General features: G+C 62.7%; 106 protein-coding genes, 2 tRNA genes, 2 pseudogenes and 1 riboswitch (1 of these 111 running past the window's edge). Of the genes and pseudogenes, 71 read left to right on the top strand and 39 right to left on the bottom strand.

Annotated elements, in window-relative coordinates; all coding sequences use genetic code 11:
* The first annotated feature begins 3 nt into the window (after positions 1-3).
* From LDN70_RS04090 to LDN70_RS04060, 7 genes are read left to right on the top strand one after another with little or no spacing between them, the layout of a single operon-like run.
* On the top strand, positions 4-183 hold the full coding sequence (locus LDN70_RS04090; RefSeq protein WP_223941821.1) for a DUF7620 family protein: 180 nt from the start codon (positions 4-6) through the stop codon (positions 181-183).
* Positions 180-563, top strand: a complete 384-nt coding sequence (locus LDN70_RS04085) for a putative phage holin (RefSeq protein ID WP_223941820.1) — start codon at positions 180-182, stop codon at positions 561-563. Before LDN70_RS04090 ends, LDN70_RS04085 begins: the two co-directional genes overlap by 4 nt.
* Positions 560-1,153, top strand: coding sequence for a M23 family metallopeptidase (locus tag LDN70_RS04080; RefSeq protein WP_223941819.1), 594 nt, complete (start codon positions 560-562; stop codon positions 1,151-1,153). Before LDN70_RS04085 ends, LDN70_RS04080 begins: the two co-directional genes overlap by 4 nt.
* Positions 1,154-1,164: 11 nt before the next feature.
* Positions 1,165-1,542 (top strand): hypothetical protein, encoded by a 378-nt coding sequence (locus LDN70_RS04075; protein ID WP_223941818.1) that lies wholly within the window; start codon positions 1,165-1,167, stop codon positions 1,540-1,542.
* Positions 1,543-1,545: 3 nt separating this feature from the next.
* A complete protein-coding gene (locus tag LDN70_RS04070) occupies positions 1,546-1,923 on the top strand; it encodes a hypothetical protein (RefSeq protein WP_223941817.1) in 378 nt (125 codons plus the stop codon).
* Positions 1,924-2,424: a hypothetical protein gene (locus LDN70_RS04065; RefSeq protein ID WP_223941816.1), complete on the top strand. Its 501-nt coding sequence runs from the start codon at positions 1,924-1,926 to the stop codon at positions 2,422-2,424.
* Positions 2,425-2,439: 15 nt separating this feature from the next.
* Complete coding sequence (locus LDN70_RS04060) at positions 2,440-3,876, top strand: SGNH/GDSL hydrolase family protein (protein WP_223941815.1); 1,437 nt, start codon at positions 2,440-2,442, stop codon at positions 3,874-3,876.
* Positions 3,877-3,884: 8 nt separating this feature from the next.
* On the opposite strand, the gene LDN70_RS04055 is transcribed toward LDN70_RS04060, so the two are convergent.
* Entirely contained in the window at positions 3,885-4,061 is a 177-nt protein-coding gene (locus LDN70_RS04055; RefSeq protein ID WP_223941814.1) for a hypothetical protein, read from the bottom strand.
* A gap of 76 nt (positions 4,062-4,137) precedes the next feature.
* On the opposite strand from LDN70_RS04055, the gene LDN70_RS04050 reads away from it, so the two are divergent.
* Positions 4,138-4,431 (top strand): hypothetical protein, encoded by a 294-nt coding sequence (locus LDN70_RS04050; protein ID WP_223941813.1) that lies wholly within the window; start codon positions 4,138-4,140, stop codon positions 4,429-4,431.
* A gap of 51 nt (positions 4,432-4,482) precedes the next feature.
* Here LDN70_RS04050 and LDN70_RS04045 read toward each other — a convergent pair whose 3' ends face one another.
* Positions 4,483-4,629: a hypothetical protein gene (locus LDN70_RS04045; protein WP_223941812.1), complete on the bottom strand. Its 147-nt coding sequence runs from the start codon at positions 4,627-4,629 to the stop codon at positions 4,483-4,485.
* Positions 4,630-4,663: 34 nt separating this feature from the next.
* Here LDN70_RS04045 and LDN70_RS04040 point away from each other — a divergent pair, with 34 nt between their 5' ends.
* On the top strand, positions 4,664-5,035 hold the full coding sequence (locus tag LDN70_RS04040; RefSeq protein WP_223941811.1) for a hypothetical protein: 372 nt from the start codon (positions 4,664-4,666) through the stop codon (positions 5,033-5,035).
* Positions 5,036-5,536: 501 nt separating this feature from the next.
* Here the strand turns inward: LDN70_RS04040 and LDN70_RS04035 are convergent.
* Positions 5,537-6,967, bottom strand: a complete 1,431-nt coding sequence (locus LDN70_RS04035; protein ID WP_223941810.1) for an MFS transporter — start codon at positions 6,965-6,967, stop codon at positions 5,537-5,539.
* A gap of 129 nt (positions 6,968-7,096) precedes the next feature.
* Complete coding sequence (locus LDN70_RS04030) at positions 7,097-9,262, bottom strand: RecQ family ATP-dependent DNA helicase (RefSeq protein WP_142936597.1); 2,166 nt, start codon at positions 9,260-9,262, stop codon at positions 7,097-7,099.
* Positions 9,263-9,387: 125 nt separating this feature from the next.
* On the opposite strand from LDN70_RS04030, the gene LDN70_RS04025 reads away from it, so the two are divergent.
* The 4 genes from LDN70_RS04025 (at position 9,388) to LDN70_RS04010 (ending at position 13,092) form a co-directional block, all read left to right on the top strand.
* Positions 9,388-10,806 carry a phosphomannomutase/phosphoglucomutase gene (locus tag LDN70_RS04025; protein WP_142936598.1) on the top strand — a complete coding sequence of 473 codons (1,419 nt, stop codon included), beginning with the start codon at positions 9,388-9,390 and terminating at the stop codon, positions 10,804-10,806.
* An 8-nt stretch (positions 10,807-10,814) separates the two neighbouring features.
* On the top strand, positions 10,815-11,270 hold the full coding sequence (locus LDN70_RS04020) for a hypothetical protein (protein ID WP_142936599.1): 456 nt from the start codon (positions 10,815-10,817) through the stop codon (positions 11,268-11,270).
* Positions 11,271-11,292: 22 nt separating this feature from the next.
* The gene (locus LDN70_RS04015) at positions 11,293-11,763 is read left to right on the top strand and encodes an RrF2 family transcriptional regulator (protein ID WP_142936600.1); all 471 of its coding nucleotides are present in this window, start codon (positions 11,293-11,295) and stop codon (positions 11,761-11,763) included.
* Between the two features lie 171 nt (positions 11,764-11,934).
* Entirely contained in the window at positions 11,935-13,092 is a 1,158-nt protein-coding gene (locus LDN70_RS04010; protein ID WP_142936601.1) for a globin domain-containing protein, read from the top strand.
* A 138-nt stretch (positions 13,093-13,230) separates the two neighbouring features.
* On the opposite strand, the gene LDN70_RS04005 is transcribed toward LDN70_RS04010, so the two are convergent.
* On the bottom strand, positions 13,231-15,057 hold the full coding sequence (locus LDN70_RS04005) for a phosphoenolpyruvate carboxykinase (GTP) (protein ID WP_142936602.1): 1,827 nt from the start codon (positions 15,055-15,057) through the stop codon (positions 13,231-13,233).
* Positions 15,058-15,341: 284 nt separating this feature from the next.
* Between LDN70_RS04005 and LDN70_RS04000 the strand changes: the two genes are divergently transcribed.
* A tRNA-Arg gene (locus LDN70_RS04000) sits at positions 15,342-15,415 on the top strand.
* A gap of 150 nt (positions 15,416-15,565) precedes the next feature.
* Here the strand turns inward: LDN70_RS04000 and LDN70_RS03995 are convergent.
* Positions 15,566-16,294: a FadR/GntR family transcriptional regulator gene (locus tag LDN70_RS03995; RefSeq protein ID WP_142936603.1), complete on the bottom strand. Its 729-nt coding sequence runs from the start codon at positions 16,292-16,294 to the stop codon at positions 15,566-15,568.
* Between the two features lie 272 nt (positions 16,295-16,566).
* Here LDN70_RS03995 and LDN70_RS03990 point away from each other — a divergent pair, with 272 nt between their 5' ends.
* The 12 genes from LDN70_RS03990 (at position 16,567) to LDN70_RS03935 (ending at position 30,937) form a co-directional block, all read left to right on the top strand.
* Positions 16,567-18,204, top strand: coding sequence for an ABC transporter substrate-binding protein (locus LDN70_RS03990; protein ID WP_223941809.1), 1,638 nt, complete (start codon positions 16,567-16,569; stop codon positions 18,202-18,204).
* A 144-nt stretch (positions 18,205-18,348) separates the two neighbouring features.
* Complete coding sequence (locus tag LDN70_RS03985) at positions 18,349-19,254, top strand: ABC transporter permease (RefSeq protein ID WP_142936656.1); 906 nt, start codon at positions 18,349-18,351, stop codon at positions 19,252-19,254.
* Positions 19,255-19,257: 3 nt separating this feature from the next.
* Entirely contained in the window at positions 19,258-21,378 is a 2,121-nt protein-coding gene (locus tag LDN70_RS03980) for a dipeptide/oligopeptide/nickel ABC transporter permease/ATP-binding protein (protein ID WP_223941808.1), read from the top strand.
* Positions 21,375-22,181 (top strand): ATP-binding cassette domain-containing protein, encoded by an 807-nt coding sequence (locus tag LDN70_RS03975; RefSeq protein ID WP_142936606.1) that lies wholly within the window; start codon positions 21,375-21,377, stop codon positions 22,179-22,181. Before LDN70_RS03980 ends, LDN70_RS03975 begins: the two co-directional genes overlap by 4 nt.
* A 37-nt stretch (positions 22,182-22,218) precedes the next feature.
* Positions 22,219-23,136: a dihydrodipicolinate synthase family protein gene (locus tag LDN70_RS03970; RefSeq protein WP_223941807.1), complete on the top strand. Its 918-nt coding sequence runs from the start codon at positions 22,219-22,221 to the stop codon at positions 23,134-23,136.
* Positions 23,137-23,154: 18 nt separating this feature from the next.
* The gene (locus tag LDN70_RS03965) at positions 23,155-24,132 is read left to right on the top strand and encodes an ROK family protein (protein WP_223942592.1); all 978 of its coding nucleotides are present in this window, start codon (positions 23,155-23,157) and stop codon (positions 24,130-24,132) included.
* Positions 24,133-24,154: 22 nt separating this feature from the next.
* Positions 24,155-24,841, top strand: coding sequence for an N-acetylmannosamine-6-phosphate 2-epimerase (locus LDN70_RS03960; RefSeq protein ID WP_223941806.1), 687 nt, complete (start codon positions 24,155-24,157; stop codon positions 24,839-24,841).
* 219 nt (positions 24,842-25,060) lie between these two features.
* On the top strand, positions 25,061-26,518 hold the full coding sequence (locus LDN70_RS03955; protein WP_223941805.1) for a dihydrolipoyl dehydrogenase family protein: 1,458 nt from the start codon (positions 25,061-25,063) through the stop codon (positions 26,516-26,518).
* Between the two features lie 71 nt (positions 26,519-26,589).
* On the top strand, positions 26,590-27,411 hold the full coding sequence (locus LDN70_RS03950; RefSeq protein WP_223941804.1) for a P-loop NTPase family protein: 822 nt from the start codon (positions 26,590-26,592) through the stop codon (positions 27,409-27,411).
* On the top strand, positions 27,408-29,444 hold the full coding sequence (locus LDN70_RS03945; protein WP_223941803.1) for a YhgE/Pip domain-containing protein: 2,037 nt from the start codon (positions 27,408-27,410) through the stop codon (positions 29,442-29,444). The genes LDN70_RS03950 and LDN70_RS03945 overlap by 4 nt, the downstream gene beginning before the upstream one ends.
* Positions 29,441-30,100, top strand: coding sequence for a TetR/AcrR family transcriptional regulator (locus tag LDN70_RS03940; protein WP_223941802.1), 660 nt, complete (start codon positions 29,441-29,443; stop codon positions 30,098-30,100). Before LDN70_RS03945 ends, LDN70_RS03940 begins: the two co-directional genes overlap by 4 nt.
* A 147-nt stretch (positions 30,101-30,247) precedes the next feature.
* Entirely contained in the window at positions 30,248-30,937 is a 690-nt protein-coding gene (locus LDN70_RS03935; RefSeq protein WP_223941801.1) for a hypothetical protein, read from the top strand.
* A 51-nt stretch (positions 30,938-30,988) separates the two neighbouring features.
* Here LDN70_RS03935 and LDN70_RS03930 read toward each other — a convergent pair whose 3' ends face one another.
* The gene (locus tag LDN70_RS03930) at positions 30,989-31,903 is read right to left on the bottom strand and encodes an EamA family transporter (protein ID WP_502773762.1); all 915 of its coding nucleotides are present in this window, start codon (positions 31,901-31,903) and stop codon (positions 30,989-30,991) included.
* 72 nt (positions 31,904-31,975) lie between these two features.
* Between LDN70_RS03930 and LDN70_RS03925 the strand changes: the two genes are divergently transcribed.
* Entirely contained in the window at positions 31,976-32,893 is a 918-nt protein-coding gene (locus tag LDN70_RS03925) for a LysR family transcriptional regulator (protein ID WP_166842898.1), read from the top strand.
* 61 nt (positions 32,894-32,954) lie between these two features.
* On the opposite strand, the gene LDN70_RS03920 is transcribed toward LDN70_RS03925, so the two are convergent.
* Together LDN70_RS03920 and LDN70_RS03915 are read right to left on the bottom strand one after the other, a co-directional pair.
* Positions 32,955-33,479 carry a SixA phosphatase family protein gene (locus tag LDN70_RS03920; RefSeq protein WP_142936616.1) on the bottom strand — a complete coding sequence of 175 codons (525 nt, stop codon included), beginning with the start codon at positions 33,477-33,479 and terminating at the stop codon, positions 32,955-32,957.
* Between the two features lie 175 nt (positions 33,480-33,654).
* On the bottom strand, positions 33,655-34,521 hold the full coding sequence (locus LDN70_RS03915; protein WP_142936617.1) for a winged helix-turn-helix domain-containing protein: 867 nt from the start codon (positions 34,519-34,521) through the stop codon (positions 33,655-33,657).
* A 624-nt stretch (positions 34,522-35,145) separates the two neighbouring features.
* Here LDN70_RS03915 and LDN70_RS03910 point away from each other — a divergent pair.
* From LDN70_RS03910 to LDN70_RS03895, 4 genes are all read left to right on the top strand, one after another.
* On the top strand, positions 35,146-35,886 hold the full coding sequence (locus LDN70_RS03910; protein WP_223941799.1) for a response regulator transcription factor: 741 nt from the start codon (positions 35,146-35,148) through the stop codon (positions 35,884-35,886).
* Positions 35,887-35,889: 3 nt separating this feature from the next.
* A complete protein-coding gene (locus tag LDN70_RS03905) occupies positions 35,890-37,437 on the top strand; it encodes a sensor histidine kinase (RefSeq protein ID WP_502773761.1) in 1,548 nt (515 codons plus the stop codon).
* A 98-nt stretch (positions 37,438-37,535) separates the two neighbouring features.
* A riboswitch (cyclic di-AMP (ydaO/yuaA leader) is annotated at positions 37,536-37,692 on the top strand.
* A 5-nt stretch (positions 37,693-37,697) separates the two neighbouring features.
* Positions 37,698-38,561, top strand: coding sequence for an aggregation-promoting factor C-terminal-like domain-containing protein (locus LDN70_RS03900; protein WP_223941797.1), 864 nt, complete (start codon positions 37,698-37,700; stop codon positions 38,559-38,561).
* A 211-nt stretch (positions 38,562-38,772) separates the two neighbouring features.
* Positions 38,773-39,609 (top strand): glycosyltransferase, encoded by an 837-nt coding sequence (locus LDN70_RS03895; RefSeq protein WP_223941796.1) that lies wholly within the window; start codon positions 38,773-38,775, stop codon positions 39,607-39,609.
* 15 nt (positions 39,610-39,624) lie between these two features.
* Here LDN70_RS03895 and LDN70_RS03890 read toward each other — a convergent pair whose 3' ends face one another.
* From LDN70_RS03890 to upp, 4 genes are read right to left on the bottom strand one after another with little or no spacing between them, the layout of a single operon-like run.
* Entirely contained in the window at positions 39,625-41,016 is a 1,392-nt protein-coding gene (locus LDN70_RS03890) for a pyridoxal phosphate-dependent decarboxylase family protein (RefSeq protein ID WP_223941795.1), read from the bottom strand.
* Positions 41,017-41,067: 51 nt separating this feature from the next.
* Positions 41,068-41,760: an HAD-IA family hydrolase gene (locus LDN70_RS03885; RefSeq protein ID WP_223941794.1), complete on the bottom strand. Its 693-nt coding sequence runs from the start codon at positions 41,758-41,760 to the stop codon at positions 41,068-41,070.
* Positions 41,761-41,805: 45 nt separating this feature from the next.
* Complete coding sequence (locus LDN70_RS03880; protein WP_142936624.1) at positions 41,806-42,183, bottom strand: glyoxalase superfamily protein; 378 nt, start codon at positions 42,181-42,183, stop codon at positions 41,806-41,808.
* 46 nt (positions 42,184-42,229) lie between these two features.
* Positions 42,230-42,865: a uracil phosphoribosyltransferase gene (gene upp / locus LDN70_RS03875; protein ID WP_142936625.1), complete on the bottom strand. Its 636-nt coding sequence runs from the start codon at positions 42,863-42,865 to the stop codon at positions 42,230-42,232.
* Positions 42,866-42,887: 22 nt separating this feature from the next.
* Between upp and LDN70_RS03870 the strand changes: the two genes are divergently transcribed.
* On the top strand, positions 42,888-43,400 hold the full coding sequence (locus LDN70_RS03870) for a nucleoside deaminase (protein ID WP_223941793.1): 513 nt from the start codon (positions 42,888-42,890) through the stop codon (positions 43,398-43,400).
* Between the two features lie 21 nt (positions 43,401-43,421).
* Here the strand turns inward: LDN70_RS03870 and LDN70_RS03865 are convergent, their stop codons facing one another.
* From LDN70_RS03865 to LDN70_RS03855, 3 genes are all read right to left on the bottom strand, one after another.
* The gene (locus LDN70_RS03865; protein WP_223942591.1) at positions 43,422-44,243 is read right to left on the bottom strand and encodes a glycosyltransferase family 4 protein; all 822 of its coding nucleotides are present in this window, start codon (positions 44,241-44,243) and stop codon (positions 43,422-43,424) included.
* Positions 44,244-44,427: 184 nt separating this feature from the next.
* On the bottom strand, positions 44,428-44,826 hold the full coding sequence (locus LDN70_RS03860) for a 6-pyruvoyl trahydropterin synthase family protein (protein WP_166842906.1): 399 nt from the start codon (positions 44,824-44,826) through the stop codon (positions 44,428-44,430).
* Positions 44,827-45,837 (bottom strand): zinc-dependent alcohol dehydrogenase, encoded by a 1,011-nt coding sequence (locus tag LDN70_RS03855; protein WP_223941792.1) that lies wholly within the window; start codon positions 45,835-45,837, stop codon positions 44,827-44,829.
* A gap of 127 nt (positions 45,838-45,964) precedes the next feature.
* Here LDN70_RS03855 and LDN70_RS03850 point away from each other — a divergent pair.
* The 3 genes from LDN70_RS03850 to LDN70_RS03840 all read left to right on the top strand — a co-directional run bounded on the left by LDN70_RS03850 (position 45,965) and on the right by LDN70_RS03840 (position 48,830).
* A tRNA-Ser gene (locus tag LDN70_RS03850) sits at positions 45,965-46,054 on the top strand.
* 898 nt (positions 46,055-46,952) lie between these two features.
* The gene (locus LDN70_RS03845) at positions 46,953-47,822 is read left to right on the top strand and encodes a sce7726 family protein (RefSeq protein WP_223941791.1); all 870 of its coding nucleotides are present in this window, start codon (positions 46,953-46,955) and stop codon (positions 47,820-47,822) included.
* 63 nt (positions 47,823-47,885) lie between these two features.
* A complete protein-coding gene (locus tag LDN70_RS03840; RefSeq protein ID WP_223941790.1) occupies positions 47,886-48,830 on the top strand; it encodes a sce7725 family protein in 945 nt (314 codons plus the stop codon).
* Positions 48,831-49,126: 296 nt separating this feature from the next.
* Here the strand turns inward: LDN70_RS03840 and LDN70_RS03835 are convergent, their stop codons facing one another.
* Positions 49,127-49,639 (bottom strand): hypothetical protein, encoded by a 513-nt coding sequence (locus LDN70_RS03835; protein ID WP_223941789.1) that lies wholly within the window; start codon positions 49,637-49,639, stop codon positions 49,127-49,129.
* Between the two features lie 1,387 nt (positions 49,640-51,026).
* Here LDN70_RS03835 and LDN70_RS21280 point away from each other — a divergent pair.
* The 8 genes and pseudogenes from LDN70_RS21280 to LDN70_RS03795 all read left to right on the top strand — a co-directional run.
* Positions 51,027-51,183, top strand: a pseudogene (locus LDN70_RS21280) (site-specific integrase); the annotation flags it as partial.
* A 352-nt stretch (positions 51,184-51,535) separates the two neighbouring features.
* Entirely contained in the window at positions 51,536-51,925 is a 390-nt protein-coding gene (locus tag LDN70_RS03825) for a response regulator transcription factor (protein ID WP_223941788.1), read from the top strand.
* A 175-nt stretch (positions 51,926-52,100) separates the two neighbouring features.
* The gene (locus LDN70_RS03820) at positions 52,101-52,652 is read left to right on the top strand and encodes an SRPBCC family protein (protein ID WP_223941787.1); all 552 of its coding nucleotides are present in this window, start codon (positions 52,101-52,103) and stop codon (positions 52,650-52,652) included.
* 206 nt (positions 52,653-52,858) lie between these two features.
* Positions 52,859-53,479 carry a hypothetical protein gene (locus LDN70_RS03815; RefSeq protein WP_223941786.1) on the top strand — a complete coding sequence of 207 codons (621 nt, stop codon included), beginning with the start codon at positions 52,859-52,861 and terminating at the stop codon, positions 53,477-53,479.
* A gap of 122 nt (positions 53,480-53,601) precedes the next feature.
* Positions 53,602-54,336: a YcnI family copper-binding membrane protein gene (locus tag LDN70_RS03810; protein WP_223941785.1), complete on the top strand. Its 735-nt coding sequence runs from the start codon at positions 53,602-53,604 to the stop codon at positions 54,334-54,336.
* A 105-nt stretch (positions 54,337-54,441) separates the two neighbouring features.
* Positions 54,442-55,092, top strand: coding sequence for a DUF4232 domain-containing protein (locus LDN70_RS03805; protein WP_223942590.1), 651 nt, complete (start codon positions 54,442-54,444; stop codon positions 55,090-55,092).
* Positions 55,093-55,147: 55 nt separating this feature from the next.
* The gene (locus tag LDN70_RS03800) at positions 55,148-60,160 is read left to right on the top strand and encodes an Lhr family helicase (RefSeq protein WP_223941784.1); all 5,013 of its coding nucleotides are present in this window, start codon (positions 55,148-55,150) and stop codon (positions 60,158-60,160) included.
* On the top strand, positions 60,153-60,983 hold the full coding sequence (locus tag LDN70_RS03795; protein ID WP_223941783.1) for a DNA-formamidopyrimidine glycosylase family protein: 831 nt from the start codon (positions 60,153-60,155) through the stop codon (positions 60,981-60,983). Before LDN70_RS03800 ends, LDN70_RS03795 begins: the two co-directional genes overlap by 8 nt.
* Positions 60,984-61,240: 257 nt before the next feature.
* On the opposite strand, the gene LDN70_RS03790 is transcribed toward LDN70_RS03795, so the two are convergent.
* Positions 61,241-62,497, bottom strand: coding sequence for a ricin-type beta-trefoil lectin domain protein (locus LDN70_RS03790; RefSeq protein ID WP_223941782.1), 1,257 nt, complete (start codon positions 62,495-62,497; stop codon positions 61,241-61,243).
* Positions 62,498-62,838: 341 nt separating this feature from the next.
* Between LDN70_RS03790 and LDN70_RS03785 the strand changes: the two genes are divergently transcribed.
* From LDN70_RS03785 to LDN70_RS03775, 3 genes are read left to right on the top strand one after another with little or no spacing between them, the layout of a single operon-like run.
* Positions 62,839-64,722: a glycosyltransferase gene (locus tag LDN70_RS03785; RefSeq protein WP_223941781.1), complete on the top strand. Its 1,884-nt coding sequence runs from the start codon at positions 62,839-62,841 to the stop codon at positions 64,720-64,722.
* A gap of 44 nt (positions 64,723-64,766) precedes the next feature.
* A complete protein-coding gene (locus LDN70_RS03780) occupies positions 64,767-65,219 on the top strand; it encodes an STAS domain-containing protein (protein ID WP_223941780.1) in 453 nt (150 codons plus the stop codon).
* On the top strand, positions 65,210-66,442 hold the full coding sequence (locus LDN70_RS03775; RefSeq protein WP_374206952.1) for a glycoside hydrolase family 26 protein: 1,233 nt from the start codon (positions 65,210-65,212) through the stop codon (positions 66,440-66,442). The genes LDN70_RS03780 and LDN70_RS03775 overlap by 10 nt, the downstream gene beginning before the upstream one ends.
* A 17-nt stretch (positions 66,443-66,459) precedes the next feature.
* Here LDN70_RS03775 and yczE read toward each other — a convergent pair whose 3' ends face one another.
* Positions 66,460-67,089 (bottom strand): membrane protein YczE, encoded by a 630-nt coding sequence (yczE, locus tag LDN70_RS03770; RefSeq protein WP_223941778.1) that lies wholly within the window; start codon positions 67,087-67,089, stop codon positions 66,460-66,462.
* Positions 67,090-67,150: 61 nt separating this feature from the next.
* On the opposite strand from yczE, the gene yczR reads away from it, so the two are divergent.
* The gene (yczR, locus tag LDN70_RS03765) at positions 67,151-68,614 is read left to right on the top strand and encodes a MocR-like transcription factor YczR (RefSeq protein WP_223941777.1); all 1,464 of its coding nucleotides are present in this window, start codon (positions 67,151-67,153) and stop codon (positions 68,612-68,614) included.
* Here yczR and LDN70_RS03760 read toward each other — a convergent pair.
* The gene (locus LDN70_RS03760) at positions 68,611-69,114 is read right to left on the bottom strand and encodes a DUF4188 domain-containing protein (RefSeq protein ID WP_223941776.1); all 504 of its coding nucleotides are present in this window, start codon (positions 69,112-69,114) and stop codon (positions 68,611-68,613) included. The genes yczR and LDN70_RS03760 overlap by 4 nt on opposite strands.
* Positions 69,115-69,233: 119 nt before the next feature.
* Between LDN70_RS03760 and LDN70_RS03755 the strand changes: the two genes are divergently transcribed.
* A complete protein-coding gene (locus LDN70_RS03755) occupies positions 69,234-69,821 on the top strand; it encodes a TetR-like C-terminal domain-containing protein (RefSeq protein WP_223941775.1) in 588 nt (195 codons plus the stop codon).
* Here LDN70_RS03755 and LDN70_RS03750 read toward each other — a convergent pair.
* Entirely contained in the window at positions 69,818-70,510 is a 693-nt protein-coding gene (locus tag LDN70_RS03750) for an SRPBCC family protein (RefSeq protein WP_223941774.1), read from the bottom strand. The two genes, LDN70_RS03755 and LDN70_RS03750, sit on opposite strands and share 4 nt — an antisense overlap.
* Positions 70,503-71,144 (bottom strand): winged helix-turn-helix domain-containing protein, encoded by a 642-nt coding sequence (locus tag LDN70_RS03745; protein WP_142936666.1) that lies wholly within the window; start codon positions 71,142-71,144, stop codon positions 70,503-70,505. The genes LDN70_RS03750 and LDN70_RS03745 overlap by 8 nt, the downstream gene beginning before the upstream one ends.
* Positions 71,145-71,289: 145 nt before the next feature.
* On the opposite strand from LDN70_RS03745, the gene LDN70_RS03740 reads away from it, so the two are divergent.
* On the top strand, positions 71,290-72,219 hold the full coding sequence (locus LDN70_RS03740; protein ID WP_223942589.1) for an RluA family pseudouridine synthase: 930 nt from the start codon (positions 71,290-71,292) through the stop codon (positions 72,217-72,219).
* Positions 72,220-72,231: 12 nt separating this feature from the next.
* Here the strand turns inward: LDN70_RS03740 and LDN70_RS03735 are convergent, their stop codons facing one another.
* Positions 72,232-72,726, bottom strand: coding sequence for an Lrp/AsnC family transcriptional regulator (locus tag LDN70_RS03735; RefSeq protein WP_223941773.1), 495 nt, complete (start codon positions 72,724-72,726; stop codon positions 72,232-72,234).
* 167 nt (positions 72,727-72,893) lie between these two features.
* Here LDN70_RS03735 and LDN70_RS03730 point away from each other — a divergent pair.
* Positions 72,894-74,063, top strand: a pseudogene (locus LDN70_RS03730) (amino acid permease); the annotation flags it as partial.
* Positions 74,064-74,203: 140 nt separating this feature from the next.
* On the opposite strand, the gene LDN70_RS03725 reads toward LDN70_RS03730, so the two are convergent.
* Entirely contained in the window at positions 74,204-74,758 is a 555-nt protein-coding gene (locus tag LDN70_RS03725) for an O-acetyl-ADP-ribose deacetylase (RefSeq protein ID WP_223941772.1), read from the bottom strand.
* Between the two features lie 54 nt (positions 74,759-74,812).
* Here LDN70_RS03725 and LDN70_RS03720 point away from each other — a divergent pair, with 54 nt between their 5' ends.
* Complete coding sequence (locus LDN70_RS03720) at positions 74,813-75,457, top strand: DedA family protein (RefSeq protein ID WP_223941771.1); 645 nt, start codon at positions 74,813-74,815, stop codon at positions 75,455-75,457.
* A 5-nt stretch (positions 75,458-75,462) separates the two neighbouring features.
* Here the strand turns inward: LDN70_RS03720 and LDN70_RS03715 are convergent, their stop codons facing one another.
* The 5 genes from LDN70_RS03715 to LDN70_RS03695 form a co-directional block, all read right to left on the bottom strand.
* A complete protein-coding gene (locus LDN70_RS03715) occupies positions 75,463-75,768 on the bottom strand; it encodes a hypothetical protein (RefSeq protein ID WP_142936668.1) in 306 nt (101 codons plus the stop codon).
* A 104-nt stretch (positions 75,769-75,872) separates the two neighbouring features.
* Complete coding sequence (gene ppc, locus LDN70_RS03710; RefSeq protein WP_142936669.1) at positions 75,873-78,671, bottom strand: phosphoenolpyruvate carboxylase; 2,799 nt, start codon at positions 78,669-78,671, stop codon at positions 75,873-75,875.
* Between the two features lie 114 nt (positions 78,672-78,785).
* A complete protein-coding gene (locus LDN70_RS03705) occupies positions 78,786-79,106 on the bottom strand; it encodes a hypothetical protein (RefSeq protein ID WP_223941770.1) in 321 nt (106 codons plus the stop codon).
* 60 nt (positions 79,107-79,166) lie between these two features.
* Entirely contained in the window at positions 79,167-80,096 is a 930-nt protein-coding gene (locus tag LDN70_RS03700) for an ATP-grasp domain-containing protein (protein ID WP_223941769.1), read from the bottom strand.
* A gap of 173 nt (positions 80,097-80,269) precedes the next feature.
* Positions 80,270-81,895: a sigma-70 family RNA polymerase sigma factor gene (locus LDN70_RS03695; RefSeq protein WP_223941768.1), complete on the bottom strand. Its 1,626-nt coding sequence runs from the start codon at positions 81,893-81,895 to the stop codon at positions 80,270-80,272.
* A 269-nt stretch (positions 81,896-82,164) separates the two neighbouring features.
* On the opposite strand from LDN70_RS03695, the gene LDN70_RS03690 reads away from it, so the two are divergent.
* The 3 genes from LDN70_RS03690 to LDN70_RS03680 all read left to right on the top strand — a co-directional run bounded on the left by LDN70_RS03690 (position 82,165) and on the right by LDN70_RS03680 (position 85,266).
* Entirely contained in the window at positions 82,165-82,803 is a 639-nt protein-coding gene (locus LDN70_RS03690; protein ID WP_223941767.1) for a hypothetical protein, read from the top strand.
* Between the two features lie 106 nt (positions 82,804-82,909).
* The gene (locus LDN70_RS03685) at positions 82,910-84,196 is read left to right on the top strand and encodes an Ig-like domain-containing protein (protein WP_223941766.1); all 1,287 of its coding nucleotides are present in this window, start codon (positions 82,910-82,912) and stop codon (positions 84,194-84,196) included.
* A gap of 242 nt (positions 84,197-84,438) precedes the next feature.
* Positions 84,439-85,266 (top strand): DUF1684 domain-containing protein, encoded by an 828-nt coding sequence (locus LDN70_RS03680; protein ID WP_223941765.1) that lies wholly within the window; start codon positions 84,439-84,441, stop codon positions 85,264-85,266.
* A gap of 11 nt (positions 85,267-85,277) precedes the next feature.
* On the opposite strand, the gene LDN70_RS03675 is transcribed toward LDN70_RS03680, so the two are convergent.
* The gene (locus tag LDN70_RS03675) at positions 85,278-86,543 is read right to left on the bottom strand and encodes an acyl-CoA dehydrogenase family protein (RefSeq protein WP_502773760.1); all 1,266 of its coding nucleotides are present in this window, start codon (positions 86,541-86,543) and stop codon (positions 85,278-85,280) included.
* The gene (locus LDN70_RS03670) at positions 86,540-87,337 is read right to left on the bottom strand and encodes an SDR family NAD(P)-dependent oxidoreductase (protein ID WP_223941764.1); all 798 of its coding nucleotides are present in this window, start codon (positions 87,335-87,337) and stop codon (positions 86,540-86,542) included. The genes LDN70_RS03675 and LDN70_RS03670 overlap by 4 nt, the downstream gene beginning before the upstream one ends.
* A 114-nt stretch (positions 87,338-87,451) precedes the next feature.
* On the opposite strand from LDN70_RS03670, the gene LDN70_RS03665 reads away from it, so the two are divergent.
* The 4 genes from LDN70_RS03665 (at position 87,452) to LDN70_RS03650 (ending at position 92,630) form a co-directional block, all read left to right on the top strand.
* Positions 87,452-88,636: a glycoside hydrolase family 76 protein gene (locus LDN70_RS03665; protein ID WP_223941763.1), complete on the top strand. Its 1,185-nt coding sequence runs from the start codon at positions 87,452-87,454 to the stop codon at positions 88,634-88,636.
* 175 nt (positions 88,637-88,811) lie between these two features.
* A complete protein-coding gene (locus LDN70_RS03660) occupies positions 88,812-89,861 on the top strand; it encodes an iron ABC transporter substrate-binding protein (protein WP_142936677.1) in 1,050 nt (349 codons plus the stop codon).
* A gap of 4 nt (positions 89,862-89,865) precedes the next feature.
* Positions 89,866-91,467, top strand: coding sequence for an ABC transporter permease (locus LDN70_RS03655; RefSeq protein WP_187697055.1), 1,602 nt, complete (start codon positions 89,866-89,868; stop codon positions 91,465-91,467).
* Positions 91,464-92,630: an ABC transporter ATP-binding protein gene (locus LDN70_RS03650; protein ID WP_187697056.1), complete on the top strand. Its 1,167-nt coding sequence runs from the start codon at positions 91,464-91,466 to the stop codon at positions 92,628-92,630. The genes LDN70_RS03655 and LDN70_RS03650 overlap by 4 nt, the downstream gene beginning before the upstream one ends.
* Before the next feature lie 13 nt (positions 92,631-92,643).
* Here LDN70_RS03650 and LDN70_RS03645 read toward each other — a convergent pair whose 3' ends face one another.
* A complete protein-coding gene (locus LDN70_RS03645) occupies positions 92,644-93,237 on the bottom strand; it encodes a YdeI/OmpD-associated family protein (RefSeq protein WP_223941762.1) in 594 nt (197 codons plus the stop codon).
* Between the two features lie 43 nt (positions 93,238-93,280).
* Here LDN70_RS03645 and LDN70_RS03640 point away from each other — a divergent pair, with 43 nt between their 5' ends.
* Positions 93,281-93,979 (top strand): hypothetical protein, encoded by a 699-nt coding sequence (locus tag LDN70_RS03640; protein ID WP_223941761.1) that lies wholly within the window; start codon positions 93,281-93,283, stop codon positions 93,977-93,979.
* On the opposite strand, the gene LDN70_RS03635 is transcribed toward LDN70_RS03640, so the two are convergent.
* From LDN70_RS03635 to LDN70_RS03615, 5 genes are read right to left on the bottom strand one after another with little or no spacing between them, the layout of a single operon-like run.
* Positions 93,976-95,232 carry a M20 family metallo-hydrolase gene (locus LDN70_RS03635; RefSeq protein WP_166843143.1) on the bottom strand — a complete coding sequence of 419 codons (1,257 nt, stop codon included), beginning with the start codon at positions 95,230-95,232 and terminating at the stop codon, positions 93,976-93,978. The genes LDN70_RS03640 and LDN70_RS03635 overlap by 4 nt on opposite strands.
* Before the next feature lie 8 nt (positions 95,233-95,240).
* Positions 95,241-96,944, bottom strand: a complete 1,704-nt coding sequence (locus LDN70_RS03630; protein ID WP_223941760.1) for an amidohydrolase — start codon at positions 96,942-96,944, stop codon at positions 95,241-95,243.
* An 8-nt stretch (positions 96,945-96,952) separates the two neighbouring features.
* Positions 96,953-98,350, bottom strand: coding sequence for a gamma-aminobutyraldehyde dehydrogenase (locus tag LDN70_RS03625; RefSeq protein WP_142936682.1), 1,398 nt, complete (start codon positions 98,348-98,350; stop codon positions 96,953-96,955).
* 14 nt (positions 98,351-98,364) lie between these two features.
* Positions 98,365-99,987, bottom strand: coding sequence for a thiamine pyrophosphate-dependent enzyme (locus tag LDN70_RS03620; RefSeq protein ID WP_142936683.1), 1,623 nt, complete (start codon positions 99,985-99,987; stop codon positions 98,365-98,367).
* On the bottom strand, positions 99,984-101,315 hold the full coding sequence (locus LDN70_RS03615; protein WP_223941759.1) for an MFS transporter: 1,332 nt from the start codon (positions 101,313-101,315) through the stop codon (positions 99,984-99,986). The genes LDN70_RS03620 and LDN70_RS03615 overlap by 4 nt, the downstream gene beginning before the upstream one ends.
* A 136-nt stretch (positions 101,316-101,451) precedes the next feature.
* Here LDN70_RS03615 and LDN70_RS03610 point away from each other — a divergent pair, with 136 nt between their 5' ends.
* The 9 genes from LDN70_RS03610 to LDN70_RS03570 all read left to right on the top strand — a co-directional run bounded on the left by LDN70_RS03610 (position 101,452) and on the right by LDN70_RS03570 (position 110,289).
* Positions 101,452-102,663: a PucR family transcriptional regulator gene (locus LDN70_RS03610; protein WP_223941758.1), complete on the top strand. Its 1,212-nt coding sequence runs from the start codon at positions 101,452-101,454 to the stop codon at positions 102,661-102,663.
* A 305-nt stretch (positions 102,664-102,968) separates the two neighbouring features.
* The gene (locus tag LDN70_RS03605; RefSeq protein WP_162520262.1) at positions 102,969-104,336 is read left to right on the top strand and encodes an MFS transporter; all 1,368 of its coding nucleotides are present in this window, start codon (positions 102,969-102,971) and stop codon (positions 104,334-104,336) included.
* Positions 104,333-104,740, top strand: coding sequence for a RidA family protein (locus LDN70_RS03600; protein WP_166843139.1), 408 nt, complete (start codon positions 104,333-104,335; stop codon positions 104,738-104,740). The genes LDN70_RS03605 and LDN70_RS03600 overlap by 4 nt, the downstream gene beginning before the upstream one ends.
* Positions 104,737-105,345 carry an RraA family protein gene (locus LDN70_RS03595; protein ID WP_142936687.1) on the top strand — a complete coding sequence of 203 codons (609 nt, stop codon included), beginning with the start codon at positions 104,737-104,739 and terminating at the stop codon, positions 105,343-105,345. The genes LDN70_RS03600 and LDN70_RS03595 overlap by 4 nt, the downstream gene beginning before the upstream one ends.
* Positions 105,346-105,422: 77 nt before the next feature.
* Positions 105,423-105,962 carry an NUDIX hydrolase family protein gene (locus LDN70_RS03590; RefSeq protein WP_105692788.1) on the top strand — a complete coding sequence of 180 codons (540 nt, stop codon included), beginning with the start codon at positions 105,423-105,425 and terminating at the stop codon, positions 105,960-105,962.
* A gap of 73 nt (positions 105,963-106,035) precedes the next feature.
* A complete protein-coding gene (locus LDN70_RS03585) occupies positions 106,036-107,073 on the top strand; it encodes a DUF6707 family protein (protein ID WP_223941757.1) in 1,038 nt (345 codons plus the stop codon).
* A 60-nt stretch (positions 107,074-107,133) separates the two neighbouring features.
* Entirely contained in the window at positions 107,134-107,844 is a 711-nt protein-coding gene (locus LDN70_RS03580) for an SRPBCC family protein (protein ID WP_142936689.1), read from the top strand.
* A gap of 47 nt (positions 107,845-107,891) precedes the next feature.
* A complete protein-coding gene (gene tgt / locus LDN70_RS03575; protein ID WP_223941756.1) occupies positions 107,892-109,202 on the top strand; it encodes a tRNA guanosine(34) transglycosylase Tgt in 1,311 nt (436 codons plus the stop codon).
* 157 nt (positions 109,203-109,359) lie between these two features.
* The gene (locus LDN70_RS03570; protein WP_223941755.1) at positions 109,360-110,289 is read left to right on the top strand and encodes a type IV toxin-antitoxin system AbiEi family antitoxin domain-containing protein; all 930 of its coding nucleotides are present in this window, start codon (positions 109,360-109,362) and stop codon (positions 110,287-110,289) included.
* Between the two features lie 65 nt (positions 110,290-110,354).
* On the opposite strand, the gene LDN70_RS03565 is transcribed toward LDN70_RS03570, so the two are convergent.
* Entirely contained in the window at positions 110,355-111,065 is a 711-nt protein-coding gene (locus LDN70_RS03565; RefSeq protein ID WP_223941754.1) for a queuosine precursor transporter, read from the bottom strand.
* 270 nt (positions 111,066-111,335) lie between these two features.
* On the opposite strand from LDN70_RS03565, the gene LDN70_RS03560 reads away from it, so the two are divergent.
* Positions 111,336-111,998: a TetR/AcrR family transcriptional regulator gene (locus LDN70_RS03560; protein ID WP_223941753.1), complete on the top strand. Its 663-nt coding sequence runs from the start codon at positions 111,336-111,338 to the stop codon at positions 111,996-111,998.
* Positions 111,995-112,909 carry a TIGR01777 family oxidoreductase gene (locus LDN70_RS03555; RefSeq protein WP_223942587.1) on the top strand — a complete coding sequence of 305 codons (915 nt, stop codon included), beginning with the start codon at positions 111,995-111,997 and terminating at the stop codon, positions 112,907-112,909. The genes LDN70_RS03560 and LDN70_RS03555 overlap by 4 nt, the downstream gene beginning before the upstream one ends.
* 290 nt (positions 112,910-113,199) lie before the next feature.
* Here the strand turns inward: LDN70_RS03555 and LDN70_RS03550 are convergent, their stop codons facing one another.
* Positions 113,200-113,961 carry a methyltransferase family protein gene (locus tag LDN70_RS03550; RefSeq protein ID WP_223941752.1) on the bottom strand — a complete coding sequence of 254 codons (762 nt, stop codon included), beginning with the start codon at positions 113,959-113,961 and terminating at the stop codon, positions 113,200-113,202.
* 214 nt (positions 113,962-114,175) lie between these two features.
* Here LDN70_RS03550 and LDN70_RS03545 point away from each other — a divergent pair, with 214 nt between their 5' ends.
* On the top strand, positions 114,176-114,385 hold the 5' end (the start) of the coding sequence (locus LDN70_RS03545; protein WP_223941751.1) for an MFS transporter. It continues 1,191 nt past the right edge of the window; 210 of the gene's 1,401 nt are visible here — the first part of the coding sequence; its start codon is at positions 114,176-114,178; its stop codon lies beyond the right edge, outside the window.

Below are 114,385 nucleotides of genomic sequence, written 5' to 3'. Positions count from 1 at the left end.
CCCGTGGACAACACGGACGCTGAGGCCGCACTTGAGCATGCCATGGAAACGCACCGGGCCGCACAAGAACAACGTGTCCAAGCAACTCAGGTGGTCTCTGAACTCCGCCAGGTGAACATCCGTAACGGGTTCGCGCCGGCCATCGAAGCATCAATCGTCAGAAAGTTGGGAGGGGCCACGTGAAGAGGACCATCATCAGAGGCATTATCGGATCCTTGGTAGCCGCAGCCGCCCTGACCGTTTACGGGGTGCTTGGCATTCCGGGCCTGTACATCGGCTACATCGCTGGTTCGTTCTGGGTTGCGTTGCCGATCATCTATTGGGTTACAGCGCCGGACTGGTGGCGTACCCGCACGGGCCGGGCACTCATGATGCTGCTCGGTTCGCTGGCGTCATTGTTCATCCTGATCATCACGAGTGCGCTATTCGGCGCGACCCCGTTGCGGGAGATCTTCCGCCTTGTGATTTACAGCGCCGTTCTGGTGGCCGCCGTCCGCCTGGCCATCCTGTTCTTCCAGCTCCGAATCAACGCGGACTGGGCACAGCGGAAGGACAGCAAATGAGGCGACCAGTAGACGCTCCCCTGACGCAAGATTTCGGCGACGGAGCGACCGCGGGTGTGGTGGCGAACTCGAACCCCAACTCAGGCATGGGCTATTACGTGTGGCTGTACGGCAACTACCAGCCTGACGGGCACACGGGGCAGGACTACGGCGCACGGTCTGGGTCCAAGATCTACGCGGTCACTTCTGGGAAGGTCCTGCACGTGGGCTGGCTCGGCGGGACGTACGCGGATAACCCGTGGTGGATCCTGCCCAGCTTCTTCGGCTACGGGTACGTGATCGATCACGGCTCGTTCATCGGAATCTATGGCCATTGCCTCGATGGTGGCGCGAAGGTCAGCAAGGACCAGTGGGTGACTGAGGGGCAGGTTATCGGCCTGTCGGGTTCGACGGGCGCTTCTGTGGCCGCGCATCTTCACTTTGAGATCCTGCGTGATGGCTACGTGCTGAATAGCCGTTACTACGGCCGCAGCAACCCGGAAGAGCTCTTTGAGTCCGCCGCCCTCGAGTCCGCCGGTGAAACAGTACCGGCGCCCATTTACACCCCGGACCAGTTGGTGCTGGTCAATCTCGGAATTCCCCTCCCGTAAAGGAAAAGACCATGAGCAAACTTCCCGAAGGTATGAGTAACGAACGCTACTTGAGGTTCACCCCTGAAGCGCTGGTGGAGGGCGGCCCGCAGATGAAGGGCGGGCTGTCCATCGAACAGCAGATCGAGAAGATGCCAGTCGATGCCCTTTGGAACCCGCAAATCGATTGGGGCAAGTACAAGACCAGCGCCTATGGGCAGCTTGCTTTCAACGCGCAGGCGCTTGCCCGGATCGAGGCGAACCAACGCGCAGACCGTGCCATCCTGCAGCAAATCCTTGCAGCCACCGCAACGGGCGCCGCTGTGGTCATTGACTACGACCGGATCGAGCGGGCAATCGCGGACAACATGCCGTCATTCGAAATCAGCCCGATCACGAAGGAGGGCTAAGCCATGACCCCCACTGTTCCCGGGCTGGACCCCGCAGCGCTCAAGGCGCTGGCGGAATTAGGCACTCCTATCCTGTGGCTGATGGCCGTGGCGTTCTTTGCGCCGCCGGTCATCGCGGTCATTCAGCAGACGCGATGGTCCGCCCGCAAGCAGTCCATCGTTGCATTCCTTTTCTATGTCGCTGTGGCTGGTGTCTGGGTCTGGCTCAACGGACTGTTCAGTGTCGTTGGGTGGATCGCCGCAGTGCTGCTCGTATTCATCGTCGCGGGCACTGCGTACCGCGAAGCCTGGAAGAAACTCGGCGTCACTGGCGCCATCCAATCCGCAACCGACGTCGACAAGACCGACGGCCCAGATCACCGCGCCGAGCCTGGAGGATAAATGGCTGACTACACGTACGAATCGGAGCTCGTCGCTGACCCGTTCACATTCCAGCGGGCGGCCAACTCGGCGGTCACTATCTATGACGTGAACGACGAGAGTGAGAGCACCCCGCTGGCGCTGAAGGACTTGAACGGGCTGCCCCTACCGAACCCGCTCACGTCCAGTGCTGACGCCTTCGTACCGCCATTCGTGACCACTTCCCCTCAAGTGAAGATGTCCGGCGGCGGCTTGAAGGTCGCCAAGCCGAGCTTCCAAGGCGTGCGTGACGAGGCAGTATCAGCGCGGGAAGCTGCGCAGGGCGCGGAAGCCGCCGCGTCAAATTCCGCTTCCAACGCAGCAGCCGCTCAAGCTGCCGCCGAGTTGGCTGCACTCGCGGCCGCCGGCGGCGGCGTGGCGCTCGACCCGACCGACGCCGACACCCTCGTTTTCACCACCAAGTCTGATGGTTCCATTGCCGTGGATCCTGCTGACGCTGACGCCCTGCTCATCACCGCCTGATAGGAGCCACCCGCTATGGCTATCAAGAAAGTCCCGTCGCTTGACGGGTCCGGCAAGATCTTCAACAAGCACATCCCAGACCGACTACAAGACACGGCACTTAATGCCACTTATGCCCTCAAATCAGAAGCGGGTGCAAAGAACAGGCTCGCCGCGCTTAGCATCTTCAAGGCCGCGCTGCTCCGCAGAGAGACGGCGCCAGTTATCGTAATCGGCGCTGGTTCCTCAACCATGGCCGGGAGTAAGTCAGGCACGATCCCGGCCCGGTGGTTCACCCGATTCGGTGTCATGCTCGCAGAGGCGTTCCCAATGGCCAGTGGGTTGGCTCAAGCAACTCCGTTGACCCTTGCGGAAGCCCTTGCGGCCCCGCCCACCACACCGGGCATTCACCTTGTGAATATGGGCATCTCTGGGGCATCAGCGGGGACCTACATCACGGATACCACCGGCCCTCAGGTTGCATCATTGAACCCAGCGCTGATTGTCCACTCGGTTGGCTCAAACGACTACGCGGGATCAGTCACTCTGAGTAACTACAAGACCCGGTTGCAGAGCCGCATCGCCCAGCTAAACGCTGACACGCCGGGGCCGCTTGTGCACCTGCTGATCCACCAGTTCCAGACTGAGTCTCCTACGGCCGTCCCAATCGCGCCGTGGTCCGCGTACCGGGATGTCCTTATCGAAATCGCAGATGAGGACCCGAAGAACGTCGCTTTCCTCGACATCAACGATGAGTTCGCCGCTATTGGGATTCCTGGCAGCGACCCGTTTGGGATCAGGGATGCAGACTTGGCGCATCTGCTTGCGGATGGGCACGCTTTGTTTGCGCAGTTCGTGAAAGATGGGCTTGGGTTCCTGCCTCCTGCCCGGTTTTCGGCCCCCGCCCCGGACCCTGTGGTGACGCTGACTACCCTCACATCGGACACCTTCACTGGAACCGATGGAACGATCTTTGGACGTTCCACTGACGCGCTGCTTGGCGGAACCGCCAAGGCGTGGGAGACATCGTCAACCACGAGCACATCGATGGTGGTGTCCTCTGGTGTTCTGCGTAACGGAGCAGACACGTTCTCGCGCTTCTATGGTGTCGCGGTTACGACGCCCAACGTCCAGGTATCTGTGAAGGTCAAGGAAGTCCCGACTGTCGCGGACCTGAACCTGATCTCGCGACGCGCCGCGCTAGCTACTTCGAGCCAGATCTACGCCAGGATCGGGACTGACTCAACTGTCTCAATTTCGACAGGTACGGAGTTGACTGCCAGGTTCCCGATTGTCGCTGGGGATGTGGTGGCTATTCGCTCATCGGGGACGGCGCACAGCCTCTACGTCAATGGCGTGAAGGTGGCATCCGTAACCACGGCGTCTGCCGCAGCATCTGCCTACGCGGGCATCTTGCGCCCAACCGGCGCGGTGTTCGCAGTGGACGACTTCAAGGTTGAAACCATTAGCTAGGTTGCTGCTTAGAACGAAGCCCGCTGATCCTCAGCGTCGGCTGTAGCGCAAGCCTCGGAGCAGTAGTGATAGCCACCCGATGACTTGAATGTCAGTCGGTCCTCGCGGCACCAAGCGCAACGGATGCCCGGAGTTGTCATACCAGTCCACCATGCGCGGATGCGGTCAATCGGAAGTATCCCCATGCGAGAAGTATAGGGGCAACATAAGACCGGTACTGTGCCCCTGCGTAACAGGACCAGCCAAGGTAGGCTCGCCAGCATGGAAATCACTAGAGAGAATTCGCCAGAATGCATGGCGTACACGGATGGCCCGGACGGATCCACCTTCTGTAATGCGCCCGGACCTTTCGTTGTTGAGCGGGTCTATGACACAAGCCTCGTCGTGTGCGCGGAACATCTCGGGTCGATCTTGCTGCATGCCAAGAATGTCCAGTGGCCGCCCGCCATCACCTGGGAAGGTCCTGGCCAGCGCCCACCAAACACGTACACGGCGGACCAGTATGCACAGCGCGAGGCGGAGGTTCACAAACGCCTCTTCAGCAAAGAGTCCTAACAAAAGCGCAGGACCCCCACTCTCTTCGGAGGGTGGGGGTTTTGTCGTCCCCTAGGCGTCGGTTCGGATGTTGAGCTGGATGCAGCCTTCCGGAACCACCGCCCGGGCATCAGCCAGTGCAGCCTCGTAGTCCTTGCCGACGGCGCTGACTGTGCCTTGTTCGCCTTCGGCGTTTTGGATGGTGATCGTTACTTCCACCGGACCATCCTATTTCGCTTGGCATGATGGTGGGATGCCGACCTATCCCCCGACGTCGTTCTTGCTCGATGGCGCCACGTACGAGTTCACCCATCCAGAGCGCGTGGGGCCGCACGAGGACATCCGTTCATGGGAGTTGGGCCACTACCCAAAGGTGCACGCTCAAGTCCCGCTGAAGGCCGGTGGAACAGTTGCCGTCTATGCCGAGGCCACGCAGTGGAACAAAACCCAAATCAGCGTCCAATGGTACGACGACGACAAAGTTAGCCTCACCGCCTGGCTATCCCGCGAGAAAGTCCGGCCGGTGACCAACTCCGAATGGGACATCGACGAGTACAACCGCTGCCCTGAGTGGCTCCGCTCAGTCCAGTGGGGTAAGCGTCCGCCCGGGTTTCTACCAGAGTAGGGCCACGCCCACCTATGTGTTTACGATCCACCAGCGATAGTTCTTTGGTGGGAAACGGTTCGGGCAGCTTGCGTTACTGCATTGGTACGGGCCATACACAGGCTCTTCTTCGCCACGCCCGCCACCACCCTCAAACGTCGGCGTTGGCGTATAGATCTCGATTATCGGCTTCCCGCACTCGCCGCATGTGGTGTCCTGACTTGTCCGAAATCGTGGAAAGTACACCATCACCCCATTGTCCAGATAACCCAGCGCTATGGCTATGGCGTGCTAGTACCTTTGCGGTCACAACACGCCTGACAACCTCCCCCCACTGGGGGGAAGTAGGGTCGAATCACCCCCGATCATGCTGTTTCTGCGGTTTCGATAATCCGGTTCCAATCCGCCTACTTCCCTTTATTTGTAAGGGATAACGGACCATTGAGTGGGTTCAAGAAATGGGGTTCAAATCCCCCCGTCTCCGCGAATTGGTCCCGGTTTTCGAACCGGGACCTTTTGCGTTTAATTGCGCTTTGCTCCGCCGCTGACCTCGGCCCCGGCGTGACGGTGAAGGGTCAGGCTGTCCACTGTGCTGATCAGCATCAGGACCGCCATGGCAATGAACGCCCCCTTGTAGGCCGCCACGTGATCGGGCCCGAACACCTGCGTGGTTTCGAACAGACGCAGAAACAGGGCGCCCACCGCGATGCCTGCTGCCGCCGCCAACTGAACAAGCGTTGCGGAGATGGCATTGGCTGAGGGCAACTGACCGGGGATGATGTCCGCGTACTGCACCGAAGCGTAGGCGGAGAAGCCGATGGAGCGGAACGCACCGCTGAACAGCAGCAGCGTGAATATCAACGGCTCGGGTGTTTGGGCATCCAGGAAGGCGCACAACGCGAAGGTCACCGCGGAGGCAAAGGATGCGAAAACGAGTACTGGTTTGAACCCGAAGCGCCTGATCAGAGGCGTGGTGGCCGGTTTGATCCCGATGTTGCCCACGAAAACCGCCGCCACCATCACCCCTGCCTTCAGCGGGTCCCAGCCAAATCCGTCCTGGAACATCAAGGGCAACAAGAACGGGACCGAACTGATGGTCAACCGGTAGATAAACCCACCCGTGGAGGTAGCCCTGAAAGTCCTGGTGCCAAAGACGCTGAGGTTGAACAGGGGAACGCTGGCTTTCCTCATCCACCAGACTGCCCCCGCCAAGGACAGCACCCCAGCGGCGACCACCACCACAGCAAGCACATTGGACGCGTGCCCTCCCAAGGTCTCCAGCCCCACCACCAGGGCGCCCACGCCAAGTGTGGTGAGGAGAAGCCCGAACCAGTCGAGGCGGCGCTTGGCGTCAAACGTTGTTCGCGGCACCAACCTGAGCGCTGCAAGGAAGGCGGCAAGGCCCAAAGGGACATTGATGATGAAGATCCAGTGCCATGACAGGAACGTGGTCAGTGCGCCGCCCACCATCGGTGCCAGGACCGGAGCCAGCAGGCCAGGCCAAACCAGATATGCGGTGGCGCGGAGGAGCTCCGATTTGGGGGTGCCCCTCAGGACCACCAGAGTTCCCACGGGAACCATCATGGCTCCGCCCATGCCCTGGGCAACGCGGCTAAGAGTCAGCATGGTCAAGTCCGAGCTGATGGCGCAGAGCAAGGAGGCAACGGTGAATACCGATATCGCCAGACAGAAGATCCTGCGGGCGCCGAACCGCTCGGCAAGCCAACTGCTCAAAGGGATGCCCATGGCCACGGTCACTAAATAGGCGGTCATGGTGATGTTGATGTCCGCTGGCGCCACCCTGAAGTCCGAGGCGATGCTGGGGATAGCAGTGGTAAGGATGGTGCCGTCGAGGAACTCCATGAAGAACGTTGCCGCAACCAACAGGGCCAGGCGCGGCCGCCAGCTGGTTTCGTTTGCCGCTCCGACGTCGGTGTTGGGTTTTGTGCTCATGGCTCCGGTCCAAGATCTGGCTGGTGACCTGCGACGGGGAAGCAGGCGTGTTTGCTCGATCCTATAGACGCAGAGTGGGAGCGATCACAACATGACGTAGTTCTACAGGTGGGGCGAACCCTAGCTGTACTAGCCCGCCTGAGCCAGAGCCAGCGGGAGCACGGCGCTCACGCCGGCTTGGCGCAAGGCACGGGCCGATACGGTCATGGTCCAGCGGCTGTCAACGATGTCGTCTACCAGCAACACGGGCTGCCCTCCCGTACCAGCCAACGCCTGGGCGAGTTCGGGACCCACAACGAGGCGGTCCCACACACCGGCCAACCTGTAGGCGCTGTTGCCGCCACGCGCACCGGTTGGGCCTCCGTGGTGCGGCTGCAACTGGCCCAGGTAAGGCATCCGTCCTATCCCGGCAATTCCCTGTGCCAAGGACTCAACCAGCAGGGGCTTGCTCCTGGACGGGATGCTGACCACTGCCGCGGGCCGCCCGACGCCGCTCCATGGAGTTCCGCCTTCGGCACCCGACCACTCGCGCAGGACGTGGACGCAGGCCTGCAGCATGGCAGGATCCACGGCGCGGTCCGGAGCCCCAGCGGCGAACAACTCCCTCAACGCACCGCCCCAACCAAGGTCGGTAAGCCTGGCAAGGATCCGCCCCTCGGAGACGCTCTCATCCGGCTTGATCTTTCCTTTGACCGCCACGCCCAGCCGGTCCATTCCGCTGGGCCATTGAAGGCGAGGCTCAACGGCTATGCCCGCGCGCCGAAGAGTTTGACCCGCTGCATCGGCCGCCGAAGCCGCCACATCCACGGGGAACCAACGCCCGGCGCAGTTGTCGCAGCGGCCGCAAGCGGCAGCTGTTTCGTCATCCAGGACGGAGGTGATGAACTCCATGCGGCAGCCGGCTGTGTCCTGGTAGATCACCATGGAATCCTGCTCGTCCACCCGGGCCTCGGCGATACGCGCATAGCGCTCGGCGTCGTAGTTCCACGGCATGCCGGTGGATCGCCAACCACCCCCAACACGTTCCACGGCGCCATCAACCGCCAGGACTTTGAGGAGCAACTCCAATGGTGTTCGGCGGAGGTCTACACGGGCTTCCAGAGCGACCGTGGAAAGGGCGGACCCGGCCTCCCCCAGTACGCTCAGCACGGCGCCGGCTTTCTCGGCCGACGGCATGGACGCTGTAGCGAAATACTGCCAGATTTCGCGGTCTTCGGACCCCGGCAGTAGCAGGACATCCGCGTTGGCTGCGCCACGGCCTGCGCGGCCCACCTGTTGGTAATAGGCAACCGGAGAAGACGGAGCACCCAGGTGGATCACGAAACCCAGATCAGGTTTGTCGAAGCCCATGCCCAGTGCTGAAGTGGCCACGAGGGCTTTCACTTGGTTGTCCTTGAGCAGTTGCTCGGCGCGCTCCCGGTCTGAGGGGTCCGTTCGTCCCGTGTAGGACAGGACGTTGTGTCCGGCCTCCGCAAGGAGCCGCGCAGTGTCCTCTGCTGCCGAGACAGTGAGCGTGTAGATAATGCCGCTTCCGGGCATGTCGGCAAGATGTGTCAGGAGCCATCCGAGACGGTCCCGGGAGTCGGGCAGCGTCAGGACACCGAGTCGCAGTGATTCGCGGCCCAGCGCGCCACGGATGGTAAGCACCCCCGCACCCAACTGTTCCTCGATGTCATGAACCACCCTGGAATTGGCGGTGGCCGTGGTGGCCAGGACTGGAACAGAGTCCGGCAATTGGGCAATGAGGTCTGCAATGCGCCGGTAATCAGGGCGGAAGTCGTGTCCCCAGTCCGAAATGCAGTGAGCCTCGTCAATCACCAGGAGGCCGGTCCGACGGATGAGCTCCGGTAGCTGGTTCTCCCTGAAGGAAGGGTTGGTGAGCCGTTCCGGGGAGACAAGTAGGACATCTACCTCGTCCGCGGCCAGCTGGGCCAGCACCGTATCCCATTCCAGGGCGTTCGCGGAGTTGATGGCGACGGCCCGCACCCCGGCCCGGGCTGCAGCGGCCACTTGGTCGCGCATCAGGGCAAGCAAGGGCGAGACAATGAGCGTTGGTCCTGCACCGCGCCGACGCAGCAGCAATGACGCCACGAAGTAAACGGCTGACTTACCCCAACCGGTGCGCTGAACCACCAAAGCCCGGCGGCCCGCGTCCACCAAGGCCTCGATGGCTTCATACTGTCCGTCATGGAACTGCGCTTCGGGGTGGCCCACCAGCTCACGAAGGCACGCCAGCGCCTGCTGATGAGTAGGGGATTGCACGGAAACGGCAGCGATTGGAGAGTTGTTGGCCATCAACCAAGTATTCCAGCCGACCCTGACAGCCAGAACCCGGTTGCCCTGCTATGTGGACAAACACTATCCACAGGTCCCGTGTGCAGGTTCAACCCGAACTGCGTTGCCACAGTAGGATTGAGCCCGTGACTAGCGAGCAGAACAAGACATTCGACCTCTCGGCTTCCTTCAAGGCGTACGACGTCCGGGGCATCGTGGGGGAAACCATCACGGCTGAAATCGTCGAGGCCGTCGGCGCTGCCTTCATCGACGTCCTGGGCTTGGAAGGTGAAACGGTACTGGTTGGCGGCGACATGCGCCCCTCCTCCCCTGAGTTCAGCCAAGCCTTTGCCAATGGTGCCGCCACGCGTGGCGCGAACGTTCAGTTGCTGGACCTCATCTCAACCGACGAGCTCTACTACGCTTGCGGGGCCTTGAACGCTGCCGGCGCAACGTTTACCGCCAGTCACAACCCCGCCGCGTACAACGGGATCAAGATGTCCAAGGCCGGTGCCCAGCCCATCTCTTCAGAGAGCGGGCTCAAGGAAATTCAGACCCTTGCTGAGCAGTACCTGAATACCGGCATTATCCCCGCGGCAGCCACCCGCGGCGAGATCGGCGTCCACGACGTCCTGAAGGACTACTCCGAGTACCTGCGGAAGCTCGTTGACCTTTCCGGATCCCGTCCCTTGAAGATCGTGGTGGATGCTGGCAACGGCATGGCCGGCCTTACCACCCCGGCAGTACTCGGCGACAAACTCCTCCCGGCGCTGCCCTTCGAAATCGTTCCCCTGTACTTTGAACTCGATGGCTCGTTCCCGAACCACCCGGCCAACCCCCTGGAGCCGGAAAACCTGCGCGACCTGCAGGCCGCTGTCGTCAAGCACGGCGCGGATATCGGCCTCGCGTTCGACGGCGACGCGGACCGCTGCTTTGTCATTGACGAGAAGGGCGAGCCCGTTTCTCCGTCTGCGATCACCGGCATGGTGGCACGCCGTGAGATCGCCCGCGCACAGGCTGCGGGTGAGGAGACTCCGGTGATCATCCACAACCTCCTCACCTCCAAAGCCGTGCCCGAGCTCGTGGCCAAGGATGGAGGCCGTGCCGTGCGGACCCGCGTTGGACACTCCTTCATCAAGGCTGTCATGGCCGAGGAAGGCGCCGTGTTCGGCGGGGAGCACTCCGCACACTTCTACTTCCGGGATTTCTGGAACGCTGACACCGGCATGCTTGCCGCCATGCACGTCCTCGCCGCCTTGGGTGAGCAAGACGGTCCGCTCTCGGAGCTCGGCCGCCAATACGAGCCCTACGTCTCTTCCGGTGAGATCAACTCCGAGATCGAGGACAAGGCCGGCGCAGTCGAACGTGTTCGCATCGACTTCCAAACCGAAGACATCGACATCGACCACATGGACGGCAGCACGTTCACAGCCAAGGACGGCAGCTGGTGGTTCAACCTCCGCCCGTCCAACACGGAGCCCTTCCTGCGCCTGAATGCAGAAGCCAAGGATCAGGCAACCATGGAAAAGATCCGCGACCGCGTCCTGGCTCTGGTCCGGGCCTAGGCACCAGCATGAGCGAACAGCCCACCAGCGCAGCCGGCGACGACGAGTCGGTCCAGGACCGCGAACTCCGCGAGACGCTGGGCACAGCATTAGGCACAGCACAGGAGCACATCCAGCAGAACGGTGGTTTCTTTCCGTTCGGCGTCACGCTGTCGAATGACGACGAGCTACGGCTAGTGATGATCGCCCCCGGCGAGCCGGACGAAAACGGCGACGTGGATGCCGGTCAGATGTTGGCCGACATCCAGGGATTGCTGCGCCAGGGCCGTGACGAATTCAAGGCCGTGGCTGTTGTGAGTGACGTCAACCTGCCGGATCATGGATCTGATGGCATTCATGGTGCAGCCGAGCACAGGGACGGGGAAGTCCGTGCGGCAATAATTCCGTACGTTCCCACAGTGGACGGTTTTGCTTTTAGCGCCATGGAGCCAGATACCCACGAACCATCCATTTGGGTGGACTAGACCTTACCCGTGAGCTGATCCCATGAAAATCAACGCCTTCGCAGATGTCAGCCTTCGCGCCATCATGGTGTTGGCCGCGGCCCCTGAGGGCACACTGCTGACCACCCAAGCGGTGGCCGATGCCGTGGGAACGCCGTACAACCATGTCAGCAAGGCTATGGTTCGCTTGCGTGCACTGGGTTATATCGACGTTGAACGGGGCCGGTTGGGCGGCTCCCGGCTCAATGAGTCGGGGCGGAGGGCCACAGTCGGCGAAGTCCTTCGGCATTTGGACAGCCGGCAGGATCCGGCGGAGTGCCAATCCCCCACCAAGAATTGCCCGCTTATCAATGAGTGCGGCCTGCGGCATGCGATGAACCGGGCCAGGGAAGCGTTCTACACGGAGCTGGATTCCGTGGTCATTGCTTCCCTCCCCCATGCTCGCCAGATGATCCCGGTGTTCCAGTCCATCGGATTGCGCCCGGAGTTCAGGACACCGGCGACGCAACCGTAGCTGGTAACGGGGCTAGTAAGCCCCTTTCCCGTAGGTCCCGCTTCGGCCTGCCCGAGCGGAAAGAATCCAGTTTGCACAACTCTTCTACGCAGTGTAGAACTTGAGATATAAATATACGCATTACAAATACTTATATACCCTCGGGTTACCGGCCCCTACACCAGGAGAACCATGCTCTCGGAAAAGTCCCGCCCCATCATCGAAGCTACTTTGCCCTTGGTCGGCTCACGGATTGGCACGATCACCGTCGATTTCTACAATCGGCTCTTTGCAGCACACCCCGAATTGCTCGATGGACTCTTCAGCCGATCCAACCAGCGCTCAGGAGATCAGCAGCGGGCACTCGCCGGAAGCATCGCGGCCTTCGCGACCCACCTCATCAATAACCCGGACACACTCCCCGAAAAGGTACTTTCCCGGATTGCCCACAAGCACGCATCCTTGGGGATCACGGAGGATCAGTACGGAGTGGTCTACGAGCACCTCTTCGCAGCCATCGCCGCGGACTTGTCCGAGGTCATCACTCCGGAAATTGCGGAAGCATGGACAGAGGTCTACTGGCTCATGGCAGATGCCCTGATCAAGCTTGAAAAGGATCTCTACGCCGCTCAGGCCAATGACAAAATGTGGATGCCCTGGCGCGTGACCAGCAAGGAGCCTGCGGGCACGGATGCCATGACATTCACCCTGGAACCGGCCGACCAAACTCCGGTGACGGCGGCAAAACCTGGTCAGTACGTCAGCGTCAAGGTCCAGCTTCCCGACGGCCTCCGCCAAGTGCGCCAATATTCACTGTCCGGTGACACGGGCACACGCAGGGTCTTCACCACCAAGCTGAACGACGGCGGTGAGGTATCCACCGCCCTGCACACCGGCGTCGAACCTGGCGACGTCCTTGAGATCTCCAACCCATACGGCGAAATCACCCTTAAAGAAGGAGATAGCCCGGTCATTCTGGCATCGGCGGGCATTGGCTGCACCCCCACGGCGTCAATCCTGCGGGCTCTCGCGCAAACAGGCACCGACCGGCAGGTCCTGGTCCTTCATGCTGAGAAAACTATGGAGAACTGGGCACTCAGCGGCCAGATGAAGGCTGACGCCGCCACCATCAACGCTGATCTGAAGCTCTGGCTCGAAACACCGCACGCCTCGGCCGCCCAGGGTTTCATGTCACTGCGCGAAGTGGACATGCCCGCCGATGCTTCGCTTTATCTTTGCGGACCGCTCCCCTTCATGAAGAAGATCCGCGACGAAGCGATCGACGCCGGGATTCCGGCCACACGCATTCATTACGAAGTGTTCGGTCCGGACGTTTGGCTCGCCAGCTAAGCCACACGGCCTAAGCCCCAGCACGGCTTTGGCTGACAGCACGGCTTCCCTGACAGCACGACGGCGGCCCGCCACCTTTCATACGAAAGGTGACGGGCCGTCGTCGTTCACTTAAGAACGCCGTTGTTCCTAAGAGGTCTAGCCCAGACGGGTCTTGAGACCGTCCAGCTCGGACTGGAGCGCCGCCGGGAGGGATTCGCCGAAGTTAGCGAACCATTCCTCGATGGACGCCAGTTCGGTTGCCCACTCTTCGGGGTCGACGCGAACGGCAGACTCGACCTCAGCCGGGGTCATGTCCAGGCCCTCAAGATCGATGGATTCGCCGGTCGGCACGAAGCCGATGGGGGTCTCCACGGCGTCGGCCTTACCTTCGAGGCGCTCGATGGCCCACTTGAGCACACGGGCGTTGTCTCCGAAGCCAGGCCAGGCGAAGCCGCCTTCAGCCGTGCGACGGAACCAGTTGACCAGGAAGATCTTGGGCAGCCGCTCCGGGTTAGCCTTGGCAGACAGGTTCACCCAGTGGTTCAGGTAGTCACCTGCGTCGTAGCCGATGAACGGCAGCATGGCCATGGGGTCGCGGCGGACCACACCAACGGCACCCGCGGCAGCAGCCGTGGTTTCGGAGGACAGGGTGGATCCCATGAAAATGCCGTTGGACCAGTTGCGGGCCTCGGTGACCAGCGGAATGGTGGTCTTGCGGCGGCCGCCGAACAGGATCGCGGACAGCTCCACGCCTTCGGGGCTGAAGTACTCTTCGGCCAGCATGTCGATCTGGTCAATCGGCGTGCAGAATCGGGAGTTCGGGTGGGCGGCAGGCTTGTCCGAGTCCGGAGTCCAGGACTCACCGCGCCAGTCGGTCAGGTGTGCCGGAGTTTCCTCGGTCATACCTTCCCACCAGACGCCACCGTCGTCAGTCAGGGCCACGTTGGTGAAGATGCTGTTGCCCTTGGCGATGGCACGCATGGCGTTGGGGTTGGTGCCCCAGCCAGTGCCGGGAGCGACGCCGAACAGGCCGGCCTCGGGGTTGACGGCGCGGAGCTCACCTTCCTTGCCGAAGCGCATCCAGGTGATGTCGTCACCTAGGGTCTCAACCTTCCAGCCCTTGATGGTGGGGTCGAGCAACGCAAGGTTGGTCTTGCCACAAGCGGACGGGAAGGCAGCGGAGATGTAGTAGGTCTTCTGCTCCGGGGAGGTCAGCTTGAGGATGAGCATGTGCTCGGCCAGCCAGCCTTCGTCGCGGGCCATCACCGAGGCGATGCGCAGCGCGTAGCACTTCTTACCCAGCAGGGCGTTTCCGCCGTAGCCCGATCCGAAGGACCAGATGGAGCGCTCTTCCGGGAAGTGCACAATCCACTTGTCGGTGTTGCACGGCCATGCAACGTCTTCCTGGCCGGCTTCCAGCGGGGCGCCCAGTGAGTGGAGGGCAGGTACGAAGAAAGCGTCGGTCTGCGTGATGCGATCCAGGACGTCCGTACCGATTCGGGCCATGATGCGCATGGAGGCAACAACGTAGGCGGAGTCGGTGATCTCGACGCCAAACTTCGGGTCCTCGGCATCCAGGTGGCCCATGACGAACGGAATGACGTACATGGTGCGGCCGCGCATGGAGCCGGCGAACAGTCCGCGCAGCTTCTGCTTCATTTCGGCCGGGGCCATCCAGTTGTTGGTGAAGCCTGCATCGCGCTCATTCTCGGAGCAGATGAAGGTTTGTTCCTCCACACGGGCAACGTCAGCGGGGTCGGAGAACGCCGCGAAGGAATTCGGGAACGTTTCCGGGTTCAGACGCTTCAGCGTGCCGGCCTCGACCAGTTCGTCGGTGAGCTTCTTATTTTCTGCTTCGCTGCCATCAACCCAGTGGATGCGGTCCGGCTGAGTCAGCTCGGCAACTTCCTCAACCCAGGCCAGAAGGCGTGCATGCGTAGTAGGTGCCTTCTCAAGCAGCGGCAGTCGCGCCAGATCGCCCATTGCGGTTCCCTTCCTCGGGTTCAGTGGTGTGTCCTAAACGATAGGGGCCGCGGACCAGACCAATCCGCTGTCAGACATCGGACATCCACAGAGGCGTAGGGCGAAAACCGCTAGAAATCAGGGTTTGAGGATCGAGAAGGCTAGAATTAAGTGACGAAGGTCACCTAGACCGGTCTAGTTGCGCAGATTACAGCTTTTCGATTTGGAACTTCACATGAACTTCTGTAAAGTTTATTGAGGTTCGAGGGGGTCAGAGAAACAGACCGCCGAGAATCACATGAAATGCGCCCATAGCTCAGCTGGATAGAGCGTCTGTCTACGGAACAGAAGGTCAGGGGTTCGAATCCCTTTGGGCGCACAGATGAAGACCCGCACCGGTTCGCCTGTGCGGGTCTTTTTTATGCCCGGCTGACCTCAGTAAGCGGCCGGTGACCCGAACGCAGAAACAGCAAGGGCCGCCGTCGTACTTTTCAAAGAAGTACGACGGCGGCCCTTGCGGTTAAGTCCGTTAGTCGCCCACCGCTTCACTGATGCGGCGACGGATGCCATCGAAGTGGCGATTGAGCAGTTCGGACGCCGAGACTTTGTCCCCGGCTGCGACCGCGGCGTAGATGCTGCGGTGCATGGCGGCAGTTTTCGCCAGGTCCTCATTGCCCGGTCCGATCTCCACGTGGATCTTCCGGTACACCTTCCAGAAGACGCCCATCAGGTTGATCAGGAGCTCGTTGTTGAGGGGTTCAAACAGACGGCGGTGGAACTCAGCGTCCGCGGCAACAAAATTCTCGCCGGCGGCGGCGAGTTCTTCCATCTGCTTCACGGCTTCTTCGATGGAGGCGAGCTGCTCTTTGGTCATGACATCCATGGAGGAGCCAATCAGCCCGGATTCCAGGGCTTGGCGCACGTCCACCAGCTGCAGGGCTTCAAGGCCTTGGTGTCGGAGTGAAAGGCGCCCTCGGAAGGTCAGCCCGTCGGCCAGGGCATCGAAGTTACTCGGCGCCACGAACATGCCGAAGCCATGACGGATTTCAATGACACCAAGCGCCTGAAGAACTTTGAGGGATTCGCGGAGCGTATTACGCCCTACGCCGAGTGCCCCGGAAAGCTCGCTCTCCGTGGGCAATGGATCGCCCGCCTCGAGCTCACGCTCAAGGATCAATTCCATAATGTCCGACTGCAAAGCACGCAGCCGGGCCTGTGCACTGAACCGCGCTTGCGGAACTACACCGGAAGTTGTCATGGCGCTCTCCTTGCCAATGCGCCACCCTATGAGAAGGCGGTGCGGTGTTAATATTGAGGCGAGCTTAGTGCCCACCGCAGAATGACTTACTCGCAGCATACAATATCGGATGTCCCACCTCCCCGATAGCTGTGCTACCGGATTCCTCCCTGAGAATTCCCTTCCGCGCCGGCCGCAGCCGGAAATCCCCCACTTGACGTTCCGTTGTGACCGCCCTTACAGTTTCCATACGAGCATCGGACGTCCTACATCCGATAACCCACGAAACGCGAATGGTGAGGCACCCTATGAGCAAGACGATCCACAGCCTGCCGCTGGTCAATGACGCCAGCCGCCGGAACTTCCTGAAGCTAAGCGGCGCAGTTGGTGCAGCAGCCGCCTTCACGGCAACCCTTTCTGCGTGCGGCGGCGCTGCCAGCACCACCACGGGCACCACCACCAACACGGCTGCGGTCAACAAGGACCTCATCATCGAGGCAGGCATCTCCTACGCACTCTCCACGGGTTTTGACCCGCTGAGCTCCTCCGGCGCCACCCCTATGGCCGCCAACCTGCACATCTTCGAAGGCCTCATCGAACTGCACCCCGCCACGCGTCAGCCGTACAACGCTTTGGCTGCCGCAGACCCCAAGAAGGTCAACGACACCACCTACCAGGTGACCATTCGCGAGGGTGCCAAGTTCCATGATGGCTCCCCCGTCACCACCGAGGACGTCGCTTTCTCCTTCACCCGCGTGATGGATCCGGCCAACAAGTCCCTGTTCTCCCAGTTCATTCCCTTCATCCAGGACGTCAAGCCGCTGGACGAGAAGACGGTTGAGTTCACTCTGAAGTACGCCTTCCCCGGCTTCGGGCCCCGCATCTCGGTAGTCAAGATTGTGCCCAAGGCGCTGGCCACCGACCTGAAAGCCTTCGATGCCAAGCCAGTGGGCTCCGGCCCCTATAAGCTCGTTTCGGCGGTCAAGGATGACAAGATCGTGTTCGAAGCATTCGCTGACTACAACGGCCCCAAGCCGGCATTGGCCAAGGGGATGAACTGGTTGTTGCTCTCAGATGCCGCCGCCCGTGTCACCGCTGTGCAGTCCGGACGCGTCCAGGCGATCGAAGACGTACCCTACCTGGACGTTGACGGGCTGAAGTCCAAGGTCAAGGTGGAGTCCGTCCAGTCCTTCGGCCTGCTGTTCCTCATGTTCAACTGCGCCAAGGCACCGTTCGACAACAAGCTGGTCCGTCAGGCCCTGCACTACGGCATGGACAAGGAAGCCATCATTAAGAAGGCCCTGTTCGGCAACGCCAAGGCTGCCACGTCCTACTTCCAGGAAGGCCATCCGGATTACGTCAAGGCCAAGAACGTCTACGGCTTCGATACGTCCAAGGCTGAGGAACTCCTGAAGCAGGCCGGCGTCACCAGTCTCGAATTCGAACTCCTCACAACGGACACCGCCTGGGTGAAGGATGTTGCGCCGCTGATCCTCGAATCCTGGAACAAGATCCCTGGAGTCAAGGTCACCGTCAAGAGCCTCCAGTCCGGCGCTTTGTACAGCGACCGCGTTGGCAAGGGTGATTTCTCCGTGGTCGCAGCTCCCGGCGATCCCTCCGTTTTCGGTAACGACGCGGACCTCCTCTTGAGCTGGTTCTACTCGGGTGCAACATGGATGGACAAGCGCGCCTTCTGGACCACGCCGGAGCGTACCAAGCTGCAGGAGCTCATGAACAAGGGCTCGCAGGCTTCAGGTGAGGAAGCCAAGAAGATCGTGAGTGAAATCGTGGACATGGTTTCGGACGAAGTTCCCCTGTACCCGGTCTTCCACCGCCAATTGCCCAGCGCATGGGATGAAAAGAAGCTCAACGGCTTCCAGCCCCTGCCCACCACCGGCTTGTCCTTCGTCGACGTCGGACGCACAGCCTAAGCAACCCTTCGCGTTGTGAGGCCCGCTCTGCAGGGTTTAACCCCCAAAAACCCTGCAGAGCGGGCCTCCCAACCAGATCAACCGGAGAATACATTGGTCACCATATTGCGTTTGCTAGGCCGCAGACTTGCAGCATTGCCATTGATGATCCTGGGCATTACGTTGCTCGTCTTCCTCGTCCTGCAGGCCGCTCCCGGCGATCAGGCAAGCTCCGCCCTCGGCGATGGCGCCAGCGAAGAAGCCAAGCAGCAGTACCGCCAGGACAATGGCCTGAACGACCCCCTGGTCCTGCAGTACTTCCGATTCCTCGGCAAGCTCCTGCAGTTCGACCTCGGGGTCACCACACCACCGGCCAAGTCGGTGGCGTCCATGATCGCCTCGGCGTTCCCTCTGACCCTTCAACTCACCTTCCTTGGCGTCCTCATTGCGATCGTGCTCTCCCTGGCCTTCGGCATCATGGGCGCCCTGTACCGCGACAAATGGCAGGACCAGCTGGTCCGCGTCTTCTCCATCGCCGCGATTGCTACGCCGTCATTCTGGCTCGGCATCCTGCTCATCCAGTGGTTCGCTCTGGGCGAGAACCCGATGTTCCCCTCAGGCGGAATTGCGACGCCGGAATCCGGCTTTGGCGGTTGGCTCAACTCGATGGCCCTCCCGGCACTCGCCCTCGGCATCCCGGTCTCAGCGTCCCTGATCCGCGTGGTCCGCACCTCGATGGTTGAAGAGCTGGACCGCGACTACGTCCGCACCGCCATCGGCAACGGTGTCCCTTACCGCGAGGTGGTCTCCAAGAACGTCCTCCGCAACGCGCTCGTCACCCCGGTGACCGTGCTGGGACTCCGCGTGGGCTACTTGCTGGGTGGCGCCGTCGTGATTGAAATGATTTTCGCCCTGCCCGGCATGGGCCAACTGATCCTCAACGGCATCACCAACCTGGACGTCAACCTTGTCCAGGGCGTGGTGCTCACCATCTCGGTCACCTTTGTTCTGGTGAACATTGTGGTGGACCTCCTTTACCTGCTCATCAACCCCCGAATCAGGACGGTATAGCTCATGCGCAGCAAGCTCGCAGAACGGCTAAGTGCCCCGGGCATTCGTTTCAAGGCCCTGCCCTGGGGCTCCCGTATCGCCCTGGTCTTCCTCATGGTGATTGTCCTGGCAGCGATCTTCGCGCCGGTCATCGCTCCGCACGATCCTCTGGAGACCTTCATCCCGGCCACGCCGCCCGGCGCCGAACACTTCTTTGGCACCGACCGCCTGGGCCGTGACATCTTCTCCCGGCTCCTGTTTGGCGCACAGTCGTCGCTGATGATCGGTCTGGGCGCTGTTGCCCTGGCCATCTTGGCCGGAGCGCTCCTCGGTTCGTTCGCGGCCACCTCCAGCAAGTCCGTGAACGAGATCATCATGCGGCTCATGGACATCCTCATGGCATTCCCCGGCATCGCCCTGGCAGCCGTGCTGTTGGCAGCGTTCGGTAACTCGGTGCCCACCATCATCATCGCGATCGCCATCATTTACACCCCCCAGCTGGCCCGCGTGGTCCGTGCCAACGTGCTGGCACAGTACGGCGAAGACTACGTCCGTGCCGAGCGCGTGATCGGAGCCGGCCGCTTCTACATCCTGGTCAAGCACATCGTCCGCAACACCGCCGCCCCCGTGCTGGTGTTCGCCACTGTCATGGTGGCCGACGCCATCATCCTCGAAGCCTCGTTGTCCTTCCTGGGCGCCGGCGTGCAGGACCCCGCTCCTTCCTGGGGCAACGTGATCTCCTACGGCCGCAACCTGGTCCTGTCCGGCGGCTGGTGGGCCACTACCTTCGCCGGCCTCACCATCCTCTTGACCGTGCTGTCACTGAACATCCTGGCCGAGGGCCTCACCGACGCCATGGTCAATCCGAAGCTCCGCCGCGCACCGGTAGTAAAGGACGACGACGGATCCTCCGCAGCCGTTGCTGTCGATGCCGAGGTTGCCACCTCCGTTGCCCAGCCCTCTGTGGTTGAGGCACACGAGCTCGACGGCGTCATGGCGGCTTCCGCTGACGGCGTCACTTCCGGGGCTGGCTCCTCAGCCGTCCTCACCGACATGAAGCTGGCCGCCGCCAACCCGCACCTTCTCCTGGACCGCGAACTGGAACTCCTGGCAGCAATCGAAGCGAAGCGCACCGACCGCCTCCCGCAGGTTTCTCCCGAAGCGCGAAACGTGCTCGAGGTGAAAGACCTCTCCATCCGGTTCCCGGGGCGCTTCGGCGACATCGCGATTGTGGACAACGTCTCCTTCACCGTCCGCGAGGGCGAAACCATGGGCCTGGTGGGCGAATCCGGTTGTGGCAAGTCCATCACTTCCCTGGCCGTGATGGGGCTGCTGCCCAAGACTGCCCAAGTCACCGGCTCCATCAAGTTCGATGGCAAGGAGCTCCTGGACTCCGCAACCAAGCACAGCAACCCGAAGGCCTACGAGGGCCTCCGGGGCGAACAGATCGCCATGGTCTACCAGGACGCGTTGAGCTCCCTGAACCCGTCCATGAAAATCAAGGACCAGCTGGAGCAGCTCACCAAGCGCGGCGGCCGCAAGACGCCCGCAGAGCTGCTGGAAATGGTGAAACTGGATCCAGTGCGGACCCTCGCCAGCTACCCGCACGAGCTCTCCGGCGGCCAGCGCCAACGCGTGCTGATCGCTATGGCGCTGTCCCGTTCGCCCAAGATCGTTGTTGCCGATGAGCCCACCACCGCCCTGGACGTCACTGTCCAGAAGCAGGTTGTGGACCTTCTCAACGAACTGCGTGAACAACTCGGCTTCGCCATGGTTTTCGTCAGCCACGACCTCGCCCTGGTGGCCTCGCTGGCACACCGCATCACGGTGATGTACGCCGGCCAAGTGGTGGAATCCGCACGGGCTTCCGAGCTTCTTCAGAACCCCAAGCACGAGTACACCCGTGGCCTCCTCGGTGCGGTGCTGTCCATCGAGGCCGACGCTGTTCGCCTCCACCAGATCCCCGGCACTGTTCCGTCCCCGCGGGACTTCGCCACGGGCGACCGCTTCGCGGCCCGCTCACTGCGACCCGACGCCGATCCCCACCAGAAACTGGTCCTCACCGCCGTCTCTTCGGTTTCCTCGGCGAACGGTGACGATGCCGACCACTACTGGGCGAGCCATCTGAAGGAGGATGCGAAATGAGTGAATCGACCGGCAAGCCCGTCATCGAGCTCAAGGACGTCAAGGTCTACCACCATGCACGGACCGGTGGCCTGTTCCGTCCGAACATCGTCAAGGCCGTGGACGGCGTGGACTTCACCATCAGCCGCGGCGAAACCGTGGGCATCGTGGGTGAGTCCGGCTGCGGCAAGTCCACGCTTGCTTCGGTCCTCGTGGGACTTCAGCCGCCGACGTCGGGCAAGGTTTTGTTCCACGGAAAGCCGGCCATCAAGCGGAACGCGGCCATGCGCAAGCAGTTTGGCCGCTCCGTCTCCGTGGTCTTCCAGGACCCGGCGACGGCACTGAACCCCCGCATGACCATCCAGGACATCCTCACTGATCCCCTTCAGATTCATGGGATCGGCAACGCTGCTTCCCGCGCCGCCAAGGTCAAGGAACTCTTGGCCCTGGTTGGCTTGCCGCAATCGGCAGCCGAAGTGACGCCGTCGCAGGTTTCCGGCGGCCAGCGCCAGCGCGTGGCGATCGCCCGCGCGTTGGCTTTGGACCCGGACATCATCGTGGCCGACGAGCCGACGTCGGCGCTGGACGTCTCCGTCCGTGCGCAGGTCCTGAACCTTCTGTCCGACCTGAAAACCCAGCTGAACCTGGGCATGGTGTTCATCTCGCACGACATCCAGACCGTCCGCTATGTCTCGGACCGTATCTGCGTCATGTACTTCGGCAAGATCGTCGAACAGGGCTCAGCCGCGCAGGTCTTCGACAACCCGAGCAACGACTACACCAAGAAGCTGCTGGGCGCCGCGCCCAGCCTGCTTCACATCTAGTTTTTCCCCTCACAAGCTACAAACAACGGAGAATTCTGTGTCCACTCAGTTCCAGGGCGTCATCCCCCCGGTCATCACCCCCCGCCACGCAGACGGCAGCATCGACACCGCGTCGCTGAAAAACGTCACCAAGCACCTGATCGACGGCGGTGTGTCCGGCCTCTTCGTCCTGGGCTCCTCCGGCGAAGTCCCCTACCTCACCAACGATGAGCGTGAGCTGGTGGTCTCCACCATCGCCGACGCCAACGCCGGAGCAGTCCCGCTGATCGTGGGCGCCAACGAGCAGACCACCCACCGCGTGATCGAGGAAGCCCGCAAGGTGGTTGACCTCGGCGCTGACGCGATCGTGGTCACGTCCATGTACTACGCCATCGGCAACGCCGCGGAGACCGAAACGCACTTCCGCAGCATCCACGCCGCCATCGAGAAGCCCATCTTCGCCTACGACGTTCCGGTCCGCACGCACTTCAAACTGCCTACCGACCTTCTGGTCGGCCTCGGCCGCGACGGTGTCATTGCCGGCGTCAAGGACTCCTCCGGCGACGACGTTTCCTTCCGCCAGCTGCTCCTCGCAGCCAAGGACATCCCCAACTTCGACATCTTCACCGGTCACGAAGTTGTGGTGGACGGCGCTCTCCTGGGCGGCGCGCAGGGCGTTGTTCCGGGCCTCGGCAACGTTGATCCGGCCGGCTACCGCCGCCTGTTCGACGCCGCACAGGCTGGCGACTGGGCTGCGGCGGCCCGTGAACAGGACCGTCTGGCCGACGTCTTCGAGATCGTCTACGCCCCCAACGGACGCGTGTCCGGCGGAGCCGCTGGTCTGGGTGCGTTCAAGACCGCGCTGCAGGTGATGGGCGTGATCGAGTCCAACACCATGAGCTCGCCGATGCTGTCCTTGAACGATTCCGAGACTGCCGCGATCCGCGAAATTCTGGAGCGGAACGGGCTGGTCTAAGCTTCCATGACGGCTTCCATGACCCACGTGATCGGCGTTGACCTCGGCGGCACCAAAACCGCCGCCGGGGTTGTCTCCTCTTCTGGCGAGGTGTTGATGTCGGACACCATTCCGACGTTGAACCGGGCCGGTGGCGAAGCGATCCTCGATGCCACCGCTGCGCTGATCACGGGTTTGGTGGAGCGCGCTGCCGACGCCGGAATGTCAGTCTCCGGCGTCGGCGTCGGCTCCGCTGGGGTCATTGACGCTGTTGCTGGGACCGTGGTGTCTGCGACCGACGCGATTCAAGGCTGGGCAGGGACTTCGCTTGTTTCGGGGCTTTCATCCCGTCTTTCGCTTCCAGCCACCTCCGTGCGGGCCGTCAATGACGTTCACGCCCATGCCCTCGGTGAAGCCTGGCTCGGCGCGGCTGCCGGATCCTCAAGTTCGCTCATGGTGGCGTTCGGGACCGGCGTGGGCGGGAGCTTCGTGCTGGATGGTTCGCCTGTTCTGGGGCACCGTTTTGTTGGCGGGCACGTGGGGCATTTCGCCTCGCCTTTGGCGGTTTCCGATGGTCTTCCGTTGCCTTGTGTTTGCGGTTCGGCCGGGCACGTCGAGGCCATAGCTTCAGGCCCCGCGATGTATGAGGCCTTCCTGCGGTTTGGCGGTTCTTCCAGTGAGGTTTTGGACACTCGTGGCGTGTTCGCTCTGGCCGCTTCAGCTCACGACGGCGGTGCTGGCGCTGCCACCGCTGGTGACCGCACCGCCGCCTTGCGCGCCATTGACGTCGGCGCTTCCGCCGCTGGCCAGGCCGTGGGCGGGCTCATCAACATCCTTGACCCTGAAACCGTGGTGATCTCCGGTGGGTTGGCCGACGCCGGCGAACTCTGGTGGAAGCCCATGGAGACGGCGCTACGCAGAGAACTGCTGACACCACTGGTTTCTGTGCCCGTTGTTCGGGCACGCCTCGGCAACACCGCTGCCATTGTTGGCGCCGCGAAACTCGTTCTTAAGTAGTCCGTAAGTAAAGGCAGACACCATGATTCTCACCCCCGAAAGCCTCGAAGCTCTCCGCTCTCAGTTGATCGTCTCCTGCCAGGCCTACCCCGGCGAGCCCATGCGCGATCCCCGGACCACGGGACAAGTAGCGGCCTCCGCCGTCATCGGTGGCGCTGCGGCGATCCGCGTCCAAGGTTTGGCCGACGTGCAGTTCGCTCGTGCCGCCGTCGAGGTCCCTGTTATTGGTCTTTGGAAAGACGGCCATGACGGCGTTTTCATCACCCCCACCCTTCGCCATGCCTTGGCCGTTGCCAATGCGGGGGCTCATTTGGTGGCGATCGATGGAACGCGGCGGGCCCGTCCGGATGGGTTGTCCTTGGCCGCCACTGTTGCCGGTATCCATGCAGAATCCCATGCGCTGGTGATGGCCGATTGTGGTTCGTTCGATGACGCAGTGGCGGCGGTCGAAGCGGGTGCGGACCTCATTGGCACCACGTTGTCCGGCTACACCGGCGAGCGCGCCAAGACTGACGGTCCGGACTTGGAGCTTCTGGAGCAGATCGCGTCTGCGGACTTGGGCAAGCCACTCATCGCGGAGGGCCGCATTTATACCCCGGCCCACGCCCGCCAAGCCCTCGAGGCGGGTGCCTTTGCCGTGGTTGTTGGTACCGCGATCACCCACCCGGCGTCGATTACGGGCTGGTTCAAGGGCGCGATGCACGCGTAGCCCTGCAAACCCCACGCAAACCCTGCAAAGCGGGCCTCACAAACCAAGAGCCCTACGTTGCGAGGCCTGCTCTGCACCCTAAACCCCACGCAAACCCTGCAGAACGGGCCTCACAAACCAAGAGCCCTACGTTGCGAGGCCTGCTCTGCGCCCTAAACCCCACGCAAACCCTGCAGAACGGGCCTCACAACGCGCAGGGAGCGGTTGTAGGCTTTCCCCATGACTGCCGAGAGCTCCCGGGAATTCGATGTAATCGTGATCGGCGCGGGCGCCGTTGGAGAAAACGTGGCGGACCGTGTGGTCCGTGGCGGGCTGACGGCGGTGATCATCGAGAGCGAGCTAGTGGGCGGCGAGTGTTCCTACTGGGCTTGCATCCCTTCCAAGGCGCTCCTCCGTCCGGGTAACGTGCTCCACGCCGCCCAAGTGGTGCCCGGAGCCAAAGAGGCGATTACTGGAACCGTGGATGCCGGGGCTGCCCTTAAGCACAGGGACTGGTTCACCAATAATTGGCAGGACGGCAGCCAGGTTGAATGGCTGGACAGCGCCGGGATCGAGTTGATCCGTGGCAGGGGCCGAATTACTGGTCCCCGCGAGGTCCAGGTGGATGGACTCGATGGCAACAGTTACGCGCTCAAAGCCCACCATGCCGTGGTGGTCGCTACGGGGTCAACTCCCACCATCCCGGACATTGACGGCCTGAGCGACGTACCTTTCTGGACTACCCGCGGCGCCACGGCGGCCAAGGAAGCCCCAAAGCGCTTTGTGGTCCTGGGTGGTGGTGTGGCAGGGGTGGAGATGGCGCAGGCGTTCGCGCGCCTCGGCTCGGACGTCACCCTCATCGCCCGCGGTCGACTACTGAGCAGCTATCCGGAGGAAGCCGCCAACCTGGTGCTGGCCGGGCTTCGCGCCGACGGGGTGGCTGTTCATGTCCACACCGACGTGGAGAAAACGGAGGAGAACGACGACGGCTCCGTGACAGTCAGGTTCGACGGCAAGTCGCTCACGGCCGATAAAGTCCTGGTTGCCTCCGGGCGGCACCCCGCCCTGGCCAATCTGGGCCTGGAAAATGTTGGCGTTGAAGCACAGGACAGCAAACCCCTTCGACTCACAACGGATGCCAGCGGCTTGGTGGAAGGCCCTGCCAGCGATGGCACCAGCGGACTGTGGCTTTACGCCGCCGGGGACGCGGCCGGCAAGGTGCTCCTGACCCATCAGGGTAAATATGAGGCGCGTGCAACCGGTGACGCAATCGTCGCAAGGGCTAACGGCAAACTCGTCGGGACACCCAAACCGTGGAGCCCGTGGGCCCACACGGCAAACGACCACGCAGTTCCGAGCGTGGTGTTTACAGATCCTGAGGTTGCCTCGGTTGGCCCGAGCCTGGAGCAGGCCCTGCTGCAGGGCAAGAATGTCACGGGCGTGGAACTCCCCATCAACGTTTCCGGCTCGCAGTTGCACTCCCCCGACTACAAAGGCTGGGCCCAGATAGTGGTTGATGAGGACAGGAAGGTCATCCTGGGAGCTACTTTCGTGGGTCCGGGCGTTGCGGAACTCCTTCATTCCGCAACCATTGCGATCGTGGGCGAGGTGCCGTTGGACCGGCTGTGGCATGCCGTTCCTTCCTACCCCACCATCAGCGAGGTTTGGCTGCGGCTCCTGGAAAAGTACGGGCTCTAAATTTCTATTTGAACTGACCAGTCAGTTTAGTTAGACTTTCAGCAGACACCATTTCTGCGAAAGGCTTCATTGTGCTGTCCGTACAGCAACTTCAGATCAACGGCCGCCGGGACGATCTCCTCCCGGCAACGTCACTTCAAGTCCGCCGCGGCGAACTCCTGCTCGTCGCCGGAGAGGGCCAGGACCAGCGGACAGCTTTGGCGTTGGCTTTGAGCGGCCGCATGAAGCCAAGCAACGGCGTCCTCAGCTGGGACAACACCACCAAGACCAAGAAGATCCGCCTCGCCAGCGCCTTGGTGGACTCTCCCGGCGTCAACGAACCCGAGCAACACCTCAGCGTCCGCGACCTCGTCACCGAGGACCTCTCCCTGATTCCCCGGCGATACCGCGGCGCACTGCTGAGTAAACCGTGGCTGAAGGTCAACAGCTTTGAAGACATCGCCGGCCTCTGGATAGAACAAATTCCGGCCGCCCGCCGCTTGGAACTCCTCACCGCGCTGGCCTTGGCTGATCCAGCCACGGACCTCCTTGTAGTGGACTCCCCTGACCGCCACAGTGCCGATCCCGCGGCTTGGTTGCCCCGGCTTCAGGCATTGGCGTCCGACGCCGGGCGGCCGCTTGCCGTCGTCGCCGTCGTGGGTGCCCTCCCGGAGAACTGGACCGGAGCCGCTGCGGTGATCGGAAACTCAGTGACGCATCCCCCTGAACCGGAGGTGGAACCCACGCCCGCCGCACCGCAGGCCACCCGGCCCGAGCCGGCAACCGCCGTCGAACCCCAAACAGCGGACGAACCCAAGGCCAAGCACGCGGCCGAACCGGCACCCGAAACATCCGCAGCCCTCAAACCCGCTGCCCACACTGAATCCGAAAACCTTCAAAGGACTGCAAAGTGACTGTTCTGCGGCTGGCCCGCTCCGAACTCAAGCGCATGACCGGCGGGCTCCTGCCCAAGCTGACCATCCTCGCCCTGACCATGGTCCCGTTGCTGTACGGTGCCGTGTACCTTTACGCGAACTGGGATCCGTACGGCAACCTGAACCAGATCGACGCCGCCTTGGTGGTTGAAGACACGGGTGCCACCTCAAAAGACGGCACGGAACTCCAGGCCGGCAAAAAGGTGGCAGACAGCCTGGTTGAGGGCCACGTTTTCAACTGGAAGCAGGTGTCCAGCGCCGAGGATGCAGATGCTGGCGTTCGCACGGGTGAGTACGCCTTCGCCCTGCGCATCCCCAAGGATTTCTCCTCCAACCTGGTCTCCCCCGGGAGTTTCGACGCCGCCAACCAGGCCATGCTGCACGTCACCACCAACGATGCCAACAACTACTTGCTGAGCACCATCGTGGACAAGCTCACAACGGCCGTGCATTCAACGGTGGCCAAGGAAGTGGGCGAGGAAACCGCCAACCAGCTCCTCACGGGCTTCGGCACCATCCACGCCTCCATTGTGAAGGCCGCCGACGGCGCCACGGAGCTGGCCACGGGCGTTGGCAAACTCAGTGACGGCGCCGCGACACTGCACACCGGCACCACCCAGCTGGTTACCGGCGCGGACCAACTCGTGGCCGGGCAGACCCAGTTGCGCGATGGAGCCGTACAGCTGAACACCGGTGCCGGCCAGCTCAGTTCCGGCCTCACGGAGCTCAGGAACAAGACCGCTACCCTTCCAACGGATTCGCAGAAACTCGCTGATGGCGCGGCTCAAGTAGCCGCCGGAAACGCCGAGCAGAACGCGAAAGTCCAGGACGTCGTCGGGCAGCTCGAAGCGGCAGATAAGGGCCTCCGCAACCGCGTGGTCGAATCGAACGCGCGGCTGGTCACGGCCGGTGTGCTGACGCAGGAGCAGGCAGACAAGGTCCTGGCAGACTTTGATGCCGCAGCAGCGTCAGGCCCCGTCACCGATGCGAAGGCAAAGATTTCCGGGGACGCCGCCAAAATCCAGCAGCTCTCCGACGGTTCAGCCGCTGTGAGCGCAGGCGCAGCCAAGCTCGCCGCCGCCACACCAGCGCTGACCGACGCGATCTCGAAAGCCGCCGACGGGGCCGGGCAGCTGAACGCGGGCGCATCAACGTTGGCTGCCGGGCAGCAGACCGCCTTGGACGGCGCTGCCAAGCTCGACGACGGTGCCCACCAACTGGACGACGGTGCAGGCCAGCTCGCCAGCGGCGCAGTGACCGCATCCGATGGGTCACATACCCTGGCCACCGAGCTTGCGAAGGGCGCAGGAGACATCCCCAACCCCAACGATGAGCAAAAGAACAGTGTGTCCAAGGTGATCGCGGACCCGGTGGCCGTGGACAACGTGTCCCAGGCCAAGGCCGGATCCTATGGCGCCGGGCTGGCACCCTTCTTCCTGACCCTGGCCCTCTGGATCGGCGTGTTCATGCTGGTCCAGGCCATGCGGCCCATCACCCAACGGGCCTTGGCCTCGAACGCCCCCGCCTGGAAAATCGCCGTCGGAGGCTGGCTGCCGTTCTTCGTCGTCTCGGTGCTGCAAGCCACCATCCTCACCCTGGTGGTTGACCTCGGCCTGGGCCTCAACCCCGCGCATCCCATCGGAATGTGGCTGTTCATGCTGGCGGCCGTGATGGCGTTCAGCGCGATCATTCAAGGCATCGTGGCGCTCATGGGAACTCCCGGCAAGTTCGTGGTTCTGATCCTGTTGGTGCTGCAGCTCGTTTCCTCGGGCGGAACGTTCCCGTGGCAGACCACCCCCATGCCGCTCCATGTTGTGCATGAGGTCCTGCCCATGGGATACGTGGTCACCGGCATGCGACACCTGATCTACGGTGGTGACCTCAGCATGATCTGGCCCACCGTACTGGGTCTGCTTGGATACACTTTGCTGGGAGCGGCACTGTCAACGCTAGCCGTCCGCAAGCACAAGATGTGGACCCTCAAGACGCTGAAGCCGGAGATTGCAGTATGAGCACCACCGAGCCGGTCCCTTCCGCCGCCGAGTCCCAGGGAGGCGAATCAGGCCCTGCCGGGAAAAAACTACGTCCCGGCCGCACCAACGCCACCAAGCAGCGCCTGTTCGAGGCCTCCATGGAGCTGATCGGCGAGCGCGGCGCTGCGGGGGTCACCGTGGATGAGATCGCGGCCGCTGCGGGGGTGTCCAAGGGAACGGTCTATTACAACTTTGGCAGCAAATCCGATCTGATCGCACAGTTGCTGCGGCACGGTGTGGACATCATGCTGGTCCGGCTGCAGGACGTTCGGGGCAACAGCAACGACCCCCTGGAGTCCATGACCAACATGGTGGGGCAGGCCATGGAGTTCATGGACGACTACCCCTCCTTCGCCCGGCTGTGGGTCAGCGAAAACTGGCGCACTCCCGGGGAGTGGAGTGCCGTGTTTGCCGAGCTCCGGGCTGAACTTCTGGCCGTGGTTGGCTCGGCTGTGGAGAGCGTTGCGGCGGGCTACAAGGTGGACGAATCGATTGCACGGGGTTCTTTGGAGGCGGCGATCTTCGGTGCCATCTTCGTGGTGGGCCTGGACCGGCAGACGTACAACCCGGAACGCACCCGCGAGCAAAGCGTTGCGGCCGTGATGACCATCATGCACGGGTACGTCATCAAGTAACGCTGCCTCTCCTGGCGTTGTGAGGCCCGCTCTGCAGGCCTAAACCCGCGCGAACCCTGCAGAGGAGGCCTCGCAACGGTACGCAATTGGAATCTGAAGCGGCGTGGCGTGGCCACTTGGTCGGCGATGATTAACCTCATGCGTCACATGGGGAACAGCGGGAAGCTTGCGGTGGTGTCCGCGTTCGTCTCGCTCGGGCTGTTAGTGCTGGCCGCAGTAGTGCTGGAGGAACTGGTGTTGTACCTGTTCCTGGGCTCCGTGCTGATCTGCTACCTGGCGTCCCTGATCCAAGTGTTCAACCGCCGACGCTATCTGGTGATCCTGCTCGGCGCAGTGGGCACCAGCTTGTTCATCGGGTGCAGCATTGCGTTCTTGCGGATGTGGGGCATCGCTTTTAGCCAGGACGCCGCTGCGCTGGGCAGTGCTCCCGCCGGCGGTGCTCAAGCCGGCGGTGCTCCAGCCGGCAGTGGTGCACTGGGCGGCCCGGCCATCCCGGCCAGCACCCAGGACTCGGACATCTATTTCTACTTGGCCGTGGCAGCCGGCATCGGAACGCTGGCGGTGCTGTTCCTCGGAGCAGTGGTGCCGTCGTTTGGTTCGCGGGCTGCGGCGCCTCACAAACGCCCCTCGACGCCGGTGAAGCGAACCCCGGTGCCCCGCAAACCAGCTTCCCGTCCGGCCACACCTGTCAAACGTCCGGCTGGTTCGTCCCCACGGCCACCCACTGCAACCAAGGCTCCTGCAGTCAAGCGCCCCGCACCGCGTACGCCAACAACGCCAGCCAAGCGGCCGGCGTCGAGCGCTTCTGCCCAGCGCAAGCCGGCCCCGAAGCGCTAACGCACCTCCGAACGTGCGTTGCGGGGCCCGCTCTGCTTGCTTACGCGGGATCTATAGGCGCAGAGCGGGCCTCACAACGGCCGTTTCCGGGCGGATTTTGCGTCCGGCACCCAGGACGGCGGTGGCAACTCCCAGGAGGAGGATCAGCCCGCCGAGGATCTCGGTCAGTGTGGGAATCTCGTTCAAAACAAGCCACGCGGCCGTCATCCCCACCACAGGGACCAACAGCGTGAAGGGCACGACGTCGGAGCTCGGGTACAGCGACAACAGCCGGTTCCAGATGCCGTAGCCAATCAGGGACGCGAACACGGCCGTATAGATGGCGCTCAGGATAGTGGCGGGCTGCAGGTCGGTGAGAGTGGCCCACACGATGCCCGGCCCGTCCACCAGCAGCGACAAACCAGCCAACGGGACCGGCACCACGGCACCGGACCACACCACCAGGCCCAACCCGGAGGCGGCTTTGGAATGCCGGGCCACCACGTTGCCGATCGCCCAGGACAACGCCGCGGCCAGGACAATCATGAGCGGAAGCACCGGCGCCACGGCGCTGCGCCCCAACGCCACTACTGCCAAGCCTGCGATACCCAGAGCCACGCCCGCCAATTGGCGGCGGCTCGGCTTCTCACCGAGGAACCTCGCCGCCAGCAAAATGGTGAACAGAACCTGCGCCTGAAGTACCAAGGACGCCAAACCTGCGGGCATTCCCAAGGCCATGCCCAAGTACAGGAGGCCGAATTGGCCGGCACTCATGAAGAGCCCGACGCCGACAATCGCCTTCCAGCCCACGTCCGGTTTGCGGATGAACAGGATGAAGGGAAAGACCACCAGCAGGAAGCGCATGGCGACGAAGAGCAGCGGCGGGACTTCCCTGCCGTTGGTGTGCAGGCCGAGGTCTATCGCGACGAAGTTGATGCCCCACAGGACAGCAACTACCACGGCAAGGGCGGAGTGGCGAAGGTTCACACGTACACTCTGGCCTTCTTTTGGTTGAAGCACCAGCGTTGAATTCAACATGGAACAGCGTAGATTTGCTTCATGATCGACATTTCCTCCCTGAGGGCCTTGGTGGCCGTGGAACAGCACGGCTCAGTTGTGGCGGCCTCGGACGTCATGGGTTTCAGCCCTTCAGCCATTTCGCAGCAAATCAAGAAACTTGAGAAGCAGACCGGCGTCACCGTGCTGGAACGCAATGGCCGGGGGGTGCTCCTCACGGAACGCGGCCTGGCTTTGGCGGGCTATGGCAGGCGGATCATGGGCGAGCTCGAAGAACTCCAAGCCACACTGCTGGCCGATCCCGCGAAACCTTCAGGCCTCCTGAGGCTCGTTGCGTTTTCCACAGCCTGCCGAGGCCTGGTGGGACCGATGCTGGGGCGCATGGCCACCGCCCACTCCGCGTTGGACATCACCGTACTGGCCGAGGATCCCCGCGAGGCTGTACAAAGAGTGGCATCAGGCGAAGCGGAACTCGCGGTTGTCCATAACTGGAACTCGGTGCCCTTGGTGATCCCGGAGAACCTGGTGCTTGAGGACCTCTGCATCGACCAAGCCGATGTCCTCGTCAACAGCACCCACCCACTTTCCGGAAGTGCCGCCGTCGAGCGTGAAGACCTACTCAACGAAACCTGGATCAGCACCCCGGCAGGAGCCATCTGCAACGAAGCATTGCTGCAGATCTTTGCCGGGCTGGGCAAGGTCCCCGATATCCGCGTTTACGATCCCGACTTCTCCACCCACATCGCCATGGTGGAACAAGGCGTGGCCGTGGCACTCGTTCCGAGGCTCGGCAGGCCACCGCTTCCCGCCGGCGTGGTTGCCATCCCGGTGATCAACCCAGTGCAGCAACGGTCCGTGGGCGTGGTGTACCGGAAGACGATGACCGCCAGCCCCAACATCCGAACCGCGGTGCGAATGCTTCGCGAGGTGGCGGGCGGACTTCCCCTGCCACAGGGGTGACCAGGAGCGATCACGGCCACACAGTGGGCACGGCGAAGGCGTAGCGGCTATTTCGCAGGACCTACTTGCGGGGAACCGCGAAGTGCGTGAGCCGAGCATCCTGCCCGTCCAGCTCAGCCCACGATTTTTCCGTTTCCATCACCGTCAACGCACTGGTTGGGTACCTGGTGGCGGCATCCATATAGGCGTCGTGGTCAGAGTCGCGGGACGCCAAGTGCATAGCCAGATCCTGGACTCCAGGCATATGCGAGATCACCATCAGTGTGGTCACAGTGTCCGGGACGTGGTTGATGACCGTCAACATGCGGTTGGCCGAGGCGGAGTACAGGCCGTCCTCAAGTTTGGGCGTCGGTGCTTTGTCGCCCAGTTCGTCGCACACCCAGGTGCAGGTCTGGCGGGTTCTTAATGCTGACGAGCACAGAATGAAGTCAGGCACCACGCCCTGCTGGAGCAACCATTTGCCGGCCAGCGGAGCCTCCCGGTGCCCGCGCTCCTCCAAGGGGCGCTCATGATCAGGCACGCCGGTAGGCCAATCAGCCTTGGCATGCCGCATGATCACCAGGCGCTTAATGTGATGGTCACTCATAACCCAACCCTATCCGCCGCGGGCTCCTGGGGCTCCCTGACCTTCTTTGGGAAGAGAACAGCCCTTGGTCAACCTGATGTGGTTGCCCAAGGGCTGTTGGCAGATCAATGAGGGTCAGAACCGCACGCAGCGCCGGCGCCCGCCGAGGCCAGTACTCTCCCGGGCTGCGTGGTGCTTAGATCGAGTATTCCGGAGCGGCCCAGACAATAACTTCGGGGTGCTCGTAGAAACGGTAGCCCTGGCCGCGGACCGTGCGGACCGTGTTGGCGAGGCGGCCGAGCTTGGAGCGGAGACGCCGGATGTGGACGTCGATGGTGCGCTCGTTGGGTACCTCTTCGGCGTTGCGCCATAGTCCCTCAAGCAGTTCGTCGCGGCCCACGGTGCGGGTGCCGTTTTCGACGAGGTAGTTGAGGAGTTCGAATTCCTTGAACGTCAGGTTCAGCGATTCGCCATCCAGGTGCACTTCGCGGCGGGCGAGGTCAATCAGCACGCCGGACGGACGGGATTCCTGCTGCGGCGCCGGACGGGCAGCTTCGGTGCGCTGGCGTGCGGCAACAGTGGGGTCACCGAACGTGGAACGCACGACGTCGAGGGCTGACCCGGGTGCCCCGGCGGGGGCCACTGCGACGGCGGCATAGCTTTCCGCGCCGGTCACGAGGGACTGGGCGTAGGCCCGGATTTCCTGGGCGAGCTTGGCGATGGATGTTCCTGCAGCGGCAGCAGTTTCTTCGTCAATTCCCATGTACAGGACAAATCCGCGGGCCACGTTGTCGTTGGCGACGGGGCGGAGTTTGTCCGACTGGGCAATCACAGGAGTGGGTGCAGTCATGGGTGCCGGCTCTGCCGTGGGGACTGCGCGCAACTGGCCGTAGGAGTTGGGGTTGTAGCCCTGGGGCACATAGCCGGGGGCCTGCTGCCCGGCGCCTTGGGGAGCCGGAGAGTAGCCGGGGCGGCTGCCGAAGCCGGGGCGAAGCCCTGCGTTTGACGCTGCCTTGTTGGCGTTACGGACGGAGATGTGGACGTATCCAGATGCAACTGACATGGAGTGCTTACCTCAAAAGTGAATAGCCGTCATCGCGGCTTCGAATGCTGATTGTCCCCGCAATGAGTTTGGGGAGGGGCGCCCAACGCTGGGCTAGGGGGCGAATGCCTGAAACTTCTTGGGGTGGAAAGTTAGGCTTGCATTCGACAACAGCGGTCATCATGGCCAGCGGGTTCGCTGGGCCAGGTTGCTGCGGCTGCAGGTGCTGTTGAGTTCTTGTTCACATTGGAAGTGTGCAACGTAACAATGGCAACACGCAAGTAACAAAGCGTCGAACCGTCCACATTTTGAGACGTTGAGGTCTATTGTGCCGCAAATCACAATTCAGCCCGGCCTATAAATGAATGGCATTTCATTCGACCACAGCCGGGAATATTCGCCATTATGTGAATTTTCTTCGGTGAATCTGGCCAGAGTGCCGCGTCGGTTCCCACGAACGGGCATGCGGCGGAATCTCACGATCTGAAACAGTTGCTGTCCAATCACACTAAATGGCGGTTCAACAAATTTCCCGAAAAAATCTGCTACAAGCTGTAGAAACAGCTCTCTCGCTAGTGTTGGGTTCACAGCGTCTTCACAGGACCGGCAAAGCGCTGGCTAACCAGCAGAACGGAGAGTTGTCCCATGGCCTCCTCGCACTCCATGACCAACAACCTTCCCCAGCTCTCCCATCCGGACGGCTCCCCCATCCGCGCCCTTGTGGTGGACGATGAACCCAGCCTCGCCGAGCTCATGAGCATGGGACTTCGAATGGCGGGCTGGTCCGTGGCAGTGGCCGGGGACGGGCCCGGGGCCGTAAAACTGGCCAAGGACTTTCGCCCTGACGTGCTGGTCCTGGACGTCATGCTGCCCGGCTTCGACGGCGTGGAGGTCCTCAATCGCATCCGCACCTTCGCCCCGGAAGTTCCCGCACTGTTCCTCACCGCCAAGGACGCCGTACAGGATCGGATCGTTGGGCTCGCCGCCGGAGGGGACGACTACGTCACCAAGCCCTTCAGCATGGAAGAGGTCCTCCTACGCCTCCACCGTCTGGTCCAGCGTTCCGGGGTGGCGGCCATGGACACTGCCGAGCTTGTGGTGGGAGATCTCACGCTGAACGTGGACACCCGCGAAGTCACCCGGGCCGGCGAGGACATCCCGCTCACCGCCACCCAGTTTGAACTTTTGCGCTACCTCATGGAAAACCCCAAACGAGTGGTCAGCAAAGCCCAGATTCTGGACCGGGTGTGGGACTACGACTTCGGTGGCCAGGCCAACATCGTGGAACTGTACATCTCCTACCTACGCAAGAAGATCGAAGCCAACCATCCGCCCATGATCCACACCATCCGTGGCGCCGGGTACGTCATCAAGCCAGCGGACTAGGCGTTGAGCACACTGTCAGGAGTGGCCAAAAGCTCCCGTATTCCCGGAAATCCACAGCGCAGCTGGCTGAACCCGTCCACCTGGCACCTGCGGACACGCCTGGTCCTGGTGGCCATGGCGCTCCTGGTGGCCATCTGCGGAGCCGTGGGCATTGTCAGCTACGCGTCCATGGACATGGTCTTCAACAGGCAGCTCGATAGGCAATTGGAGCAGGCGTCCAGCCGCGCGACCGACTTCGGCAGGCCGCCGTCGAACTTTCCCACGAACCCCTCCGGAAGGCCTGACCCGCTGGAGGCGCGCGGCCAGGCCGCGGGAACGCTCAACGCGAGGATCGACGGCTCAACCGTGAGGAGTTCGGGGCTCATCGACGCCCAAGGCAACCGCGTTTCACTTTCCGCAGCCGATGAGCAGGTCCTGTTGTCGCTCCCCAAGGACAACGTGCCGGTGGATCGATCCCTGTCCAATGGTGACTACCGGCTGGTGGCAGTGGACACCTACGGTGATGTGATCGTGACGGGGCTGCCCTTGGCGGACAAGCAAAGCGCCGAGGCCTCGCTGGTGTGGACCATGGTGTTGGTTTCGTTGGGCGGATTGGTACTGATCGGCCTCGCCGGAACAGTAATCATCCGGCGGACCATGCGGCCGCTTGAGCAGCTCTCCGAGGTTGCCACCAAGGTTTCGCGCCTCCCCCTCGACGCCGGGGAGGTGGCACTTGCGGTACGCGTACCGCCGTCGACCGCTCATCCCGGAACGGAAGTTGGAAGCGTTGGCCATGCTCTGAACCAGATGCTGGAGAACGTCGCCAGTGCATTGGAAGCACGGCAGGAAAGCGAAACCAAGGTGCGTCAGTTCGTCGCTGATGCCTCACACGAACTCCGCACACCGCTCACCGCGATCCGCGGCTACACGGAGTTGCTGAGGATGACCGAGACCTTCACCGACGATGGCCGCAAGTCGCTGGCAAGGGTCCAAAGCCAATCGGAGCGCATGACCACGCTGGTTGAGGACCTGCTGCTGCTGGCGCGCTTGGACGAGGGGCAGCCCGTGAAAGTCGAGGACGTTGACCTGACCCAGTTGGTGATCGAAACCGTCAGCGATGAGAAGGTCATGGCGCCGGATCACATCTGGCACCTCCAGCTCCCCGATGAGCCTGTCACAGTCCGCGGCGATGTAACGCAATTGCACCAGGTGCTCGCCAACCTGCTGTCCAACGCGCGCAAACACACCGATCCCGGCACCACCGTGGTAACAGGCGTCATGCTCTCCGCTGATGGCAGCGCAGTGGTCACAGTGACGGACAACGGCCCGGGCATTCCGGTCGATTTCCAAGGCCGGATCTTCTCCCGTTTTGCCCGCGCTGATGCCGCGAGATCGGGTTCTGAAGGCACCTCCGGACTGGGCCTTTCCATTGTGGATTCGATTGTTGCCGCCCATGGTGGCACCGTGGAGGTGACGTCCAGGCCCGGGCGCACCGAGTTCGCGCTGCGACTTCCCACGGTAAGCACCGGAGAGAGTCAGGCAAGCCTGCAAGGCGACTCACCGGCATCGTGATCTCTGTTACCTAAATGTGACTTCTGAAGAAACCTCCTGTACCGTCGAAAGGGTGGGTTTCCCCAAGGACCCACATCCGGGATGCGCCGAGCTCTGCCACTTCCCGGAGTCCGTTCTTCTTTGAGGCAGAGACGGGGGACCCACAGTCTCCGGGCCTGGCAATGTGCCGCCCTAGGGGTGAAGCCGCAGCGTGACGCGCGGCCGGATGACCTCATCCGAACCCGACAGCTAACTCCGCAGGCGCTGAGAGGTCACACAACATGTCTGAATTTAACGATCAGACGCGCCCTTCTGCGCGTCACCGCGACGAACACAACGCACCGCTCACCAAGTCGCAGTCCGTCCTCAAGAACGCTGCCCGCCAGGGTAAGTCCGGCCACCGCATGTCAGTCGTAGCCGGCGTTGTAGCAGCCGCACTGGGTGTTGCATCGCTCGGAACCGCCGCAAACGCCGCGTTGACTCTCCCTGAGGCGAGCCGCGTTGCCGGGACCCAGGCTGCTGCCCAGGTCAGCGCCAACAAGTCAGCTGATATCTCCGCTTCCTTGGATGCTGCCGCCGCCAAGGGCGCAGCTGACCGGGCTGCCGCGGACAAGGCAGCTGCTGAGAAGGCCGCTGCCGACAAGGCTGCCGCTGACCAGGCCGCTGCTGAGAAGGCTGCCGCTGACGCTGCAGCCAAGCAAGCCGCCGACGCCGCTGCCGCCCAAGCCGCAGCTGAGAAGGCTGCCGCTGACGCTGCAGCCAAGCAAGCCGCCGACGCCGCTGCTGCCGCCGCCGCTGCGGAAGCTGCAGCTGCCGCAGCCGCCCCGAAAGCCGTGGACGACCCCGCCGCTGCCAAGGCCTACGCCGCCAGCATCCTGGGCAACTACGGCTGGAGCGCAGCTGAGATGACCGCACTGAACACCCTGTGGGAGAAGGAATCCAACTGGAGGACAACTGCCACCAACGCTTCCAGCGGCGCGTATGGCATTGTCCAGTCCCTCCCGGCCGGCAAGATGGCCTCCGCTGGTGCTGACTGGCAGACCAACTACCAGACCCAGATCAAGTGGGGCCTGAACTACATCAAGGAGCGCTACGGATCCCCGTCCGCCGCTCTGGGCTTCCACTTGGCCAACAACTGGTACTAAGCCAGACCGCTTCATTGCCGCGCCCGTTCCCGCCGTCCGCCCCAGTACCCACTGGAGCGGATGGCGGGAACGGATGCGGCTTTTGCTGTTTTACAGGCGCCACCCGTGGTTCACAGGCGCCACCCGTGGTTCACAGGCGCTGCCCATGGTTCACAGCGCGGTCACAGCCTCCGCCTAAAGCCCACATAATCGGCCGTCGCATGCTGGATATATGACGCTCACAGCTCCCCGGCCAGCACTGCATCGGACGGTGCAAGGCACTCCCGCCAGCACACCCGCGCTGGCTCCCGTCCTGGACATCGCCATACCCGTGTTCAACGAGGAAGTCCGCCTGGAAGAAAACCTTCGCAGGCTGCACGGGCACCTTGCAGACACTCTTCCGCACACCTTCCGGATCACTGTGGTGGACAACGCCAGCACGGACGGCACCCTGCGGATCGCCGAACGCCTGGCGAGGGAATTCCCCGAGCTTATGGTGGTCCGTCTTGATCGAAGGGGCCGCGGAAACTCCCTCCGTAAGATCTGGTTGTCCTCCGCGTCACCGCTGCTTGCCTATATAGACCTGGACCTGTCCTTCGACCTTTCGGCCGTGGCTCCTCTTCTGGCCCCGCTGATGTCGGGCCACTCAGACCTCGCTGTCGGCACGCGTCTGGCAAAGGCTTCGCACGGGACATTTAGCCACCACCGTGACGTCATTGCACGCGCCTACAATTTTCTGTTGCGCGTCCTGACGGGAGCGCGCTTCTCCGATGCTGAGTGCGGGTTCAAAGCCATTCGTGCCGACGTCGCCCGCCAGCTGCTCCCCTACACCCGCGATGAAGCATGGTTTTTCGACACCGAACTGCTGATCATCGCTGACCGCTCCGCTCTGCGCATTCATGAGGTGCCGGTGGACTGGAGCGACAATCCCGACTCAAGTGTCGACGTCGTACGTACCCTTTTGACCGACCTCAAAGGGTTGGCGGGGCTGACCCGCAAACTGCGCCGCGGGACAATTCCCATCGCCGGGCTTCGCGCCGAACTGGGCCGGGGCCCTCACCGGCACTGAACTTTCCGAAGAGCGCTACGCCTCCGGTTCAGCCTCCACCGCGCCCCGTACGGCCGCGATGGACGCGGCCACATCTCCAGCGTCCGTGGTCCAGTTGCTCACAGAGATCCGCAGGATCTCACGTCCTCGCCATGACGAACCGGACATCCACACCGCGCCCTCGGCCATGAGCCGCTGGGTGATGCGGTGCGTGCGATCGTCACTGCCGAAACTCACGGAGACCTGCGTGAACACGACGTCGTTAAGCACTTCCACTCCCGGGATCGCGGATAGTCCTTCAGCCAAAGCACGGGCATTTGCCGCAAGACGGTCCACCATGGAAATCACGCCGTCCCGGCCCAGCTGCCTCAGTGCCGCCCACACCGGAATGCCGCGGGCGCGGCGGGACATCTCCGGAACTTTCTCGAAAGGGTCCCCCGGTCCGGCATCAGTGGCTATCAGGTAACTGGTGTGAACACTGAAAGCACGCCTCAAGGCTTCCGGGCGGGCCACGATTGCCAGGCCACAGTCGTAGGGGACGTTCAGGGTTTTGTGTGCGTCCGTTGCCCACGAGTCGGCGTCCTCAACACCGGCCAGCCGGGTACGCAGCGTTGGGCTCACAACGGCCCACAAACCAAAGGCGCCGTCCACATGTACCCATGCACCGCGATCGTGGGCCACGGCTATGGCCTCCTCCATGGGATCAAACGCACCGGAGTGGAGGTTGCCGGCCTGCAGGCAAACCAAGGATGGCCCCGGCTGCTGATCCATGGCATCGGCCAAGGCATCGGGAAATATCCTGCCCTCGTCGTCGGCGTCTACCGGAACGCATGCGCCCAAGCCCAGGTACCGCAACGCGAGATCGACGGCGGCGTGCCGTTCCCGTCCTGCAAAGGTTGTGATGCGCGGCGCGCCGGTAAGTCCCAGAGCCTCCAGATCCCAGCCCGCCTCGTCCATTAAGTACTGGCGGCCAGCCGCCAGCCCCACGAAATTGGCGGTGGTGGCGCCAGTGGTGAATCCGACGTCGGCGGTGGCGGGCAGGTGCAGGAGGTCCAAAAGCCAGGCGGCGGCAGATTCTTCAATCGCGGCGGCGGCGGGGGTGGCGAACCGGAGCCCTGTGTTCTGGTCCCAGGCGGAGACGAGCCAATCGGCGGCCATGGCAGCAGGGAGGGTTCCGCCCATCACCCACCCAAAGAATCGACCGGACTGGATCGCCATGAGCCCGGGCTCAGCCAGTGCGGCGAGCTCATCAATGACTTCGGCGGCATCAGTGGCTCCGGCCGGAAGACGCGGCAGGATGCTCCCGGCCACCTGATCGGCATCCGAGGAAGGACGGACAGAACGGGTAGGGACAGACGCAAGCCAGTCACCGGCGTGGACCATGGCCCGCTCCAATGCAGCACCGTACGCCTCCGGCATCGCAGACATGCGCACAGCCTACGCCCGCTTCACTGCGCCGAACAGACCGGGCAGAAAACCTTAGAGCGTTAGCGTCAGGAGGTGCCCGCCGTCGTCGTCCTTTACTGCGGTGACCGTCACTGCGGTGTAGTCCGGGATCCGCCACATGCCCGGTTCCAATTCGCCGCCGGCCTTGCCCACCACAACGGTCCGCATCCCCGCTGCACGGGCCGCCGCAATACCGGCAGGCGCGTCTTCGAAAACCACGACGTCGGCCGGGTCGGCTCCCAGGAGCGCCGCCGCCTTAAGGTACCCCTCCGGGTGCGGCTTACCGCGGGTGACTGACTCGGCGGTGACCGCGGTGGACGGCATGGCGAGCCCGGCCGCCTCCATGCGGATCCCGGCAAGGATGCTGTCGGCGGAGGTGACAAGCGCGATCGCTTCATCGGGCAGCGCGGCCAGCACGGCTGCCGCGCCGGGGAGGGCGATCACGCCATCCGTCCGGGACCGTTCCATCTCGCCAAGCTCAGCGGTCAAAGCTTCAAAGTCAGCACCGGCGGGCGCGTACCGGCGCACGGTGTCGCCGGCTTGGACGCCGTGGGAGGTGCGGAGGATCTCGTCGAAATCCAAGCCGTAGCGGTCGGCGAACTCGGACCACACCTGCTCCACGATCGCTGTTGAATCAACCAGTGTGCCGTCCATGTCAAAGAGGATGGCGCGGGCGGTCAACGTAGACGTCTCAGCGGGGAGAGCGGGTTCGGCAGGATGGCTCATGGTTCCATCCTGCCGCACGCTGTCTGCCACCCGGCGAAGTGTGACTTAGCCGTTGGGCCTCTGAGGCAGGTACTGCACCGCCCACTGGTTGCCGTCAGGGTCCGCGAAGTAGACAAAGTGGCCCCAATCCTGGACGTCGACGTCGCTAACATCCACACCGTTGGCCTTGAGGTGATCATGCGCCTTATTGATGTCAGCCACTACCACTTGCAGATTGGGCGCCGAGCCTGGAGGGGCGTCGGTGAGGCCCTCACCGATAGCGATGGAGCACGCAGAACCCGGAGGCGTCAGCTGAACGAAGCGGATGCCATCAGTGGGACGCTCATCGAAGTCGGCATTGAAACCAACCTTGTTTACGTAGAAATCCTTCGCGCGGTCGACGTCGGAGACAGGTACAAATACCAGTTCAAGTTTCCAGTCCATGCGCCACAGGCTAACCAAGCCCGACGAAAACCGGTAGGGGGCTCCCTTAGCCCGCCACGCCGTAGAGGCGGTCGCCGGCGTCGCCCAGGCCGGGCACAATGTACGACTTCTCGTTGAGCTTCTCGTCAATGGAAGCCAGAACTACCTTCACGTTGGCGTCTGCGAGCTCTTCTTCCAGCTTTGCCAGTCCTTCCGGAGCAGCCAGCAGGCAGATGCAGGTGACGTCCGAGGCGCCGCGCTTGAAGAGGAACTTGATGGCCTCGCGCAAGGTGCCGCCAGTTGCGAGCATAGGGTCCAGGACAAAGATCTGGCGGCCGGTGAGGTCCTCGGGGAGGCGCTCGGCGTACGTGATGATGTCCAGCGTTTCCTCGTCCCGGGCCATGCCCAGGAAGCCCACTTCAGCGGTGGGGACCAGCTTGGTCATGCCCTCCAGCATGCCGAGGCCTGCGCGCAGGATGGGGACCACCAGCGGCGTGGGCTTGGTGAAAGCCGTGCCAATGGTGGTGGTGACGGGGGTTTCAATCTCCACTGGCTGAGTCTTGACCTCGCGGGTGGCTTCATAGGCCAGGAGGGTGACGAGTTCTTCAGTGAGCTGCCGGAAGACCGGTGAAGGAGTGTTCTTATCCCGCAGAACGGTGAGCTTGTGAGCGACCAGCGGGTGGTCCACGACGAGTGTGCGCATCCCCCAAAACTATCATTGAGACATGAGCGCCACCGAGCCGTATCACGCAGATCACCTGGCCTGGATGGGCCTTGCCCTGGACGAGGCCCGGTTGGCGTTGCAAACTGACGACGTCCCCATTGGCGCCGTGGTGTTGGGGCCCGACGGCGGCGTGCTGGGTTCTGGCCGCAACGAACGGGAGGCTCATGGAGACCCGACCGCCCACGCTGAGGTGGTGGCCATCCGCGAAGCTGCCGCTGCGCTGCGTCAGCGCGCTCACGATGCGGGCGGCTCGGGCGACGGCTGGCGGCTTGAGGATTGCACCTTGGTGGTCACCCTTGAGCCGTGCGCCATGTGTGCCGGGGCAATTGTCCTGGCCCGGATTCCGCGGGTGGTGTTCGGGGCGTGGGACGAGAAAGCCGGAGCCGTAGGGTCTGTTTTCGATATCCTTCGCGAGCGCCGCCTCAACCACTGGGTAGAGGTGTACGCGGGTGTTCGCGAGGAGGAATGCGCGGGCCTGCTCAAGGACTTTTTCGCTTCACACCGGTTGCCCTAGCTCGTAGTGCGTTGGAGGGCTTCAGCGTTGGAGGGCCTCAAGGACGGTGGCTGCGGTGGTGTCCCAGCCTTGGAGGTGGTCCCGGGCTCGGAGTGCGCTGTTGCGCCAACGCTCTTGGAGTGCGGGGTTGGCGAGCCAGTTCCTGAGGGTGTTGGTGAGCAGGCCGGTTTCCTGCAGATCCAGCGCCGCGCCCGCCCCTGTGTCACCCAGGGCTTCCTCTGCTCCTGTCCCCTGCCGCACAAGCACGGGGATGCCATGAGCCAACGACTCCGACACCGCCATTCCATAGCTTTCGGAGCGTGAAATAAGGACACTGAGGTCAGCCCTGCGCCACTGATCTTCAAGAGCCTCGCCGGTCAACTCTCCGGTGACGCTGATGCGGTCTTGGAGCACGTGATGCTCGACGGCGTCCCTCACCTCGGCTGCGTACCTCGGGTCAGCGTCGTTGGAGCCGATGAGGGCTGCTGTCCACGGTTCGTCACGTATCTCGCTCAGCGCCTCCACCAAGAGTGTCTGGCTCTTATTGGGCAGCAATGCTGCGACGGCGACGATATGCGGTGGCTGCGAACCCTTGGCGGGGTCTGCTTTGTCGGCCCCGGGCGTAGCGATGACGATGTCCTGTTGCCCATGCTTGGTTCGCAGTTCCGCTGCGGCATGGGCGCTGGGGCAGATGATTCCCGTGGCGGCAGCCAACGCCTTGGCCTCACGCTCGGGGTGGTCCGCCAACGCCATGTGGGACAGGATCCACACAGGGGTCCCTTTACCTACGGCACCAGCGATCGCCTCTGGTGCCCCACTCGCTACCAGCCCGTCGGCGATCACTGTTGTGCCGCCGTCGAGCATGTCAGCAAAACGTTGCCGGTCCGCGAGGCTGCCAACCGGCCAGTCGCCGTCGACCGTTACAGTCTCTATTTCCGCGCCCAAAGCGGACAGGTGCCCGGCGAGCTTGGCGTTGTACTTGTTGCCGCCGGAGCCGTGCCGGACGTTCCCCGGGACCAGGAAGCGGATGCGCACTTACTTGACCGGGTTACTTGACCGGGAGCTCCAGCGAATAGCCCGCCCAAGCATCAGGGTTTTCGCGGAGGACCACGTCAATGCCGGTGAGTGCCGGACCATCCGCGGTGTCCTGGATTTGGGTGGCCATGGCGTCGGCGATGTGCTTCGCGAGCGATTCGGTGGTGGAGAGTTTGCCCTTGAAGGCGGGGTGCTCGTCCAGGTTCTTGTAGTTCAGGTCCGCGAGCACCTCCTCAAGGATGCCGCCGGCGGCACCGATGTCCAGGACGATTGCGTCGTCATTGAGATTGGGACGGCGGAAGGTGACCTCGGCCACGAACGTGGCGCCGTGGAGACCCTGGGCCGGGCCGAAGGCTTCGCGGGGAAGGCTGTGGGCGATCATGAAGTGGCGTCGGACGGTCAAGCTGAACATCTATTTATCCTCCGGGTGGGGGTAGGCGACCACGTGGCAGAAACCGCCGGGCCGTTCGAACAGTTGTGTCAGTGTGGTGGGCAGGTTCCGGAACAAGCATTCACTGGTCAGGAAAGTGTCGAAGAGCGGATCCGTCAGCTCGATTGCAGCTTGCTCGAGGCGTTGTGCGTTGCTTCGCCGGTGCCTCCTGGGCAGGGCCACGGCGCCCACCTGGCTGGAGCGGATGTTCAGCCTGCGGGCGTGGAAATCCTCGCCGAGCGGCAGGGTGACTTCCTTGTCCGCAAACCACGAAAGTTCGATCACGTCCGAATCATCGCCGGCCAATTGCAGGCTCAGCTTGAGACCTTCGTTGGAGGCGGAGCAATGGAAGACGATGTCGTTGTCGCTTTTTGCATTCACTGGTTCGACGAAGTCGACGTTGATGGTTTCTGCCAGCTTCCGCTTCTCCGGATCCGCATCCACCAACTGCAGGCGGCCCAACGGATACTTCCGCAGGAGCGTCGCCAAGACGCCACCCACCAAACCACCACCGACGACGGCGACACGGTCTCCCAGCCTCGGCCCGGCTTCCCAGAGGGCGTTGATGGCCACCTCAACGATGCCCGTGAGAACGGCGCGTTTCGCAGGGACTTCATCGGGGATGGCTGTCAGTTGGTCTGTAGGGATGACATAGAGGTCCTGGTGTGGGTGCAGGGTGAAGACCGTTTTCCCTAGCCACTCATCCGGGCCTTCTTCCACGACGCCGACGTTCAGGTAGCCGTACTTCACCGGGCCAGGGAAGTCGCCTTCCTGATGCGGTGCCTGCATCAGGTCAGCCACTCGCTCCGGGACGCGGCCCTCGTGGACCACGCGCTCCGTACCTCGGCTGACACCTGAGTACAGGGTTCTGACGAGGGCTTCGCCTGCTTGCCTTGCTGGCAGGGCTTCCGGGCGCAGCTCACCATCGCCCGTCTCGGTGACCCAGTAGGCGTGGGCTTCGTGTTCTTGTTCGTGCTCCCGCGAAATCGTCATGATGCTTACGAATCTATCGTTGGGGCGCTGTGGACGGAAGTTGGGCGTGTTTGGGCTCGCTCTTCCCGCTGGTCCGCGGGGCCTCGTTTTGGGGAACCGGGCTGAACTCCGGTACCCTATTTCAGTTGGTGACGTGTCCGAGCGGCCGAAGGTGCAACACTCGAAATGTTGTTTGGTGTAAAAGCCAACGTGGGTTCAAATCCCACCGTCACCGCCAATGAGAAAGGCCCTGCTTCCCTTTGTTTATGAGGGATGCGGGGCCTTTTGCTTTGCCCAAGCTATGCGTCTGCCCACATTTTGCCCACAGTCGATTGTGAAACGGCGTGATCTAAAGCGTCCGACAAGGAATCAAGGTCGCCGTCGAATAGGTCTGCGTAGACATCCAAGGTCATCGCCGAAGAGCTGTGGCCTAGTAAGGCCCTGGGTATCCCAGACAACGTTGACATCTCCGCTTACCTCAAGGGGATTAAGGCGAACGCGTTGAATGGCAAGGTTTCGACGTTGACCATCCGTACCATTCAGGAAACTTACGAGCGTGTCATCAAAGGCGGACCGGATCCTGACTGTCCGGGTCAGATCGCTCCGATGGCTACTGGTGGCGCTGTGGTTGGCCGCGGGCAAAAGGGTATTGATTCTGAGCTTCGTCTGTTGGCCCCTGGTGAGCACGTCCTGCCCGACAGTGATGTTGATGCTATGGGCGGTCAGGGTGGGGTGTATGAGTTCCGTAAGCAGTTGCATTCCGGCGCTGGCCCAATGGGCTATCAGTACGCGCCGGCTGCTGCTCCTGCGAGGTCAGTAGCGGCGGTTCCTGCTGTTGCTTCCGGGCCTACCCAGATGACAGGGACATTGATCATGGATTCCGGTCAGGTGTTCGGCACGTTCCGCGGCGTGGCTGTGGAGGTTGCCACGTCGCCATCAAGGCCGCGGATTCTGCTTCACAGTATGCAAGGGCCGGTCGAGGCTAGCCCAAAAGAGGCAGGGCGCCCATCACAGAGGGCGTCCTGCCCAAGCGATCAACCTGAAGCCCTCAAAAGTAGACAGGGGCCAAATGAAACGTACGACAAAGAAGCGCCTATACTCCCATGTGTGGGGAAACGGAGGAACAAGTGGTTAGCATGAAGTTCGCCGCACGCATCTCTTCTGTGTTCTCCACCTCCGTGTTCGCCAGCTTGGCGTCACCACAAGGGGGCGGGGCGGCATCTCGGCTCACGGTGCTCCATGAGCTGACAGAAGCTCATGATGCCACTCTTACGCTCGGAGAAGCCTTTGACGCTGCCCATGGACTGCTAGGCCACTCGTATCGGAACGAGTACTACTTTAAGAACAAGCTTGTGTCCAAAATTGTTCTTGGCAGACATAGCGTTCGGACAGCCTCCGCGCTAATGGAAGTCCCCTCAGGACGATCAATCGTGGATCTGGTGATTTTCAACGGAACATCCACGGCCTACGAAATAAAGACCGATCTTGACAGTTTTGCGCGACTCCCGGCGCAACTTGACGACTACAGCTCCCGGTTTGAGCACGTAAACGTTGTCACATCCATCGAGAGGGCCGCAGAAGCTGAGCGGGTAACACCGGACACCGTGGGAATTATCGGGATTCGGCAGAACGGATCTCTTTCAGTGGTGCGTCCGAGCAGTAGCGGATTTTCCCGACTAAAGCAGGCTTCGATTTTTCAGCTTCTTCGACAGAAGGAAGCCGTAGAAGCTCTGAACCGCGCCACAGGTTATGAAATAGATGTCCCCTCTGGCGATGTATGGGCGCGCTGTAGGTCGCTTTTTACCGCCCTCCCTATTGAGGTCGCTCACGCGGAGGCTTTGCACCAACTGAAAAAGCGCGGCATGCGGGCGTCTGCACTAGTCGAAAGGGCCGACTACCCCAAGTCTCTCCGAGCCCTTGCATATGGAACGGAGATGTCAACAGCGGGACACACTAGGATTGCTCGCCGTCTAGCCGCGCCTTTGGCAGATTGTCACAAGTTTTGATTTAAGGTAGCGCGTGGTTGAGGATGTGACAAAGATTCAAACTTTAACCACTTTGGGGGAATTATGTATTTTCCGTACCTGTACGCGAGGCAAGGCGAATGCCGCGCGATTGAGGACCTCGCTCCCGGACTCGGCGCCAGCGCACAAAAAGTCTTCCCAGTTCTCGAACCTGCGGCCACCAACAGTCGAGACTTGGTTAAGGCCTTAAGTGCTCTGGCGCAACATAGTGCGGCCACTTATCTGATTATCAACCCGTCTAAGAAGTCATTGGACCAAGGCGCTGTTTTCGGACCTTGGATGGCGGACGTAAGTCCGTTTTTGAGTGATGCCCAGATAACAAGGCCGACCTTAGAGATCAGGGCGAGCACAAGCCTGGCCGATATTACGTCATTCCTGACCAGCTATCCTGGCCGGAGTCTTGGACTCTCAATACGCTCTTCGCACATTCCTGCGGCTAACGTGGCAGCAGCGACGTCAGGGTACGACGTTCTCCACTTCCTGCACTCAAGCGCTGATCCCGCTGGCTATTCAGCCGCTGTGGGTGCTAGTAGGTCAGTGGAAGTGCGAGATAGCTTCCGCACTGAGGCAAGGAACGCCGACTACGTGGGTGCGGAACAGTTCACCGCTTCGCACCTGTACTTTGCGGGCGACGGCAGGCCGGGTTTCTCCGATTACACGCTGCTGCCTGGAAAATTCAGCGACTCGGGAGGCCCTTTGGGTGCTGCGGTGATCCATCTTTCCTTTGTGGAGAACGCTAGCAAGTCCATTTGGGTCGAGCACTTCGTTTCCATTGAGACTCGCCAGTACGAGGGTTCACAGCCGAGCAAGCTAATGGAGGCTATGACCAAGCTTGATGCAGCCATAACGGCGGACTCATCGAAATTCGTAACCTCGCCGGGGCTATCCAGTTACCAAGCCCAGTTTGCAAGTCGCAGGCCTACCAGCCCGACTTACAACAAACGGCAGCAAGTCTCGCACCACATCGCCACTGCCGCGACGGTTGTCTAGAGCTTGCAGAGACGGGCGAGATGACGCTGGTGTAGGGCTCCATAGCTGACTTGGAACGCGCGGACTGCACCGTAGCCAAGTCTGACATCCAAGCCGGCAGATTTTGACTTGATGGTCCTCCTCAAGCGCGCGCCAACGGCCAACACGGGCTCCTAGTTCCCGTAGAAGTAAGGCGGTTCGTCGGAAGTCGAACCGCCTTGTGTGTGTCCCCGCCCCCATAAACACATCTAGCTTCCTGGGTTTGAACAGCTGCCCTTCAACAATGTTGTCTTCGTAAGCTCTCTAGGCGTTCACGGCTAGCCCTGTGTCAGTGCCGCCATGACCGCCTTGAAGGCGGCTGGAATCTCTATGGTTTGGTACGAACTCGTATCAACGCCAGGGGGGAAGTTGAATGTCTTCCCTGCTACTTCCACTTGGAACGTCACGTATTCTGGCCACTGTCCATCGCGTCTGCGCAATTTGGTGTCTTGAACCTCTCTGATCGTGACTGATGTCGTGTCACGTAGAGGGTAAGCGGTTGTAGTGACATGACTTGGAGCTTGGAATTCTGTGACGATCAGCAGCTTGTCCGTGAGTACTTGAAATTTTCCTGTAGCTGTATCGTCTTCATCACGCTTCACGTCGTACACGTTGTAGGCCTCCAACGTGTGACCCACCGTAATAATGTCGTCCTCACCTGTAAGAACAAGGATCTGCGAAATCGCCTGCCCAAACCACTTGGTGTAGTCTCCGGAGCCGGCGAGGAACTTGGAGTCGCCCGCTACGTTCAACTGGATCATCAGCTTTGATATGAGTTCATCGTCCAACATTTCAGTTCTCCTGATGTGTGTGGCGTTCCGGTTAGTACAGCTCATGGTAGCGACGGCACAGCCTGGACGGGTCCTTCTGTCGCACCCTATCTGAATCGTCCTGAACCATGGCGAAGTTTGATCGTGATGGTTTCCAGAAGATGATGGCTGAACTGAACGCGGAGGACCGCGGCGCCATGATTGTGCGCAGCCCGTATGAGGAGTTAGAACCGGATCCGGAGTACTTACCCAGTTCATGTAATGCACATTTTTGCAGAACATACGATAGTCACGTTGCATAAATCTGCATTTCTGTTAACCTGATTCCAGATCAACCTGCTGGTTGACAGAGCTTAGAAGGGTCCGTTGCCGTGGTGGGCGACGGACCCTTTCAGCTTTTAAGCATGTCCGCAGACAGTTCGCTGTCAGCTAACGCAGAACAGAAACCGGTCTTCGGTCGGAGTGCTCGGCACGGCTGTTTGCCGCTATTGCCTGTGATCAGTTCCAAGACGACGAATTGCGCGCCGCGTAGTCCTCGCTGCCTTCACGACGTTTAGGACGGGGTGTGGATGGACATAGAAGGAGTCCTGTGGGCCCCAGTCCTCATGCCACTCGAACTGGATACCAACATGTCCGATCAAGGTAGCGGCTTTGTAACCTGTCAGCCGATGATCGTTGACCCACCCGAGCCCGGGCGTAATCCATAGCCCCGGTTCACCTTTGACTTTGCCGCGAAGTGCCTTGTAGATCAGCCAACGCTCCTGATCCTTTATCAGGCAAAGTGAAAAGTCCTTCGTTTCGTCTTGCCCTGAGAGGAAACGCAGGAGAGTCTCGGGCGGCGGGAATCCGTTCTCCGCTATGAGGCAACCGAAGTGCTTTGCAAAGTACCGCGCCAAGTTCTTCGCCTCTTGCTCCCATCCATCTCCGTAGACATGCTCGAGTCGGATCCCTGGTGCACGCCACAGTCGCGAAATGTTCTGACTGACATAGGCGGCGTACTTGTCGTATGCGCGGTCAAAGGGCTGGCTTCTAGTGTCGTTGCAGCGTTTGCAGAGAATTAGGCCAAACAGCACGTCCTTTGATTTCCGGTGACTGCGGATTGGACGCAGGACACTATCGTTAGCCCAGATCAGATCATCGCCGTTTGCCAACCGGCGAAGATCAGTGCGTTTGTATTTGTGTTCATGGGAATCAGCTCGTGCACCGCACCACCAACACTTTCCTGCTTGATTCTTGGCTAGCGACGCGAGTCGATCGGAGACGTCTCCACTCATGTCTTCAGGGCTTACGCCGTACGCCAAGACACGGTCTCCTTATCGGGGCAGCAACTCCGGACGAGCAATATCTCATAGCCTAGAGCATCAGGGCTGGCGGAATCCTGAACGGTGTGGCTGCTTTCGGGCGACTGATTAGTGCCGGCGCGAACGTCAAAGCTCAACAGCACACGCTCGGTCATGCGTCCGCAGCGATGACCTTTGGACCGATACGCCGACCTTTTCGAGGATGACGTTGATGCAGTCGCAGCGGATCCCCACAAAGCCAGGTCGAAACACGCCGAGCGGTAACGCAACAGTAACGGAATCTCGGCAGGAGGGTGTTTGAAGGTGTGGGCGGATGTGTCCAATAACCGCGTATTCTGGGGGTTTGGGGGGTGTACCGCTTAGTTCCGCGGGGTGCCATATGGGTTCAAATCCCACCGTCACCGCCCTTGAGAAAGGCCCTGTTTCCCTATGTTTATGAGGGTTGCGGGGCCTTTTGCTTTGCTCATCCACGTTCACCGAGGGGCGGGATCTCGGCACTTTGGGAGGTCCAAAGGCGCGAGATCCAACCCTTCGTCGCATGCTAATCCGGCCGGGATGACTTATCCGCCGTAAGCTGTCCCCAAGGGGGATCCCATGAGTTCACGGAGAGTTTGCGTTGTTATCGAAGGACGATGCCGACATTCGTGACCTCATCGATCTGATACTCACTGATGCAGGTTTCGAGGTTCACGCCGTCGAATCAGGAACCGAAGGCATCATGGCCGTCGAACGGCTCAAGCCAACTCTGATTACCTTGGATGTGGGCTTGCCCGACATGGACGGCCGGGAGGCAGCGCGGCTGATTGCTGCGGTATCACACGCGCCTATCCTCATGATCACGGCCTTCGCGGAACGGGATGATGAACTTCACGGAATCGCCTCGGTAGCCAAGGCCTATCTGGTCAAACCCTTCAGGCCCCGCCAGTTGCGTGAAATAGCGCTGCGTCTAAGTCCTCCCGAACTCGCGTCAAAGCCAATCTCGACGGATTCGTGCAGCACTCCCTGAGGCACATGCGTAACTTCCTGCGGGTTCCGGCACAGTCGGCCCTCCGAGGGGCGGGATCTCGGCACTTTCGAGGTTTGAAAGCGCCGAGATCTAACCCTTCGGCGAAGCCTAGAGTAGATTGATCCCGGATGCCGCAAGACACCCCTCGGAACCCGCACGGATCGCGGAGGCAACAATGGCCCAGCGAACAGCCAAAAGCACCGACTATGCGTTCGTCACTGTGTGGCGCGTGCCCGGAACACGCGAGGAAGTAGTCAACGTCCTGGGCGACGCCGGAGCTCTCAAGCAGTGGTGGCCCTCCGTCTACCTCACCGTGACACCCATAGCCCAAGGCGGCCCGGATGGAGTAGGGGCCACCTTCGACCTCCACACCAAAGGCTGGCTCCCCTACACTCTCCGGTGGCAGCTCACAGTCACAGAACCCGTCACCTTGGACGGCTTCGCGCTCACCGCCGAAGGGGACCTCAACGGCACCGGCCGCTGGACCTTCGTAACCGACGGGCCCGAGGTCGTCATCACCTACGACTGGCGGGTCAGTGCATCCAAGCCCCTGCTTCGCCGTCTGAGTTGGCTCCTCAAACCGGCGTTCTCCGCCAATCATCACTGGGCCATGGCTCGCGGTGAGGAAAGCTTGAAACTTGAGCTTCGCCGTCGGCGTTCATCTGCGGGCTCAACAAACGTTCCGGAGCCACCGAAACCAACGTTCGCGCGGTGGGCGCAGCGCTAGGCGCGCGTTCCTTCCCGGTTACCTCCACCCTCACCCCAGGCAGGCCGCGGAATTCCGGGCACGGCGAGCACCGGGAAACCGGAGGTACCTGGGGAGGAACGCAGCAACGTGTCCACATAGCCACCCATCCGGGGCCAGTCCGGCGTCGAACTCCCGATAGAATCAAGACGCCGATAATCAGAGCAGCCACAGATGAGGGAGGACCCGTGCGCACATCGCAATCCCGGGCACCCTTTCATGCGCTGCGGTCTGGCGCCATCTCCACTGTTGTTATTCTTCTCGCCGCAGGGGCCCACATAGCGGGTGGCGGAGAGCTTCCCACAGCACCGGTCCTGCTGGCGCTCGTTGCGTTGACGGCTCTGGCTGCCACGCTGGCCACCCGTTTCAAGCTGAACCTTGTCACCATGGCGGGGCTCTTGGGCGCAGGACAGTTGGCACTTCACGAAGCTTTCACGGCGTTGAGCCCCATCACCGCCAACGTGCAAGGGACAAACCACCACCTCGGCACTGAACCGTTGAGCTCCGGGCTGGACGTCACTGCGACGCATACTCATGAACTCGGCACAGCCGTGGGCACCATGATGTTTGTGGGCCACGTGCTTGCCACCGTTGCTACTGCCGTCGTCCTGGCAAAGGGTGAAGCTGCCCTGTGGCAACTCGCCGCCTGGCTGCGGCCACTGCTCGCCCTGCCCGCTTTGGTGTTCAGGCCCGACGCCGGTGCCTCGCCTGTCGCAGTCGGCGCACCGGAGGTCTTTATCCCCCGCCCTTGGCGGAACCTGAGGCAAGACAGCCGCCGCGGACCGCCCGCCGTCGTGGTACTTCCTTAGCTCCGCCCGGCACCTTCTGCGCTCAATAAACGCGCGCTGCAACAGCACAGCCTTTGCATGGTGACGGGTCCCAAACCCGTACCCCGCGCCGCACCTTCCGGCGCCCCCGAAAGGCACTTCCCATGAAATCCTCGATTCGCCGCACCCTCTCCGCAACCGCCGTCGCCGGTGGAACCGCTGCCCTGATGATGGCCGGACTGGCTGGAGCATCCGCCCACGTCGGCGCCGACCCCAACAAGACCGCAGCTAACTCGTACGCGCTGGTGACCTTTGGAATCCCCCACGGTTGCGATACGTCCGGCACCACCAAAGTGGCCATCTCACTTCCTGAGGAACTGACCGACGCCCAGCCCACCGTCAACCCCAACTGGACTGTGGAGAAGGTCACGGAGACCCTCGCCGAGCCCAAGAAGCTGGACGACGGCACCTCCATCACCAAGCGGACAAGCCAGATTGTGTACACGGCCAAGGCACCGTTGGATCCGCACCTGCGTGATGCCCTTGTCCTGTCCGTCAAACTGCCGGACGCAGCGGGCAAGACCATCTACTTCCCCACACTGCAGACCTGCGAGCAGGGCCAGACTGACTGGTCCGAGATCGCCAAGGAAGGCCAGGATCCTCACGATCTGAAGGCTCCGGCACCGTCGGTCACCATCACTCCGGCCGAGGCCGCCGGTGATCACCACGCTGCTGAAACCGTCTCCACCGAGCAGGCCGCCGCTGTATCTGACGACGGCTCGCAGGCGCGAAGCTGGGCCGGCCTGATCGCAGGCATCGCTGGCTTGGGCCTGGGCGGTGCTGCGTTCTTCCGTAGCCGCTCCGCCAAGCCGGCAGTAGCCAAAGCCGATACCAAGTAATTTGACGCTGGATTGGCGCCCGGAAGATCACGATCCGGGCGCCAATCCGCGCTCCCAGCCGTGGCTGAATTGACTCGGATCACGGCCGGGGCAAGGCTGGTGCCCATGTGGACTCAGCGCATCAAAACCGGTCTTGTGACGACGACGGCAGCCGCTGCGCTGCTCCTTCTTGCTGCTTGCGGGCCAAGCCCCAGCCCATCGGCAACCAGCAGTGCCCCTCCATCTTCCTCGGCGCCAACTACCTCGACTCCGTCGGCCACTGCAACGTCAAGCCCGCCTTCGGCAACGGCCACGCCGTCACCCTCAGAGACAGCTACGTCCGCGGCACCAGCAGCAGCCGGGCTGTGCAAGGCGGGATCCCTCACCGCCGCAACGGACGCCACCGGCGGCGGCGCCGCGGGCAGCGTTTATGAGAAATTGATCCTGACCAACTCCGGCGGCACCCCCTGCATTCTGGAGGGCTTCGCCGGCGTCTCCATGACTGCCGACGCCAACGGCGAACCGATCGGCGAGCCGGCAACCCGGGAAACCACCACCCCGGTCACCAAGATCGAACTGGCTCCGGGCAAGTCGGCGTGGGCGGAAATCCGGTACACGCAGGCCGGTAATTACGGCGACTGCACCAAGGTCGCCGCAGCGGGCTTCCGCATCTACCCGCCGAACGACACGGCGTCACTGTTCATCCCGGAGCCGCACGATGCGTGCAGCAACACCGGCATCAAGCTCCTGACCATCACCGCTTTCCAGGCAGTCTGACCGTCTCCCCACGGCTCTGGCTTATTCTGTCGGAGCCGTGGGGCATGATGGAGTGATGCAGGAGCCGCAGGCGTCGGATGGCGCCATCAGCCGTTTCAGCCAGGCAACCAGGGAATGGTTCCTCGGCGCTTTTTCCGAGCCCACACCCGCGCAGGATGGTGCGTGGAACGCGATCTCCTCAGGCTCCCATGCCCTGGTTGTGGCCCCAACGGGTTCCGGCAAGACCCTTGCTGCTTTCCTTTGGGCGCTCGATCGCCTGCATGCCACGCCCAGCGACACACTACCGGGCCTGGAGACCGTCCCGGCCAACGGCAAGGGCCGGGCCAAGCGCCCGAAAACCAAGACGCGCGTCCTCTATATCTCGCCACTGAAGGCGCTGGGCGTGGATGTGGAGCGCAACCTCCGCGCACCCCTGATCGGCATCACGCAAACTGCCAAACGCTTAGGGCTACCCGCACCCTTGGTGACGGTGGGCGTCCGTTCAGGAGATACGACGGCGGCGGATCGCCGCACGCTGTTGACCAACCCGCCGGACATCCTCATCACCACCCCGGAGTCCCTGTTTCTCATGCTGACGTCCCGTGCCCGGGAAACGCTCAGCGAGGTGGACACCATCATCATCGATGAGGTGCACGCCGTAGCCGGCACCAAGCGTGGCGCACACCTGGCGGTTTCCTTGGAACGGCTGGATGCCCTGCTTCCGAAGCCTGCCCAGCGAATCGGGCTGTCTGCAACCGTCCAGCCGCGCGAGCTGGTGGCCCAGTTCCTGGCGGGCCAGGCACCGGTGGAAATCGTTGCTCCGCCGTCCAAGAAAAACTGGAACCTCACGGTCACGGTCCCTGTGGAGGATATGTCGGACCTGCAAGGTGCTGCGGGAGCGTTCGACTCCGGACCAGCGTCAGGCCTGCAGCCCCAGGCATCCATCTGGCCGCATGTTGAGGAACAGATTGTGGATCTGGTCCTGTCCAAGCAATCCACCATTGTCTTCGCCAACTCCCGCCGTCTCTCGGAGCGCCTCACAGCCAGGCTCAACGAGATCTACGCCGAGCGCCAGCTGATGGCCGTGGGTGGAAGCGAGTGGGCCGCCCCCGAATCCGACCCGGGAATCCCGGCCTCCACAGCTACCCCCGCACACATGATGGCTCAGGCTGGAAGCACTACAGGTGCCGATCCTGTGCTGGCCCGCGCACACCACGGCTCGGTATCCAAAGACCAGCGGGCCATGATCGAGGACGACCTCAAGTCCGGCAGGCTCCGTTGCGTGGTGGCAACATCGTCCTTGGAACTGGGCATCGATATGGGTGCCGTAGACCTGGTAGTCCAAGTGGAGTCTCCCCCATCGGTGGCCAGCGGCCTGCAGCGCGTCGGACGTGCCGGGCACCAGGTTGGCGAGATCTCCGAGGGAGTGCTTTTCCCCAAACACCGGGCCGACCTCCTCCACACCAGCGTCACCGTTGAGCGAATGCTCGCCGGGCAGATTGAACGCCTGAGTATCCCGGCCAACCCCTTGGATATCCTGGCCCAGCAAACGGTGGCTGCCACCGCCCTGGGAAGCATCGACGTTGAGGACTGGTTCAGCACTGTCCGCCGATCAGCGCCTTTTGCGAGCCTGCCACGCTCCGCCTTCGAGGCCACCTTGGACCTCCTGGCCGGCAGGTACCCGTCGGACGAATTCGCGGAGCTAAGGCCCCGCATCATCTGGGACCGGCATGCCGGGACCATTGAAGGTAGGCCCGGAGCCCAGCGCCTTGCTGTCACATCGGGCGGAACCATCCCCGACCGCGGGCTGTTTGGTGTGTACATCATTGGGACGGAAGTTGAGGGCTCCGCCTCCCCCGCCACCGCCGACGGCAGTGAACCCACCGCTTCAGCCCGCGCGGCCAAGGGAGGACGCCGCGTTGGTGAGCTCGACGAAGAGATGGTCTACGAATCACGGGTAGGAGATGTCTTCGCCCTCGGTGCCACCAGTTGGAAGATTGAGGACATCACCCACGATCGTGTGCTGGTCTCCCCTGCGTTCGGCCAACCCGGCAAGCTTCCCTTCTGGAAGGGCGATTCCCTGGGCAGGCCCGTAGATCTTGGCCGCGCGCTAGGTGCCTTCATCCGGGAACTCTCTGCCGCAGACGAAGCCCCGGCCATGGAACGCTGCCAGGCCAGCGGATTGGATGCCTACGCCGCAAGCAACCTGATCCAGTACCTCAGGGAGCAAAAGGAAGCCACAGAGATAGTCCCGAGCGACCGAACTTTGGTGGTGGAGCGCTTCCACGACGAACTCGGCGACTGGCGTGTAGTCCTCCACAGCCCATTCGGCATGCCCGTTCACGCCCCATGGGCACTTGCTGTGGGCCAACGCCTGCATCAGCGCTACGGCCTGGACGGATCGGCCATGGCCGCCGACGACGGAATCGTACTGCGGGTACCCATGATGGAAGATGAGCCGCCCGGCGCTGAGCTTTTTCTCTTCGACCCGGAGGAACTCGAACAAATCGTCACCACGGAGGTGGGCGGCAGCGCACTATTCGCCTCACGGTTCCGTGAGTGTGCGGCCCGCGCTTTGCTCCTGCCCCGCCAAAACCCGGCCAAGCGTCAGCCTCTGTGGCAGCAACGCCAGCGCTCAGCCCAGTTGCTGGATGTCGCCAAGAAGTACCCTTCCTTCCCCATAGTGCTCGAAGCCGTCCGCGAATGTTTGCAGGACGTTTACGATCTACCCGCCCTCAAAGACATTGCGGCGTCCGTGGAGCGCAGGGAGCTCAGGATTGTAGAGACCACTACCCAGCAACCCTCCCCCTTCGCGAAGTCCCTGCTGTTTGGGTACGTGGCGCAGTTCCTCTACGAGGGCGACTCCCCCCTGGCCGAACGCCGAGCGGCCGCCCTGGCCCTGGACTCCACGCTCCTCAACGAACTCCTGGGTCGCGTGGAACTGCGCGAACTCCTGGACGCCGCAGTCATCGACAAGACCGAGATGGAATTGCAGCGCCTTGCACCGGACCGGCGTGTTCGTGGCATGGAGGGCGTGGCGGATCTCCTGCGGCTGCTGGGCCCGCTCACCGTTGAGGAAGTCGCAGAGCGACTGGAGGGTACCCAACCACCAGAATCGACCCCGCAGCCTGAAACACGAGCGCTGTCCGTGGATGACCCACAGCTTGAGGACGCACAGCTCGAGGACGCACAGCTCGAGGACGCACGGCTCGCAGCGGAGGCTTCCGTGATCACGCCATCCGGCAGTATCGTCGACGCCCGGTCCCACCTCACGGCATTGCAGAAAGCCAACCGCGCACTCAAGGTAACCATCGGCGGCGTCGAGCGTTTTGCTGCCATTGAGGACGCGGCGCGGCTCCGTGACGCAATAGGCGTTCCGCTGCCCATGGGTGTGCCGCTCGCCTTCATTGAGCCTGTCCACGATCCTTTGGGCGATCTCGTTTCCCGGTACGCGCGCACCCATGGTCCCTTCACTGCCTCAGAAGCTGCGGCGAGGCTTGGGCTTGGCGTCGCGGTGGTCAATACGGCCTTGAAACGGCTCGCTGACGACGGTCGAGTGGTGGAAGGCGAGTTCCGGCCCCACGCGGTCGCGGAGCAGCCTGCAGAACGAGCCGACTCAGAACTCATGACCGTGGACGCCCCTCCGTCCAGTGAATGGTGCGATGCCGAGGTCCTGCGGAAGCTGCGGCGTCGTTCACTCGCTGCGCTCCGGGCCGAGGTGGAGCCTGTGGACACGGCCGCCTATGGTCGTTTCCTGCCGGCCTGGCAGAACGTGACCGCGCCAGGCAAGTCCCGAAGCCAGGCTTTGCGGGGGCTGGACGGCATCATCACGGCAGTGGACCAATTGTCCGGCGTCCCCATCCCGGCATCCGCGTGGGAACCCCTGGTCCTCGCGAGCAGGGTGGCGGACTACAAACCGGCCATGCTGGACGAACTCATGGCAGCTGGCGAACTCCTCTGGTCCGGGGCAGGGTCCCTGCCAGGGAACGACGGTTGGATCAGCCTCCACGTAGCCGATTCCGCTGAGCTGACGCTCAACCCGGACCCCGAGTTCGAACCCGGCGACGCTCAGCAACGGCTCTTGGAACACTTCAGCGCAGGTGGTGGCTACTTCTTCCGGCAACTCACGGAGGTGGCCGGTGGCATGGATGCGGTGTTGAGCGACGACGCCGTGGTTTCCGCCCTCTGGGATCTCGTCTGGGCCGGCCGCGTCACAGGGGATACTTTCGCTCCGGTGAGGGCCATGATCGCCGGCGGGAAGACCGCGCACCGGCAAGTGGCCAAGGCGCCGAGAGCCCGCGCCCCGCGCATGAGCAGGTTGGGCCGTTCTCATGGGACGGGATTGTTGGGCTCTCCCGGGCTCACGGGTGGTCGCTATGGTTCGGTGACGGGCGGCATCGCGGCTGCGCCGCCGTCGGCCGTGGGTCGTTGGTCCGCGCTACCCGCGCCGGAACTGGACCCCACCATCCACGCCCGCGGCACTGCTGAGCTGCTGCTGGACCGCTACGGCGTGGTCACCCGGGGCTCGGTCATGGCAGAGAACATCATCGGCGGCTTCGGGCTCATGTATAAAGTCCTGGCCCGTTTGGAGGAAGCCGGGCGTTGCAGACGCGGTTACTTCATTGAGCATTTGGGGGCCGCCCAGTTTGCCGTCCCCGCCACGGTGGACCGTCTCAGGTCCTTCACCGAGGACGCGCGCATCTCCAAAGCCGAGCCATCCGCGCTTGCCCTTGCCGCGACAGACCCTGCCAACCCCTACGGTGCTGCTCTTCCTTGGCCTGCTCTCTCCGTGGACGCCGGTTCCGGTCACCGTCCGGGGCGCAAAGCCGGAGCGCTGGTGGTGATGGTGGACGGCGCGTTGGTCCTCTATGTGGAACGCGGCGGCAAGACCCTGCTCACGTTCAGCCAGGACGAGGCCGTGCTGACAGTTGCGGCCCAGGCATTGGTGGATGTGGTGCGCCGCGGTGCCGTGGACAAACTCTTCATGGAGAAGGTCAACGGCCACGATCTCCTGGAAACTCCCATCGCCGTTGCCTTGGCGGCCGCGGGGGCCTACTCCACACCGAAGGGACTCCGAATCCGTGCCTGAAGGCGATTCCATTTGGCGGGCTGCCTCACGCCTTAACGAGGCATTGGCAGGGAAGGTCATCAACGCCTCCGACTTCCGCGTGCCCCGATTCGCCACATTGAACCTGGCGGGCTGGACCATGACCGAGGTTGTTCCCAGGGGAAAGCACCTGCTCATGCGCTTAGCGGGCCCGGTTGACGAGGAGCCCGGGGCCAGCAGAAGACCCCGTGCCCTGACCATCCACTCCCACCTCAAAATGGAAGGGAACTGGATGATCTACCCGCCCGGGGGCCGCTGGACGAAACCCGGCCACACTGCGCGGTGTGTGCTCCGCACGGACTCCGCAGACGCCGTCGGGTTCTCACTCGGCATCCTGGAAGTGGTGCCCACAGCGGAGGAAGAGAAGATCGTCGGGCACCTCGGGCCGGATCTGCTCGGTCCCGACTGGGACGAGGAAGAAGCATTGCGCAGACTTCGTGCCGAACCGGACGTCACCGTGGGATTTGCGCTGCTGGACCAGCGGAAACTTGCAGGCATCGGCAATATCTACCGGTGCGAATCGTGCTACTTGTCCGGCATTCATCCTGCCCTGCCGGTGGGAGAAGTTCCTGACCTTCCCAAGACCGTCAGGGACGCCAAACGCCTTCTCGGCGAAAATCTGGGCCCCGGGCGGCGGACCACCCTTGGTCCGCGCGCACTCCGTCCCGGGTATTGGGTATACGGCAGGGAACGCCAACCCTGCAGGCGCTGCGGCACCACAATACGTCGCGGCCTCCTGGCAGGACCGGACGGTACAGAGGAACGGGACATCTACTTCTGCCCGCACTGCCAGCCGGCGCCGTAGACGGCCCGGCTGCCCAACAACCCAGTGCCCGACAACCGCGTGCTCAACAACCCGGCACGCAACCAACCGCGCCCAACAACCCGGTACGCACCACCGGCCGGACCCGGCCACACATCAGCCAGCCAGGTCCGGCCCTCAACCGCCGCGACGGCTGCGCACAGTTGCCAGCCCGGCCCGCTACTCCAGGAAGCTCCCCAGCCGCCCCAGCAATAGCCGCCGGACCCCGCAAAGTTGCGCGCCGCCGTCGGACGCTTTTATTACACCATTCGCCACCACTTTTGGTTCGTGGTACCTGCGCAATCCCACAGCTGCAGCGTCGCACCGTTGGCTGAATTCCAGTCAACTACGTCAACGCATTTGTTGGCCTGAGGATTCACCAAATCCCCGGAAGAATTCAGGACGAATTGTTGCGCTGCACCGCCGTTGCAGCCGGTGAGCCGGATTCTGGCACCGTTTGCCGTTGATCCCCAGGCAACATCCATGCATTTGCCCAGCGAGCGGATGGTTCCGTTGGCGGCAAAGGTCCATTGCTCCGAAGCGGAGGTATCGCAATCCCGGAGTTCCAGCGGGGCACCATCGGCTGCTTGGCGGCCGGCTACATCAAGGCACTTTTCGGAGTAGCCCTGGATTCGGGTGCTGGACGCAGAAAGTGCAGGAATTGAAGCGAGGTCATACACACGGACGTAATCGACCAACATGGACTGTGGGAACACCGTGCCCGTGTCCGGTGCTCCCGGCCAATCGCCGCCCACGGCAAGGTTGAGGAGCACAAAGAAGTTGTGGTCGAACACCCACGGTCCGGCAGTTGAGGCCTTGGTCTTGTGTGAGTAGGCCGCTCCGTCGATGTACCACGTGATGGACTCGGGGCCCCAGTCCACAGTAAACGTGTGGAATCCATCGCCCAGGGCCTTGGCGCCGGGCAATGTGTAGCTGGCGTTGGTGGCGTTTGGCCCTGAGTAACCGGGCCTGTGGATACTTCCCCACACCGTTCCGGGTTCCTTGCCAACGTTTTCCATGACGTCCAGCTCACCGCTGGCAGGCCAGCCGTCGGTGAATACGTTCTCTCCGAGCATCCAGAAGGCAGGCCACATGCCTTGCCCCTTGGGCAGTTTGAGCCGGGCTTCGAACCGGCCTTGTGTCCGGCTGAACTTGCCAGCGGTGGTCAGCCGGGCGGACGTGTACTGGCACGTCCCGTAGTGGCACTGATATCCGGCGGGGTTTTCCTTAAGGGCGGTGATGGCCATGTTTCCCTGTCCATCGGCTGCAGCGTTGCTTGTGTTGTTGGTGTAGTACTGCAGTTCGCCGTTGCCCCATCCGGATCCTCCGGTGTCGTGAGTCCATTTGCCTGCGTCGGGTGCCGTGCCGGCGGGTCCGTTGAATTCGTCGCTCCAGACCAGTGTCCCGGGGGCGGGCATACCAGCCGATGCAAGTGCAGAAGGCTCCGGGGCTATGAGGGTAGCTGCGATGGTCAGGCCAGCGACGAGCATCGTCAGGGGCATGAGTCTTCGCTTCATGAAGCCACTTTGTAGGGCCATCACCGTGCCGCGCAAGCTTTTTCGATGCGACACGCAAAACGTCACAGCCAGGAAATAATCAACGCGAGTTTACTTATCAGTGCCGTAACGGGGATGAAATGTGGGCGGGAGAAAGTGGAATCAGGAACCAACTGGCTTGAGATGAATTCCCTCAAGCGGGTTGGCAAAAGGACATTCCGTTCGCAACCGAATTCCTTCCCTTGAGCATCGACGATGCAGCTCCAGGCGCGTCAGCCGTGTCTTCCCAATTTCGCTCTGAGGAGCGTGTGGACATACTGGCGCGCCTTGGCCTTTTCCCCAGCAGTTACCGGAGGCTAAAGATGGGCATTTACAGACAAATACTGGTAAGGATCCTTGCAGTTCTGGTGGTTTCCTTTGGAGTGATCTACATCAGTTGGCGCTGGTCGAGCACTGTGGCCTGGGATGCTTGGTGGATCTCGCTGCCTCTCGTGGTCGCGGAGACTTACAGCCTCGGCGAATCGGCACTTTACGCCGTGACTATGTGGAACGCACGACGACGTCCACCTCCCCCACCTGCCCTGCCGGGCAGATCGGTGGACGTATTCATTGCCACGTACAACGAGCCACTGGACCTGGTGCTCACCACGGCCATCGCGGCCAGGGACATGACGTATCCGCACGAAACGTGGATCCTGGACGACGGCGATCGAGCTGAGTTTGCCGCCGCAGCCCGGCAGATCGGCGTCGGGTACATCACCCGCGGCCCGGAGTGGGACGGACGGCAGCGCTTCGCGAAGGCAGGGAACGTCAACAACGCCCTGTCCGTGACAACAGGCGAGTTCGTGGCCATCTTTGACGCAGACCAAGTCCCCGAGCCCCGCTTCCTGGACCGTGTTTTGGGCTATTTCGACGCTGAGGAAGTGGCCTTCGTCCAGACCCCACAGCACTTTTGGAATGTTCCGGAACGGGACCCCTTGGGTAGCCAGGCGGAACTTTTCTATGGCCCCATTCAGCAGGGCAAGGACGGTTGGGACGCGGCGTTCTTCTGCGGTTCGAACGCTGTCCTTCGCCGGGAAGCCCTCATGGCCCTGGGCTTGACCCGTTACACAAGGACAGCCACTGAGCAGACGTGGCGTGCCTTGCGCAGGGGCCGGTCCAGGCTGCAGGATCTTCATGGCGAACTGGGCAGGCGTCATCCTGCCGCCATGCCGGTCGCAGAACAGGCGCTGGAGGCAGTGGCGCGCGCGGAGCACCAGGTGCGCAGGGGCGATGTCCTCGCCGAGATCACTTTCGAGCTCCGGGTTGCCTTCCATACGGCTGCGTTGGCGGTCCCCGATGCCATGGACGATGTGGTGCCGGAACTGGACGCGGTCCTTGAATCAGTGGATGTGGCGCACACGGACCAGGCATTGGCCATCCACCCCATGGACACCACCACCATTACCGAGGACATGGCAACGGCCATGCACCTTCACGCGATGGGGTGGGGCAGCGTCTACCACCACGAGGTCCTGGTCCATGGGCTTGCCCCTGAGGACGTGTCCACTATGCTTTCGCAGCGGCATCGATGGGCGGCAGGCACCATGCAGGTGTTCTTCAGTGATAATCCGGTGTTTTTGAGGGGCCTTACCGTGGCCCAACGGCTCATGTATCTGGCCACCATGACGAGTTACCTCAATGGCTTCGCCGCCCTGAGCTACATCGCGGCGCCTGTGGTGTTCCTGGTGGCTGGGACCTACCCGCTGACTGCCAGCCCGGTGGTGTTCTTCTGCCTCTTCCTCCCCTTTTTCGTGACCTGCCAGCTGCTTTTCCAAGTGGCGGGCAACGGGTCGAAGGGACTGTGGCGGGGCCAGCAATGGTCCTTTGCGCTGTTTCCCACGTGGATAGCGGCCACGTGTTCCGGTGCGGCGGCGGTCTTCCTTGGCAAGCACCTCACGTTTTCGGTGACGGCCAAGAGCAGGCAGGCTGCGGGACGCGGTTTTCAGCACGTCAGGCTGCAACTGGCAGCCATGGCGTTGCTCGTTGTGTCCTCGCTCATCGGCATTGCCCGGGTGGCATTCGGGGACGCGCCACTGTATCCCACCCTCATCACGCTTGCCTGGGTTGCTTTGGACCTGGCGCTTTTGAGCGTGGTGATCGGCGCTGCAAGGTATCGGGGACCCAGCGAACAGTTGGAGGAACCCGTGTCCACCCCGAAGGAGCTCGCCAGCGTCCTTGGGACTACCTCCGAACATAAAAACTGACAGCAATCACACGCCGTTCCATCCCCCAGCAAGGAGCGACTCCCATGTCCATGACTTCCCCTGCCCCAATGACCATCTCCTCTGCCCGGCAGCCAGTAGATCTGATAAGTCTGGATCTGACCGTTACCGGCGATTTGGACGCCACTGCCGTTCTCGACGTTCGCCAAGCGTCCGCCAAGGCCGCCGCGGACGGCCCCATTCTGGTCCTTCTCGATATCGCCGCGGTGACTTCGGTGGGAGCATCCGGCGTCGTAGGGCTCCTTGAGGTACTGCACCTGCTGCGCTCACGCGGCGGCGATCTGCGCCTCTTCGGGGACTCCAGCGCCCTGACGGAAACCCGCCTTCAGGCCCATCTGGGTCACGTGGCCCGCATCTACGCAAACCGCCAGGAAGCGGTCGACGGCGGCGCGGCCCTTATGCGGCCGCGCGGGCTTACGCCGCGGTTCAGTTGGCGCACCCTCTTCGGGCGCCGGCGCCGTTCCCTTGGATGGGGCTGACCATGGCGCAGGCTCCTCCAGCTTTCACCGGGCATCCGAACCGAAATCGACGGCGGGCCAGCCTGCTCATCCCCTTGGTGGTGACTGCCCTGGCTGCCACGGGTTTGGGTTTCGCGTCCAAGGAGGTGGTGCCTGTGGTCCAGGCTCTGTCCCTTTGCCGGGCCGGCGACGCATCCACGCTGATCCCCCAAGATGGCGTGCTCCTTGGCGTCAACCTGGATTGGGACTCCGAGACCCTGGCCGAACACCGCGCAAACCTTGGCCACGATCCCGCGGTGGTGGTGCAGTTCTCGGATATCCCCTACGACGACGAAACGTGGTCGCACACCACCAACGCCGTCACCCAGGTCCGGGAATCCGGCGGTGCGTTGCTCCTGACCCTCGAGCCGCACGGCGGATTAGAGACGATGAGCGACGAGGTGATCGCCAAACTGGCCACCGACTTACGGGCCATCAACGATCAGGGGACCACCGTCGTCGTGCGTTTTGCGCATGAGATGAACGGCTCCTGGTACTCGTGGGGCCAGCAGCCCATCCGCTACGTGGAGGTTTTCCGCAAAGTGGCGGCGGCGGTGCACTCGCAGGCTCCGGGCACGTCCATGATGTGGGCGCCGAACTATGGTGGCGGCTATCCGTTCACGGGTGGCCAGTTCGCGGCGCGACCAGGCACCCCGGACTTCGCTGCCCTGGACACGAACCATGACGGCGTTCTCACCATGGCCGACGACACCTACTCGCCCTACTATCCAGGGGACGACGCCGTGGATTGGGTTGGAGTTTCGCTATACCACTGGGGCAACCAGCGTCCCTGGGGGAACAACGACATCTCCGAGCCAGGCAAGTTCCTGGCCATGCTGACCGGCACTTACAGCGGCACCGCCGGCGACGACAGCTCCGTCCCGGATTTCTACCAGGTGTACGGGGTGGACCACGGCAAGCCGGTGGGCGTTCCGGAGACGGCCGCCATCTTCACACCAGCGCGTGGCGGTGCATCCGAGTTGGACGTCAAACAGGCGTGGTGGCGTCAGGTCTTCTCCGCCGAAACCCACCAAAAGTACCCGCAATTGAAGATGATCAACTGGTTTGAGTGGAAGAAGTACGAGATCGAAATTAACGACGACGTCGACTGGCGCAGTGCGGGATCGCCCGCCATCCGCGATGCGCTGGCGCAGGACCTGCCGGACTGGTTGCGGTACGGCGAGGACCTGGAGGCGTGCCGTTAGTGACTGAGCGACAAGCCCTACGCGGCAGGCGCGGCCTCCACGGCTTCCGTGGGGGCCGTTGCCTTTGCCCGCTCCGGAACCATGAACTTCGGCAGCAGAACCTGCACGATCGGGCCGATTGCCAGGGCGTACACCACGGTGCCCACGCCCACGGATCCGCCCAGGAGGAAGCCCACAGCAAGGACAACTACTTCGATGCCCGTGCGGACCAGACGCACGGACCAACCCGTGCGGCGGACCAGTCCGGTCATCAGGCCATCACGGGCGCCGGGCCCAAGACGGGCACCGATGTAGCAGGCGGAGGCGATGCCGTTGAGGATCACAGCACCTGCGAGCATGGCAATCTGTCCGCCAAGGTGCGTGAACTCCGGGATGAGCCAGAGCCCCAGATCAGCGAAGAGTCCCACCAGGACGGCGTTGGCGATGGTTCCGATCCCTGGCATCTGCCGGAGCGGGATCCACAGGAGAAGGACCAGAAAGCTGACCGCGATGACCACAACACCAATACTGAAGCCAGTCTTTTCGGACACGCCTTGGTGGAAGACGTCCCAAGGGTCCAAGCCAAGGCCGGCCCGGATGAACATGGCCAAGGAGATGCCGTACATCGCGAGGCCGATCAGGAGTTGGGTGATTCTTCGGGTCATCATGGGTTCCATCCTCCGATAAAACTGGCCTTGTATTCCATAGCCAGTTTGGAATACTGGTCTTATGTCCGGCTCCCTGAATCCCACCGCACTCGTCCGTCTCCTCGGCTCCTGGAACTCCGGCGCCCTGCCCGCCTACCGCGAGCTGGCCGACGTCGTACGTTTGCTGGTGATGGACGGGCGCATACCGTTGGACGTCGCCCTGCCCAGCGAGCGGGCGCTCGCCCAAACACTCGGTCTCAGCCGCACTACGGTCACCGCCGCGTATGCGAGCCTGCGCGAACAGGGATTCCTCACGGCGGGTCAGGGCAGTCGCGGGCGGACGTGCATTCCCCACCGCACCGCGCCAGTGAGCGCCCCCGGACTCGCAGTCCCGGAAGGACTGTTGGACCTGGCGTATGCGTCGCTTCCGGCCGCCGGGGAGGTAGTCCACCGCGCCTTCGCCGACGCACTGACCGAGCTGCCCGCCCTTCTGCCGGGGTTCGGGTACGAGGCCGTGGGAATTCCGGCCCTCCGGGAAGCCATCGCAGAAAAGTACACCTCAGAGGGGGTGCCAACAACCCCCGGCCAGATCCTTGTTACCTCCGGCGCACAGCATGCACTCAACATCGTCCTGCGCGCCCTGGCCAGTAAGCAGGACCGGGTCCTCGTGGAACACCCCACGTATCCCAACGCTTTGGATGCGATCCGCGCCGCCGGCTGTAAGCCCCTTCCCGTTGCACTGCCTGCACTTGAGGCGAGTACCTCTCCAGCCTGGGATATCGATGCGATGGTGGCCACCATGAACCAGCAACGCCCCGCAATGGCCTATCTGGTGCCGGACTTCCATAACCCCACCGGGCGCATCATGTCGGACCTGCAGCGCCGGCGCTTGGCGCGGGCGGCCGCGGCTTCCGGGACCGTGCTGGTGGTGGACGAAACGCTGCGCGGATTGAATCTCGACGCCGTCCGCACCGCGCCGATGTCCTCTTTCAGTCCCGCGGTGGTTTCGATCGGATCGCTCAGCAAGTCGCATTGGGCGGGGCTGAGGACCGGGTGGATCCGGGCAGACGAGTCACTGATTGCCCGTTTCATCTCCACCAGGACCGTGATGGATCTGGGCGGCCCGGTAGTGGAACAACTGGCGGCTGCCCGCTTGGTTCGGGCTTTCAGCGAACCGCTTGATGCCCGGCTCGAGGAACTAAGGAATCAGCGCGAATCGCTGCTGGGGTTGCTTGCCGAGCACTTGCCAGCATGGGAGGTGGAGCGACCACGGGGTGGGCTCACAGTCTGGTGCCGCCTTCCCACGCCGTGCAGCACCGCGTTGACTGTGCTGGCTCCCGACTTCGGCGTTCGCTTGGCGGCCGGCCCCCGCTTTGGGGTGGGTGGCGCCTTTGAGCACTTCCTGCGCGTTCCGTTCACCTTGCCTGCCGCACAGTTGGAGTTCGCCGTCGGTGCGCTCCGCGCCGCCCAGGACAAGCTGGACGCCTCGCCGCATCTCCGCCGAACCCTCAAGACAGAGCGGCCAGCCGCCGTCGCAGTCGCCTAGGCTGCCGGGCCCGCGGATCGAGCGGCCGCGCCCATGCGTTGCTTCGCCGTGTTGCTGCCGGGGCCCACCTGAACATGCGTGGTGGCTTTGGCCAGCCCGAACATCGGCATGCCGTTATACACCATTTCAATGCCCGACGCCGGCACCTGATACGTCTCGTGCCACACGCCGATGTCCCCGCTCCCGGCGATCTCCTTCATGAACTTCCGCCACGGCCCCAGATGTGGCGAGTCCTTGTCAGCGGCAAAGCGCCTGAGGTGCTCCGGGCTTTCCCAATAGCTGAGCATCACCGTGGTCCGCCCAAACCACTGCTCGCTCCCCAGGAGCCCCGCCTCAGGATGAGCGGCGAGGTGTTGCATCATGGCAGGCATGGCCGACGTTACCTGAGCGATGCGACCCATCTTCCACCACCTGTTGGCCCGCATTCCGATGAGGAAGACGGTTACTGTATCGCGCCCGATATCCGCGGTGAAGCGGCCGGGGAAGATGTCCTGTGCCATGAGAATCCTTCAGTTGGGGGGAACCGATGAGTTCGCGGAACCCTTGTTTTGGAACGCCGGTTTCGTAACGCCGGTTTCGTAACGCTGTTATAAAACAATGTTATGGAACACTTGAAGGTATGGCAAGACCCGTGATTCATGATCAACACGTCCAGGATCGGCTCCTGGCGGTTACAGCTGAACTGGTGGACCGCGAGGGGCCGGCCCGCGTCACCCTCCGCGATGTTGCCGCTGCCGCCGAAACGTCCACCACGGCGATCTACTCGCTCTTCGGCGGGAAAGCGCAACTGTTGACGGCCGCCGTCGACGACGGCTTCCGATCCTTTGGCGATTTCCTACGCGAGGCAGCCAAGGGCGGGTTGCTGGGATTGGGCCGCGCGTACCGCGCCTGGGCTCTGGAACATCCAGCCCTCTACCGCTTGATGTTCGGCGGGACCCTGGCCGCCTACGTAGATTGCAGCCCGACGCCGGAAGTCACCTCCGAGTCGATGTTCCCCTTAGTGGAGGCAGTGGTAGCCGCACAGTCGTCGGGCGCACTCCGCTCAGACGAACCCACACTCGTGGCCATGGCCATCTGGGGTCAAGTCCATGGGCTCGTCAGCTTGGAGCTGGCGCAAATGAACGATCCCGCCACCGACTGGGCGGCCATTTATGAGGCCGCCCTGGATTCTGTAGCTCGGGCCTGGGCGGCCTCACCGGACTCTTAGGCGTACACCTTCTCCAGGAATGCTCCCCAGGTCTTGGCCGTGAGTTCCGAATCGCCGGAGCCGCTGAACTCGTGCACCGTCATGCCTACCGGAGCGCCGAAAGCGTTCCTGCCGAAGAAGCGGTACATGGTGTCGGCAGTCCTGAGGCCCAGGAAGTTCTCGTTGGAAAAGTCCACTTCCCCGCTCAGCCGGCCTACGCCGTCGACGTCCACATCCACTGCAGTACTGGCGGCCGCGCCGTCTACGCCAAGGGCACTCTTCAGCTGCACGAAACCATCCGGCGTCTGCGAAGACGGCGGCGCCTGAATGTCCGTGAAGACCACCGGCTTGCCGTCGAAATACCGCAGGTACTGACCCAGGGTGTGCAGGTAGAACTCGGTGTGCTTGCTGGCGCCGTCATACTGCTCGTCCCAGTTGTCGGCGAAGATCCCGCTGTGAACGTAGTGCAGCTTGGCGCGTCCGCCTTCCAGCGGTTCAAGGACGTGTTCCAGCTGGTTGAACCATCCGTCAGGACCGTCCATCCTGGACACCAAGTGGGTGGGGTATTCCTCGGTGGTCTTGACGTCGGGCCACTGATCCGTGGGGAACATCCAAGCCGGCGTGTCCTTAGTGACCGCCTGCCATACCCGCTCGGGAGTGCCCGGCAGTTCGACGTCCGCTTCGATTTCGAATTTCCGGTTGTCAGTCATTGCTTTGATCCTTTTCTGCTGATTGCTCCGGGGAGGCTTGGGTTGTTTTAAGTGCCGGGTGAAGCACGACGACGAGGCGGTGCTTGCGTGCACCACCCGCCTCTGCGGCAGCACCGCCGTCGTGATACTTATCCACGAGGCGAGTCACCGCCACGCCGAGTTCCTCGGCGAACGCTGCACGTTCGGTGGCGGAGCGGAAAGTGATCTCGCCATCGATCGCGAAGCTGGCCAGCTTCTTCTTGGCCAGTGCAGCACCGGCTATGAGCTTGCCCATCTCCTGCACGGTGCGGGAGGCCAGTGCCAGCAGCCAGAAGGCCGAAAACCGGTCAGAGAAGCGCCGGGGGTCCGGTGCCACAGAAGCGAGGGCGACGGGCGAGATCAGGTAGGACGCAGCCGTGGCACGCAGCACCCTCTCGGTGACGTTGCCTTTGCGCCGCTCCTCCACCAGCTCCACCAAGCCATGGCGTTCCAGGGCTTTGAGGTGGTAATTCACCTTCTGCCGGGGCAGCCCCACCTTCGCGGCCAGTTGCGTGGCGGACGCAGGTTCCACGAGTTCCCGCAGAATACGGGTGCGGATGGGGTCCAGCGAGGCTTCCGCCGCGGCCGGGTCCTCGATCACTTCGATGTCCAACATGCTTCAAGTATGCTTACCGACAACTTTTATTGTCAAGAACTTTTTTATCGTCGGAACTGGATGCGTTGTGAGGCCCGCCCTGCATGCTTTGTGCGCGACTTAGCGCGCAGAGCGGGCCTCGCAACGCCGGTAGAATTGCCAGGTGATGCAATCCCCCCTCCCCGTGCGCGACGGCGTGAACGCCACCCGCCTCCGCCTGCCGGACGAGGGGCCATGGACCACCGCCATGGACTACATGATGCATCGCTGGGGACACATCGACCCCCAAGGCATCGAGGACCGGTTCGACGCCGGCGAGATCGTAGGCGAGGGCGGAATTCCCCTTGATCGCAGCACCAAACTGGAGGACCACACCTTCATCTGGTACTACCGCACGCTCCCCCCGGAGACGCGGCTGCCCGTGGAAATCAGCATCCTCCACCAGGACGAACACATCCTGGTGGTGGACAAGCCGCATTTCCTCCCCACCACACCGGGCGGCACCTACATCCAGGAATCCGCGCTGGTCCGGCTCCGGAACCTCTTGGACCTCCCGGATCTCATCCCCATGCACCGCCTGGACCGGATGACCGCCGGCCTGTTGCTGCTCTCCACCAACCCGGAGACGCGCGGCAAGTACCAGGTCCTCTTCGAGAAGCGCCAGGTCCAGAAGGAATACGAGTGCGTGTCCGCCGCGACGCCCGCCGCAGGCTATCCCGCCGTCGAGTTCCCAGCAGTGGTACGCAACCGCATGACCAAGTCACGCAGCTATCTGCTCGCCGAGGTCATCCCCGGTGAACCGAACGCTGAAACGCGCATTGAACAGACAAAAACGTTCGACGCCGGAACTCACCAGCGCGCGCTGTACCGGCTGGAGCCTCACACCGGAAAGACACACCAACTGCGCGTGCACATGGCTTCGCTCGGGCTGGGCATTGTCAACGACGCCTTCTACCCGGATCTGCTGGACAAAGCGCCGGACGACTTCAGCAAGCCGCTCCAACTCCTGGCCCGTGGGATCCGGTTTGTTGACCCGATCACCAAAAAACCAGTGGAATACCGCAGCCAACTGGAGCTCAGCGAAGCCCACGGCTGATTCCCCGAAACGTCAGTCCCCCGGGGTCAGGTGATCGAACACCAGGTTCGTCTGGGTGTTGGCAATAGCCGGATCCGATGCCAGGTGAACTGCGATGAAGTCCCGAAGTTCCGTGGGAGTTCCGCAGGCTACGTGCATGAGGAAGTCTTGGTCGCCGGCCAACAGAAACACGCTCTGGACGTTGGGCAATGATCGCAGGCGCTGACCGATGGCAAACATTTTGTTGCGCGCTTGGGAGTTCACCCGCACCGAGATCAACGCGTAAACCAGCAGGCCCAGGGCTTCAAGATCCACGGATGCGTGGAAGCCGCGGATGATTCCCGCATCACGCAGTGCCCTGACCCGGCCCAAGCACGTGGAAGGCGCTATTCCCGCTTTGGCGGCGAGGATGTTGTTGGGGATCCTTGCGTCCGCCATGAGCTCCTGGAGGATCAAACGGTCTGTGTCGTCCAGCCGAACCCGGTTCGGCAGCGACCCCCGTGTACGGGTCGTGGGTGAATCTGGCACGAACCCACCTCCAATATTTTCCTGATCCTTCGAAATCCTTGGCACAGCTCTGAGCTGGATTCTATCTTGAAGCGATTTGCAGAATCGACGAGGAGGTCGTTGTGGGCGGTTTCGATAAGATCCAAGAACGTGAGGGCGGGCTTAAAAGGCAGCTCACCTCACGGCAAATGACCATGATCGCGCTGGGCGGAGCGATCGGTACCGGTCTGTTCCTGGGGAGCAAATTTGCCATCGGCCTGGCTGGGCCCAGCGTCATCATCAGCTACGCCATCGGAGGCCTGATCGCACTCCTCCTCATGGGCAGCTTGTCCGAGATGACAGTGGCACACCCAACCTCAGGATCCTTCGGAGCTTTTGCCGAACACTACGTCAGCCCGCTGGCCGGTTTCCTGGTGAAGGACATGTACTGGTCCTGCATCGTGCTAGCCGTGGGAACTGAGGTGACCGCGGTGGGCGAATACATGAAACTGTGGTTCCCTGACGTGCCGTCACTGCTATGGGTGATCTTCTTCTCGGCGGTTCTCATCGGCGTGAACACCATGAACGTGAAGGTGTTCGGAACTCTGGAGTACTGGTTCTCCAGCATCAAGGTCTTCGCAATCATCGCGTTCATTGTGCTCGGCGCGTACATCGTCTTCGGCGCCCGCACGGACGGCACTGGCTTCCAGAACTACACAGCCGAAGGCGGCTTCTTCCCCAACGGATTCTCCGGCACCTGGTTCGCGGTGATCGTGTCCATCTTCAGCTACCTCAGCATCGAGATGATTGCCATCGCCGCTGGTGAAGCCAAAGACCCGGCAACCGCCGTGAAGAAGGCTTTCCGGACCACTATCGCCCGGCTGTTGCTGTTCTTCATCGTCACACTGGCACTGATCCTGGCAATCGCCCCCGTGAGCCAGATCCTGGCCGGGGGCAGCCCTTTCGTCACAGTCATGCAGAATCTGGGCATTCCCTTCGCGGACAGCCTTTTGACCTTCGTGGTGATCATCGCTGCGCTCTCAGCCATGAACAGCCAGCTCTACATTTCCACGCGAATGATCTTCAGCCTGTCCCGCAGCGGTGACGCACCGGCCGTATTTGGGAAACTCCGCTCCAACGGCGCCCCCGTGAATGCCTTGGTCCTATCCACGGCAGGAATCGCGATCGCCACTGTCGTCTACGCCATGTTCCCCGAGACTGCCTTCACCTTCATGATGGCCATCTCCATGTTCGGGGCCATGTTCACCTGGTTCATGATCTTCGTGACCCATTGGTTCTTCCGCCGCAGCATGAAGCGCAGCGGCACTGAACTCGCCTACAAGACCCGGTTCTACCCGGTGGGCACCATCCTCGGTGCGGTCCTCATGATTGCCATCGCCATCAGTACACTAGGCACCTCGGCGTTCAATATGACCTTGATCTTCGGCCTGCCATCCCTGGCACTCGTCACGGTCCTCTACTACGTGGTGCAGCGCCGCAAACGTCAGGAATCGCCTGGTCAGGAATCCTCCGGCGAGGCAGCAAACACACTCCGGAAGACCGCCGTCGTATCCTCCGAAAACAGCACAAACTCCACCACCTCCAGCGGACTGTCCGACGCCGCGCCGGCGGAAGACGACGACGAAAACGATCTCACGGCGTCGAACGCTACCTCCGCCACCTGAACGGGGTCCCACCCGTAAATTCCGGCGCTGATCGCAGGGAAGGCCACAGACCGGGCACCCAGTCCGGACGCCACTGCCAGGCTTTCGTGGAAGCAGGAGGCGAGCAGCGCCGGATCCGTCTGTCCCGCGTGCCGGTTAGGTCCCACAGTGTGGATGACCCAGCGCGCCGGGAGCCTGAATGCGGAAGTCGCGACGGCGGAACCCACCGGCAGTCCGTCCGGCAGTTGCGTCCGCCTCAACTCGCGGCACGCCTCGAGCAGTTCCCCGCCAGCGGCCCTGTGGATGGCGCCGTCCACTCCCCCTCCACCCAGCAAAGAGGAGTTGGCGGCGTTGACGATCGCATCAACAGCGCGGATGGTGAGATCGCCGTGCAGTATGTCGATTCGCATGGCCACAGTCTCACTCCGGAGCGGCGGACACGGCAAGTGCGGTACCTTGTGGCCATGGACATCATCGCCCCGGAAACATGGGGATCCGCGATTTACCTGTGGATCGTACCCATTGTGCTGGGCGACGCCATCTTCCCGCCCATCCCCTCCGAAATGGTGGTCATCACCGGCGGGGCGCTGGCAGCCGATGGCCACGCGAACTTCTGGCTCGTCCTTTTCCTTGCCGCGTTCGCGTCCTGGTTGGGCGACATGGCGGTGTTCATGCTGTTCAAACGGCGCATCAGCCATGTCCTGGATAGGTGGGCGTGGGGCCGCCGCGTCCACCGCGGAATCCACGAGGCCATCGCCAAAGCCGGCCGCTCCTCAACGTATGGCGCCATCATCGGCGCACGCTTCATCCCGGGAGGCAGGCTCGCCACCTCATCCGCGGCGGGAATCGCCAACGTCTCGGTACGCGGGTTCAGCCTGTGCGCAGGCCTTGGCGCAGTGCTGTGGGCCGTGTGGCAGGTGGGACTGGGTTACTTCACCGGCTCCACCACCAAACTCCCGTTCTGGGCCAGCTCACTCATAGGAGTGGGACTGGGCCTGGTGATCGGCGTGGTGGTGGGATTGATCGTCACGCGGCGGCGCGGCAGCCGTTCCCCCGTGGACGAACCGTTCGACGCCGCCAAACCCGGCGACGTGCCACAGCCCGAGTAGGTCCTTTAGACCGGTGCCCAGCGTCCGCGGCTGCGACGCAGCACGTAAAGGCTGCCGGTCAAAGCAACACGCTCGACGGCGTCACGCATCATGGCTGCCGACGTCCGGGCTTCGTCGTTCTCGCCCAAGTAATCGCGATCGTCAACTGTGAAACGGAGGCTGAGCTGGGGCACTCCGCCGACGATGTCCAGCTGGTTCGACTCCACGTGGTGGCGGGTTTCCAGCGCTTCCACCGCTGCGGCCATCACCGATTCAGGTGCGTTGCCCGGTTTGAGGCCAGTGATCTTCAACTTGGTCTGGAACGACGGCATCCCACTACCCTAACCTTCTCTCACATCCCGCGCCCTTGGACGGATCGCTCTCTCACCAGATGAGAGAGCGATCCAGAAAAACCCGCGGGATGTGAGAGAGGGTGCTAGCCGGTGTTGCGCAGGCCGGCGGCCACACCGTTGACGGTGATGAGCATGGCCCGCTGAAGCCGCTCGTCAATCTCGGCTCCGGACACCTGTTCCTCGCGAACGCGCCGAAGGAGCTCCACCTGAAGGTAGCTGATCGGGTCCAGGTACTGGTCGCGGATTTCGAGTGAACGCTTCAACGTGGGCTGGGCGTCGAGGAGCTCGATCTCACCTGTCAGCCTCTCGATTTCTGCCACCGTGAGTTCGTACTCGTCACGGATCATGTGGAACAGACGGTGCAGTTCCTCCGGGACCAAGGAGGACACGTAATGACCGGCAATCTCCATGTCTGTCTTGGCCAGGGTCATTTCCACATTGGAGATCACCGAGCGGAAGAAGTGCCAGCGATCCATCATCTCAAGGAGCTGATCGGTGTTGCCTGCCTCGCGGGCAGCCTTCAAGCCTGAGCCCACACCGAACCAACCCGGAACGATCTGCCGGGACTGGGTCCAGCCGAAAACCCACGGGATGGCCCGAAGACCGCCGAGTCCGGCTCCGGAGTCCGGGCGCTTGGACGGGCGTGATCCAATATTCAACGAACCCAGTTGCTCCACAGGGGTGGAAGCGAGGAAGTAAGCCGGAAGATCAGGATCATCAATCAACGCGCGGTAGCGGTCGAACGCTGCGTCGGAGATGATCTCCATGACGTTTGCGTAGCGCTCGCGCTCGTCCTCGGAAGTGCGCGGAGTCCGGTGCAAGGCCGAGCCCTGCATGACCGCAGCCAAGGACAGCTCAAGGTTTTCGCGTGCCAGCTCGGGCAGGGAGTACTTATCCGAAATGACCTCACCCTGCTCGGTGAACTTGATCTCGCCCTCAAGCACGCCGTTCGGCTGGGCCATGATGGCATCGTAGGTGGGCCCGCCACCGCGGCCTACCGAACCACCACGGCCATGGAACAAGCGGACACGAACACCATGCTTGGCTGCTACATCGCGCAGCTTGCGCTGGGTCTTGTGGATCTCCCACTGGCTGGTCATCACACCGGATTCCTTATTGGAATCCGAGTAGCCCAGCATGATCTCCTGGACATCGCCGCGAAGGCGGACAAGTTCCCGGTAGGAGGGATCGGACAGCAACTGGTCCACGATCTCAGCCGAAGCACGGAGCTCTTCCACTGTTTCCAGCAGCGGGGCAAAGCCGATCTTGGCGTGCGGCTTGGCGCCGAAGAGGTCAATCAAGCCGGCTTCGCGCGCCAGGACCGCTGCAGCAAGAACATCATCGGCACCGCGGGTCATGGAAATGATGTAGGTTTCCACGACGTCCGGGCCGTAGGTGTGCAGGGCTTGGCGGATACTCCGGAAAACGTCGTAGGTACCGTCCGCAGTGCCCTCAAGCTTGATCGGGTGCCCGGAAAGAGGACGGCGCGAAGCCAGCTCCGCACCCAAGTAAGTGAATCGTTCCTCACGCGTCAACTCGCTGTAGGGCTTCTGCGTGCCGAGCCGGTCCACCAGCTGGCCAACAGCATCGTGGTGGTAATCGGCGTGCTCACGGATGTCCAAGGTTGCCAAGTGCAGACCAAAAGCGGCGATTGCCCGGCGGACCCGGGCCAGGGCGCCATCTGCAACCAAACCGGCGGAGTGGTTGCGCAGCGAGGCCTCAAGCAACCCAAACTCCGCAAGCAGCTCGGGAGTGGTTGCGTAGTCGCGGCCCGGCTCGTGATACGTCGACGCTGAAATACGTCGGCCAGTGTTGATGAGCTTGGCCTTGATGCAGGTCAGTTTAAGCCTGTACGGCTCTTGGGCATTCAGTTCAAGGATGCGCTTATCCAGGCCGGGGAGGTTCTTCAGATCAGTCGCGATCGAGTCCAGCAGTTCCTGGTCGGCCCCAAAAAGAGCGGTCGAGTTGGAAAGTACCGAGATGAGTTCGTCGATCAAGGCAATGCTGATGCGGACAGCATTCTGGTTCTGCAGCTGCAGGATCTCCCGGGTGACGGCGGCGGTAACGTTCGGGTTGCCGTCGCGGTCACCACCGATCCACGAACCAAACTTCAGGGGTGCGGCAGCGGCCGGCAGGGAGACCCCGTGCTCAGCCAAAAGCTCTGAAAGGTCCGTCAACATCTCCGGCATGGCGTCGGTAAGGATGCTGTTCAGGTAATAGATGGCATTCCGGGCCTCATCCACAGGAGTGGGACGCACTTGCCGCAGCTCGTCGGTCTGCCACATTTGATCAATGATCTCGGCGAGTTGGCGGTCCTGACGGCGCCGCGCTGAGGTCCCCTCCGTGGTGGGCTCGGCCAGAACGTCCGAGAGCTTGCGGACCTTGTCCAGTACGGAGCGGCGTGAGGCCTCGGTGGGGTGTGCCGTGAAGATGGGGCGGACGTCCAGTTCATTGATCACGTCCTGCAAAACCTGGGGACCAGCTTGGCCGGCGATCTCTGAGACCGCTTTTGCCAGCCAACCGTCCTTTTCCTGCCGGGTGCGCAATCCCCGGACGCGGTGGACCTGCTCGGCAGCGTTGCTGAGGTGAAAATAGAACGCAAAGGCGCGGACCAAGTCAGTAGCCTGGTCAAGCGGCAGGGAGGCAAGCAACTCGCGGACCTGGGCGACGACGTCGTGCGCGCTCCATGGGCCGGTAGCGTCCGCGCCGCCTCGGGCTGCTTCCTTGGACTCCTTGGTCAGCAGCCGCACCTGCTCCACGAGTTGGAGCAGCTCCGGACCATGTTGTCTTACCAGGGACTCGCCGAGAAGCGTGGAAACGCGGCGTACGTCGGCCCGCAGTTCAGCAGCGAGATCGGTGTCTTGATGGGCAGTGTGAACCATAGATACTTACCTTCGGGGATCTGGTTGGCCCGTACACTGCGCTGGATACTGTGAGCCGGATTACTTGTTCCTACGGGATCTTACCCGCACCTAACTCAACAAAAGGAATGCGTCTCAGATTTTAACGTCGCCTTCTGCCGGCTTCTGGACAGGCCTGGGCAAGACTACTTTTCCACCGAAAACATCCCGGCCCTCCGAACCCGGGCCCGCGGACAGAGACTCGTGCCGGCGCTGCCTCATCTCTTCTATGGCTGCTGCCGCTTCCATCCGGGTAGGTGCACCCGTGGCCGGTTCAATCATGGACAACACACTGCCCAGGGTGCCGGTTGCTCCTTTTGACGGAACGCCCCTCTGCACCAGCCGCGTGCCGGCCCAGAACGATCCCACAATGAGTGCCAGGCTGACCACGGCCGGAACCACTGCCTCAATCCCCATGCAATGAGGGTACGCCCCGGGCGAAAGGGAACACAGACCGGGCCTCACGGAGACCAGGCCTCACGCGAACTCTTCCAAAGGGTGGTCCTGCTTGCACAGCTCCAAAACCGTATCCAACACCCCAGGCGCAAGGGCACTGAACATGCCAAAACGCGCCTCCACTTCCAATACTGCCGGCTTGCCGTCCTGCAGGCGCTTGATATCCACGCTGAATGGTCCGGTCAGCCCAAGGGCGGCAGCAGCTGAACCCGCCACCACCGCAACGTCAGAGTCCGAGGGCGCTTGAACCTTCCGGACACGAACTGTGGGCGAACCATCCTCCTTGGCTGCCTCTCTGAGCGTTCTCTCCAACACAACCAGGACATCATCCGGCCCGGTGAGTTGTCCGTGGCGAAAGCCTTGCGCAGCGTACTCGGTACCCGGTGCAAACCGTTGGACCATCCAGGAATCGTCCAGGCTTGCCCAAATACGGGCAGCCCGCGCACCGGAGTCGGACGTTCGCCCCAGCAACCGGATGCCGCGTCCGTTGCGTGAAATGCGAGGTTTCACCACCAGCGGGCCGCCCAATATATCCATGGCATCATGCACAGACCCGAGTGCGCTGGGCAGGCCGAATCGGGGAACGCTCACACCCGCACCCGCAAGGCAGGTCATGGTGAGGTATTTGTCATGAGCCCTCCTCACCGGCGCAGGATCGGCGATCACCACACGAACTCCCGGCGCGAAATCGTCGCGGGCTTCAGAAAAGACGACCAGCTCGGCACTCATGGTGGGAATGAGGATTTCGATCCCATAGCCCGCCACCAGGCCCCGCAACTCCCAAAGGTAACCGCGGGTATTCGAAGGTGAAACGACCGCCACACCATCGGCCGCCCCGCAACGGGCAGGAATCTCGTCCACCCCCAGCACCCAATGGCCCTTTGCCTTGAGCTGCCGGACCAAGGACGAGCCAGCCGGGTTGGCAATGCCTGTCACCAGGACACGCGACATCAGAGCGTTCCCACACCAAGGTAGGGCACGGAAGGATCCACCACACGGCTGTGGGTTTCTGTCTTCATTTCTCACCTTTATGGATAGAGCACGCCACCCGCTACCGGGCCTTGCCGATGGATGAGTGCACCGGGGCGAAGGATCATGACGCAACCCGCACTGCGATATTGGAATCAGTACACGGCAGAGAACCTTTTGGAAGCCAACCCCGGTCCGCTCAGCGTGTAGGTAAGAACTCTTTCGCCTCTTTTGACGTCGTCCTTGCCACGCTTGAGGCCGGCTCCGATCTGAAACCGAAGATCAGCGCGCTGCACCGAGTTAGTGGAACAACTCACCACACTCCGGCTCTCGAACGAGCAAATCCAGCCATCCGGGGCACGAATTGAGTCTTCCACCACCAACGAATGCTTCCCCACGGAGAACACCGCCGTCGCGCTCCCCAAGGAACTTCCTCCGGAGACCCGGAAGTCAATTTCCAGGACCTTGCGCTCGGAATCTTCCTCCCCGGCCTCGCGCGCCGAGCCATCCACAACCGCTGGAGCAGTCAACGACGGAACAGCCAAAGGCGAGGCAGACTGTGTGGTGACCGGGAGTGGAGCAGGGGGCGGCGCGATCGGTGGTTCGGCCGGAGTCTGCGGCACGGGGTTCTCCACAATAGGATTCTCGTTTGCGGGCGGCCCTTCAACGGATGGCACGTCACCCGGTGGTGGCGCCTGCGGCGGCGCCGGTGTTGAAGAAACGGCCGGTGTTGTAGAAACGGGAGTCGGCGCGCTCGTTGGGGAAGGGGCTGGAATCACCGGAGCCTTTTCTGACGGAGCCACAACGGATTCCACGGCCCGCTTCTCCATATAGGCGTCCGGAGTCAGGTGGTCAACTATGCCCACAGCCCCCAGCACAAGTCCTACGGCAGCTGCTGCGATGACTGCCATGAGCACCGGTTGGGCTAGGGCAGGGACCGCAACGGCCGCGTTGGCGGGCACCATGCCACCCACAACTCCGAGCCCCGCCCCTTTGCCCGCCCACAGCGCGGCCGGGATCCCTGTCACCAACGGCAGCAGGACAGCCCTCATGCTCCCCTGAACGTCTTTCAGCTCCGCAAGGGCCGCGGTGCACGATGGGCAGCCGTTAAGATGCTCACGGATCCTGCGCCCAGTGGCATGAGAGACTCCACCACGGATGTAGTTGCCTAGCTTCGAGGCGTACTCAGCGCATTTAGTGTCAGCCTGCTCCGCGATGTGGTACTGCAGGTACTGCCTCCTCAGGCCCTCACGGGCGCGAAGAGCGAGTGCAGATACGGCATTGGCTGAGAGACCCAGAACCGGTGCCACAGCTGCGGGTTTCATGCGTTCGACGTCCAAGTACCACAGCACAGCCTGCCACCGTTCAGGCAGGGCCCGGAATGCTTTGGCCACTGTGTGCGATTCAAAGGCGCTGATTGCTGCGTCCGAGTCCACCAAGGTTTGGTCCAGGACGGCATGGTCACTACTGGGCAGGACCTTGCCGGCTTTCCGATTACGTTGGTGGGACAATCGGGCAACCGTGGAGAGCAAGTACGCCCTAAAGAAGGTGTCCGGCCCTTTCCCCGAGATGAGGCTTTGCAGGACCGCCTGGAATGCCTCAGCCACTACGTCCTCGGCGTCACTTTGGTTGTCCACGTTACGTCTGGCGACGCTGGAGGCAACGGACACATGGCGCTCGTAGAGTCCGTCGAAGGCAGACATGTCTCCATTGCGGACCAAATCAATGAGTTGTCCGTCGTCGACGCTGGTTTTGTTGCTCGCATGTGACGTGCGTGCCATTTATGGCACCCCCAAACCGTAGAGAACCCTGCCCATATCTATGGAGTGTGGGTACCGCCCGAGTCGTGACGCCAGTTTGTAAAAAGTCTTTAGCAACCATGTTCGAGGCACTCCCTTCGTCACGAATCGGCTCTTCTGCGCACTGTTGGGATATGACATCGTTCCGGACAAAATCACCTGCCGAACGCACGTTTTCACAGCACCACTTGCTGCGCAGATGGCGGACTGCCAGTTACCAAAGGGGTTGGCGGTTCCGAGCGGATTGGTACGTGCCGGAAGTCCGGACAGTCGTCATTCCCCTGGCAAGCGGGGCAGTAGTTCCCGCCCTCGCGGCGAAATTACTGGGAGCTGCGCGCGCCAGGAACGGTGTCAGCATCAGAGAGACCCTGAACGACTTCCGCGCCCTGTTCACTGCCGCGGATCAGGCCCTGGACGTCGATGCCCTCCTCTCAATCGCGGAGGGCTGGGCGGAGGTAGCAGAAACAGCCCCCACCATCTCCTGCACCGACGTTTACACGGGACTGGCCACCCAGGCCCACTTCCAACGAAGGGTCCACGATGTATCCGCGTTCGGTGCGGAGGGGCCGGGTTCCCACGCACTGGCCATCATCGCGCTGCCCCGGCCCCGCGATAGCCGCACGCATGGTTGGACATTGTTGGCCCGGCTGGGGGACGCAGTGAAGGCCGCACTGCAAGGAACCGGAGCGACGGCAATGTATCAAAATTCCGCCATTCACGTCCTCTTTTCCGTCAGCGAAAGCAACCTTTCCCGGCTGATGGCGTGCAAGGCAGTTCTGGAAGCTCTCGACGACGGCAGCCTCTACCCCGCCCGCATGAAGTTCTACCCGCTTTCCCGGGCGGAGGCCACGGCTGCCACCACCTCAACTGCCGCGCGGGACTCGTCCTGAAAGCCGGATTTGGCCGAAATCCGTTCTGCAGCGTAACGAACCACTCCCGGCGAACACTCACCTTGTGACGGAATACATCCCAAGGACTCAAAGGACCCACCCACTAATGAACAAGCAGATCCATCCAAGAACCGCCTCACTGGTGGCTGCCTTTCTGGCCGCTGTCATGGCCATCCTGGGCCTGGGGCTCTCGGCCCTGCCAGCGAGTGCTGAGGAGATCCCGGGAGCGGAGATCACCCTCAGTACCGGTTCCACAGTCACCGGGCAATGGGACCAAGTGGATCTATCCTGCACCTGGTCCGTCCCGGATAACTCACAGCCCGGTGACACTTTCACTTTGCAGCTTCCCCCCGAACTGCGGTGGTTTGGCGCTGCAACTTTTGACCTGAACACTCCTGATGGCCAGACCGTTGCAACAGCTGCGGCCAACGATGCCGGCCGTGTGGTCTTCACGCTCACCGACTTCGTCGCCCTGCATCCACTCAATGTGGGCGGTACCTGCTCTTTTGCCACTCAGTACTCCGTGGCTCCGGCAACGGGAGAAACCAAGGAACTTAGCTTCGTGTTCGGTGACAGCGTGGTTCGCGTCCCGGTGAAGATTGAACCGTGCACTGAGAACTGCCTTCCGGATGCTCCGACGACTGCCGGCAAGTCGATGTGGTGGGCGGACTCCTCCCAAACAGAACTTCAGTCGGTCCTTTACATGCCGCCCATGGTGTCAGCAACCAACGATGTTGTGGTCACCGATGTCCCCGCAGCCGGTATGGTGATCGACTGCAGCCGCGTAACACCCCGCGTGGGCAAGGTAAGGGGCGAAGCGGGCAACATCGTTGAACCCTTCGACAATGAGCAGTACCCCGCGAGTATTGAATGCACCCCTCAGTCGCTGACGGTCAGCTGGACCGGCCTCCCCAAAGGCGAACACGTGGAGCTCTTCGTTGTGACCAAGGTGTCTGATGCTTCCCTGGACGTTTACCAAAACAACGGGACAGTGACCATCTCAGGCGAGGAAAACCCGGTAGGGGCCCAAACACGCCGAAGCAGTGCCAGCGGAACCGGGCAAGGGACAGCTACGCCGACCCCCACCCCCAACCCCAGCACCGCCACGGTGACCCCCACACCCTCACCGAGCACCAGCACCAGCACCAGCACCAGCAGCCCAGTAATAGTGGTTCTTCCAACAGAATCCACTACACCGGGGCAGACGACCCCACCGGCCCCCGGCAACCCAGCACAGCCCGCCAACAATCCAACACAGCCCGCAACTGCGGCACAGTTGGCCACCACGGGGGCGCAGGGCCAGGCGTTCGTCGTCCTGGCTGCGGCGCTTCTGGCCGTGGGATCTCTCCTCGCCTTTGCCGGTGCCCGTAAGCACAGGCGGCGCTCGCACTAGAAGGGCGATCGGGAAACGCCCTTCGGGGCAAGATGGCGACGGTGGGCCTGGGGTGCATGGTCCATCACGCCGTCCAGCAATCCCGGCTCGCGCTGGCATGGGTTTGGGGCCAGCGCGAGCCGATCCAAGGTAGTGGAGTTCTGACCCAGCTGGGCCGAATTCCGGGAATGCCCACGCCCGGCGCATAGTTGAGGCAAGTGGCAACCGCCGCGAACGGACGCGAACCCCAGCCGAGGAGAACCATGAGCTCGCCCACCACCGCAACCGATCCCCAGCTGGCCCGTTGGGAGCGGTTCCGTGCAGGTCGACATTCAGCCCTTGCCACCGCGCACGGATGGCTGACCCTCACGTCCTTCCAGTGGCTTGAGTCCCAGCCCTCCGAGGTGGAACTTGCCCCGGGCCTCTGGTCCACCGACGGCACCACAGCATTCCTCACGGCGAGCGCTGCGGATGGACTCACCGTGGTGGAAACGGGACAGCCCGTAGAGGGGACCATTACGGCGACGCTGCAGGACGAAGAGTCGCTCATGTGGGTCCAGTTTGGCGGCGACGACGGTAAGCAGGTTGTGGTGGAACTCGCCATGCGTGCGGACAAGTACGCTATCCGCACCCGCGACAACAGCTCCCCCGTGCTGACCGGTTTCGTAGGAGTTCCCACCTACGAGTACAACCCTAAGTGGGTTATCCAGGGCCGGTTCGAAGCTTACGCTGAGCCCGTGGACGTGCCCATTGGCACAGCTAACCCCTTGGTGGATGGCGTCCACCGGTCAGTGGGCGAGGTCGTTTTCCGGGTACCGGGCGTTCCTCACGAAATCCGGCTGCACGCTGAAGAGGAGAAGCTGGGTGCGCTCAACGTCACCTTCCACGATGAGACCAACGGGGAGACCACGGACGAATGGCGGAAGGTTTTCATTCCCCGGCCTCGCCCCGACGGGTCCGTGATCATTGATTTCAACCGGGCCATCAACTACCCCAGTGCTTTCACTCCGTATGGCACCTGCCCCATGCCGGTGCGGGGCAACTCTCTTGACATTCGGGTAGAAGCGGGAGAGAAGCTCCCTCAGGAATGAGACCGGCAGTTCTAGGTGATCGCTGAAACCCCTGTCACTGCACGGCCAACGATCAGGGAGTTGATTTCGTAGGAGCCTTCATAGGTGTAGATTGCCTCGGCATCAGCGAAGATCTTGGCTATGCGGTAGTCGGTGACGATTCCGTTCCCGCCCAGGATGGACCGGCCCATGGCCACGGTCTCCCGCATCCTGGCACTGCAATAGGCCTTTGCGAGCGCCACCTGCGCCATGTCGGCCCCTCCGTGGCGCACCCCTTGGGCGTCCGTGAAGATGTCCTCCTGCAGCTGCGCTATGCGAACCATCATTCCCATACTGGCAACCGCGTTGCCGAGCATATCCACCAGGTGTTGTTGGATGAGCTGGAACTTGGCCAACGGTTTGCCGAATTGGAAGCGTTCAACGGCGTACTGCCGGGCGACGTCGAAGGCTGCCAATTGTTGGCCTACTGCCTGCCAGGCCACCATGATCCGGGACCCTCGGAGGAGGTGGTTGGTGTCCGCGAAGCTGCTGATGCCGGCGAAGCGATCGGTTTCAGCTACCTCGACGTCCTCAAAGACGATGTCGGCGTTCTGCACCGTCCGCAGGGCAATCTTGTTTTCGATGCGGCTACGGGTGATGCCGGGCAGGGTCGCGTCGACGATGAAGGCACGCACTGCTCCGTCTGTTTCGTCCTTGGCCCACACCAGCATGAAGTCGCAGAACGTCCCGTTGCCAATCCAGCGTTTGGCGCCGTTGATCACCCAGTAATCGCCGCCGTCGGAGTCTGGTCGTTCAACCCTGCGGGCGGTGGTCTCCATCCCGCCGGCGACGTCGGACCCGTGGTTCGGCTCTGTGAGCGCGAAGGCGCCGGTGGTGCGAAGGTTGGAGGCGTCGTCGAGGTAGCGGTCCTGTTGATGATCACTGCCGAAGTCGTAGAGCGATTCGACGAAGAGATCGTGATGGACCATGAAGAAGGTGGCGATGGAGGTGTCGACGCGGGTCATCTCAGCGATCACAAGCCCGGCAAACAGGTGTGTGTATCCTCGCTGGGCGGGGGCGCTGAGCCGGAGGGCCGCGAGTTTGGGGAGGATGTGTTCCGGGAACTCCGCTTTCTCCCACCATTGCCCGGCGTAGGGGGCGATCTCGGAGGCCAGGAATGCCCGGAGTTCGTTGAGTTTACGCTGTTCCTGGACACTGAGCAGCGATTCGAAGTCGAAGAAGTCAGCAGTGGGAAGGTCGGCTACGGAGGGCCGAACGGACCCAACTAACCCCGAAGCGCCGCTGTAGTCGCCCATCATTTGAGGCCCATGCGGATGGCGCCGTCAAGCCGGATGGTTTCCCCGTTGAGCATGGCGTTCTCCACAATGTGGGCGGCCAGGTTTGCGTATTCCGCGGCACGGCCCAGACGGGCGGGATGCGGAACCTGCTGTCCAAGGGATTCCTGGGCCGATTGGGGAAGTCCGGCCATCATGGGTGTTTCAAAGATTCCGGGGGCAATGGTAGCCACCCGGATCAGTGAACGGGCGAATTCTCGTGCCAGGGGCAGCGTCATGGCTGCTACGGCGCCCTTGGATGCGGCGTAGGCGGGCTGGCCGATCTGGCCTTCGAAGGCGGCGACGGACGCGGTGTTGATGATGACGCCGCGCTCGGGCCCACCCAGTTCCGTGGAGACGGGCTGGGTTTCCACCATGGCTGCGGCGGCCAATCGAATCACGTTAAAGGTGCCCACGAGGTTGATCTGGATGACCTTGTTGAAGGTTTCCAGCGGCAGCACGCCATCACGGCCAAGGACTTTTCCGGGTGTGGCTATGCCTGCGCAGTTGACCACGATCCGGAGCGGCCCCAAAGCAACAGCGGCGTCGACGGCGGCCTGGACTTGGGATTCGTTGGTGACGTCTGCGGGAGCAAAGACCGCCCGCTCCCCTGCACCCGTCGCCGAGGCGTTGAGCTCGGCCGCGTAGGACTCGCCGGCTGACTGTGGCAGATCCACCAACACCACCGAGGCCCCGGCGTCGAACAGTCGTTTGGCGGTGGCAGCGCCCAACCCTGACGCGCCACCAGTAATCAGTGCAACCGTGCCCTTGATGTCCATTCATCCTCCTTGATGCAGACCCAAATCCGTTAATGCATGTTAACTGGAATTGTGGCCCGGTGCACACTTCCCGGCCGCGCCCGGCTCATCCCGCGGCCCGGATAGGCTGTTTCCATGTCCAGCCAGATCCAGCCAGCCGGGATTCCAACACCCTCCGCCGACGCCACCGAATGGGCCAGGCGTGCCAATCAGGCTGCGCGGTCCGTGACCCGAAGCTTTGGCAGGCGCCTCCTTTTCCTGCCCGGCACCCACATCGGTGCGGTGACCTTGCCCAGCGACACCCTCAGAAGTCTCTCCGGCCCTTGGCATTACTGGTGGCAAGCGCACTACGTTGACTGCTTGGTGGATGCGGGCCGCCGCGAGCTGGCGGGCAAAACAAAGTTCGACGGCGACTCCCGCCCGAGCGCAGGACGGCTCGCCTCGCGGCTGGTCACCACCATCCGCTTGCGGAATCTCCTGAGATTCGTGAACGACTACTACGACGACATGGCGTGGCTGGCCCTGGCCACGCTGCGTTTGGAGAAGCTGGCCGAGGAGACCAAGAAGCCTGGCCGCAGGAGGAACGCCTATGTTCAAAAGTGCTTGACCTTGCAGTTCGATTCGGCCTGCACAGACCACCTTGGAGGTGGCACCTTCTGGAGCACCAAACGGGACTTCAAGAACACTCCGGCCACAGCTCCGGTGTCCCTGTACTACGCCCGGACCGGCCATACCGAGCGTGCACAGCACTTGGTGAACTGGCTAAACAGCAAGCTCCTTCACCCGGAACGGGGTCTATATCAGGATGGGCTGCGGATCAGTAACGGCGAGGTGGTGGTTGATGGGGCCATTTACACCTACAACCAGGGCCCGGTGCTGGGCGCGTTGCTGGAACTGGGCGGCGAAGAGAATCTGCGCAGGGCTGCACTGTTGGTGGACGCCGTGGAACGTGAGCTCACTCTGCCCGGCACGCGAGTGATCCGCGGCGACGGCACGGGCGATGGCGGCCTTTTCACTGGCATCCTGCTCCGCTACCTGGCACTGGCCGCGCGGGACGTCAGGCTTTCAGCCACTACCCGCGAAAAGGCGACGTCTTTGGTTTACGGCACGGCAGAGGCCTTCTGGGCGGGCCGCCGTGTAATTACGGGCAGTGCCGGCAGGGGCACACCTGCGATCGTGTTCTCCTTCGAGCCCCAGCGGCCGGCGAGCGAAACATATCCGGCGGGCGCCGCCGTCGAACTTTCCACGCAGCTGCAAGGGTGGATGGCGCTTGAGGCGGCGGCGAGCATTACAAGCAACGCGAGCAGTCCCGGCAATTAGGACACGCAACACTTCCGTAATTCAGGTGATCCTCGTCACTTAATGCCGTTTCGGCTTCATAGCAAAGGTATGGCTAACCTACGCTTTTCACAGCGGGCTCCCCAACCTACCCGCCAGCACGGACCCAAGGCATTGTCCTAGCACTGCCGTGCTTGTTCCCAGAAAGTAGCCCTCCATGAAGCTCCCCAAAAACGCTCTGGCCGGAATCGCACTTCTCGCCACCGCCGCTCTTGGCCTTTCCGCCTGCGGCTCCAACGCCACCACCGCACCGGATTCCTCCGAATCCGCGGCCGCCGGCGATGGCATCACGGTCTACAACGCTCAGCACGAGAGCCTGACCAAGGAATGGATCGACGCCTTCACCAAGGAGACCGGCATCAAGGTCACCCTGCGCCAGGGCTCTGACACCGAGATGTCCAACCAGATTGTTCAGGAAGGCGCGGCCTCACCGGCGGACGTCTTCCTCACCGAAAACTCCCCTGCAATGGCGCAGGTGGAAAATGCGGGTCTGTTCGCCGACGTCGACAAAGCCACCATCGACCAGGTTCCGGCCGAGTTCCGCCCGTCCACCGGCAAGTGGACCGGGATCGCAGCCCGCTCCACCGTCCTGGTATATGACAAGAACAAGATCAGCGAAGACCAGTTGCCCACGTCCATGCTGGATCTGGCAAAGCCCGAATGGAAGGGCAAGTGGGCCGCTTCGCCGTCGGGCGCTGACTTCCAGGCCATCGTCTCGGCACTCCTTGAACTCAAGGGCGAGGCCGCAACCGAAGAGTGGCTCAAGGGCATGAAGGAAAACTTCAAGGCTTACAAGGGCAACAGCACCGCCATGAAGGCCGTCAACGCCGGCGAAGTAGACGCGGCGCTGATCTACCACTACTACTATTACGGCGACCAGGCCAAGACCGGCGAGAACTCCAAGAACGTCACGCCGTACTACTTCAAGAACCAGGACCCGGGCGCGTTCGTGTCCGTATCCGGTGGCGGCGTCCTCAAGTCTTCCAAGAAGGCAGCCGACGCCCAGGCGTTCCTGAAGTTCATCACAGGCAAGGCCGGCCAGGAGATCCTCAAGACCGGAACCTCCTTTGAGTACGCCATCGCCTCAGAGGTTGATGCCAATGAAAAGCTTGTTCCCATCAAGGACCTGCAGGCACCCACGGTGGATCCCGCCAAGCTGAACTCCACTAAGGTCACCGATCTGATGACCAAGGCAGGACTCCTGTAATTCTGTGACCACTGATCTATCGGCTCCCGACGTTCCACGTTCAGAGGGAAGCACGACGACGGCGGGCCGGGGCAAGCGCCCCCGCCCGCCTTTCGGCGTTTCCACGGTGTCCTTGCTGGCGGTGCTGATAGCGCTGTTTTCGCTGCTTCCGCTGGGCTATGTCCTGTACATGACAGCAGCGACCGGCTGGGACACCGCCGTCGATCTGATCGTGCGCCCCCGCGTGGGCGAGCTGCTGCTGAACACGGTTTTGTTGATGATCTTTACCGTGCCCCTATGCTTGGTGCTCGGCGTGGGCGGGGCGTGGCTGGTGGAGCGAACCAGGCTCCGCGGACACCGCTGGTGGGCGGTGCTATTGGCCGCCCCTTTGGCTATACCTGCGTTCGTCAACAGCTACTCCTGGGTGTCCGCTGTCCCTTCCTTGGAGGGGCTCTGGTCCGGGGTGCTCATTGCCACGTTGTCCTATTTCCCGTTGGTGTACATCCCCGCAGCGGCGACGCTTGGCCGTTTGGACCCCGCCATTGAGCAGTCCGCGGCATCGTTGGGCCTGGGTTCCTGGGCCGTGTTCCTCCGCGTTGTCCTACCGCAGCTGCGCATCGCCATGACGGGCGGCGCCTTGCTGGTGGCCCTGCATTTGTTGGCTGAGTACGGTGCTTTCGCGATGATCCGCTTTGATACGTTCACCACGGCGATCATGGTCCAATTCCAGTCCACCTTCAACGGGACTGCAGGCAACATGCTGGCCAGCGTTCTGGTGTTCCTGTGTTTGCTCCTGCTGCTGGCCGAAGTAAAGAGCCGGGGCACTGCCCGCTATGCCCGGATCGGCTCCGGCGCGCAGGCAAAGGCTATCCGCTTGCCCCTGGGTGGCTATCAAGTGCCTGCCCAGCTCGCTCTGCTGGCCCTCACGGTCCTGGCCTTCGGGCTGCCGCTCTGGTTTGTGCTGAAGTGGGTGATGGCGGGCGGTTCTGACGTGTGGGCGGCTGATGAGTTCATCCCGGCACTCTCGCAAACCCTCATCTATGGGGCAGCGGGTGCACTGGTCACCACAGTGGTGGCATTCCCCATGGCTTACCTGGCCGTCCGGCACCCGAGCTGGTTCTCCAAGATGCTGGAACTGTCCAACTACGTCACCAGTTCGCTGCCGGGAATCGTGGTGGGCCTGGCCTTCGTCACCGTCAGTATCCGCGTGGTCCCCGGGGTTTACCAGACTGCGGGGGTTCTGATTGCGGCGTACGTCCTGCTGTTCCTTCCGAGGGCTTTGGTGAACATCCGTGCCGGCTTGGCACAGGCCCCCAAAGAACTCGATGAGGCCGCGCAGTCCTTGGGCAAAACGCCTTTGGCATCCTTCTTCAAAGTGACGTTGCGGCTCACCGCGCCGGCAGCTGCCGGCGGGGCTGCGTTGGTCTTCCTGGCCATAGTCAACGAGCTGACAGCCACCCTGCTACTCTCACCCAACGGTACGCGCACCCTGGCCACGGAATTTTGGAGCAAGAGCAGCGAGATCGACTACGCCGGCGCCGCACCCTACGCGTTGCTGATGATCCTGCTGTCAGCCCCCATGACATACCTTCTCTTCCAACAGTCCAAGAAAGTAGCCGGACAGTGACCGAACAATCTCCTTCCAGGCTTCCCGCGCCCCGCGTGGCCCCCTCGGTGGCTCCCACCACGAATGCGCATCTGGATATTCGGGAGGTCACCAAGAACTTCGGCTCCCAGGCGGTGCTGAAGGGCGTAAACCTCTCTGTGGCCAAAGGCGGGACCACTGCGATCGTGGGTCCTTCCGGTTCAGGCAAGACCACACTGTTGAGGTTGATCGCGGGCTTTGAGCATCCGGACACCGGTTCCATCAGCCTGAACGGTTCCCGGGTGGCCGGTGAAGGCGACTGGGTGCCTGCGCACAAACGGCAGGTAGGGTACGTCGCCCAGGACGGCGCGCTCTTTCCACACTTGACGGTGGGTCAGAACGTCGCGTTCGGCTTGGATTCGGGAAAGCTCGACGGCGGTCGCGGCGCCGTGAGGTCGCGGGTTTCGGAACTGCTTGAGATGGTGTCCTTGGATGCGTCCATGGCCAAGCGCCGGCCGCACCAGTTATCCGGCGGTCAGCAGCAGCGGGTCGCCTTGGCCCGGGCGTTGGCCAGGGAACCTGAACTCATGCTCCTTGACGAACCGTTTTCAGCGCTCGATGCCGGACTTCGGGTAGCCACCCGCAGGGCCGTAGCCAAGGTGCTCAGTGCTGCCGGTGTGACCACCATCCTGGTGACCCACGATCAAGCTGAAGCACTCTCCTTCGCTGACCAGGTGGCCATCATGCGCGGCGGCAAGCTGGCCCAGATCGGTAACCCTTTTGTGGTTTACACCCGGCCGGCGGATCGCGCCACGGCTGAATTCCTTGGCGATGCCGTGATTCTTGATGCCTGGATGGAGGGCTCCCTGGCCACGTGCTCGCTGGGTGGAATCCCGGTCCGTCGACCCCCAGCCCAAGGGAAAGTCCAACTCATGCTCAGGCCCGAGCAAATCCGCATCGCACCCGATGGGCCCATCCGCGGAGTGGTGGTGGACACCGATTACTTCGGGCCGGAAACCACTGTTCGCATCAAGCTGGGTGAGTACACGGCCCCCGACGGCGGCGCCTCGGGCAACAGCCACCGCTATCCGGGCGGCGGCGAGATCATCACCATCAGGCACTGGAACGCTTCGATCACCAAACCCGGCACTGAATTGTGTCTGCGCGTGGTGGGCGAAGGGGTGGCGTTTCCTTCCGAGGCCTGACCGGCCCGCTGGATTACGTCGGCCGCTTTTTCTGGGGGTACGGGGTTTCGTGGCGGGCCAGCATCTCCACGAAACCAGCGATTTTGCGCGCCCGGGTCTCTGCCCGTTTGACACCGTTGGTGCGGTGGATCAGGGCGAAGCGGTTCTGTGACGTCAGGACGTCGAACATAGCCTGCGCCTCCGGGACTGCGGCGATCGCTGCCGCGAGATCGTCCGGAACCACCGAATCCGCCGGGCCCGCGTATGCAGCTTCCCACCGTCCGTCAGCTTTCGCGGCCTCAACCACGGCACGTCCGGCGTCGGTCATCCTGCCCTCGGACTCCAGACGGGCAATGTGCCCCACATTCCGCACTGACCAGATGCTTTTGCGGCCGCGGGGCGTCATCCGCTGGAAGTAGCTTTGGTCGTCGCGCCTCTTCACCTGACCGTCGATCCACCCAAAGCACAGGGCCTCGTCCAACGCGGCGTCATAGTCCAACTCCGTGACGTTACCGCCCTTCTTGTGCAGGATCAGCCACACGCCGGGGCTGTCTGTGGCATTCGCGGAAAGCCAGGCACGCCACGCGGCGCCGTCTTTGACAAGGAGTTCCTCAAGTTCATTGGGCATGGATTCAGCATAGGCTTTGATGAGGACCCACCCAGGAGGACCAATGTTGCGAGCCCGCCCCACCCACTACACCTCACGCCCCGAACAGTGGGCCACGCTGCTGATGGCCCTCGGTTTGGTGAAGACGGTGGACGACGGCGACTGGCGGGAGTTCGACGCCGGTTCGGGTCGCCTGGCGGTGGGCTCAGTAGTCCACGCACACCCCTTGGACGGCTCCACGGTTTTCGGGGTGGAGGTAGGGAACCTGGAGGAGTTCGCGCGCCGCACCGAGGAAGCCGGCACTCAAGCGGAAATCCACGAAGGTCATGAGGAAACCACCGTGCAGATCTCATCCGATGACGGCTTTGAGTTCTTCGCCTTCCCTGCGCAACGGGCAGCGGATGGCACGTGGGCCGCCTCGGACGAGGCCGACCCAGGGCTGACAGTGGTGGCTACCTGGGTCAGCCCTTTAGTGGGCATTGCCGCCACCGCCTTGCGGAACACCGGCGCCCGGCCGCGCACTGAGGACGACGAATCAGCCACGTTCACCACCAAGAACGGCGGAATCCTTCGCATCATTCATGGCGCGGATGCCACTAACGGGGACCTCGCGTTTGAGTACGACGGCGATCTGGAACCACTGTTGTCCCGCCTCAAAGATGCAGACATTGAGGCCAGGATCGATGAGGACGTCCTGTACGTCGCCAACCCGGACGCCGTGAGTGGCGCGGCCCCGGCGTCGATCGTGGTGGTGGCTGTTTAGTCCTCCAGCGCCCCGTCACACAGGCGGCCGACCACCTCGGTAAGCATGGTGAGCCCGGCCACGATGTCCTCATCCGTGGTGTATTCGTGCTCATTGTGGGAGATGCCATCCACGCTGGGCACGAAGAGCATCACCGTGGGAACCAGGTCCTTCATATTCGTGGAGTCATGCCCGGCGAGGGTCATGACTTCCTTGTTGGACAACCCGAGGTCCGCGGCAACCTTGGCCGCGAGTTCCACGCCTTCGGGCTGGTACGGGGTGACGGCCCAGGAGTGTGAGTGGTGCTTCTCAACGGACACGTTGGCAAGCCGTTCGATCTCCGAGATTCGGGCGTGCAGCAGGGCGTCGGCCTCGGCCAGGACGGCTTCGTCGGCGCTGCGCAGGTCCAGCAGCAGGTTCACGCGGGACGGCACCACCACGGGCGAATTTGGGTAGACGTTGAGCTGACCCACCGAGGTGTGCAGCACTCCGGGGAAGCGGTCGGCGAGTTCACGTGCGGCAACCACCAGCATGGACGCCCCAAGAAGGGCGTCTTTGCGGTCGGCAATCACCGTGGAACCGGTGTGTGCTTGCTCGCCGTGGACCACGAACTCGTACTTGTTCGCTGCCCAGTTGGAGCTGACCAGGCCGATGGTGATGCCCTCGCGCTCCATGCTGCGGCCCTGTTCGATGTGGATCTCGGCGCAATATGCAGCCTCCGGCCCCTCAAACGTCCCGCGGCAGCCGATCGCGTCCAAGGCATCACGCACGGTGACTCCGGCGGCGTCCTGGGTATTGAGTGCGTCCTCGAGATCCAGCTTGCCGGTGTAGACGGAGGAGCCCATCATGGACGGCTTGAAGCGGCTGCCTTCCTCGTTGAACCAGTTGACGACGGCGAGGTTGAACTTGGGTGCCTCGGCGCCGGCTTCCCAACGGGCTGCAAGGCGGAACGCGGCGTGGGCCGCGGCGAGGACGCCATAAGCGCCGTCGTAACGTCCCGCCGTCGGCTGTGAATCCATGTGCGAGCCCACCACCACGAACGGCGCACCTGGCACGGCTTCGTAGAGGCCCCACTGGTTGCCGGTGTGGTCGAACTTCACCGTGAAGCCGTGCTCCTCCAAGAGACCGGCGAGCCAGCGGCGCTGTTCGCCGTCGGGAATGGTTGCGGCTTGGCGGTCCACGCCGCCGTTCGCCGTGGCACCGAAGGCGCTCATGGTCCGGAAGTCCTGCACGAAAGCGGTGTCCTGGGCGGTGAAACTTGTGGTGGTTGTCATGGTCTCCCCTATGAGTGGGCCGCGAACGAACTTTCACGGGAAAGTTCAGCGTTGAAGCCGGTTGATTGATAGGTAAATCGGCCTCCGACGGCGGTGGCCAGGACGTGAAGTTCGCTGATGTCCAGTGCCGTCAAAGGTGAGGCGGAAAGGACGGTGAAGTCGGCCAATTTGCCAGCTGAAAGGGTGCCCTTCTTGCCCAGGGACCCTGTGGCTGCGGCGGCTCCGCTGGTGTAAGCGGCGAGGGCCTGCTGCGGAGTGAGGCGTTCGGCCGGGTTCCCGAAGACGGCCCCGGACCCGGTCCGGCGGTCCACGAACGCCTGCATGCCGCGGAGCACGTTTCCGTCGGCGACCGGCCGGTCCGAGCTTCCCGCGAGCACCACTCCGGCTTCCAGGAAACTGGCTGCCCGGTAGGCCCACGGCAAGCGGTCCGGCCCGAGGGACGCGGTCATCCCGTCACCGCCTTCGCGGAAGAAGCTTGCCTGGGGTGTCACGGCAATTCCTGCGTCCGCGAGCCTTGCCAGCTGCTCAGGGCGCGTCATGGAGGCGTGCTCGATCCTGTTGGGCAAGCGGCGCTGCCCATACTGAGCCTGGCAATCCGTGATGATGTCCACCGCGAGGTCCACGGCCCTGTCACCGATGGCGTGGGCTGCGATGGACCACCCGGCGGCGTAGGCGGCTTCGATGCGTTCCCGCAGCTGGGCGGGGTCCGCTTGGAAGTAGCCAACGTTGCCGCGGTTGTCCTTGTGGCCGTGGCTGCAGAACTCGTGGCTCACGGCTGCGGTTTCGCCCAGAAGTGAGCCATCCAGGAACACCTTTGCCGGGCCCAGGGACAAGTAGTCATTTCCGAATCCGCTGGTGATGCCAAGATCCAGCCCGGCCGGGGCCGCACCGGGACTGTCAGATGCATGCCCGCCCAACCCGTGCAGCACATCCAGCACCGGCATGACCTGGGCACGGGCATGCAACCGGCCGTGGGCGGAGGCGCTCTGGTAGGCGGCAAGCTCGGCCGGGCTGTGCCCGATCCACCCGCCGCCCACCCCGGCCTCAGTGAAACTCGTGATGCCCTCGGAGGCGTAGAACAGCGTGGCCCTCTCAAGGGCGGCCTCGATGTCCTCCAACGAATACGGCAGGATCAGCTGCTGGATCAGTTCCTGGGCCGTCTCTTGGACCAGCCCCGTGGGATGTCCCGCCGCGTCGCGGACGATCGCTCCGCCGTCGGGATCCGGGAACGACGGCGACTCGGCACCTGCCAGCCGGAGCGCGGCGGTGTTGACCACGGCCATATGCCCGGAGTTGTGCCGCATGAACAGCGGCCGCTCCCCCGTGATGCGGTCCAGCTCGGCGATGTCCGGGAAGGCCCCGCCGTGCTGGGTCTGGCTGAAGCCGGTAGCGAAAAGCCAGCCCACGCCGTCGGTCCCCGAGTGAGTAACAGCACCGCGGAGAAGCTCATACAGCTCCTCCAGGCCGCGGGCACCGGACACGTCCAGCTCCGCCAGGCCCAGCCCGAACCACGTGGTGTGGCAGTGGGCATCGATGAAGCCTGGAGTGACGGTGGCACCGCCAAGGTCCAGGACCTCAACGGCGTCCAAACCATCAAGGTCGTCGTCCAGGCCCACGATGCGCCCCTGCCAGATGCCCAGCGAACTGGCCACCGGGTGGTCCGGATCCATGGTGATGATGTCTGCGTTCCGCAGGAGGAGGTCTAGTTTCATGTCAGGTTCTAGCGGTGGGAGGTGGTGACGGACTTGATGCGCGTGTAGTCCTCAAGTCCATAGACAGAGAGGTCCTTGCCCGTACCCGAATGCTTGAATCCGCCGTGCGGTGCTTCGGCCGGGATCACCTGGTGGCAGTTGATCCAGACGGCTCCGAAGTCCAGCTCCATGGACACACGAGTGACCACGCCGTGGTTCTCGGACCACACGCTGGATGCCAGGGCGTACTTGGTGCCGTTGGCGAGTTCGATCGCTTCCTCCTCGGTGGCGAACGGCTGAACGGTCAGCACGGGGCCGAAGATTTCGTCGCACACTACCTCGTCTGTCTGGAAGACGCCGTCGATCACCGTCGGCTCAAAGTGGAAGCCTGTCCCGGTGCGCTTGCCGCCGGCGAGGACGCGGGCGTTGGCAGGCAGGCGGGACATGAAGCCCTCCACCCGATCCAACTGCGCGGCACTATTGAGTGGACCGAGGTCCGATCCCACTTTCAAAGCAGCAGCGGCGTCAGCCAGGGCAGCCGCGAACTCCGTATGAATATCCTGGTGGACCAGGACGCGGGTCACCGCAGTACAGTCCTGCCCGGCGTTGAAGAAGGCAGCCAGGGCGATTTCGCTGGCGGTCCGCTGGATATCGACGTCGGCAAACACCACAGCGGGCGCCTTGCCGCCCAGCTCCAGGTGGACATCCTTGAGGGTTTTGGACGCCGCGGACATGACCTGCGCACCGGCCCGGGTGGAGCCCGTAATGGAGACCATCTCCGGGATGTCATGCTCCACCATCGCGGCACCGGCCTCGCGGCCGCCGCACACGATGTTCACTACGCCTGCCGGGTAAACCTGCTGTGCCAGCTCACCCAGGACCAGGGTGGACCAGGGGGTGGTGTCGGCAGGCTTGAGGACCAAGGTGTTGCCCGCAGCCAGGGCCGGACCAATCTTCCAGATGGCCATCATGAACGGGTAGTTCCACGGCGTAATCTGGGCCACCACACCAATGGGTTCGCGCCTGATGGTGGAAGAAAAACCCTCCACGTATTCGGTCTGGGCCGTACCGGAAACCACCCGGCATGCCCCGGCGAAGAAGCGCAGTTGGTCCGCGCCGCGCAGGATTTCAAGCTCTTTGGTGAGTGCGGCAGGCTTTCCGGTGCAGGCCACCTCAGCCTCGAGCAGACGGTCAACGTTCGCCTCGATGAGGTCGGCCAGCTGCAACAGCAGCGACTGGCGCGTTCCCGGCGTCGTGCGCTTGTAGCTCTTGAAAGCTGCGGCAGCGGCCTGGAAGGCGGCGTCGACGGCGGCAGCGTCACTGTCCGGCGCGGTGCCGATCTGCTGGCCCGTGGCGGGGTCGAAGAACGGCAGGCTGGCCGCGGCGTCCACGGACTCGCCGTTGATGATGTTCTGAAGCTGGATCACGGTAAGGGCTCCGGTCAGTTGGTTGAAGTCTTGGGGGAACGCGTGGTGGGGTCCTGCGGCAAGTGCAACAGGGCCGGGAGGCCGGAGTCGACGGCGCGGCGGAACGCGGCCGCGAAGTCTTCCGTTCGCTCCACCCGCTCGCCGTAGCCGCCGTAGGAACGGGCGAGTGCGGCGAAGTCCGGGTTGGTCATGTGCGTACCTGAGGGCCGGTCCGGGTAATGCGCTTCCTGATGTTCGCGGATGGTGGCGAAGATGCCGTTGTCCACCACCAAGACGATGAACGCGGCGCCGTAGCCCATGGCCGTGGCGATTTCCTGGCCGTTCATCATGAAGCAGCCGTCGCCGGCCACGGAAATGACCTGACGGCCGGGATATGCCAGCGAGGCTGCCACGGCTGCGGGAATGCCCATGCCCATGGCCCCGTTGCGCGGAGCGGCCAAGGAGTTGGCCGAGTTGTGGCCCAGGTACCGGGCGGGCCACAGGGCGTGGTTTCCCGCACCGAAGGTGAGGACGGCGTCGTCGGCCATTTCCTTTGTGAGGACCTCCATGGCGACGCCCAGGTCCACACCGATACCGCCGTCGGGCCGGGGCGTGGAGAAGGTGAGCTGCTCGGCGCGGGCGCTGGCGAACCAGCCTTCCTGGCGTTCGCCAGCCGCATGAGTGCCAGCCAACGCGGTGGCGAACGCGGCGACGTCCGCGATGATGTGCTGGTCCACCCGGCCGAAGTGGCCCAGGAGGTTTGCGTCGGCGTTGACCACGACGGTCTCGGCGTCGAGTCCGCGTTTGTAGCCATCGGAGAGGACGTCGCCGCGGACACAGCCCACAAAAACGAGCAGATCGGCGTCGTCCAGGCGCTGGGCGTTGGCGTCGCTGCGGCCGTAGCCCAAGTAGCCGGCGTAGGCGTCACTGCGGTGGGGAACGGCGTCGTAAGCCCTGAAATCGGCAACCACCGGGACGCTGTGTCGGCTCGCCCAGGCGGCCAGCTGCTCGCCGGACTCCTGGGTCCAGCCTTCACCGCCGACGACGGCCAGCGGCTTGCGTGCCTTCTCCAGCTTCTGGGTCAGCTCAGCCAGCTCCGCGGGGGCCGGCTCTGGACGGGCAATCCTGCGGGGTTCGACGGTGGCGTTCTCCACCACATGCACCAGCACGTCCTCCGGCAGGCCGATCACCACGGGTCCGGGGCGTCCGCTGAGGGCGGTGAAGATGGCGTCGTCCACCACGCGGGCGGCGGAAGCTGCGTCGTCGAGCGTCACTACTTTCTTGGCTGTGCTGCCGAACCAGGCGTTGATGTCGAACTCCTGGAACGACTCGCGGCCACGGTCGGCCACCGGGATCAGGCCGACGAACAGGATCAGCGGAGTGGCATCCTGGTAGGCGGTGTGTATGGCGATGAAGGCATTGGCTGCGCCCGGGCCACGGGTCACCATGGCGATGCCGGGAAGCTCAGTGAGCCGGCCTTCGGCCAGTGCCATGAATCCGGCGCCGCCTTCCTGGCGGGCCACCACGTTCTGGATCGGCGAACCGTGCAGGCCATCCAGGACGTCGAGGAAGCTCTCACCCGGCACGGTGTAGACGCGCTTGACGCCTGCCCGTTCCAGTTGGCCAACAATCAAGTGGCCGGCAGTGGTTGTGCTCAATGCTTCATTCCTTCTTCTTCGATGGAAAGGGCGGGGAGGAACAGGCCGGAAAGTGCCGTCAGTGCGGACACGACCAGCAGGATGATGGCGCCGGGCCAGAAGGAGTTGTTGGCGGCCACCAGCGCGGTGGCGATCAGCGGCACGAAGCCGGAGATAACGCCCGCAGTGTTGGAAGTGATGGCGACGCCGGTGTAGCGGACCTTCGTGGCGAACAGGGCAGTCAGCGCGGTGCCGGAGACGGCGTATGGGATGGAGAGGACAGCAACGCCGATCATCATGCCTAGGACCACCAGGACGGGGTTGCGGGAGTCGATGGCCAGGAAAACGGGAACTGCGATAGCGGCCGAGGCAACACCGCCCCACAGGATGACCTTACTGGCGCCGAACTTTTCGCCGAGCCGCCCGGCCCAGATGAGGGCGCCGATCTCAAGTGCTGCAGCCAACAGGGTGCCCAAGAGCAGGAGTTCGGAGGGCAGCTTGAGCACCTTGGTGCCGTAGAAGACCACAAAGCTGGTGATGAGGTAGAAGCCACCGATGCCGAGCAGCGCCGAGCACATGCCCACCAGGATCTGGCGCCAGCTGTTCTTCAGAACTCCACGGATGGGAGCATGTTCGGTCTCACCGGACTCCATGAGGGCTTCGAATTCGGATGATTCGCTCAGGCGGCTGCGGATCCAGAGTGAGATTGCCAGCAGCGGGATCGCGGCGATGAACGGGATGCGCCAGCCCCACGCGTCAAAGTTGCTCTGACCCACCAGGAACAACATGCCGAAGAAGCCACCGGAAGAAAGGATGGTACCGATCGGGGAACCGATCTGCGGCAGGGCCGCGTAGCGTGCACGCTTCTCCACAGGAGCGTTCTCGACGGCGATGATCACCGCGCCGCTCCACTCACCGCCGACTGCGAGGCCCTGAACGATGCGCAGGGCCACCAGGAGAATAGGCGCCGCCAGGCCGATGGTCATGTAGTTCGGAAGCAGACCGATGAGGCCGGTGACAATGCCGATACCCACGATGGTGACCATGAGGATCTTCTTGCGACCCACCTTGTCACCCAGGGCGCCGAAGATGAAACCACCGATGGGGCGGGCCACGAAGCCGACGGCCAAGGTAGCGAAGGATCCCATGGCTGCGACAAAAGGGTCTTGGGAAACGAAGAACTGTGCGTTGAACACCAGCGCAGCAGCTGTGGTGAACAGGAAGAAGTCGTACCATTCCAGCGCAGTACCCACCAGGGCCGCGAGGGCCACCTTCTTGGTGACGCTTTCATCGACGACGCGTACTGCCTTGGGACTGGTGTCCGTGGCTCCGCTGACCGTGCTTGCCATTGTTGCTCCATGAGTGCGAACGGGACCGGACGTTGGGGATGCCCGGGCAAATTTGTGTGACTCAATCCATAGTGCCAGTAGTTTTTCCCAAAATGACTAGCAATCCATCACGGAAACATGGCGCTAGAATGTGTGAATGCACAATTCCGAGACATCCGGGCACGCCGTTCGTTGGACTGAACTGGTGGATCAGCTTGAAGGCCGGCTGGACACCCTGGCCCAAGCCTTCACCACGAGGGTCCGCGAGATCCCCGAGTACGGCGAAAGCCAGGTGACGGTCCTGGAAATCCAGGAGACCGCACGGGAGACATTCCGGCGGCTAATCAGCGGCTTGAGGAATGGCAGGACGGACAGCCGTGATGGCCTGCTCGACTTCGCTTCCGACCTTGGATCCAAGCGAGCAAGGGCCGGCATTCCGCCGGAGTCCCTCACCTCTGCCGTCCGGTTGGACTTCAGCATTCTCTGGGCCGAGCTGCTGGAGATCGCCCCCACCGAGGACGCCGCGTTGCTGGCCACACGGGTGGACCAGGTATGGAGTGTGGTGGACGAATTCGCCACCCGGACGCACACGAGCTACCTGACCGAGCGCGTCAGGATGGCCCAGGAAGAATCAAGCATTCAGCGCGAGTTCATTGCCCGCCTCTTCAACCAGAGCACCCCCTCGCAGGAAACCTCCGCGCAAGTGGCTTCGGCTTTGGGCATCAATCCTGAATCACGCTTCGCCTTGGTAGCGGCCAGCGGTGAACCTGGTGCACGGCTGCGGGCAGCAACGTCCCAGTTCGGATCAGGACAGCACTCCCGGCAGCGGCTGTTCCTCCATGAGTCGGGCGGCAACACGTATGTCTTCTGGGCTCTGCCTGCCACCCGGACCCGCGGTCCGGAACCCCGGGGCGAGACGCGCAGCCCGGAACCCGACAGCCAGCAGCTGCCACCCGGCGTCGTGAACGTCCCCTGCGGCTACGTGCCTGAGGTCCTTGGACTGCGCGCACTTCCCGGAGCGGCCCGCACCGCTGAAAGCCTGGCGGCGCTGCTTCGCCCCCGCGACGCCGGCCCGCTGTCGGCCGAGTCGGCCTGGGCCCGGCTGGCCCAGCAGAACCTGCAGGACGCCGGCCTCGACCTTGCCGCCGAACTCGAAGAGGCTTTGGCGGAGTGCCGGGGCGGCGAGCGCGAACGCCTGCTGGAGACGGTCCGGAACTATCTGGCCACCGGCAATGTCACAGTTACCTCCGAGCAATTGTTTTGCCACCGCAACACCATTCTTAACAGGCTCAATCGATTCCAGGAACTGACGGGAATCGATCTCGCTGTTCCCGCGAAGACGGCCCGGCTGGTAGTGGCCTGGGCATGACCGGCCGCTGCCGCGTTGCTACCTGACCCTGTTTTCCGGCGGCGAGGGTGAAAAGTGACCGGAAAGGGTTGATCTCGACCCGACTGGGGCCAAAATGAGGTCACCAAGCCACGGCGGCAGGCAGGCAGGCCCCACCAGGAGGCCCGTCGTCGGGAATTCCGTGCCCCGTGGCTTCGGTGTGTGTTTTCACATTCCCGGGCCAGTTTTGATGGGAGTTATGCCATTGATGGTGTGATCGGGCACACACCATAGTTGTAGCTACCTTGCACCGGACATTCGTCCCCGCACCGCATCCGGAGAATCAGATGGCCCATACGGTAGATACTGCCTCCGCATCATCGTCCAGGCTTGACCTGGCAAAGATGCGCAAGATTGCCCTCGCCAGCGTTATTGGCACCACCGTCGAGTGGTACGACCTTTTCGTCTTCGGGACGGCGTCGGCCCTTGTCTTCAACAAGATCTTCTTCCCCAGCTTTGATCCGATCGTCGGCACCATGCTGGCCTTCGGTACGTTCGCTTCCGCCTACATTGCCCGCATGGTGGGCGCCATCATCTTCGGCCACTTCGGTGACCGATTGGGCCGCAAGTCCATGCTGCTGGTTTCCCTCCTGACCATGGGAGCGGCTACCTTCGCCATCGGCCTGCTGCCCGACTACAACAGCATCGGCATCATGGCGCCACTTCTGTTGCTCTTCCTCCGTGTCATCCAAGGCCTGGCCCTCGGCGGCGAATGGGGCGGTGCCGTGCTCATGACAGTTGAACACGCGCCCCCTACCCGGCGCGGCTTCTACGGTTCACTGGTACAGGTGGGGGTTCCCGCCGGCACCCTGATTGCGAACGTAGCCTTCCTGATTGTTGCCTCCACGGTCAGCACCGAAGCCCTCTATTCATGGGGCTGGCGCATCCCGTTCCTGGCCTCAGTCCTCCTTGTCACTGTGGGCATCTACATCCGCCTGCACATCGAGGAAACTCCGTCGTTCCAGGCAGTCAAGACCGCCGGCGCCAAGGCGAAAATGCCGTTCGCTGCGCTGATGGCCAAGTATTGGAAGCAGGTTGTCCTCGGCGGCGTCGCAACCCTGTCCACGGGCAGCACGTTCACCCTGCTGGTAGCCTCCGGCGTCTCCTACGGCAAGAAGGAACTCGGCCACTCCGAGAGCCTGATGCTCTGGGTGGTCCTGGCTTCCTGCGTCCTGGGGCTGTTCCTCATCCCGTTCTTCGGAAAGCTATCGGACAAGTTCGGGCGCAAGCCCATCATCTTCGCCGGTGTTGCTGCCGAGGCCGCCCTCGCGTTCCCGATGTTCTGGCTCATGGACACCAAGTCGGTGGCACTGCTGTTCGTGGCCTACCTGGCCATGATGACCGCGTTCTGCGCCAACTATGGACCCATCGCCACCTTCCTGGCCGAGCTCTTCGGGTCCAAGGTCCGCTACTCCGGCCTGTCGGTGGCCTACATGCTGTCCGGCCTCCTAGGCAGCGCCGCCACCCCGTTCGTCACTACCTGGTTGTTGGGCATGACGGGGCAGAGCTCCTCGATCGCCTGGTACATCATGGCCGCGGCCGGACTGTCCTTGGTTGCACTCTTCCTACTGACCGAGACCCGGTACGGCAACATCGACGCCGTCGATGAGGCACCGGCGTCCGCTGGCTCCACGGAAGCCGCGGCAGCGCGGTGACCGTCACCACCATCGGGCGCCTGGCCGGTATCCCCGGCCAGGCGCCCGCCGTCGGGCCTTTTTCCCCGGCGGTCATTGCGAACGGTTTTGTGTTCACCTCCGGCCAGATACCGGCCATCACTGGACTGGATGATCAGCCGGAGACCTTCGAAGAACAAGTCCGGCAAACCATCCAGAACCTCGACGGCGTCTTGGAAGCCGCAGGATCCAGCCTGGAGCACGTGGTCAAGGTCAACACCTACTTGACCAGCCAGGACCAACTTGAGGAGTACAACCGCGTGTACGCGGAGTACTTCGGCACCGCCAAACCGGCCCGGACCACCGTGTGCGTGAGCCTGTGGGGCGTGTCCTTGGAAATCGAATGCGTAGCTGTCCTTGCGCAGAAAGCGGAGGTAACCCCGTGAGTCCAACACTCCTGAAGGACCTGACCGACGTCAGCTACCCGACCATCGGCCACTTCCTCGAGGACGGATTCGTCTCCCCCGCTATCCAGTCCCTGCATGCAAACGTGAAAATAGCCGGACCTGCCGTCACAGTCCGAATCGCGGACCACGATGCCATCGCCATGAACCACGCACTCCTGGCACTCCGGCCGGGCGACGTCCTGGTGGTGGACATGCTCGGAGACCACCATCATGCGCCCGTGGGGGCCGTCACGGCAGCCGCGGCACTCGCACAAGGTGCTGCCGCCGTCGTGGTTGATGGCATGGCCACTGACGTTCTGGAACTGCGGCAGACAGGTCTGCCGGTGTTTGCCCGCGGGACATCGTGCCTCACTACCAAACGGCTCCATGGCACAGGTTCCGCCGTCAATGTCCCTGTGCGCTGCGGAGGGACAGAGGTCAACCCCGGCGACCTGGTGCTCGGAGACGACAACGGACTGATTGTTCTTTCACCGGAAACTGCCCGGGATGTCCTGGAAAGAGCGCTGCAGTCGGACGCCGCGGAGCCCGCCATCCTTGCCCGCATAGCATCCGGGGAACCGCTCGAGTCGATCCTGGCCCTCTAATACTGCCGAGAGCGTAACCACGCAGCCACGGCAGCGCCGCCAAGGAAGTTCGGCGGGTGATGCGGTAGAACTTAACCATGAGCGTACGTACACCCGACCCGTATCCAGGCTGGCTTTCTGACGAAGACCTCTTCGAAGCCCGCGGCCGACTCCCCATGGTCTATGTGGAGGCCGTTCCGGTCAGGCTGGATCCGCTTGGCTATGTCAATGAGGTGGGCACACTCCTGCAGGGCGACGCCGACGGAAACATGGTCCGCTACCTCGTCTCCGGCCGCGTTCTGTACCGCGAGACCATCCGCGCAGCACTGCTGCGGCACATGGAAAAGGACCTAGGCCCCTTGGCCTTCCCGCAGCTGCCCATCAGCCCCGTTCCTTTCACGGTGGCCGAGTACTTCCCTGCCCCGTCACAGACAGGCTTCACCGATGACCGCCAGCACGCCGTCTCGCTGGCCTACGTCATCCCCGTCACCGGTGAATGTGAACCGCGCCAGGACGCCCTGGAACTGACGTGGATGACGCCCCAAGAGGTGCTGAGCGATAACGTCCAGCAGGAATTCGACGGCGGTCGCGGGAACCTCGTGCGGCAGGCACTGGCTTTCTCGGGCATCGTTCTCTAGCGGGTCCCGGCCCTTGCGCCGGCTGGTCTTTGTAGACTGGACGGCGGACCCCACGAGAACCAAAGGATTTCCGATGACTCACAGCCCAGCCACACAGCAGTACAGAGAAAAGCAGGCTGGGGACCTGCAGCCCGGCGATTTTGTGTTCCCGCCCGGGGATGGCCCGGCCGAGGAAATCGCCGCCGTTGAGGTGCAAAACGACGATTACGGCGTAGCAGCGCTGCTGCTGGTAACAATGGTGGACGGCGGCACGGTGCGGATCGCTACAGGGTCCAGTGTTCCTGTGGGCGACGGTGTTCCGGCCGACTCCGGCGCGGACTCAAGCGCCTCGGACTCCTCCGCCGACGCAGCCCTGAACGCCACCACCGCTTCCGAGTCCGGCCACTCCCGCACCAGCACCCCCGCGGAAGGCGACGCCCAAGCGCGAGCCGGAGCCGCCGTCGTCGTGCCTCCCCGCCCGGAGACCCCACCAACGTACACCGGCCCCACCGCCGAGGAGCTTGCGCTCATTCCGGAGCCCGACGGCACACCCGAAGGCGTGGTCCGTGCCGCGGCCGCCAACCACAAGGGCAAGAACGGCGTGCAGGTCCTGGCGGAACGGCTGGCGAAGGGCATCAACACCAAATCCGGGAGCTGCCTCCGGGACCTCAGTGATCTTGCCTTCGACCTGTGCATCGTGCTGCGCGATCCGGACCACGCCCTGGCCGTGGCCGATCTGCTGAACGTGCTGCCCTTTGACGGCAACCTGGACCGCTGGGCCTCGATCGAACGGGCGCTGGCGTTGTCCAGTTTCATCTGCCGCGAAGCCGGCCAATCCGAGCGCGCCGCTGTGTACGAGAAACTGCTGCGTGCGCCCGAGTCCCAGGAAGAAGACCCCTTCAAGGCCCGGATCAACGCCCGCGTGCGCCAGCGCTCACTCAACGAACCCAACCTGTATGACAAGGAAATCTTCCGTGCGATCGACAATGGGAATCGTGAGGCCGAGCGCGAATGGCGGTTCCTCCGGCTTGAAGCGCTAATGTTCCTGCGCGCCCACGGGGGCTCCAAGACCATCGGCGAGGAAGAGCTGGCCCGGCGGATCGGCAACGAACTGGAATCGGTCCGCGCCTAACTGTCATTGGGGGCTGTCAAGACCTGTTATGTGGGCGCCAACGACGGTAGATTCGGGGCCATGACGAACAATCTGAGCGTTGTGGTTAATGCCGACGCGCAGCAGGTTTGGACAATGCTGCGCGAACCGTCGCTGGTGGCTCAATGGCACGGCTGGGAAGCTGACGATCTCACCGACGAAATCAAACAAATCTACTTCAACACCGATGTGGTGGAGGGGCCCGATCACACAAGCCTGACCGTCAACGGCGGTGACATTTTTGAGCTCCACCCGGTCTCCGGAGGCACCGAAGTGAAGGTCACACGGGCCGCCTTGGACCACAATTCGGAATGGGCGGACTGGGACGAGGACATCACCCAGGGCTGGCTCACGTTCCTGCACCAGCTGCGTTTCGCCTTGGAACGGCACCCCCACGGGCACCGCAGGACGCACTTCCTGTCCCTGCCCGGCAAAGGCGGGCCTGCGATCGAAAAATTGGGGCTCGGTGATCTTCCACCCGTTGGGGAGGAATACTCGCTCACGCTAGCCACCGGGGAGAAGATCTCCGGCAAGGTGTGGTTCAAGAGCCGGCACCAAGTGGGCCTCACCGTTCACAGCTACGCCGAGCACGGGGACGGGCTGCTGATCGTGGCCGAGCAACTGCCCATTCCGGAGAAAAGGCCCGACGGCGGCTCCATGGTGATTGCCTCCACTTACGATTTGGGGGCCCACACTTTGGCGGACATCCGGTCCTCGTGGGACAACTGGAAAGCTGAGAAGTACGGGTCCTAGGGTTTGTCCGGCGGGTTACTCACGGTAAAGCTGGCACACTTGGAAGCGTGCCAGCTTCCTCATCTGCCCCTGCATCTTCCCCTGCGCTGCCCGGTTTGTCCCACCGGCAATCCGAGTTCTCCTTTTCGGTGGGCCAGCGCCTGACCGAGACGTGCTCGCCGTCGGACGCCCAGATAGCCGCCAACGGCGGTTCTTTCCTGGGCCGCACCGGAACCATCACCACGCCGCACGGAACCATTCAGACGCCCGCGTTCATCGCCGTCGGAACCAAAGCCACGGTCAAAGCCGTACTGCCCGAGTCCGTTGCGGACCTTGGCGCGCAGGCCGTGCTGGCCAACGCGTACCACCTGTACCTGCAGCCGGGAGCGGAAATCCTGGACGCCGCGGGCGGACTGGGTGCCTTCATGAACTGGTCCGGGCCGACCTTCACCGACTCCGGCGGATTCCAGGTGATGAGCCTGGGCTCGGGGTTCAAGAAGGTCATCGATATGAAGAATGTGGACAGCTCCGGGCCTGATGACGCTGTGGCTCCGGGCAAGGAACGGCTGGCACACATTGACGACGACGGCGTCTGGTTCAAGTCGCACCTCAACGGGGACCGGCACCGCTTCTCCCCTGAGATTTCCATGCAGGTACAGCACCAGATCGGCGCGGACATCATGTTTGCCTTCGACGAACTCACCACACTGCAGAACTCGCGGGCGTACCAGGAGGAGTCGCTGGAACGGACCCGGTTGTGGGCGCTGCGGTGCCTGGAGGAGCATGCTTCCCTAACCGCCTCCCGCGAGGGCAAGCCGTACCAGGCCCTGTTCGGGGTGATCCAGGGAGCCCAGTATGAGGACCTGCGCCGCACGGCATGCCAGGACCTCGGCGCCATGCCCTTTGACGGGTACGGGATCGGCGGTGCGCTGGAGAAGGAGAACCTGGGCACTATTGTGCGCTGGTGCAATGAGGAATTGCCGGAGAACAAGCCACGGCACCTGCTGGGCATCTCCGAGCCGGACGATATCTTCACGGCAATCGAGAACGGCGCCGACACTTTTGACTGCGTCTCCCCCACCCGTGTGGCCAGGAATTCCGCGTTCTACACGCCCTTTGGCCGGTTCAACCTGTCCGGGGCTAAGTACAAGGCCGATTTCGGACCACTGCAGGATGGCTGCGACTGCTACACGTGCGTGAACTACTCGCGCGCGTACATCCATCACCTGTTCAAGGCCAAGGAAATGCTCTCGGCAACGCTCATCTCCATCCACAACGAGCGCTTCGTGGTGAAGATGGTGGACGACGCCCGCCTGGCCATCGAATCCGGGGAGTTCTTCGAGTTCAAGGCGGAGACCCTGGGCCGGTACTACTCCTAGTCGCGCCGAGATCGCCGGAGCCGTGTACGTTCGCCGGGCATGCCCGGCGAACCTGCACAACTCCCGCGGCCGGGCACAGGTCCGGCGAACTCGGCCGTTGTCCACATAACGACGGCGGGGGCTACTTTCGGCGTCCAGCCTGCCTAAGGCTGGGGTGATGAGTCAGAAACCAACTGCTACCCTCCCCCAACTTGGAGCCCTTTGGCGCATCAGGCAGCTCAATGAACTGGGACTCAGTTCACGGGCAATCGGCACGCTGGTCCGCCAGGGTGACCTCATCCGAGTGCGCCACGGCTGTTATATACGCCGCGCGGCATGGGCAAATCAGCCGGATGACGTCCGCGGCAAGCTACTGATCCACGCACATGCACACGGAACCCTCACCACGTCCACCGACGGCTACGTTTATAGCCACACGTCGGCGGCGAGGCTGCACGGACTTTTTCTGTGGAACGTGGATCAAACCATCCACGTCACACTTCCCACCAACCCATCCAGTGAGCGCCTCGGCAAAGATGTTCGCGGGCACAAACTACGGTTGCCGCCTTCCCAGATCACCACTGTGGAGTTCCTCCGGGTCACCGACCTTGAGCGGACTGTTCTGGACTGTGCCAAGACTCTGAATTACCGGCAAGCGTTGATCATCATGGATCACGGGCTGCGGCTCGGAGCGGACAAGCAGCTCATGCAAGCCCACTCAAGTACTTTCTCCGGACGACGAGGCTGCCGTACCTTGCAGAGATGCCTGGCCAATGCTGACCCCAGTTCCGAATCTCCTGGCGAAACTCTGTGCAGGGAACTACTCGCCCGCCTCAAATTGCCCATGCCCACGGCGCAAGTGGAAGTGCAAAGTCGGGTTGGTCGGCACCGGATGGACTTCGCATGGAAGAAAGAGAAGGTGGCCCTTGAATTCGACGGGGAGGTCAAGTACTTCAAGTACGCCCGCACTGACCGGGTGATCTTTGAGGAACGACGCCGGGAGAAGGCCTTGGTAGAGGACGGCTGGTTCTTCATCCGGGTGGAATGGAAGGACCTGTTTCAGGAGCAGGAGTTCAAAGCGCGTGTTCTGAAAGCGCTCAGGAGATGAGGGTGGCCGGAGCAGCGCGAGAACGCCGGAGCAGCGAACTCACACGTTTCCGGCTCAGCACAAGCCTAGGCTGCGGCTGCCCCGTAGCTCGGTTCGCGCTTCTTGATCCAACCAACCACCAGCACAGTGACCGGTACGAACAGGAACTCCACGGCGGTCTTGTACACGAAGCCAACCAGGACGTAGTTCAGGAACGAACCCGCGTCAGTGATGCCAATGACGGACGCTGCGATGCTGCAGAAAATCAGGGTGTCCACGAATTCGCCCACCACGGACGAGCCCATCAGGCGCGCCCAGAGGCTCTTTTCACCGGTGCGGGCTTTCATCTTCACCAGGATCCACGAGTTGATGGTCTGTCCTGCCAGGAATGCGAGCAGGGAAGCGAGCACGATCTGAGGCACGGGACCAAGGGCGCCCTCAATGGCAGCCTGCTTGGCGGTTCCGTACTCGTCGTTGAAGCCGGGCAGCACGATGATGATCCAGTAGCAGAGCGAGGCGAAGACCGACAACGCAAAGGAGGTAATGATCGCTTTGCGGGCAACTTTGAAGCCGTAGACCTCGCTCATCACGTCGCCCAGGATGTAGGCGATGGGGAACAGGAAGAACCCGCCGTCTGTGATGATCGGCCCGAGCACAACGCCCTTGGAGGCGCCGATGTTGGACAGGATCAGCACCACGGCCATGATGGCCAGCATGATGCCGAAATACGGGGAGCCGATCGACGCAAAGCGCGGCGCGGGCTTGCTCAAGGTACTGGAGCCTGAGGGCGAGGGCATGGGTCATCCATTTCGTAGTGGTTCGCGCAGGCCCCCTTATTGAGGGTGCCCCGCTGTATTAGCACTGTGGTTGGTGGGGCATTCGGCCCGGCACCGGTTCCATTCTCCCACCACGCACCCTCTCTCACATCCCACCCCCTTTCGGGCCACCTTCTCTCACATCCCGCGGGCCTAAACCAAACGCTCGATCACATAAACTTTTGAACACGTTCAGAACTCGTGACATACTCATTCTTGAACACGTTCAAAACTTCACGCAAGGAGCAGCTGATGGCAGCAAAGAGTGAACAGACCCGGCAACTGGTGGCCGATGTGGCGCTGAAGATGTTCCGTGAGATCGGCTTCGAGAAGACCACAATGCGCGCCATTGCACAGGAGGCCGGAGTGTCGGTAGGTAACGCCTACTACTATTTCGCTTCCAAGGACGAGCTGGTCCAGGAGCTGTACATCCAAGTCCAGGATGAGCACGCCGTAGTTGCGGCGCAGGCCCTCGAAGGGGTTCAGGATCTCGCGGGGCGCCTGAAAGCAGTGCTGCACACCGGCGTCGACGTCATGTCTCCGTACCACCAGTTCGGTTCCGACTTCATCGCGACGGCGATCCGGCCGTCGTCGCCCGTCAACCCGTTTGGCGAGGCGTCCACCGCCGCCCGCGAGGCCTCACTCGCGATCTTCCGTTCCGCCGTCGACGGTTCCTCCCCCGCCGTCGCCAAGAAACTGGACGGCGATCTGCCCGAACTGCTGTGGTTGGCGTACATGGGCGTGGCGCTGTTCTGGGTTTATGACCGGTCCGAAGGCCAACGCCGCACACGCAAACTGATCGACGGCGCTGCCCCGCTGGTGGCGCGCGGCCTGTCGCTGGCGAAGATTCCCGGCGTGAGCAAAGTGTTCGACGACGTTCTGGGGCTCGTACGCAGCGTCAAGGAAGACTCATAATGCCGCGGACGGTGGTGATCGCAGGTGCTTCCGGCTTCATTGGCAGTTACTTCAGGCGTCGGTTTCTTGAAGAAGGCTGGCAGGTCAGGACGGTGGGGCGGGACGCTTCGGCTGACGCACAATGGGACGACGACGGCGCCATCACCAAAGCGCTGGACGGCGCCGAACTGCTGGTGAACCTCGCCGGACGGTCTGTGAATTGCCGTTACGACGAGAAGCACCGGCGGGAGATTCTGGACTCCCGGGTTCTGACCACGCGTGCGTTGGGCCGGGCTGTGGCTGCTTGCGCCGAACCGCCCCGGACGTGGATCAATTCGAGTACGGGAACCATCTATAGGCATGCGGAAGATCACCCACAATCAGAGGTTTCGGGCGAACTGGGCAGCGGGTTCTCCGTGGATGTGGCCCGCGCTTGGGAGAACGAGTTAGCGGCTGTCGTTGTGCCGGCTACGCGGAAGGTTCCGCTACGCATTGCGATCGTGTTGGGGGCCGGCGGGGTCATGAGCCCCCTCCGGAACCTGGCCAGGCTCGGCCTTGGTGGGCACATGGGCCCGGGCACGCAGAAGTTCAGCTGGATCCATGTGGAGGATTTGTTCGGTGTGGTGGTATTTATCCACGCGGATGCCGGAGTGACGGGTCCGGTGAACGCGGCAACGGCCTACCCCGTGGACAACCGGGAGCTGATGTCACTTGTTCGGCAAAGTATGAGTGTCCCCTTTGGCATTCCCACTCCAGCGTGGCTGCTCGAGGCCGGTGCCGTTCTGATCCGCACGCAAACGGAGCTGGTGCTGAAGAGCAGATGGGTGGAGCCCCGCAAGTTGCTCGACGCAGGATTCTCTTTCCAGTACCCCGCCCTGGCTGGTGCGCTGAATCAGATCGCCAAGGGCAAAGCCGATCCCTCTCTCACATAATCGCCCCTTGAGCCGATCCCTCGCTCACATCCCTCGGAGGTAGTCATGAGTCAGGATCCGTGGTCAATCGATGAAGGGTACGCACTGGCAACAAGGAGCCCATCCACTGGATGGCGCTACGGACCGAGGGATCGGGTGGTACTGGGAGGCAAAGGACTGACTCTGGGCATCGCCGTAGCGCACTTGACGTTCTGCGTGTTGCTGTCCAGCCAAAGTCCCGAGTGGGCAGTTGGTGCCGCAGTAGGATCACTCCTCGGACTGGCCCTCCGACGCGTTCGGAACCAGTGGGTTCACGTGGCCGCATTCTTCGCTGCGGGTTTGCTCATGTGCGTACCCTTCGGCGCATTTTCGTCCACGGGTTCGTTTCTGTTTTCCTTGTCGATCGCAGCCGCTGCCGGCGTGGGCCGCCTCGCAGTGTGGAAGCTGGTGCGAATCAACCAGATGGGCGAGCCCACATAGCGGGGAACGTCTCTCTGATAGTCGGCATAGGCCTGGCCGAATCGCTCCCTGAGCATATTTTCTTCCCACAGCGCGCCCAAATGTTCCACCAGCATTCCAGCAGGCAAAGTCACCAGAGCCCAAGCGGAACCCCTGGAAACCGCCACACCTGAGTGAATCAGCCACCACCCCAAATACATCGGGTGGCGGCTCGCCGCATAGGGTCCGCTGGTCACCAAACCTTCGGGGTGGCCCAGAGCAAAGCTTCCAGTCGTTTTACGCCGGCGCTCCGCAACAGCCCAAGCGGTGATCCCCGCACCGGCCAGAGCCAAGCCCGCACCGGCCGCCCGGCGTCGGACGTCGCGCCCAGGGTGAGCGTCGCGCCCAAGGACGGAGGCCGGATGCAGACGATCGAGGACTACATCCAGCACCAGGCCCACAACCTGCCCTGGTGGCAGCGGAATGCTGGCTGCCTCACGTTTCACCGCGCGGGCGGTTCGTAGAACTGCACCCATGCCAAGAAGATAACCCCGGCCGCCCGGGAAAGCCACAGCCGAACCGGCAGCCGGGAATCCTGTGGCGAGCGCCCGCCGTCGAGCACTAACCGACGTCACCCGAAACCTAAGGAAGTGTTAGGAAATCCCCCGCGGACTAGGGCTGTGCCGTGCATCACCCATAGTTTGGAACATGTCCTCTTCACCCCGGAGGGCCTTTCTTAGTCGACGAAGAGCCATGCGCAAGGACGCCATGAGCACGAGCTTCATGGACAGAACGAACTCATGCAAGACACGGCCGTTGCAAAACGCTGCCGTCCAGGAAGGTTCATTGATGAGCACCCAACAAGCTGCACCTCTGAGCGAAGCCGCCCAGACACGCAAGGCCGTGAGCAATATCCTCAAGGGCTCCGCGGGCAACCTCGTGGAGTGGTTCGACCTCTACGTCTATACGGTTTTCGCGGCGTATTTCCAGTCGCACTTCTTCAACTCCTCGGACGATCTGCAGGCAGGCCTTGAGGCGATGGCTGTCTTCTCGACGTCG

The sequence above is a fragment of the Arthrobacter sp. StoSoilB22 genome (assembly GCF_019977315.1).
In the GTDB taxonomy this organism is placed as follows: Bacteria; Actinomycetota; Actinomycetes; order Actinomycetales; family Micrococcaceae; genus Arthrobacter.
This window is presented reverse-complemented; position numbering and strand designations above follow the sequence as displayed.

Coding starts and splice junctions, on each gene's coding strand:
- LDN70_RS03805 (WP_223942590.1), top strand. CDS start 54,442: ATGTGGACTCAGCGCATCAAAACCGGTCTTGTGACGACGACGGCAGCC.
- LDN70_RS04055 (WP_223941814.1), bottom strand. CDS start 4,061: ATGGGGATACTTCCGATTGACCGCATCCGCGCATGGTGGACTGGTATG.
- LDN70_RS03840 (WP_223941790.1), top strand. CDS start 47,886: ATGTATTTTCCGTACCTGTACGCGAGGCAAGGCGAATGCCGCGCGATT.
- ppc (WP_142936669.1), bottom strand. CDS start 78,671: ATGGTTCACACTGCCCATCAAGACACCGATCTCGCTGCTGAACTGCGG.
- LDN70_RS03605 (WP_162520262.1), top strand. CDS start 102,969: ATGGCCCATACGGTAGATACTGCCTCCGCATCATCGTCCAGGCTTGAC.
- LDN70_RS03910 (WP_223941799.1), top strand. CDS start 35,146: ATGGCCTCCTCGCACTCCATGACCAACAACCTTCCCCAGCTCTCCCAT.
- LDN70_RS04040 (WP_223941811.1), top strand. CDS start 4,664: ATGCCGACCTATCCCCCGACGTCGTTCTTGCTCGATGGCGCCACGTAC.
- LDN70_RS04020 (WP_142936599.1), top strand. CDS start 10,815: ATGAGCGAACAGCCCACCAGCGCAGCCGGCGACGACGAGTCGGTCCAG.
- LDN70_RS03645 (WP_223941762.1), bottom strand. CDS start 93,237: ATGCCCAATGAACTTGAGGAACTCCTTGTCAAAGACGGCGCCGCGTGG.
- LDN70_RS03720 (WP_223941771.1), top strand. CDS start 74,813: ATGGACATCATCGCCCCGGAAACATGGGGATCCGCGATTTACCTGTGG.
- LDN70_RS04080 (WP_223941819.1), top strand. CDS start 560: ATGAGGCGACCAGTAGACGCTCCCCTGACGCAAGATTTCGGCGACGGA.
- LDN70_RS03960 (WP_223941806.1), top strand. CDS start 24,155: ATGATTCTCACCCCCGAAAGCCTCGAAGCTCTCCGCTCTCAGTTGATC.
- LDN70_RS03725 (WP_223941772.1), bottom strand. CDS start 74,758: ATGCGAATCGACATACTGCACGGCGATCTCACCATCCGCGCTGTTGAT.
- LDN70_RS03870 (WP_223941793.1), top strand. CDS start 42,888: ATGAGCGCCACCGAGCCGTATCACGCAGATCACCTGGCCTGGATGGGC.
- LDN70_RS03665 (WP_223941763.1), top strand. CDS start 87,452: ATGTCCAGCCAGATCCAGCCAGCCGGGATTCCAACACCCTCCGCCGAC.
- LDN70_RS03590 (WP_105692788.1), top strand. CDS start 105,423: ATGAGCGTACGTACACCCGACCCGTATCCAGGCTGGCTTTCTGACGAA.
- LDN70_RS04030 (WP_142936597.1), bottom strand. CDS start 9,262: ATGGCCAACAACTCTCCAATCGCTGCCGTTTCCGTGCAATCCCCTACT.
- LDN70_RS04070 (WP_223941817.1), top strand. CDS start 1,546: ATGACCCCCACTGTTCCCGGGCTGGACCCCGCAGCGCTCAAGGCGCTG.
- LDN70_RS03965 (WP_223942592.1), top strand. CDS start 23,155: ATGACCCACGTGATCGGCGTTGACCTCGGCGGCACCAAAACCGCCGCC.
- LDN70_RS03940 (WP_223941802.1), top strand. CDS start 29,441: ATGAGCACCACCGAGCCGGTCCCTTCCGCCGCCGAGTCCCAGGGAGGC.
- LDN70_RS03610 (WP_223941758.1), top strand. CDS start 101,452: ATGCACAATTCCGAGACATCCGGGCACGCCGTTCGTTGGACTGAACTG.
- LDN70_RS03635 (WP_166843143.1), bottom strand. CDS start 95,232: ATGACAACCACCACAAGTTTCACCGCCCAGGACACCGCTTTCGTGCAG.
- LDN70_RS03890 (WP_223941795.1), bottom strand. CDS start 41,016: ATGTCTGCGATGCCGGAGGCGTACGGTGCTGCATTGGAGCGGGCCATG.
- LDN70_RS04010 (WP_142936601.1), top strand. CDS start 11,935: ATGCTCTCGGAAAAGTCCCGCCCCATCATCGAAGCTACTTTGCCCTTG.
- LDN70_RS03785 (WP_223941781.1), top strand. CDS start 62,839: ATGGGCATTTACAGACAAATACTGGTAAGGATCCTTGCAGTTCTGGTG.
- LDN70_RS03880 (WP_142936624.1), bottom strand. CDS start 42,183: ATGGACTGGAAACTTGAACTGGTATTTGTACCTGTCTCCGACGTCGAC.
- LDN70_RS03855 (WP_223941792.1), bottom strand. CDS start 45,837: ATGACGATTTCGCGGGAGCACGAACAAGAACACGAAGCCCACGCCTAC.
- LDN70_RS03800 (WP_223941784.1), top strand. CDS start 55,148: ATGCAGGAGCCGCAGGCGTCGGATGGCGCCATCAGCCGTTTCAGCCAG.
- LDN70_RS04050 (WP_223941813.1), top strand. CDS start 4,138: ATGGAAATCACTAGAGAGAATTCGCCAGAATGCATGGCGTACACGGAT.
- LDN70_RS04060 (WP_223941815.1), top strand. CDS start 2,440: ATGGCTATCAAGAAAGTCCCGTCGCTTGACGGGTCCGGCAAGATCTTC.
- LDN70_RS03580 (WP_142936689.1), top strand. CDS start 107,134: ATGACGAACAATCTGAGCGTTGTGGTTAATGCCGACGCGCAGCAGGTT.
- LDN70_RS03955 (WP_223941805.1), top strand. CDS start 25,061: ATGACTGCCGAGAGCTCCCGGGAATTCGATGTAATCGTGATCGGCGCG.
- LDN70_RS03570 (WP_223941755.1), top strand. CDS start 109,360: ATGAGTCAGAAACCAACTGCTACCCTCCCCCAACTTGGAGCCCTTTGG.
- LDN70_RS04035 (WP_223941810.1), bottom strand. CDS start 6,967: ATGAGCACAAAACCCAACACCGACGTCGGAGCGGCAAACGAAACCAGC.
- LDN70_RS03565 (WP_223941754.1), bottom strand. CDS start 111,065: ATGCCCTCGCCCTCAGGCTCCAGTACCTTGAGCAAGCCCGCGCCGCGC.
- LDN70_RS03615 (WP_223941759.1), bottom strand. CDS start 101,315: ATGGCAAGCACGGTCAGCGGAGCCACGGACACCAGTCCCAAGGCAGTA.
- LDN70_RS03715 (WP_142936668.1), bottom strand. CDS start 75,768: ATGCCGTCGTTCCAGACCAAGTTGAAGATCACTGGCCTCAAACCGGGC.
- LDN70_RS03935 (WP_223941801.1), top strand. CDS start 30,248: ATGGGGAACAGCGGGAAGCTTGCGGTGGTGTCCGCGTTCGTCTCGCTC.
- upp (WP_142936625.1), bottom strand. CDS start 42,865: ATGCGCACACTCGTCGTGGACCACCCGCTGGTCGCTCACAAGCTCACC.
- LDN70_RS03670 (WP_223941764.1), bottom strand. CDS start 87,337: ATGGACATCAAGGGCACGGTTGCACTGATTACTGGTGGCGCGTCAGGG.
- LDN70_RS03980 (WP_223941808.1), top strand. CDS start 19,258: ATGCGCAGCAAGCTCGCAGAACGGCTAAGTGCCCCGGGCATTCGTTTC.
- LDN70_RS03740 (WP_223942589.1), top strand. CDS start 71,290: ATGCAATCCCCCCTCCCCGTGCGCGACGGCGTGAACGCCACCCGCCTC.
- LDN70_RS03685 (WP_223941766.1), top strand. CDS start 82,910: ATGAACAAGCAGATCCATCCAAGAACCGCCTCACTGGTGGCTGCCTTT.
- LDN70_RS03990 (WP_223941809.1), top strand. CDS start 16,567: ATGGTGAGGCACCCTATGAGCAAGACGATCCACAGCCTGCCGCTGGTC.
- LDN70_RS03660 (WP_142936677.1), top strand. CDS start 88,812: ATGAAGCTCCCCAAAAACGCTCTGGCCGGAATCGCACTTCTCGCCACC.
- LDN70_RS03745 (WP_142936666.1), bottom strand. CDS start 71,144: ATGTTGGACATCGAAGTGATCGAGGACCCGGCCGCGGCGGAAGCCTCG.
- LDN70_RS03695 (WP_223941768.1), bottom strand. CDS start 81,895: ATGGCACGCACGTCACATGCGAGCAACAAAACCAGCGTCGACGACGGA.
- LDN70_RS03985 (WP_142936656.1), top strand. CDS start 18,349: ATGATCCTGGGCATTACGTTGCTCGTCTTCCTCGTCCTGCAGGCCGCT.
- LDN70_RS03860 (WP_166842906.1), bottom strand. CDS start 44,826: ATGTTCAGCTTGACCGTCCGACGCCACTTCATGATCGCCCACAGCCTT.
- LDN70_RS03750 (WP_223941774.1), bottom strand. CDS start 70,510: ATGACTGACAACCGGAAATTCGAAATCGAAGCGGACGTCGAACTGCCG.
- LDN70_RS03705 (WP_223941770.1), bottom strand. CDS start 79,106: ATGGGGATTGAGGCAGTGGTTCCGGCCGTGGTCAGCCTGGCACTCATT.
- LDN70_RS03820 (WP_223941787.1), top strand. CDS start 52,101: ATGGCCCAGCGAACAGCCAAAAGCACCGACTATGCGTTCGTCACTGTG.
- LDN70_RS03700 (WP_223941769.1), bottom strand. CDS start 80,096: ATGTCGCGTGTCCTGGTGACAGGCATTGCCAACCCGGCTGGCTCGTCC.
- LDN70_RS03995 (WP_142936603.1), bottom strand. CDS start 16,294: ATGACAACTTCCGGTGTAGTTCCGCAAGCGCGGTTCAGTGCACAGGCC.
- LDN70_RS03790 (WP_223941782.1), bottom strand. CDS start 62,497: ATGAAGCGAAGACTCATGCCCCTGACGATGCTCGTCGCTGGCCTGACC.
- LDN70_RS04065 (WP_223941816.1), top strand. CDS start 1,924: ATGGCTGACTACACGTACGAATCGGAGCTCGTCGCTGACCCGTTCACA.
- LDN70_RS03885 (WP_223941794.1), bottom strand. CDS start 41,760: ATGAGCCATCCTGCCGAACCCGCTCTCCCCGCTGAGACGTCTACGTTG.
- LDN70_RS03640 (WP_223941761.1), top strand. CDS start 93,281: ATGTTGCGAGCCCGCCCCACCCACTACACCTCACGCCCCGAACAGTGG.
- LDN70_RS03675 (WP_502773760.1), bottom strand. CDS start 86,543: ATGATGGGCGACTACAGCGGCGCTTCGGGGTTAGTTGGGTCCGTTCGG.
- LDN70_RS03915 (WP_142936617.1), bottom strand. CDS start 34,521: ATGTCAGTTGCATCTGGATACGTCCACATCTCCGTCCGTAACGCCAAC.
- LDN70_RS04005 (WP_142936602.1), bottom strand. CDS start 15,057: ATGGGCGATCTGGCGCGACTGCCGCTGCTTGAGAAGGCACCTACTACG.
- LDN70_RS03760 (WP_223941776.1), bottom strand. CDS start 69,114: ATGGCACAGGACATCTTCCCCGGCCGCTTCACCGCGGATATCGGGCGC.
- LDN70_RS03680 (WP_223941765.1), top strand. CDS start 84,439: ATGAGCTCGCCCACCACCGCAACCGATCCCCAGCTGGCCCGTTGGGAG.
- LDN70_RS03925 (WP_166842898.1), top strand. CDS start 31,976: ATGATCGACATTTCCTCCCTGAGGGCCTTGGTGGCCGTGGAACAGCAC.
- LDN70_RS03585 (WP_223941757.1), top strand. CDS start 106,036: ATGACTCACAGCCCAGCCACACAGCAGTACAGAGAAAAGCAGGCTGGG.
- LDN70_RS03810 (WP_223941785.1), top strand. CDS start 53,602: ATGAAATCCTCGATTCGCCGCACCCTCTCCGCAACCGCCGTCGCCGGT.
- yczE (WP_223941778.1), bottom strand. CDS start 67,089: ATGATGACCCGAAGAATCACCCAACTCCTGATCGGCCTCGCGATGTAC.
- LDN70_RS03845 (WP_223941791.1), top strand. CDS start 46,953: ATGAAGTTCGCCGCACGCATCTCTTCTGTGTTCTCCACCTCCGTGTTC.
- LDN70_RS03920 (WP_142936616.1), bottom strand. CDS start 33,479: ATGAGTGACCATCACATTAAGCGCCTGGTGATCATGCGGCATGCCAAG.
- LDN70_RS03755 (WP_223941775.1), top strand. CDS start 69,234: ATGGCAAGACCCGTGATTCATGATCAACACGTCCAGGATCGGCTCCTG.
- LDN70_RS03780 (WP_223941780.1), top strand. CDS start 64,767: ATGTCCATGACTTCCCCTGCCCCAATGACCATCTCCTCTGCCCGGCAG.
- LDN70_RS03560 (WP_223941753.1), top strand. CDS start 111,336: ATGGCAGCAAAGAGTGAACAGACCCGGCAACTGGTGGCCGATGTGGCG.
- LDN70_RS03895 (WP_223941796.1), top strand. CDS start 38,773: ATGACGCTCACAGCTCCCCGGCCAGCACTGCATCGGACGGTGCAAGGC.
- LDN70_RS04075 (WP_223941818.1), top strand. CDS start 1,165: ATGAGCAAACTTCCCGAAGGTATGAGTAACGAACGCTACTTGAGGTTC.
- yczR (WP_223941777.1), top strand. CDS start 67,151: ATGTCCGGCTCCCTGAATCCCACCGCACTCGTCCGTCTCCTCGGCTCC.
- LDN70_RS03775 (WP_374206952.1), top strand. CDS start 65,210: ATGGGGCTGACCATGGCGCAGGCTCCTCCAGCTTTCACCGGGCATCCG.
- LDN70_RS03835 (WP_223941789.1), bottom strand. CDS start 49,639: ATGTTGGACGATGAACTCATATCAAAGCTGATGATCCAGTTGAACGTA.
- LDN70_RS03630 (WP_223941760.1), bottom strand. CDS start 96,944: ATGAAACTAGACCTCCTCCTGCGGAACGCAGACATCATCACCATGGAT.
- LDN70_RS03865 (WP_223942591.1), bottom strand. CDS start 44,243: ATGCTCGACGGCGGCACAACAGTGATCGCCGACGGGCTGGTAGCGAGT.
- LDN70_RS04015 (WP_142936600.1), top strand. CDS start 11,293: ATGAAAATCAACGCCTTCGCAGATGTCAGCCTTCGCGCCATCATGGTG.
- LDN70_RS03975 (WP_142936606.1), top strand. CDS start 21,375: ATGAGTGAATCGACCGGCAAGCCCGTCATCGAGCTCAAGGACGTCAAG.
- LDN70_RS03900 (WP_223941797.1), top strand. CDS start 37,698: ATGTCTGAATTTAACGATCAGACGCGCCCTTCTGCGCGTCACCGCGAC.